We start from the raw sequence: 108,785 nt of genomic DNA on the forward strand, positions 1-108,785 counted from the left end.
CTAATGTCCCACGCTCGCGAAGTTCAGATTTACTAAGCCGATGGCCGCGCTTGCGGTTCCCCGAAAAGGAGGAAAACAACGGCAGCTAACCTCACAACTGACGCTAAAAGCGGCCTGTCCACTTCCCACCCAAATCCGCCACCCTTCCCGTCCATCATCCGGCCTGTCCTACACGCCGCTTGTCTGATCCACTGCCCGGATGGATCATCATCCCCCCGCCTTTCCACCCCTGTCATGGCCCTCTGCGCGCGGGCCATCGACGCGTGGTGATCGCGCCATAGGGGCGTTCCTGGTGCGCGGCAGAAGCGCGACTGTCGCGTCACAGGGGCGATGCGGGCGCATATTCGACACCCGCGCCCCATGGGCGGTGACGCGCCACCGGCGCAAAGCCGGCGCGTCGCAGGCGCGTTCCCGGCGCATTTCACCCAGAAAGCCCGATAACGGTGTGAACTTCGGGACACGCGTGCCCCCGCCTTTGGGCCGTCCCTCAGCCCAGCGGCCGCCGCGCGCGCAGCGCCTGGGCCAGCGTACCTTCGTCCAGATAGTCGAGTTCGCCGCCCACCGGCACGCCATGGGCCAGCTGGGTCAGGCGGATCGGGAAGCGCTCCAGCCGCTCGGCCAGATAATGGGCGGTGGTCTGCCCCTCCAGCGTGGCGTTCATCGCCAGCACCACCTCGTCGATGCCACCCGCTTCGACCCGCGCGACCAGCGCATCGATGCTCAGATCCTCCGGCCGCACCCCCTCCAGCGCAGAGAGGCGCCCGCCCAGCACATGGAAGCGGCCGGGGAAGAGGCGCGACTTGTCCAGCGCCCACAGGTCCGCGACATCCTCCACCACGCACAACGCCCGCACGTCGCGGCGCGGATCGGCGCAGATGCCGCAGGGATCGACCGTGTCGACATTGCCGCAGGTCTGGCAGGTGACCAGCCGTTCATTGACCGCCGCCAGCGCGCGCAGCAGCGGCTCCAGCGCGCCCTCGCGCTTCTTGAGCAGATGCAGCACCGCGCGGCGCGCCGAACGGGGGCCAAGGCCGGGCAGTCGCGACAGCGCCTGGGTCAGCGTCTCGATTTCAGGTGAAGCCATATCGTGAGATAAGGGGTTGCATGTCTTTCCGACAAGAGCTTTGAGGACGGACTTGGAAATACGCCGATGGCGCATTTCAAATGCGGTGCCAGCCCGCTCCCCCACCCGGCCACCCAACGGCAGTATCTTGAAGGGTGGCCGGGTGGGGGAGCGGGCTGGTGCGGGAAGCGGAAAAAACTATGCGTATCATCTATATGGGCACCCCCGATTTCGCCGTTCCAGCGCTCGATGCACTGGTGAAGGCCGGGCATGACATCGTCGCCGTCTATAGCCAGCCGCCCCGTCCGGCCGGCCGTGGCAAGGCGCTGCGCCCCTCCCCGGTCCAGGCCCGTGCCGAACAACTGGGGATCGAAGTGCGCACGCCCGTTTCGCTGAAGGACGAGACGGTGCAGGCCGAATTTGCCGCGCTCGACGCCGATGTTGCGGTCGTCGCCGCCTATGGCCTGATCCTGCCGCGCGCGATCCTGGCGATGCCGCGCCATGGCTGCCTCAACATCCACGGTTCGCTGCTGCCGCGCTGGCGCGGCGCCGCGCCGGTGCAGCGCGCCATCCTGTCCGGCGACAATGTCACCGGCGTCACCATCATGGACATGGAGGCCGGGCTCGACACCGGGCCGATGCGCGCCAAGCATGTTACCCCGGTCGAGGACAAGACGGCCGGCGAACTGACCGAGGAACTGGCGCAGGCCGGCGCCGATCTGATGGTCGATGTGCTGGACGATCTTGCCGGCCATCCGCCGGTGGTCCAGCCCGAAGAGGGCGTCACCTATGCCGCCAAGATCGACAAGGCGGAGGCACGGATCGATTTCAGCCGCGACGCGCATCAGGTCGAACGTCAGGTCCGCGCCTTCAACCCCTTCCCCGGCGCCTTCTTCGAATATGGCGGCGAACGCTTCCGCATCCTCGCCGCCACGGTCGAGGATCATGCCGGGCCGGCGGGCGAACTGCTCGACCACAGCCTGCTGATCGGCTGCGGCCATGGCGCCATCCGGCCGACCCTGATTCAGCGCGCGGGCAAGGCGGCGATGTCGGCGGGCGAATTGCTGCGCGGTTTCGACATGCCCACCGGCAGCCGGGTCGACGCCTGACCCGATGGCCCGTTTCGCCTTCACCGTCGAATTTGATGGCCGTCCGTTCATGGGCTGGCAGCGTCAGGCCCATGGCCCCAGCGTCCAGCAGGCGATCGAGGATGCGATCCATGCCGTCACCGGCGAGCGCGCGATCCTGCACGCTGCCGGTCGCACCGATGCCGGCGTCCATGGCCTGGCCATGCGCGCCCATGCCGATGTCGAAAAGCCGCTGACGCCCTTTCGCCTGATGGAGGCGATCAATGCGAAGCTGCGGCTTCATCCGGTCGCGATCCTCGCCTGTGAGGAAGTCGCGCCGGACTGGCATGCCCGTTTCAGCTGCACCGGCCGCGCTTATGTCTACCGCATCGCCAATCGCCGCGCGCCGCTGACCCTGGAATCGGGGCTTGCCTGGCGGGTGATCCAGCCGCTCGACGCCGACGCCATGCATGACGCCGCGCAGATCCTGGTGGGTCATCATGACTTCACCACCTTCCGCTCGGTCCATTGCCAGGCGGCCAGTCCGCTGAAGTCGCTGGCGATGCTGGATGTGGAGCGACAGGGCGATCGCATTACCATCCGGGCGGAGGCGCGGTCCTTTCTCCATCATCAGGTTCGCTCGATGGTCGGCTGCCTCGCCATGGTCGGCATGGGCCGCTGGAGTGCGGAGGACCTGCGCGATGCGCTGGAGGCACGCGACCGCGCCCGGCTGGCGCTCAACGCGCCGCCCGACGGCCTCTATTTCGTGCGTGCCGATTATAGCAGCGCGGTGGTCACCAGCTGATTCTTACCGGCGCGCTTGGCCGCCAGCATCGCCTCGTCCGCGCGCGCCACGATGCTGTCCAGTTCGGTGTCATCGTCGGGGATCAGGGTGACAAGGCCAAAGCTGCCGCTGACGCCGCCATGCGCGCCGCCCAGCGTCATCAGTCCGACGCGCAGCGCCTCGCCCAGGTCCGTGCCTTCCTCGTCGACCAGCAGCACGAACTCGTCGCCGCCCATCCGCGCCACGACATGGCGAGTGGCGACCATATCCTCGATCAGCCGCGCCACCTCGACCAGGCAGCGATCCCCGGCGCTATGTCCGAGACTGTCATTGAGCTGTTTGAACCCGTCGAGGTCGAGATAGATCAGGCTGACGGCCCAATGCGCCTCGGCCGCCTGCCGCAGCAAGGCCCGCGCCCGCACCACGAAGCCACGGCGGTTGAGCAGGCCGGTCAGCGGATCATGGATCGCATCGAAATGGGCCTGCCGCATTTCCGACAGATCCTCGACCACGGCGACATAGAATTCCGGCGCGTCCCGCTCGTCGCGAACCAGCGCCACGGTGAGGTTGATCCAGATCAGCGACGCATCCGCACGAATATAGCGCTTCTCCAGCGTATAGCGCTGCAACTCGCCTCGGTGCAGCCGGCCAAGCAGCGCGACATCGGCATCCAGATCATCGGGATGGGTGATCTGCTGGAAACCCAGCCGCATCAGCATCGCGGCCGAATAGCCGGTAATCTCCTCGAAGCGGGGATTGACCGTCAGGAAACTGCCGTCGAGCGCGACATGGGCAATGCCGACCGGCGCGTGCTGGAAGGTCGCCTGGAACCGGCGCTCCGCATTGGCCAGATTGGCCTGGATCGTCTGCGCCTCCTGGCTCAGTGCCCGCGCGACATGGGTCAGGCGGTCGATCCGGCAGATCGCATCCGGGGTCATCACGGGATCGCGATCAGGGACAATGGACTGGGCGGAGGCGATGGGCACGATGGGCGACTATTCTTTCCTGACTTTGTCGCCTCCTCCTGCGCCCAACAAGGTAAAGACTCTCTTTAGATTACATAATTTACTGGCTACAGAGTGGGTTTGAGAAAGCCGGTTCCGGCCCGCTCCCCCGCCCAACCACCCGACAGGATGACACTCGATCGGGTGGTTGGGCGGGGAGCGGGCTGGAACCGTACCGAAAAATCGCCCTTTCGCGATTTTTCAAACAGGCTTTCGGATCATCAGAGCCGGGTACGGAACGGGGTGAAGTCGGTGCCCGCATCATAGACGTCGAGCCCCTCGCGCCGCTTGAGACCATTCACGACCACATAGGTGACCGGCGTCAGCACCGCTTCCCAGCCGACCTTCATCGCCCAGTTGGTGACCATCACGGTCAGTACCTGCGTCGTGGTCCAGTCGCCATAGAAAGCGAGCGGGTAGAAGAGCAGGCTGTCCACCCCCTGCCCCACCACGGTCGAGCCGATGGTGCGCATCCACAGATGCCGTCCCTGGGTGATGATCTTCATCTTGGCCAGCACGAAGCTGTTGGCCAGTTCCCCCGCCCAGAAGGCGCAAAGCGAGGCGAAGACGATCCGCCAGGTGCTGCCGAACACCGCCTCATAGGCTTTCTGGTCGGGCCAGCCCTCAGCCGGCGGCAAGGCCACCACCACCCAACTCATCAGCGCCATGAACAGCATCGCGGCAAATCCTGCCCAGACGCAGCGTCGCGCCCGCGCATAGCCATAGACCTCTGTCAGCACGTCGCCGATCACATAGCCGAGCGGAAAGAAAAGGATGCCCGCGCCAAAGGTCACGCCGCCCAGCGACGACAGCTTGGCCGCGCCGATCAGGTTGGACAGCAGCAATATGGCGACGAAGGCCGCCATGAAGAAATCATAATAGCGCAGCGGCCGTGCGCCCAGCACGGTCGCGTCGATTTTCCGGATGCCCGCGTCGCTCATCCTTCGGTGCATATCCCGCCGACACACGATTGCAACGGCTGCGAAAGATTGCGCCGCGGCCCAAGCCCCGCTATCGCTCCCGCGCACGGCCCCGTAGCTCAGTTGGATAGAGCATCCGCCTTCTAAGCGGATGGTCGCAGGTTCGAATCCTGCCGGGGTCGCCAAGATTGTTTTCGGTTGTCAGCAAGTCTGCTCCTTTACTTCATTTTCGTGATCCTCTGAGCGGCGAGAATGGCCAATTTCGGCCGTTTCGGTTTTAGAGGGTGTAGCGAAGTAGGCGGTTTTCGCCGTCAGCGAGGAGTTAGGAACGTCCCATTCAGGACGGCAAATCGACCCGATCGAGTATTCTCTTGAGCAACGTCCAAGGCCCATCCCGGCGAGGATGTGACGATATTTGCACCCGGGTATCTATCCCCTGCACCCCTAGTCGGCGGTTTTCGCACTGGACGATCCGAGCAGTATAATCGCTGACGTCGGCCAGCCTGCTCTCGTTCTCGATCTTCATCTGCGCGATATCGAAAGACGCTGCCTCATCGCCACCCGGCCAGATTGTGATCGTGACGACCATCATGGCCTGCGCGCCTCTCTACGGCGCGAACCTGGATTCGAGTTGCAGGTCCAGTCCCTCGGCCAACGCACTTTGGGGGTTGCTGGCCACCATCGCCAAGATCGCCCCCATCGCGTCCGACACCATAGAGACCGCCAGCGGGTTGCTCGCGTCGTACCCTCTGCGGACCTCAGCTTGGTCCGCCAACTGTCTTCCATAACGAAGTCTGAGCAATCCTCTCGCCTCGGCGAGATCGCAGGCCATCATCGCATGGTAGACATGGTGGATCTGATCCACCCGCACATCGACGATCGTCGCGGTATACAGCGTCCGACCATGGCCGGCACTCTCCCGGTCCCTGCCGGTATTCCAGAGCCCTCCGGTCGTCGCCTCCCCCGACATGTAACCGTCGCTACGGAGGATTTGGTCGACCAGATCACTGGGCGTTCCAAGCTCCAAGTCTAGGGCATGAAACATGATGCATCTCATCAACCCTGGCGCGGTCAGACACGCTTCCAGCGGTCGCGCCCCGCCGAACGGAGGCTGCGAGCTATAGAGCCAAGCCAATGGATCGGACTGCAAGCTGTCACGCTCGAACCGAGCGCCAGTTTCGACAGCCGCGATCACGAGGCGATCGACCATCTTGTAGGTCAAGTCGAATGAGACATCGTCAGGGCTATCACTGGCCAGCGGATCAGGGCGTCCCAACAGAGCTGAAGTGGTGAAGTAATCCAGCGCTGAGCGCTGGGTCCGTGCAGCTATTCTCTGTTCGTACATCTCGTGCGTCAGCATTGCGAAACCCTTTCTGTCACCATCCTTTTCAAGAGAAGCCTGCGCGAGTCGCACGCTCCATTTATCGACTTGTACATTCATTTCAATGATTCTGGAATTATAGAATTGAATGGCGTTCGATTTCCTGTTTCAACGGACGTCTCAACGGTCATCAGCCGGCACATTCTTGATTTGGCTGACGGATCTGTCCGTCACTAACCGTTTGACCGGTTGGGATGGATCGCTGATAGTCTGGCCCATGGACTCATCAGCAATGGTCGAGGCCCTGGCTGCGCTAGGGCAACCGACTCGCCATGATATCTACCGCCTACTCGCCCGGGCGCCTGAAGGCCTGCCGGCGGGAGAAATTGCGCGCCACCTCAATGTCGCTGCAAACACTCTATCTTCCCATCTGGGAATTCTATCGCGCGCCCACCTTGTTTCCTCGCGCCGTGCTGGGAAACAGGTGATCTATCGGGCTGATACAGCCGCAGCGTCGTCCATCGGCACATACCTCAATGGCTTAGCCTCAGTGACGCCCTGAATTTTCTGAATACGCTCTGCTTCGCTCCTCGAAACTCAGGAGTGAAGAAAAATGGAAGATCGCATTGCCCACTACATGGTGACCTTCACGCCTCAGCAATGGCCGGAAGCTTACCGGCGTGCTCTGGAAGTTGAAGAGCTCCCCAGGAAGGGCAGTCGGCGAATGGCAGCAGCTGTTACCGCTGCCGCCACTCGGCTGGGGTATAAGGAGCGCAACTTCTTCAAGATCATTCGGGCGTACAAGGACTCGCTCCAGCTGAACGATCAGGTTCTGTCCAACTACCCCCGTCAGCTTCCCGCTGAAACGAGAGCAGCTCTCGAAGAAGCCATCGCGCACGCCGGCCCGGGCGCTCGGCCAGGGGCGATCCAGTCTGCCGCCGAAGCCTTGTGCGAGAAGCGTAAAATAAGTCCACCAAGCAAACGGGCAGTCCGCACGAGACTCAATCTGCCCATGGAAGTGACCGATATCGCGTCCTACACCGGCATGAATACCGACTACGCCATCGATATGTCGCCACTCGATGTGGCGGTCGATGGCCCCGATAACATCCCCTATCACGCTGTCCTCACCGCGTTCATCGACGTCAGCCGTGGTATCGCTCTTGCCCATGTGGTGACTGCAGATAGGCCAACTGCCGACGACATCCTCCAGTTGGTCACCGAGGCCGCTGAACAGATGAATTCCGCATCACCCGCACGCGCGTCTTTGGCGATGTACCGGAACGCTCCTGTCGATGACCCGCGCACGAAAGCCCAGTTACGCTCAATCGGCATCGCCCAGTCAGACGTTCAGGTAGACTCTCGTCGGCCAGGATTGGCCCTCACTGCTATGTTCGGCACCAAGCTCGGCCGCGTGCCTCTCAATCCGCGCCGCAATCCTTCCATCCCATTCGCAATTCGCGAAACTCTGCCTCTGCCTGTCGTGCGTCCGGCCGTCGCTCTGCTTCTGGAGCGCTATCACGCTGGCCTGCAGATCAATCGAGAGGCCGAGCCTGCCGTATCAGCCGCGGCAGCGGTCCATGCGATTACCAAGGGGCCAACGAAAGCAACGCTAACTGAGGTCGCCTATGCCCGACCTCTGTCCCCGAGCAGGTAGCACTTTAGCAGCAGGCGGGATTGTCGCAGCGCGCTGGCTGAATGGGATACCAACCGTCATTCCCCCTTCCGCCTGATTGATTTTCGAACATCCACCTTGCGTTAACTTTTGCGCGTCACATGCAAGCACATGTTCTTGCAGTATAAATTTCCGATCGAGCCAAGTCGGGCGCAACATGCGCGCCTGGCGTCGATCCTGCAGCTGCAGCGAAATTTGTACAATGACGCCCTCCAAAACCGGCGTGCAGCCTTTCAACGCGGCGTTCATCTCACATACGAAGACGATACCAAGTCTCTCCCTGCGTATAGAATGGCCAACCGCCAGCATACTGCCCTGCCCTGGGGCATTAACAACTGGACCTTGCGCTGCGTCGATACCGCAATGACGAGGTATCGCGATCGCCTGACGGCCAACCCCAACGCCGGGTTCCCGCGCTTCCGCTCCGAAGAGCGTTGGCGCAGTTTTGGCGTCCACGGCGTACGAGGCTGTGTCGTCGCGGACGGCTACCTGTCGGTCGATGGCATCGTGGGCAAATTGCGGGTGCGCATGCATCGCCCGTGGCCAGCTGACGCTCGCCTCGCCGGACTCACCTTCACCCGCAGAGCGCGTCGATGGCATGTCACAATCCTGGTTGATTACAAAGCCGGCGGCCAAGAGCACCAAAATCCTGGTAGCGCGTGTGGCGTCGATCTCGGCATAGATCACCTGGCATCGCTATCGGACGGCTCGCTCTTCAACGATACAGCCCGATGGACGACTCAAAATGCTGCGTTGCGGCGCGCCCACCGGGCACTGGCGAGATGCCAGAAAGACTCCCGCCGAAGCAAAAAGCTGCGCGAACGCCGAGACCGCGCCAGTCAAAGCGTGATAAACTGCCGTTCCACGCGGCTGCATCAGATCTCGGCGGCGATCACCAATCGGTTTGAAACGATCGTGGTCGAAGATCTCGACCTCAGGCAATTGTCCTGTCCATCACGCACACGACACCCGTCAGATGGCGCCGGTGCGATCGCGACGCGGGAAAACGGTCAAGTATTGGCGGAGGTGAGACCAAAGCGCCTTCTCGAAATGATCCGCTACAAAGCTGAAAAGGCTGGCGGCGCGGTCATCATTGTGGATCCGAGACGCATGGCGCCAACGTGCAATGCATGCGGATCACCATCCTCTGAAAGCAATGACGGTGAGCGGCACATCTGTGCCTGCGGCGTCGATGTCCCACGAGGCACCAACAATGCAATCAACATCCTTGCGCGCGGGCTCTCTGCGCATGCGGCCGCTTTGGGTCGCAGGGTGGGCAAGGCTTTGCCCAACGCCAGCGTCTAGCTGCGCGTCCACCCGGAAATGCAGCGCAGTTGCATAGCAACTGCCTGTCCAAAGCTTGAGGGGATTTTTCCAAACCCGCTTTAGCCACACCTATTCGCACTGGAACCCTGATGATCGCCTTACGCCCGGCCCGTGACTTCGGCATATTCCGCCTGGAGCATTTCCAAAGCCTCCAGCATTTCGGGCCTGAAAGCTGTGGCGGACACCCGATGCAGTGGGGCGATATGATCATGTGGAATCAGGAGGCGATCTCTCCCCGTGCCGGACTGCCGCAAACTCCGCATTCCGACACCGAGATACTGACCTACGTCACGAGCGGAATGCTCTATCACGAAGATAGCCTGGGCAATGTCGGGGCGCTTCAAGCAGGCGATTGCCAAGTCATATCCGCTGGTACGGGCGTCGCTATCCGGCGCGGCAATCCAGACGAGGCCGACCCGGTCGAATTCGTCCAGATCTGGCTGATACCCAACCATCAGGGCGGCGAGCCCTTCTCTGTTGTAAGGGGGTTCGCTGACGATCGTGAGCAGGGCCAGTTCGCTACATTAGCCAGCGGGTTCGACAATGAAGGTAATTCACTGCCGATGCGAGCCAACGCCCGTCTATCGCGAGTTGTGCTGGCTGATGGCGGCGCTGCGGATTACCGCTTTGAGGCAGGCAATTTCGGCTATGTCGTGCCACTCTCCGGAAGGGTGCAAGTCGGCGATGTGATTGCCGACCGCAATGACGGTATCCTCATCAATGATGTTGAAACCGTTACAGTGACCGCCATGGGACACACGATCGCGCTTCTTATCGAAATGGCAGAGTAATATTGAGAGGCCAAAACTGGCATTCCAGCAATCCGGCGCAATACATAAGGTAGCAAAAACATATGAGTCAGTCAGATTTCGACATCTTAATTGACAGCTTTGCCTACGCTCTCGCCATGAACCGCAAGATGCAGGCGCGTTATGCCTCAGACGCGCCCGTTATTCAGGCCATTCCGTCAACGAGCGCAGGTCAAGAATGGCGAGCGCTTATCGACCGCCTGAATGCCATCGATCCCGATGGCGGGTGGGGCCGACTTAAAATAGGCAGCGTAGAATTTGTCGCCGTCAAAGGGACTAGCGAGATCCCAGGCTCACAATGGCTTTGACATTTAGGTAGGATCCTGCGGCGGCTACGCAGCACCTAACAATCTGTCTACCAGCCTCAAAGCTCGCATATGTACGGCCATCACGGTCGAGAAACTCGAGTGGGGCATGAAGTTGAACAGCATTTCAGTCTGATCCACTCCATGCCGCACTACCGATTAATAGCTTCGATCAAAATTCTGGCCGCATCACCACATCGCGGAATAGCGCCGTGATCGCGCTCGCGCGCTCTTCACGCATGCGCTGCAACTTTTCGACCGTCGGCTCCACCTGCTGCCACTGGCTTTCGTTCCAGCGCATCGCCTCCACGAGCAACGCCCGCTCTATGATCTCCTGCTCAATCCCCTCGCTGATCGAGTTGCTGAGAGGAGCCCCCTCCTCTGTAAACCGCGGTTTGAACTGATACGGCCCCAGCGTATCGCCCAGGTAGCGGACCAGCTGTGTGCCGTGACGCCACTTTCCGCCTGCATGAATGTCAAACGACACTCGGCGGTTGAAGACCCGAAAGCGCTTCTGCAACTGCTTGCTCTGCCGCGCCCCGCCTGGAGGCGCGATAAAGTCGATCGACTCCACGCGATCGAAATGCACCTGCGTGTGCTGCACGAGATGGCGCATGAGGTCGTCATCCATATTGCGGGTAGCGCGCATGAGCCCGTCTTCCGGAATCAGCGGATCGCCCACCCCCAATCCAAGGATCATCCTAGAGCTGGTATCGACAATGAACGTAGCCGTAGCCAATTCCACCCGGCCGCTGATCTGAACCATCACATCGACTGCGGTCTGGTCCACCAGGATCTGAAGACCAGCAGCCCCAGCCGCCGGCTCTGCGACACCTTCCCGGCGGAGTACCTTTATGCGTCGCTGGATCGAGGATGCAGACGGAGGCGCCTCGCCCGCGTCCGCGCAGGATTCAAATATCCAGCGTATGATCGACGCGGGCGAAGCCGCGGGCTCATGCTGCAGTTTCCAGCGCAGCGCACGCTCGGCAACGGGTGCGAAGCCTTTCTGTGCTGGTGCCGCGACAGCTTTCACCCGGAAGCTCGGTGACAGACCTCGAGTTGGGCCCAGATCCTTCAGCTTCTTCAGCAGTCGGTAAAAATTGCGCTGCTCCATATCGAGCGCGCTGCACGCGTCGCCCACGGGCATGGGGTCATCGTCGCGAAGATAGAGGTCCATCGTCCTCAGTCTGGCAATCACCGCCTCCCGCTTAGAATCATCCAGAGACAGGAACAGGGCGTACTCTGATTCGCCAGAAAAGCCTGAAGCGGCATGCCGTTTGACCAACTCCTCGTCAGTTTCGAGGGCCGACCGATCCGAACCAACGTCGCGCGTGCCGTTTTTCTTACTGTTCATCCATGACTTATTAGAACAGTAAGGCACGCATCGTCAAGTGAGTTGGTCACGATACTGTGCAGTTAAAACCACATTCCTGTTGCCATCACGGTCATTTTAGCGTTCCTAAATGCACAGTATCGTGACCAACATGGAGACAGTGCGATGACGACTAAACCGCGAAGTGCAGATCGAAACAACCTCGTTTCAATCGTTTATACAGAGTATCTGATCGAGATCATCCGACATTTTGAACGACAGCAGCGCGTTAAGACGTGGAGTCGTTCTCGCTCCAAATGGCCCAACAGCAACCGTCGCGGTTGGACGTTCTGGCATGACTGACGCGTATGAAGAACTGGCTGAGATCGACGTTCGCGCCGCTATCAACCTCATGCTGCGCAACCCGTCATACGAGCCTTCCGCTGGCCGGTTGCGCGCCGAAACCTTGCTGAGGAAGCACAACAGCCTGGTCAACACCATGGCTCGCATTGTGGTCGCCAACGACAATGGATCGCTCCGAACAGTCTCTGGCGGAACGCACCATGCGAGCGGCTGGTACCCTTCCGTGAAGGTCGGCCGCACACAGCATTATGAGAGCCTGCATCAGCTTGCACTGATCGAGCGATGCGAGACGGACCCCAATGTTGTCCACTACCAATCAGAAGCTCGCCGCTTCGAATTCATCCTGAGGAAAAAGGAGCGGTACACAAGCGACGTCGACATACTGGACGCCGATGGACGCCTGGCGGTCGTCGAAGTCAAAGGCGACGATGCGGACCTGCGAGATCCAGAATATCGGCTGAAGCTTGCCGGCGTCGCAGAAATTTGCCGCCGGGTAGGCCACGAATTCCGTATCACCTTCGGTTCCGAAATTTTCGAGAATAGCCGCCACCGCTTCAACGTACGCCTCGCCAGCTCGATGCGCCGCACGGCCATCTCATCGTCGCAGAAGCGGCTCGTCGAAAGCCTCCGCAGCAAAGGGGATGACATGCAGTTGGGCGAATTCGCTGAGCTGATGGCGCCCGGAAATTTTGTCCAAGGGCGGGCAATCACTTTCGCCATGCTGGTGAGGCGCATCGTGTCGCTCGATCTCACGCAGCCTCTCATCGATGAGATGCCTGTCAGCTTCATCTGATCATAGATCAAATACCCCAGGAAGGATTCAACCATGACCTAGAGTGAAATCATAACTGCCTGACGAACCCGCAGGCACCCATCACAACAGAAGCAATGCCATTCGCAGCGTAGAAATATCTACTGCTGATGGATTTTGCGCGCCCTCAGAATACCCAAATCTCGGGAGAGATACGTGAATTACTTCCCCTATAAGCTCAAACGCAATCAGCTATACAGTATCGAAGGTCAACCCTGTGTTTTTACATCACATGGATATGGCACACGCCTGAACTTCGAACATGCTGCCACAGGCAAGCCCGTCGAATATCTCGATGACGCCGGCGTCGTCCGTCCAATGGACCAGGAGCGCTTTCGGACGCTGCTTCAGAACGGTCAATTCTTCCAGATGGCAGACCGTGGGCAGTCGCCGGCCAAGAACAAGATCGCTGAATCACATCTCACGCCCGCCGAATGTGAGGAACTCGATCCCGAAAGCGCACTTCGGCTGGCAACATTACGGCTGCTCGATCGGAACGGCGTAATGACCGGCGTGAAGGCAATCTCTGCAGGATTTGCCGAGCACTGGACCCCCGAGTTGCACGCCAAATATGGCGAGGCACCCAATCCGCACACCGTGAAACGCTGGATGCGGGAGCGCGGTAAAGTCGGCGACCGCGATGCTCGTGAGGCCACGAGCGCCCAGGGGCGCCATTGCTATGATGAAGATGGCATCCGCATGGAAATCCGCCAGCGCCTGGCTTTGACTTACTATGCGTCGAAGAAGAGCGTCACCGATATCAATGTGCTGACCAACGCTGAGATTAGCCGCGTCAACGATGGCACTTCGCTCGAATACGAGATGCCTACGGAGCCGCTCCTCCCGGTGAGCCTGAGCACCACATATCGCGACATCAAAATGCTTGAGTGTGAGCAAACGGTCGGTGCCCGCCACGGCAAGCAGGCAGCCTACTCTCGGTGGCGTGGCGCAGGGAAAGGGCATGAGGCGGAGCGTCCTCTGGAATTCGGGCTTATGGATCACACCCCCATACCCGCTCTCCTCGTCATCGACGTGGAACGCGCCATCATTCTGGGCCGCCCGACTTTCTCCGCACTTGTTGATGGGTTCAGCAGGGTCGTGCTCTCGCACATGCTGTCTTTCAATGCCCCATCATACGCCACCGTGTCGGAGTTGCTTCGCCGGTCTGTTCTACCGAAGATCGTGCCGCCGATCATCAAGAACAAGCACCCTGAAGCCCAGGACGTCTGCGGCCTGTGCAGCACATATCACGTGGATGGCGGCATGGAATTCCGCAGCCACGATATGGAGAGCATGAGCAAGGCGACCGGTGCAACGGTCCGCATCAGTGGTCGGAAGAAGCCGCGCGAACGAGCCCTTGTTGAGCGCATCTTCCTCACCATCCACAATTACGTGTCATCGAAGGTGGCCGGCGCCCATCTGCCGATCGCCCTCTCCCGCGAGTATGATTACGACCCCGCCGTGGATGCCGTGCTGACGCTCGACGAACTCGAGGCACTCATCATGTTCGCCATCGCGGTCTATCACACGACCCCGCATGGCGGCCTGAACGAGAAACAGCCTCTGCTCTGTTGGAAACAGGGCACCGCCCAGTACGGGATCGTTCTACCGCGTGATCCTCGCATCTTCGAGAAGGCCCTTCTCCCCAAGATCAATTCGCACCGGCTGACCCACGCTGGCATCGAGTGGAATGGCCTGCGCTTCGGCGATTACAAAGCCGTGCCTGACCTGCTCGCTGATCTTGTCCCCTTGGAAGGCAAGCGTCAGCGCCTGAAGAATGCCACTGCAACGGTGTCGTTCCGCTATGACCCGTACGATCTGCGCAAGATCTGGGTGATCAACCGCAAAACCAATCAGGACGTCGAGCTGTACTGCCAGACGGCCGGCTATACCGACGAGCCGATCAGCCTGTGGATGCACGAGCAGATCCGTGAGAAGGCCAAGGCGGAAGCCGCCGACTTCAACTCACGGGAATGGCGTGACGCCTGCCGCGCCGAGCTTCTCGACGCCATCGACCAGCTGACGCCCGAAGCCAAGGAGCGTGAGCGCAAGCTTCTGGCCAAGCTGCTCGAAAACAAGCGCATCCGCAGCATCACCGGTGAGCTCGCTACCCTGCAGCGGGAGCGCCCTGAACCAGTCGACATCCCGATCATCTATGCAGACGTGATCGAGCACGAGATGCACGATGCCGACACCCTGTCTCGTCGCCCCGCTCCACAGAAAGCGGCCCCTACCGCATCTAAACGGCGGAGCAACCGGCAGAAGGCGAAAGCTGCCAATGCCCGGGAGGCGACGCCAGAGGACATGCCAGAGCGCGACCGGCGTACTCCTGCGCCGCCACCCACCCCGGACGCGTCGACCACCGACCCCGAACCACGCCGCGAACGCAAAAAGCGCTCGAACGACAGCAGCTATTTCTAACCCCTACCCGAAAGGCAACACATGACTACCACTACATCAAACCCGCCGGTTGTACGGCCGAATGAAGCCGCTGCCCGCTCTCAGCGCGTGGCAGATGCCCGCAGCGCGTTCCGCCAGATCAAGATTGTTCATCCTCGCCAAGAGGCCATCATAGCTGGGCTGGATGAGGTCCGGCGCTCTGGCATCGCCACCCGTGGCGAGCGGCAATATGGCATCACCCTCCTGGCTGAAAGCGGTTCGGGCAAAACGACAGCAGCCGAACATTTCCGGGACGGCATCGAACGCCTGGGCGAACTTCCCGAAGGCAGCCGGCCCGTCCTGATCGTCAAGCTCATGAGCACTGGCACCGCCAGGTCGCTATTCTCTTCCATCCTGCAGGCCCTGGACGACCCCTTTTATGACCGCGGCACCGAACCCAACCTGCACAAGCGTGCCGTGCAAGCCATCAAACGGGATAACGTGCAGTTGCTCGTCATCGATGAAATCCAGCATCTGTCGCGCCGGTCATCGGCCGCAACCCATGTCACGGATAGCCTGAAGACGTTCCTTGATTCTGGCCTTGTTCCTATCGCCTTTTTCGGCACCCACGACGCGGACAAGCTGTTCCAGTCCAGCCACGAGTTGAACGGCCGGCTCTTCCCTCCCCTCACGCTTCCTCCCCTTGATTGGTGGGCGGATGACGATCGAGACCTATTCCTGGACTTCGTCGAAGACCTCGATACCGCCATGGTCGACAAGCAGATCATGAAGGTCGCCAGCGGCCTGGTCGAAGAGGACATTGCTCGCCCCCTTTGCCTCGCAAGCAGCGGAATCATCGGCCGCACCTGCCGCATCGTGGAAACGGCGGCGATAAATGTCGTGCGTGAAGGTCGGCATGCGATTACCCGCAACGATCTCGCCATGGCAGTGAACAGCTGGGCCATTGCCCATAGCTTCATCGACTATAATCCGTTCGTGGAGATCGAAGCTTGAGCCAAGTGAAATACCCGCTCGCGCCGATCGCTGGCGAAAGTCTCATGGGCCTTGTCGCCCGTGTGACTGCCGAGAACGGATATCCACGGACGGGAACGCTTTTGTCCGAGGCTGGCTGGGTTTACGACAACAAGCCGACGGCGGCCACAACCAACGCCGAACAGCTACCGGCGCTGGCTGACATTCTGGTAGTGCCGTACCTCCAATTACTGCACCATGCCCACGGTCCAGAAGAAGGCAGCGCGATCATACATTGGTTTGGTGGACGCGCGTGGCAGAGCGAACTGCGAACCACCATCCGCCGATATGCACCGGCCAGCCTTGCCCTATCGGCTCATCATCGTGCGATTTGGCAGTTGGCCTCCGTCCCATTCTGCCCGGAAACCTTTCAGATCCTGCGCAGCGAATGTCACGAATGCGGCGTCACCCAACGGTGGCGGTATGCCAACGGCATTGCCACCTGCGACCAAGATGTCTGCAGCGCGGACCTGCGTGAGGGACCGGCCGAGTTCATCCCTCTCGAGATGCGCGACAATCTGGGCATCTATGCTGGCCTCTTCAGCCATGATTCCGATGTACGTGCCGCTTCGCGATCACAGTTTCCTGACCCGATTGCGAGTTTGGAGCCGCACGACATTGCCGACTTGGCTTTGAAGCTCTCCCCCTGGCTAAACGACCAACTGCGCGGAAAATGGCTGACCAATCCTAACCTTACCATGACGGTCATCAGCGCGCTTCATGATGCTGTGACACTGCTGCGCCAATGGCCCATCGTTCCAGCCGACCTATTTCCAGCTCCACGCGAAGGGGACAACTGGTCGAACAAATTGGGGCACGCCGTCAAGCAAGCCCGGATCGGCCGCTCCTCGCCCCGCGTCAAAGCCCTGTTCGCGATGTTTCTACATGGCCTGCAGCAAGAGCAGCCCGATCTCAGTCAAAGCCCTGATCTGACCGACCTCCCGTCGGCCGACGAGGGGAATGACATAGTTGGACTGATCTCCGCCAAATCAGCCGTGCGTGTGCTGCGCGAGACGGATACCATCATTGCAAAGCTTCGCGCCGCCGGCGTCTTCAAGCTCACCGACGTGCGAGTGCATGGCGTAGTTCGACCGTTCCATGATCCTGGGGAAATCGAGGAACTGGCACGCACCAAGCCTGACCGTCTGCCTTTGACCGCTGTGTCTCAGTCAACTCAGTTGCCCCGCTATGCCGTAGCGCAGTTGATGCAATCTGGATTGCTCGCCCCGCTGACCCACCCTTATTGGGAGGCGCGATATGGCGTCCGCAATACCACCACGCAGGCCTGGGCGGCATTCGAGGCAAAGATCCAAGCCAAAGCCGATCCCGCCATGATTGACGGCGTTCCGCTGCAAATCGCAGCACGAGCTATTGGCGGTCGTGCCAAGCCCTGGGCTGGCATCTTCGCCTGGCTTCTGGGGCCGGATGGTCGATTTAGTCTGGCCCCCGAGGCGTCGGACCTGTCCCACCAGATACTAATCCCGGCCGAACTCATCGACACTTTGCGGATGTTGGAAAACCCGTTGTCCGGTGCCCATGTCGAGGATGAGCTATCAGGCGCCGATGCCAGCGAGATACTCAACCTGGCCACCAATCAGTTTCTCAAATTCGTCGCCACCGGCCGCATACGTCGCCACGGTAAAGCATATCTCGCGGTGGATGTTCTTCAGACCGCCGCAGAGATCATAGGATCGGTCGAGATCGGCTACAGGATGGGATTGCCTCCCCAGTCAGCACAAAAATGGGCGCGGAAGGTCGGTTTGCCGACGATACATGATGCGGGCTACTGCCGCATGAGCTTCGCCAATATCATGAAACAAGGCGCTTGGTCAGCCTAGACGACGCCCGCGTCGCGTGAGCGCTCCTCGATCCGGGCCAACATAGCACGCTTGCGCGCTGTTCGGCGCGATCCGCTATTGCGCATGGCATCGGTACGCTCTGGAGTATCGATGATACCCAAGGCAGCCTTGCGCTCTCGGATTCCCGTTAAGAGGTCAGAGAGGGTGATGATCATGCCGCCCCATCCCTTCCGTGGATCCCGCTCCATTTCAGAAGCGTGCAGCCCGCCTGCGACATCCCCGCTTCGGTGCCTATAATATCCCATGCAAGATGAATACGCGAGCAGGCGTCGGAGCAGCTCCGAACGCCGCTCGATCGCCTTCACGACATCACTGTTCATGCCCCGTTAGACCGGGCTTTTTATTATGCGCGATTCTAGCGAATAAGAAGAAATCATGAGACCGACGATCTTACTGACCGCCTTGGCCCTCTCCCTGTCCGCCTGTGGGCCGGTCCACCCCAGATGGAAGAATGAAAGCTCCCACGACATCCGTGTGACCTATTTCAAAGGTACATCGCACTATGGGGTGCTCATCAAACAGGGTCGGGAAAACGTCCCTGTTGCGCCATTCGATTTCCAATCGGTCGAACGGATCGAAATCGAAGATAGCGGCCAGACACAGCGGCTGACCAAAGCCGCCGTGTCACAGATGCACGCTGAGTGCGGCCATGGCTATTCCTGCCGCATTCGATACGGAGACGATCATCAGCTGAAGGTCGCGCCTGGCTAACAGCTTCCGCTTGCCACCCATCGCATTGACGACATCAGCCGAGAGGTTGGTCAGTCGTCGGTGCGATCATTCGTCAGGCCCTTTGCGCGCAGCTTGAACAGGCGCTGTGGCAAGTCCGCCGCAACCTTACGCGCCTCGCCCGGGCGCAGATTACGCCAACGGCGCACTTCCTCACGAGAACGGCCGCAACCACGGCACCAGCCGGACGAGGCGTCAAAACCACAAAGTTCAATGCAAGGCGAGCGCACAGATCGTTCCATCGAATTTATTTGAATACCCTACCCCCCTACCCTATAAGGCATCATCCGACCAGCAGCAATTTGCTGCGTGACACTGAGGCTGCCGAGGGAAAATGGCTCACATCAATGAGAACCGAGACGCGCTACTCGGGCGAATCAAGCGCATCGCGGGTCAGGTTGGCGCAGTAGAACGCGCGCTTGGCGGCAATGCGAATTGCACCGAAGTCCTCCATCTGGTCGCAGCCGTTCGCGGCGCCGTGAATGGGCTTCTCGATGAGATCATCGTCGAGCATCTAGAGTCGCACGTCGCTCGCGACGGCTTGTCGGCAGAAGAACGCCAGCAGGGCGCAGAGGATCTCGTCACGATCATCCGGAGGTACAGCAAGTGAGCACCAAGACCGCCGTGCTGGCCGATACCGGCCATCTGACGCACGAACATATGTTCCTGGCCGCCGGCCATGACGACAATGCCCGCCGGACGCTCTGGGTCGTGGTGCTCACCGCACTCATGATGGTGGCAGAGATCGTCGCTGGTTACACTACAGGATCGATGGCCCTACTGGCTGACGGCTTCCATATGGCCACCCATGCCGGAGCACTTGGTGTTGCGGCCGCTGCCTACGCCTATGCAAAGCGACATGCCCATAACGGCGACTTCAGCTTCGGCACTGGGAAAGTCGGCGATCTCGCCGGTTTCGCCTCGGCCCTCGTCCTCGGCATCATCGCCCTCGCTATTGGCGTTGAGTCCGTCATGCGACTGTTCGAACCCATCAACGTCGCCTTCGCAGAAGCCACATGGATCGCAATCCTCGGGCTGCTCGTGAACATAGCGTCGGCCTTCCTCCTATCTGGTGGTCATGGGCACGACCATGGTCACCACCACGATCATGGGCATTCGCATGACCACAGCCATGGTGGCGACAACAACCTGCGTTCCGCCTATATGCATGTTCTCGCTGATGCCCTGACATCGGTGCTGGCAATCGCAGCTCTGTTGGCCGGCCGCTATCTGGGCTGGGTGTGGATGGATCCAATCATGGGCATCGTCGGCGCCATCGTGATTGCGCGCTGGTCATGGTCGCTGATGCGCGACACGGCCGCCATTCTCCTGGACCGCACAGATCGCCACGTAGCCGATGAAGTCCGCGAGTTGGTCGAAACGACAGGCGATGCCCGGATCACGGATCTGCACGTCTGGAAGGTCGGCCCCGAAGCCCACTCAGCGATCGTCGGCGTCGCTGCCCATCCGGGCGTAGATGCGACGGAAATCCGGCGGCGCCTGGTGCCCGTTCATGAGCTCCAGCACCTTACCGTCGAAGTCGCGACCGTGGCATAACCGACAGGAATGCAGTGATTTATCCCACATTTTCTTGAATCGCGAAAATGTGGGATAAATTTTGGAACGCGTGATCCAAGCGATGAGATTTATCGCACGAAAGCCGCCTGCATCTCGCTACCTTCTCATCGAACACAGAGAAAAGCCCGGTTCGCGGGACACATTGATCTCGTCATTCTAAGTTAACCTGAGAAGAGGCGATCGCCCTTGCGACTGAGAATGCGCCGGCCCTTACGGCCTTAACAGCCCACCTGGGCGCCGCTGTAGCCGAACGCATACGGCTTGCCGATCCTAATGACCAGCTGGCCTTGAAACAGCAACGACGATGCAGCACCAGTTCGTTGCATAAACTGTTGCTTTTTTATTCAAAACTGCAATAAGTGCGCCATGCCTCGCCCAGCCCGCAAATCAGACGCCGACCTTGCCGCCCAGGTCGATGCACACCTCAAAAATCAGGGCATTTCGGCGACAAAACTGGCGAAAAGCTTGAATATTAGCGTTAGCACTTTGACCCGCTCGATGAAGCTCAAAGAATTTTCAAAAGGCCTAAGTGAAAAACTCTCTAAGGAGCTCGATGGAAATTATGAGAACCCTGTCGAATCGTTGCATAAAGCATTGCATATTCTGGCAGAGGTGGATAGAATTCGAAGCGAAGTAGAAATGACTGTCCGTAGAGCATTGAACCGCCTAGAGGCCGCGCGGTAGGAGTCTGAAGATGGCGAGCAGCAAGCAACTCATCGGAATGATCCGCAGTCACGCCGCAGGGGACGATTCTCGTTTCTTGGCCATCGCGGAACACATCGCACTTGACGCTGAGAAAGCTGGCCGAACACGAATGGCCGGCGAACTTCTCGGTCTGATCAAGAACTTGCGCGCCGAAACCGAGACGCGTCGACCAGCGACCCGACCCACACCCATTTCGGCACCGCGCGGTGAACTCGCCGGACTGATGCGGGCCGCCTATCCCGAGGCGCGCCTTTCGGATCTAATCTTGCCCGAGTCGCTTGATGCACGCATCCGCAGTATCGTTCGGGAACACAACGCCCGTGAGACCTTGGCAGAGCACGGCCTCACTCCGCGCCGAAAAATCCTACTTTCCGGCCCCCCGGGGACGGGCAAGACCACGACTGCTGCTGTACTGGCTGGCGAACTCGGGCTTCCGTTGTTCACCATTATGCTAGACGGCGTGATCACCAAGTACATGGGTGAAACCGCAGCCAAGCTGCGCCTTATCTTCGACGCCGTCCAATCGGTGCGGGGCGTATACCTTTTCGATGAGGTCGACGCTTTGGCGACCAGCCGAGGCGCTGACAACGACATCGGCGAAGCTCGGCGGATGCTGAACTCCTTGCTGCAGTTTCTCGACGAGGACTCCTCCGGAAGCATTCTGATTGCAGCGACCAACCATCCCGGCCTGCTCGATTCAGCAATATTCCGCCGTTTTGATGCCGCCCTAGTCTACCAGCATCCGACGTCCGATGAGATCGAACGCGTCCTATGTTCTAATCTCCTGCAGTTCGACTTAGGCAACATCAACTGGCATGAGTTAACGTCCGTTGCGCTGGGCCTCAGCCAAGCGGACCTTGCAGCTGCCGCGAAAGATGCAGCCCGCCATGCTGTACTCGACAATGACGGTGTCATCGAAACGGCAAATCTCTCGAGGTCGATAAGCGATCGAGCACAACTTCATTCGAACTCAAGCACTTGAAGCATTGAGCGCGTTGACCTTCGATCCAATGTGAGTAATCACATCGGAAAGGGGGCCAAATGGCACGTTACGATCATATTCGTCTTCGCAACCTGGGCGTTGCATCTGCAGAGTTCGCATCTCCCGACGTCGGACGTAAATCACGCCCGACGTTTGTCGAGCGCCGGCGTGAGCACGGTCAACGGTTGGCACGGGATCTCGACCAGCTCCGCGCCATGTTCGCCAGTTCAATGGAGCGCCAAGCACTTTATGGCATTCCGGAGAAAAAGCGCGGCAGTGCGATATCGATAACGTCCAGACCAGGGCAGCCCCTTGATGTCGGCACCCTTAAACTCGAAACCCGTGATTACTCTGTCCTCGGCGTCAAACTAATCAAAACAAGGCGTAATCACGATAGCAACGAGAATGAAACTACGCGCCAGCAGGCCCGTGTTTTCTACACCCAAAAAGGGTTCGAGCAGTTGCTGAACCGTCTGGACGAATACATCGACTGGAAGCCGGGCAAGCCTCGTCGACCTTTAAACTTCTGGCTGTTCGAAGGCGCTGAGTCATTCGACGAGATGGGTATCGAAGGATATTGGAACGACGATCGCGGCAGAATGCCCAGGACCGCGAAGCGCGCGGAATGGGAAGTCTGGACCCGAGCTTCGTTAAGCGAAGAACTCGACGACGCCATGCGTGAGCTTGAAATCAGCAGTCGTGGGAATGTGACAGAATTCCAAGATATCGCCGTTCACAACATGCTTGCCACACGTGCCCAAATCCAAGAGCTCATCATTGGCACTGGCGCAATCGTAGAATTACGGGGCGCTTCGAATTTCGTGGCACGGGATCACGACATACCCCCGAGTCTGCGCCAAGAACGAGTCCACGAACTGGCAGCACGAGTGCAATCTGCGCAGGTGACAGATCCAATCGTCACTCTGCTAGACACGGGCGTTGCCCGGACGCATCCTCTCCTCAAGCAGTCACTACCTGCCAACCGATGCTATACAGTCAATCCGCGCTGGGACCCATTCGATTCCAATGGTCACGGAACCTGCATGGCCGGTGTGGCCTTGTTTGGAGACCTTTCATCAGCACTCAACTCCACAGGGCCGATAACTCTCACTGCAAACCTCGAAAGCGTGACCGTCTCCGAACCTGGAAGCAACGCACGGCTACCAGCGAGGGATGCATTGGCGCGGGCGGTAAATCTGGTGGAACGAAATCCCGGTAATCGTGTCTATTGTCTGGCTGCCACTTCCGTAGGTGAAGCAGAATCCGGGATTCCTACCAGCACGTCGGCAACACTCGACAAATTAGCATTCGGTGATGGGGAAGACACTCGTCTCTTTTGTACAGCGGTCGGAAACGTCGATACCGCTGCAACCAACCCCTACCAGATCAGCCAATATGATCGCCTGAACGAATTTCATGGAATTCAATCGCCAGCTCAATCGTTCAATGCGCTGTCTGTCGGGGCTGCTACCCAATTGTGCTCTATCGCCAATCTCGTAGCGCCGGTCGGTGATTTGTCGCCTACGTCACGCACGGCCTTGAGTTGGGACGACGAGCGCGCGCACAAGCCTGACATCGTCATGGAAGGCGGGAATCATATAATCCGCAGCTGCGGTAAGACATCACAGCCGCACCCGAACGATATGGTCATGACTACTGGCCGCGACTTCCAGAAGATGCCAATCACCATAACAGGCGAAACCAGTGCGGCCACGGCAGCCGCTGCCCGGCTCGCAGCGAAGGTGATGCATCGCTATCCGGGAATCCGCCCAGAAACAGTACGTGGCCTCATCGTGAATTCGGCGCGCTGGACCGAAGCCATGGAAGCGCGGATGAAATTGCTCGTTCGCCGTGGGATGTCGGAATCGCGTGCCGCCTATCATATCCTTTCCTGCTATGGCTGGGGCATCCCAGACGAAGACCGCCTGTTTAACAGCGCCGACAACGCCCTCACGCTACTGGTTGAAGACACCATGCAACCTTACGAGCGGACAAAGACCAGCTCGAAGCTCCACGAAATGAAGTTCTTCAAACTTCCATGGCCCGACGATGCCCTCAGGAAGCTGGGCGGTACGCAGATACAAGTCCGGTGCACTCTCAGTTACTTTGCGGAGCCAAATCCTGGTAACACTTCCCGCGGCGAGCACCGTTTGTACGCAGGCCACCGCCTGAAGTTCGGCTTCAAGCGTTACCGCGAGCACGACGATGACCTGCAGCTCCGTTTTAATTCAGCAGCCGGATCAAGCCGGAACAGCTTTGATGAAGACACCTCGATAGCTACCGACGATGACAGATGGCTCCTAGGCCGCTTCAAAAACCGTGGAACGCTGCATCAGGACATATGGACTGGGCCCGCTTACGAACTTGTCGATCGGGATGCGATTTGCGTCGCGCCTAACAACGGCTGGTGGTCTGGCGAGGCGGAAGCGGACGAGCGCATCGTCAATTTCAGCCTGATCGTTACCGTCAGCAGCCCAGAAGTAAAGGCTCGCCTATTCACTGAAACCTTAGCGAAGGTTCCAGCTAATAAGCTCGTCGCTACGAGCCTCAATCGAACCTGAACGGACGATTTTTATTCGACGCGTGCCATGACATCGCCATAGACGAGAAACGCAAAGGCAGCCGATGACACAGACGCCCCCGCAAGGCGCGCTGAAGAAAATGCCTCGCCAATTGTTTCGCCGCGACTGTAGAAGCCCTCGAGGCCGGCGATAACCAGATCGCAGGCCGCCTTATCCTGGACCCGCCACAGGGGAGCCACAACAGCTCCAAAACCTCGATCTGCGAACATCGGCGCCCAACCATCCGCCCAAGACAGCGCCTCTTTGACCGTCGCCGCCTCACAGGCATTCAGGATTACCATTGTCCGGTCGCGATCACCCAGCTTGGTATCGCGGTGGTTGACGTCTCGAATTTGCACCGGGACGTCCTCCATCTCAAGGCTCGCATTGTTGCTTTCGCTGGCAGCCGCACCGTGACCTGCAAAATGGATAAGCGATGTCTTCGGCATATTGTCGCCGCTCAGGAGCTTCACAAACTCAGCCTTCTCGGCCGTAGCCTTCCTTGCTCCTAGATTCGCAACCAACCACTTTTGCTCCTCGCGCGCGGCTGGCAGCGTGCCGTTTGCGTCATATTCCGGCACGAAGCTGTACTTCTCTCCACTCGGAATGCGGTGCGGCACGTCTCCTCGCCTGAGTGACCAACGTCCGACCGGATGGCTCAGGAAGAGATGATTACCCGTTGCAGGGCGCATCAGCTCCCATGGGATATGGAATTGATCCAGAACGAATTGGATCGGAAATCCTTCGCCCAATTTACTCCGCAGATGCTCATACGCATCACGGAATTCACGAGGCGTAGCCTCCCATATCTCATCGCCAATGCTTCCCATTCGGCTCTTGAGATCAGTGGGCAAGGTTTGCGGACAGTCGCGGATCAGTTCAGCTGCATATTGTGCTGGCGATGTCCCCAATTCATGGCTGGCGAAGGTGGTCCCGGCCGGCCCGGAGACACCTGGTGCGAAATGCCACAGCCATGTGAGATTGCGATCTTGGCCGATAATCCTAACGGTCAAAGTTGGTGCTTCAGCTATTTCTGCCGGAAGCACCGTGATTGGCGAAAGCATTCGACCAGACTGCGCTGGCCCGGTGAGTTTTCCGACGCTGAAAGAGTGCGAACCGCAGAATCGACCTTGATGAGAGAAGCCAACTTCCACGACCACCTCGGTCTCGATCGGAAGGTCAGACCGAAGCCGAATAGTGATTAATGCAGCCTTGGAGGTGCCATCTTCAAAAATGGTGATCCTGCCTTCACCGCCCACGGCCTCGAAGGCAGAGGATGAAACCTGTGCCATCACCTCGATCTTGTTCCAACCTTGCTCAAATATACCCAGGTTGAGCGGGGAAGTTGCAACATCAGGGCAGTGAACCTTCAGGTCGATCGTAATCGTCACCTCGTGCCCTGCTATCAGCTTATCCGAGGTAGAAACTTCCGGGTATCGAATTACCGGGCTCGCATTAGGCGGCACGTTCCCGGAGGAGCCTTTTTTCCCATCATCACCCGAATTATCCCAGGGGTCGACGAGATACCAATCGTTGGTTGCAGGCTCCAGGGTTCCTGCAACTTCAATCTCAGCCTTGATCTCATGCTTTGTAAGAAAGGCCGCCACCATGCGGATCGCTACCGTTCGCGCATGCTCAGAATGAACCTGGCCTTCGATGCGAGCGAACTTGCCGCTCAAGGTGATCTTCAAAGAGTCGACCTGGCCGGGGATCTCGCGTGCAAGACGCGCAAGCACTTTTGCGGTCAATTCCTCGACCGTCTCCCAACTGAAAACGCCGTAGTCGATATGGTCATCGGTCATATATGCCCCCACCGCGCGCGCCTAGGCGGCCAAGACGACATCTTCAATCCCGGGGACAATATTCCCGGAAACTCGCAGTCGCCATGCGCCTTCTGGTATTGTCAATTCACCGACATAGCTCTCGCCATCTTTGTGAAGTACGGTCGATGGCCCCGGCGATCCATCTTCGGTCTCGGCGTGAGCGACCAATTGCTGCTCGTTCACGCCACCTTGCACAGTGGCGATCAATGGAAATGCGATCCCAGCTTCGTATGCGTCGTCCAACCAGAGACTCACGCCACGCCGTGGGGGTGCTGATCGGAACTTGTCCATATCCAGCCCCATGAATTTTACCGCCGCCAGCATATGCTCACGAACGCTCTCTTCCTTGCAGAGGCTGGAATGGGCACCCCAAACATGGGTCGCCACGCCAGCATCCAGATCGACGGGAAGCGCCGATGGTGCTGGCACCGTTCCATCACCACCGATATCGCGCAGTTCGATGCCTTCCATATCGGTCAGCAGTTCGACGCCGTTGCTGGTGAGACTTGCCGACTGGAATGTCGGCTGACGAACTCCGATCACAGGGGAAAGATAATCCGCCCTATAGCCGTCAAGCTGCCGGTTCTGTGCGATCGCGTCCTGGATCTCGCTATGGAAGGACGCAGCCTTCTCCACCATAGCCCGATTTAGGTTCGGTACTTCAGTCTCGCTAACGCGATGATGCTGCCCTCCCTGCATGATACACGGATATGTCGGCAGCAACTGGTGAACCGACGCAAAAGATCGAAGCGGAAGGGTGGCATCGGCATGGAGCGGTCCAATCCCTTTCGATAAACCATTAGCTAGGAAACCCAGCGCGTTCAGAGATCCTCTATGAGGCGTTCCTAGGGTGAACAGCCGGCGGACGTTTTGCCAGCCGCCAAGACATTCGATGTAGTACCGCGATACCAGCCCACCCATCGAGTGGCCGATAAGAATGACCTTCGCAGCGTCATTCCCCGAGGCTTTGCGCCAATTGGCCAGCTTCTCATCGACGAAGGTAGCCAGCCGCTTGGCGCTGACACGGTTGTCGCGACGCCAGTCGTAAGCGAACGGGAAGAAATTCTCTCCCTGCCTCAGCCCTACTGACTGCCGCAGCATCTGCCCGAAACCACCGTACAGATCGGACTTCATGAGCCCTGGGATCATGGAAATGCCACCAATCACCTCTCCCGGTCGAATCCCATCTCCAAGATCAATGTCGTGTGATTCGCTTGAGATGATTAGATCTTCAAGCTGATGCTCTCGCAGCGTCTTTAGAATGAAACCCGACGTTAAATTCCAAAGGACTTTGCCTCCCCGGACCAATGTGGATCCGGCTATCCCAGGCAGAAATATGACAACGTCAGGAAATGTGCTGCTCATACGTCCCAAAATAAAGTTTCATATGCGGATTTTCCATCTCAAGACTTTCTTGTGCATACCCTGCTCGTTGTCCAGCACCGAAATGGTCAGCAGTTTGTTGTGTTGGCCCCAGCATCCTTGCGCTTGGCTGCACCTCGCATGTGCCGCTCATCTGAGTAGCTTGATGCTCGAAGGGCTCTTCGCTTCGATCGGGCTATCGCCTCGCGCTAATCAGACGCCCGCCTTCCTCTGAACCTTTGCTTGCCCGACTCTGCCCCACATCTTCGAGATGCGAAGATGTAGGGCAGCATCACGAATTCATCAGAGCCAGCGAACCCGGCCGGTCGACAGTTCGTACACGGCGCCCACGACCTTCAACTCTCCACGCTCCTGCGGCTCGATCAGCATAGGCTCCGAGAATTTCTGCAGGCGTTCGACCATCCGCCGGACATTTTCCTCGACAGCGGTATCGACCAACTTGTCTTCACCGACATTGCGCTGAGCAGCCAGAACGGCCGGTACGATCGGCTCGATCATACGGGCGATGCTACCCGGAAAGCGTGTGTCCTTCGTCACGACGTCGGCTGCAGCCGCAACAGCGCCGCACTTCTCATGCCCCAACACGACGATGAGCGGCACCTTCAGCACGGCCACCGAATATTCGATGGAGCCCATGCCGGCGGTGTCCACGTTGTTACCGGCAGTCCGGACAATGAACAGTTCGCCGAGGCCGGCACCGAACAGCTGTTCTGGACCAACGCGAGAGTCCGAACAGCCCACCAGCGTCGCGAACGGCTGCTGACCTTCTGCGAGCGCCAGTCGCCGCTCGCGTGACAAGTCGGCCGGCACCGGCGCATCAGCCACGAATGCCTCATTGCCGTCGACCAAGCGCTGCAGGGCCTCGTCCGGTGTCGGTTGCGTGCTAATTACGCTTGCAGTTGCCACTTCTTACTCCTTCACATGAATGGGCGCGCGAGGCAGATAAGAACCGTCTGTCGCCGGCGCCCAACTCGATCGTAACGATTGATTTCCGTCCCTTTACGGCCTGTTGGAGGGTGTAACGGCTGCGTCTGTCCTTTGATCCCCTACCCTACCACTGCGTTCCCGCCACAGGAGGAAGCGGCCCCGGGCTCTTCCTCCCCAGAGACTCCAAAAGGTCGATTTCGATCGTCCTACACATCGTTGATAGCGGCACGTCATGGACGGTGTTGGCAAACGGGTCCGTCAGATCCTGCCCGATCCGCAACGCAGCCAGGAAGATCATCCCGATCAAGGTCGATCCTATCGGTGTGTAGAGATCCAGCGTCTCTACCAACGAGATCGGTAACAGCACGCAGAACAGCCGCGTGAAGAAGTTCGGCATGAACTCGAAGCCGCTGGGCAGCGGCGTGTTCTTGATCCGCTCCATGCCACCCTGGGCATTGGCGATGTCGATCATCACTCGTTCGAACAGGGACTGCTGGATGGTGTCGATCTTCCCATCAGCCCGCGCTCCAGACACGATGCGAGACATGTCCTCGAGCAACGCATTGGGGCGGTTCGTACGCTCGGCAGCCACTTCGGCGGCCTCCTTGCCCGCCAGCCGCTCAATATCCTCTGTCGGATCCTGCCCCCGCAGCCGGCACCGCATCGCGTGCGCGAAAGAGATCTGCCGCAGCACAATAGCTTCCGCTTCCGGGCCAGCCGGCAATACATTGCGACACAACCGGGCGATGCTGCGCGATGCGTTGATCAAAGCGCCCCATAAGGTGCGCGCCTCCCACCAGCGGGCGTAAGCGGCGTTCGTCCGGAACCCGAGAAACAAGGCGATGGCCGTGCCGAACAGCGCGACCGGCAGCGCGGGCTCCTTGATCGGCATGAACCGATGGAAAATGGTGACCGCCACATCCCAAGCGAACAGGATGGTCAGCGGCTTCCAGATTTCGAGTATGATCTGCTGCAGGCGGGGACGCGCTCCGACGATCATCGCGGTGCTCCATTGTCTATGATGTGAGAAGTGTAGCGCCCAATTCTTAAAATCAGGGGGCCACCAAGGATTCAGGCTGACGAGCGCCTGTTCGGTTCAGGATGTCGAAATTGCCCTCGGCAAAAAAGCCGATATGCACCGGCTCGGGCGATAGGTTGTTCCAAGACCATTCGTACAAGCTGCCATGCTGGGGGCGTAATTCCCCGCGCTGAGCGCCCGATGCAATTGTGTCGGCAAGAATTGAACCTTGGTGCCCATCTTCCAGGCGAAGGCGGTAGCGGACCTTTGCGCCGCGACTTTCGCTTACGAACCGTACGGTTCCCTCCCCGGCCACATAGGCTGCTACCCGCTGCGTTTCCCCCGGCTGGATCGTGAAGTGCATACGCTTCGTGGCGGGTGGATCATTAAGTGGTGCGTGCAGTCCGCCGGACATCGCCCACACTCCCACCACAGCGAGAGCGACGCATATCAATATGCCTGTCCCGACAAAGATGGCGTCGAATTTTCCGATCCTCACGTCGCGTCTCGATGGCGACCCGCATCCTGTTCAAGCACGGACCGGATCCCGATATGCCAGAAGCCGCAGCGCGTTGATGACCACCAGCAAGGTGGATCCCTCGTGAAGGGCGACAGCCGGTCCGATGCCAAGACCCAGGATGGTCGCCGGTACGAGGAAGGCGACGACACCCAGGCTGACGAACACATTCTGCCTGATAACCCAGCGCGTGCTCCGGCTGAGGCCCACCGCAAACGGCAGGTGCGACAGATTGTCGGCCATGAGCGCCACATCGGCTGTCTCCAAAGCAACATCTGAGCCGGCCGCGCCCATGGCGATACCCACGGTTGCGGTCGCCATCGCTGGCGCGTCGTTCACGCCGTCACCGACCATGGCGACCTTGGTTTCGGCACGCAGCTTCTTGATGGCCTCGACCTTGTCTTCAGGCATGAGATCGCCCCAGGCTTCATCGATCCCGACCTGCTTGCCTATGGCATCAGCCACACGCTGGTGATCGCCCGAGATCATGATCATCCGCTTGATGCCGATCTCGCGCAGGCGTTCCAGCGCCGCGCGGGCTGCTTCGCGCGGCGTATCCAGAAGACCGATAGCCCCCATATCCCGCGAGCCGCTGCGCACGACCATGCTGGTCTGTCCTGCCTCCCGCAGCGTCTTGATCGCAGCATCCATCTCGGTGGACAGCGGGGCGATGCCGTCGCTGCGGAACATCTCGGCCTTGCCAATGAGAACTTCGTCCTCACCGACAAGAGCCGAGATGCCGCGACCCGTGAGGCTTTTCAGATTTTCAGCCTCCGGAACTGGATGATCGCCAATATGCTCGCGCCCATCTCGCGCAATTGCCTGGGCCAAGGGATGGTCGCTGAGGCTTTCTACAGCCACCGCCAGCGCCATCAGTTCTTCCCTGGTGACGCCAGGCGCCGGGATGATCTGCTGGATGCGCGGCTCGCCCATCGTCAGCGTGCCGGTCTTGTCGAATGCGATAGCGTCGAGCGAACCCAGCAGTTCGAGTGGGGCACCGCCCTTCACCAGGACGCCGCCACGCGCCGCACGGGCAACACCCGACAGCACGGCGCTCGGCGTCGCAATGGCCAACGCGCAAGGGCTGGCGGCCACAAGGACGGCCATCGCCCTATAGAAACTGTCGCGGAAAGGCTCGTCGACGACCACCCATGCGAATAGCAGCAGGAAGGCGAGTGCAAGGACTGCGGGCACGAAGAAGCGCTCAAAGCGATCCGTGAACCGCTGCGTGGGCGACTTCTGCGTCTCCGCCTCGCTGACCATCTTCACAACCTTGGCCAGCGTGCTTTCGCTCGACAGCCGCGTGACCTCGATCTCGATCAGGCCGCTGCCGTTGATCGTCCCGGCGAAGACCCGGCTTGCTGCAACGACGCGATCAGGATTGGCCCGAGCAGCGTCCGCGCTTTCGACCGGCTCCTTATCGACCGGGATGCTTTCGCCAGTGACAGGCGCCTGATTGACCGCAGAATTGCCCTTGATGACGAAGCCATCGGCCGCGATGCGTTCGTCCGGCTTGATGATGACCACGTCGCCAAGGACCAGTTCCTCGACCGGTACGACGCTGGAGCCACCGTCCATCCGCCGAACGGTAGCCGTCCGCGGCGCCAGTTCGGCCAGCGCTTCGATTGCACGCTTTGCGCGACCCATGGCGTAGTGCTCTAGCGCATGCCCCAGACTGAAGAGGAACAGCAGCAAAGCACCTTCGGCCCATGCCCCAAGAGCGGCCGCACCTGCTGCTGCCACAAGCATCAACGTGTCGATCTCGAAGCGCTTCTGACGCAGATTTTCGATAGCCTCACGCACGGTGTAGAAGCCGCCGAAGACATAAGCTGTGATGAAGAGAGCGAACGGAACCCAGGCGGGTGCCGTCAGGAACGTCTCGATGAGGTAACCCACGCCCAGTGCGCCGCCGCAGGCCAAAGCGAAAATCAGCTCGGTGTTGGGTCCAAGCAGTCCGCCATGCCCATGATCGTGATCGTGCTTCTCGCCTGCCGGGTGATCGTGATCCTTGTCATGGTCATGTGCAGACGGCTTCTTGTCCGGAGCGGTGAGAGCCCTCGGGCTTACACCTGCATCGCGAAGCGCCGTAAGAATTCCATCTTCCGAAGTGAGCATACGATCGAACTCGACCCGCACTGTCCCAGGAAGAATGGCTTCGGCTTCGAGCACGCCTGACAGCGCGCGAAGCGTTTCGCCAATGGACCTGGCCCGCCTCTGGTGGCCGATGCCCTCGACCTCCCACACCACATGGCCGATGCGCTCTGCGATCTGCGTCCCCGCCGCCTTCGCCAGCTCCCGGATACGCGGAAGTGAGATCGCGTCCGGATCATAGTGGATACACAGCTGCGGCAGTGTGTCCGCTGACTCATTGGTTACATGCACTTCAGCGACGCCGGGACGGCTTTCGATCAAGGATATCAGGCGCGAAACGCAGCCATCAGCCGTGTCGATGACTTCGGGGAGCAGCAGGGGGACATCGAGGCGGAGTTTTTCAATCATGACCATCATCCTGGTTGGGGCACGCTATCTTCGGTAAAAGCAGTTACCATCAGGGTGGATGCAGGCGTCCCTGCTTGCTGATCGTCCGAGTTCTCCTGCAGATCAGCGGTTTTTGATCGGCGCGTACCAGCTTCAACGTGTCTACGCCGGTTAGGCTGACGTTAAGCTTGTTGCCGACATAGGTCAGGCCCGTGTCGGGTGCGGTGAGCCGGATAGGCTTCTGATCCGGTAGGATGGCGAGATCTAGCGTCAGTCCGTCGACCAGGAAATCCCCATCGAGCTGGGTGCCATCCTCGCAGACATAGAGATGCTCGCCCACTAACGCTGGCGTTGAATTACGATCATGGCGACTTTCATCACCGCCGCTATTCTGCTGGCATCCCATCAGGCTGAGCATCAGGGCTCCTCCAGTCAGGGAGAGACGGCTCAAACGATATTGTTTCAGGCGCATATTGTTTCCCGGATCCGGAGGATAAACTGTCGCCATGAGCGGCAAGAGAAGCCGCCCATGGCGCGGGCCGTTCTCACACACAGGGGTAGGTGCGGCGGCCAAGCTGGTCATCAGTCGAACAGTTCGCGCAGGAAGCCCTTGCGACGACCATGATGGCCGCCTCGAGATCCGTGGCTCTCGCCACGATCGCTTCCGTGCTTTGAGCCGAACACACCAAGAGTGCCTTCACGCCGTTCGGCCGGCTGAGTTTCGCTGATGCTGCGTTCGATGATCTTGTCGAGTTCGCCACGGTCGAGCCAAACGCCACGACACTGGGGGCAATAGTCGATCTCGATGCCCTGCCGCTCGCTCATGAGCAGGTCGACGTTGCAGACCGGACAGGGAAGTCCATTCGAAGAAGTACGGTTCGTCATGTCAGGCTTCCTTGGTTTCTGGGCGACCTTTGGCCTCCCGAATTTCGCTACGAGCGTCCTGAAGGATTTCGACCCCGCCCTTGATGGCGATCAGCGCAGTCGCGACGCCGACAAGGAGATCCGGCCAGTTTGTGCCGAGCCACCAGACCAGCACGCCTGCGATCAGGATCCCGCCATTCGAGATGAAGTCGTTGAAGCTGAAGGTGGTCGCAGCACGCATGTTGACGTCGGGCTGCTCAAGCCGTTGCAGAAGCCTCAGGCAAATGAAGTTTACGACGGCTGCCACTGCCGACATCGCCATCATCGCTGTGCCGATCGGCTCGCTGCCATAAACATAGCGACGGCCGACATCGACGAGGATGCCGACTGCGAAGACCAACAGCATAGAGCCGGAGAACATTGCCGCCCGGCTCTTCCACATGACGCCTCGGCTCAGGGCTACGAGGCTCAGAGCATAGACGAGAGCATCCGACAGATTGTCGACGCCATTGGCGATGAGCGCGCTGGAGTCTCCAGTGAAGCCCACGACAAAGAAGGCAACAGATATGAGGACATTCAGGATCAGCACAATCCAGAGCGTTTTGCGCTCCATCCTCTGATCGCCGGCACGTTTGGTCTCAACCATCGCTCTTCCCCCTGCCCTTGATCACGCTGAGCGAGCGCCGCTTGTGGCGATTGACTGGAGAGACTGCGCGGACCGTGCGCTTCACCGCCGCCATGAAACTCGCGTCCTGCGTTCTCATTTGACGGCGAAGGCCTGTGGCTAGCGGGCGTGCCAACAATCCAAGGATACCCTTGCATTCGAAGCTGTGCCGGACATGCAGACCGGTTTCATCCTCATAAATTTCATACCCCTCTTCGATGCTGAAAAGCGGCAATGTGGCTGCTCTCCAGCGGATGATATCGGGCTTATCATTGGCTACAATTCTGGCTTCCAGCGATGCCTGCTTGCCCATCAGCGTCCAGGTCATGTCGATCTTGTTCCCAAGTTCGACGACCCCCGCGCCAAAGCGATAGTGGGGATGCCATGCCTCATAGCGATTGAGGTCGGCCAACAGCGTCCACGCCCGCAAACGCGAGATCTGAGGACTGAATATGGTTTCCTCTCTCATCGGTCTGATCCTTTCCTTCGATCAGGAAGAGGCGGGAGGGCAGTTGCTACCCTCCCGTCGCATCAGTGCTGCGGTTGAGCAGACGGGGAGACCTCGACCTCTGGATCGTCCTCCTCGACCATGCTGGTGCGGCCGTATCGCGCGTAGAGCGTCGGCAGGACGAACAGGGTCAGGAGCGTCGCGGAAATCAGGCCACCGATTACGACAGTCGCCAGCGGCTTCTGGACTTCGGCGCCAGCGCCGCTGCCCAAAGCCATCGGCACGAAGCCAAGGCTTGCAACCAGCGCGGTCATGACCACCGGCCTCAGACGCTGAAGCGCGCCCACCCGAGCGGCTTCGGCGCGATCCATGCCAGTTCGCATGAGATCCTGAATGGAGGACACCATGACGAGGCCGTTCAGGACCGCGATGCCGGACAGCGCGATAAACCCGACCGCCGCGGAGATGGAGAAGTCCATGCCCCGCAGGAAGAGGGCCAGAACGCCACCTACCAGAGCCAGCGGAACGCCGGTGAACACGATGGCGGCATCACGGACCGACCCCAGCGCACCATAGAGAAGCAGCAGGATCAGGACGAAGCAGGCCGGGATCACCAGTTGCAGGCGTTCCTGAGCCGATGCCAGATTCTCGAACTGGCCACCCCATTCGAGATAGCTGCCAGGCGGAAGACGCACTTCCTTACCAATGGCAGCCTGCGCGTCCGCCACCACACCGCCGACGTCACGGCCACGCACGTTCGCCTGAACGACAACGCGACGCTTGCCGTTCTCACGACTAATCTGGTTGGGACCGTCAACGACGCGGATATCCGCCACGCTGGCCAGCGGGACAAACTGCCCACCCGGCGTCGGCACCTGAACCTGGCTCAGCAGCGATATGTCGGCGCGCTGCGCTTCAGAGAGACGGATCACCACCGGGAAACGACGGTCGCCTTCGAAGATCATCCCCGACTGCTGGCCGCCCAGCGTTGCGTTCACGATGTCCTGCACGTCCTGAGCGGTGACGCCGAGGCGGGCCATGGCATCGCGATTGACGCGAATGTCGAGCATCGGAAGGCCCGTGGTCTGCTCGACCTTGACGTCGGCAGCTCCCTGCGTCCGGCGCAGGACGCTGGCGATCCTCTCCGCCGTCGCGTTCATCGAGTTGAAGTCGTCCCCGAAGACCTTGACCGCGATATCACCACGCACGCCGGCGATGAGCTCGTTGAAGCGCATCTGGATCGGCTGGGTGATCTCGTAGGCGTTGCCCGGGAATTTGGCGAGTTCCCCCTCGATCCGAGAGATGAGTTCCTCCTTCTTCAGGCTGGGGTCCGGCCATTCCTTCCGGTCCTTGAGGATGACGAACATATCAGTGGCGTTGGGCGGCATCGGGTCGGATGCCAGTTCGGCCGTACCGGTCTTGGAGAAGACGAACTTCACCTCCGGCTGCTTCGACATCATCTGCTCGATCGGCACCTGCATCGCCTGGCTCTGCTGCACCGACGTCGCCGGAATACGCAGGGCTTGGATCAACAGGTCGCCCTCATCGAGCTGCGGCAGGAAAACCTGTCCCAGCGACATGAAGGCCAAGATCGCGAGAACGAAACCACCGACACCCGCGCCAACGGTGACTACAGGCCGCTTCATCGCCCGGTCGAGACCGGGTTCGTAGCGGGCCTTGAGCCAGCCCATGATCCGCCCTTCCTTCTCCTCGATCCGCTTGGACAGCCACAGGGCAATCGCAGCAGGCACGAAGGTCAGGGAAAGGATGAAGGCACAGACCAGCGCGATGATAACGGTCAGCGCCATCGGCACGAAGGTCTTGCCCTCGACACCGGTCAAGGTGAGCAGCGGCACATAGACGAGGATAATGATCGCTTGGCCGTAGACTGACGGCTTAATCATTTCCCGAGCAGCAGAAGCGACCGTATCCAGCCGTTCCTTCACGGTGAGCAGACGCCCTTCGTGATGCTGATGCTCAGCCATGCGTCGCAGGGCATTTTCGACGATGATGACGGCGCCATCGACAATGAGGCCGAAGTCGAGAGCGCCAAGGCTCATGAGGTTGGCCGACACCCCGGCACGCAACATGCCAAAGCCCGTCAGCATCATAGTCACCGGGATGATGACGGCGGCGATCAGCGCGGCGCGGAAGTTGCCAAGCAGCAGGAACAGCACCACGATGACGAGGACAGCGCCTTCGCTCAGATTCTTGGCGACCGTCTTGATGGTCGAATTCACCAGCGCCGTGCGGTTCAGCACCGGCTGCACGATCACGTCCGGCGGCAGCGAGGCGTTGATCTCCTCCAGCCGGTTGGCGACCGCAGTCGCGACGGTGCGGCTATTCTCGCCGATCCGCATGATGGCGGTGCCGACGACGACTTCGGTGCCGTTTTCGGATGCCGACCCCATACGAATGGCCTGCCCGGTACGAACAGACGCAACTTGCCCAAGGGTGATGGGCACGCCCTCTCTGGTGGCCACCACGATCTTGGAAAGTTCGTCGGCATTACGGACGAGAGCGTCTGCACGGACTGCCAGACCTTCACCGTTGCGGTTGACAAAGCCGCCGCCGACGCTGGTGTTGTTGCGCTCGAGGGCAGTGCTCAACTGCGTCAGGGTGATCCCCATCGAAGCCAGGCGCTGGACGTCGGGCACGACGAGGAACTGCTTGGCATAGCCGCCGATCGAATCGACGCCGGCCAAACCCTGCGTGTTTTTCAGCAGCGGCGAAACGATCCAGTCCTGCGCGGTACGCAGGTAGGTCGCCTTGTCTGTGTCGTTGGTCAGACGTTCGCCTTCCGGCGTGATGTAGCTGCCATCGGGCTGCATGCCGGGTTCACCCGGCTGATGCTTGTCGTCCTTGCGATGCTCCAGACGGACGGTCCACATATAGACCTCGCCCAGACCGGTGGCGATCGGCCCCATTTCGGGCGTTACGCCATCGGGCAAGTTCTCGGACACGCCTGTCAGGCGCTCGCCGACCTGCTGGCGGGCGAAGAAGATATCCGTTTGATCGGAGAAGACCGCCGTCACCTGCGCGAAGCCATTGCGGCTGAGCGAGCGGCTATATTCGAGGCCCGGAATACCGGCGAGTGCGGTTTCGATCGGGAACGCGACCTGCTTTTCGACAAGTTCGGGCGAAAGCGCGGGCGCACGGACGTTGATCTGCACCTGATTGTTTGTGATGTCCGGCACTGCGTCGATCGGCAGGCGAGACAGAGCGGCAGCGCCGATCACGGCGGCTATGGCGGTCAGCAGCAGGACGAGCCAGCGCTTGTGAACCGCCCAGGTTACGATTGGGGCGATCATCGGCTCAGTCCTCCGCGGCTTCGCTCTTGCCGAGTTCGGCCTTGAGCGTGAAGCTATTGACGGTGGCGATCTCCTCGGTGCCCTTCACGCCCGACTTGATAATCACGCTGTCGCCGGCACTGTCGCCCAGCTGGACGGCCGTTGCCTGGAACCCGGTCTTGGTCCGCACAAAGACGACCGACCTGCCCTCCTCTGTCTGCACCGCAGTCAGCGGCACACGGATCGCGCCATCGCCGCCGCTGCCGGTGAGCGCGACCGATGCCGTAACCGGCTCGCCGACGCGCCAGAGGCCATTACGATTGTCGAGAGTCGCGATGACGGGAACCAGCCGCGTATTGGCATCGAGCGCCGGCGACACGAACGTCACCTTCGCGGTCGCCTGTCGACCAGCTGCCTTGATATTCACCGTTGCGCCCGGACGCACCCGGCCCGCATCCTGCGGCTGCAGGTTGAGCGAAAGCGACACGCTCGAAAGGTTGGCAACGCGGAACAGTTCAGCATCCGCCGCGACCGTCTGCCCCAGCACCACGCTGCGGCCGATAACCTGACCCGACATAGGCGCTACGATGCCGATGCGATTGAGGCCGCCCCCACCCGTGCCCGCAGCAGAAACCTGCTGCTGCGCCAGACGAAGGGCGATGCGGGCTTCGGTCGCTGCGGTGCGGGCAGCGATGAGATCCTGCTCAGGCGAGACGCGCTGCGAAAACAGACGCTGTTCGCGGGCGAGATTGCTGTTTGCCAGAGATAGCCGGGCGCGTGCCGCTTCGGTCTCAGCGTTGAGAGAAGCTGCCTCGCGGCTTTCGATCACGGCCAGCGTCTGGCCGCGACCGATCGACTGTCCAAGGTTGCGGGTGAGCGAGACGACGCGGCCACCGATCGCTGCGGAAACGACCTGCGTGCCCTGCGGATCACCGTCGATGGTCGCGGGCAACTCGATTGTACCCGAGCCGCCCATCATAGGGCGCGCCGTTTGAATGCCAGCCGATGCGATCTGATCGGCCGAGAGCGTGATCTTGCCCTCTTCGGCTTTATCCCCTGCCTTTGCTTCAGCAGCGGGTGCCGCGTCGTTGGACGGATTCTCCTCGGCACCGCTTCCGCAAGCGGCGAGCGCCAGCATCAGGGACAGGGGCAAGGCGGCGTAGATGATCTTCTTGGATGTCATGGATCAGTTCCCCTGTTCCGGCGCGGGCGCTGTCAGGCGCTCCAGTTGCGCGCGGGCATTCTGATAAGAGGCAAGTGCGTCGATGGCGGCGAGGCGCGTCTGGGCCAGCGTGCGTTCGGCATCGAGCAGATCGAGCTGGCCGAACTTGCCCTCGCGATAGCCGATACGAGCAATACGGGCCGCCTCCTGGGCTGCCTCAAGGGCGGGTCCGGTTGCAGTCTGCGCGGTCACCGCCGCGTTCGATGCCGCCGTCTGCGCGTCCGTGATGGCCTGCTCGACATCAAGCGCCGTCATCCGCTTCTGGGCTTCCACCTGATTGCGCTGCGCGCGAGCCTGCGCGACAGCCGCCTTGCCCGAATTGAAGATCGGGATAGGCATCGTGACCGTGAAGATCAGGGCCGTATCGTTGGTGGCTGACAGCCTGCGTAAACCGGGGCCAGCTTCGAGATTGGGGACTCGTTGAGAATTGGCGAGTCGAACATTGGCATCAGCTACGGCAAGGTCCGCATCTGCGGCCGCCAGGGCCAGCGTACCTGCCGCGCTCGGTGGGACTTCGGGACCATAGCCATGTGGCAAGCGCTCCAACCATGCCGTATCGAGCGGTCCGCCCATCGGCTGCCCAATCCGACGCTCGAGATTGGCGCGGCTGGCCTGTGCCAGCCGGATAGTCCGAACCAGTTCGGCATCGGCGTTGATCTTCGCAACGTTAGCGCGCTGCTCCTCTATCGGAGAGGCCCGCCCGGCCTTCACCCGTACGCTCGCAGCGTTCGCGGCGTCGCCGGCTATGCGCGCCTGATCGCGCGCCGTCTGGACACGCCGTTCGGCAGCAGCCGCTTCGATATATAGCTGCGTGACCTGCAGCCTGATGTCTGCCTGCGTGATCGCCGAGACTAACAGTGCCTTGTCGGTCTGGGCATTAGCGACCGCGATGCGTGCGGACCGCTTGCCACCCAGTTCGATGGGAACAGCCATGCTGACCGTCGACTCGGCGCTACCAACGCCGCGATACGGTCCGCTTCCTGCGATATTCTCCACCTGCGTCTGCACGGTGGGATTGGGACGAAGACCAGCGACGGTACGTGCGGCGCGGGCTGCTTCGACATTGGCTTGCGCGGCTTCGGCCGCCGGGGCGCTGCCACCAGCGGCGGCGACTGCCTGATCAAGCGTATAGGGTGACGCCCCCGCTACCGCAGCGGGCATTTCCTGTGCCTGCGCCACAGCGACGCAGGACACGGCAGCCAATAAGGCTGCAATGGATCGGAACATGAATAGGAATCCTGAACACGAGTCATGGACGACCGGCGGCCTGAATTCAGGCGCAACGGTCCACTATGGCTCTGTCAGGCTATGGGTGGGCGCAGGTCGGGGCCGATGGACCAACGCTTGGACGGGATCGGCGCAGGAATGAACGCAGGCGCGTTCACCGCGGAGGGGAGCATATCATCGCTGGCCGAAGCTGGCACGAACGCCGGAGCGCCCTGGCAACCACCATGATGATGCGGCATGCCCTTGTCAGCATCACCCTGCGTCTGGTCCGCATCGCCATCACTATGCACGTAACCGGAGCATTCAATGGTGGGTGCCTGAGCGTTAGGAACTTCCTGGGCATGCACCATCGTCGTCGTCAGCATGGACAACGAAATCAGGCAGAGCAGGAAACGTCCTAAGCGGCGCATGACAGGCTACATAGTAGGCTTTCCGCAGAATGTCATCTGCAAAAGTAATATCGCGGCATATTGGACTGTTTCTGAATGTTACATCAGATCATTGTGCCATGATAGCGCACTGATACACCATATCATCACGGATTAACTTTGCCTAAACTATGATGAGATCCAATATACATCATGGCATCAGCAAGAATCATTCGAATAAATCTGCATGACGCGCCAGACACAAGGCACAATTTGCCGAATTAGCTTACCCTCATTTTATGGGGATTACAGATCCTTTGGAATCAGGCTGCACTTTAGACAGAAGTTTTCTGATGCCGCTTATCCGCGGACCATCCGGGGAACCAAAGCTTCTTCTCTATCCGTGAGTGCCGCCCGATAATTGCTCATGCATTCCTCTACGATGCGATCTTGATTTCCGACGAAGATCGCGGCTGGAAATCCATGCAGCATCCCTTCAGAGGCATTGCCAACCATTGACCGGCAAAAGCCTCCAGACTGCGACTGCCGTTATAATCACTCCGAGCAACAGAACGCCGCCAACGACAAGAAGAGCGGCACGGTGCCACTTGATGCGGGCGTGGAGGTCATCGAACACGTCAGAGAATTGATCGGCGATCAGGGCAAAGTCGTCGCTGAGGCGGGTGCTTTGCCGCTTCACCTCTGTCGCGATAACATTGAGCGTCTTCCACTGGTTCAGCCCGGCAATCCCCAACATCACCGCGAAGACGATTGCTCCTATAAGCACGCCAAGGTTCGTCCAGAACTCGAGGCCGCACGACGCCGGCACCTTCTTGAGTTGGGAAACCACGACGATCGTTGCAACAGGAATGCCAAGGAGCTGGCCTTGGATATCGACGATGGTCTTGTGGATCTTGCCTACGAAATCCAGTCGCGCCGTTTCAACCTCATTGCGGATCTTCGAGTACGAGAAACTCGAGGTGAAGAGTCGGTATCCCTTCTCAACCTCATTCGCGAGGCGATCTAGATTCCGAATTAGGAAACCGAACCGATCCTTGTCGCGTAGCGAACGCACCATTTCGATGAGGGTGGTCTGAAGAATCGTCCGCTTCTCATCCAAGTGCAATTCGTCCGCGAACAGCTTCGTCAGCCGCGCAGCCTGACCCACCACGTCGCCGCGAAGGTCCATTGAACCAAACTGGATCGGCACGACGACCTTCTCTTTGCCGATGAAAATGAGCTGACGCATCGTTTCATCAACCAGCGACGCGCTATCGCGAAGTACCTTGAGCACGTCCAAGACTGCACGATACGCAAGCAGTTTTGGCGGGACAGGGTTATCACCCGACGCGTAATGCTCTTTCTTGATGTAGTACCGCTGAGGCTCCGCGAGCACGGCGCCAGGCGCCTTGAACAGATCATCCAAAGTGGAAACCAACAGGCCCATCTTTGCCACATTGGGCCGACCAATCGTTACCGGCACTTCTGCCCCAACGGTCAGGTCATAGCCGTCCTCGACCGAAATCTGGGCGTCGTTGTAATGCGTGTCGCTCTCCATGATGGCGGTTAAAACTTCCACCATATGGTCGCTCTTGATCGTCAGAACGTCGCCGTTCTCATCATCGAACCGCGTGGCGCGGTATATCTCGACAAGATCGGCAAACGTAACATCAATCACTGATCATCCCTTCGGCGCGCATCTGATTGATCAGCTCGTCTGGCACATCCATCAACGTAAGGGATTTCTTGTCCTTGTCGAACACGACTTTGCTCTGGTCGATTGCTTCACGCGTGAATTCGACCGACCACATCTTCGTTTTCGCGGTCACTTTCACGAGGGCTTTCAATGCGCTGGCGTTCGGAACGTAGCCCTCATTCAGCTGGCGATCGGTGTTGGCCAGAAATTTCGATAGCCTGCCGGGTTCCTTCGGCATCAGGCGATTTGCCATAGCTTCGAAATCCACCGGCTCCTTCGCCTTATTCGCCTTGCCAAGATAATCCAAGGCATCGGACAGGAACGCCGTCGCCTCGGTGTCGACCATCTTTTCAGTGAGCGTAAATTCCTTCAGTGCATCCACGAGGCTCTGAGTGTCCTTGCGCTCCAGAACAGCCGAATCGCAGCCAAGGAAATCACGAAAATAATCGGATATCGAACCCTTGCCTTTCAAGAAGCTCAGGTAGCGGTCCTGCTTGTCCGCCCAAGCGGTAAGATTAATGCGGCCGGCGAAGCGGAAACCATCGAGATCGAGGTGCTCGACGTCCTCCATTCCATGATTTTTGGTCAGGGCCGCGCTCAGCTTGTCGGTGACCACCGTGACGAGCATGAAATCTGAACCATCCCGTCGGAAGTGGGCAAAAAACACATGCCCGCCGACCGAAGCAGATTTCTTTCCCGCTTCCCGTGCCAGATTATCCATCATCTTGCCGGTAAGACCGAGGAAGTCCTTCTCCTTGGCCTCAACATAGGCACGGATTTGCCCCTCGGTGGGAGAACCTTCTGCCGTTGTGAACCGACCGTGAGACTTGGAAGTCCGGCTGTTGTAAAGTTCATAGACCGTGGAGATGACGCGAAGCGTCGTGTCGGTCACGTCAAGCAACTTCTTGGAGAGTGCGACAGAATAGCCAGCATCGCTACGATTCAGGTCATGAATCGCAAGCGCAATTATCTCGGTCACCAATAATCCCCCCAACGTCCAAAACCGTGACGGACATGACCAATCCTTGGGACGTCCGACTGTTACGCAAAACTTTGAAGCACGAGCGAGCGATAAGCAAGGTGTCGCAGATTTAGCGCAGATATCATGCTCTGGGCTTCGGCTAGGAATCTTCTCGACGCGATGAAAGGTTCATCTGAATCGCCGATAAATAGGGATCGGAGCAGAAGTTGACATTACTCCCCCTCCAGAGGAGCAGAAGTTGAAAATCAGCCGTGATCCTCTGATGACAAAAGCACCGGAAACTCTAGGGGGTCAGGAGCAGACTTCCTGACAACCGACAATTGTGCGATGATGCGCGACTGCGCCGCCGCGCTTGCGATGTCGCCACGCCGCTCCTTGGATTTCGCGATGCTGCTAACTGCCAAGGCGGCGCGGCGACACGCGCCCTTGTCATTCTGCCTGACTGGTTGCCTTGTTCACATAATATTGGCGCTGATGTTCCGGCATCACGCTCCATTCAGGGTGATAACCCAGATCGATATGGGTTTCCCCCGCGGCGATCTGATCGAGCAGTTTCTGTCAATCCGCCGCTGCCATCTCCCGTGCCAGTTTTTCTATCTTATCCATCGCAAACCCCTGTTATATGGCGACAACCGATGACCAACCTTGTTATTCTATGGCCCTATCGCGCAAGTAATAACTCATTGATTTAAATCAAGTTCCCGATGGGCGAGCGTGCCCCGTGCACGACCAGTCGCGATCCGATCTTCGGACAGCGACGGATTGTCGGGAAATCGGTGTTTCAGCGACACATTCAGGGTCCTGATTACCGGAGCGAATCGCCGATCAGGCGCGGCGTGCCACGCTGGCGAGACGCAGTGGCGGACTTGCGGCGCCCTGTTCCATGCCAGCGTCAAACGACATGCGATCGCGCCCCTTGCGCTTGGCGTCATAGAGCGCGCGGTCCGCCCGATCGAAAAGATGCGGCAACTCCTCCGTGCCCGTGATGCTGGTCGCCGCGCCGATGCTGGTCGAGACCGGCAACGTCAACCCGCCGCTCTGCGCAAAACGATGGCAGATGCGGCGACCGAGCGCCGGCAGATTTTCGGGTGGAAGGCCAAAGAGCAGAACAGCAAACTCATCGCCGCCCAGCCGCGCCACCAGGGCATCGGCGGGTACGCAATCCGTCAATATCCCGGCCAGCGCCGACAGCAGCCGGTCGCCGGTGGCGTGGCCGAAGCCGTCATTGACCGCCTTGAAATGATCGACATCGCACAGCAGCAGCGCCACCGGCTGGCCGGCCCGCCGCGCCGCTGCCATCCCGGCGGCCGCCTTCGCCTCGAACGCGCGGCGATTATAGGCGCCGGTCAGCGAATCCCGCTCCGCCAGCGCGGTGATCTGCCGTTCGCGCCGATGCCGCACCGCCGCCAGCATCAGCAGCGCCAGCGACACCTCGACCAATATGCCCTCATAGAGCGAAGCCTTGATCAGCAGCCCCTTGAAGCCGATCAGGCTGACGAACAGGCCCGGCATGAAGATCAGCCCCGACTTGGCGAGGTAGAATATGCCATGGCCAAGGAAGATGTGCCCCAGCCGCACCGCATCGCGCACTTCGCTGGTCCGGCGGAGCGAAAGCAGGAGGGACGCGGCCTTGAGCGACAGGATCGCGACCAGCGCCGAATTGACGAGACCGAACAGGGCGGTGCGATCACTTGCCGGATCGGTGCCCAGCAGCGCCACCCAGACCAGCAGCACGCCCAGCCAGATGCCAGGGAGGCGTCGCCCGGCAAAGGCCGCCGCGCCCTTGGCGAACAACAGATGCGCCACCACCAGCAGGCCATTGGCCAGCCAGACATAGAGAAGGAAGCTGTCCGCCGTGCGCAGCACCGACATGCCGCTGCCCACCACGATGGTCGCGAAACCCGCGCTCCACCAGGCGAGCGAGCGCACCTTTGCCAGACGCCATTCGGCAGCCAGCACCAGCGCCGCAACAAGGGCGATGGCCTGGGTCATGAGCAGCATGGTGACGGCGTCGATCGGCATGGACAGGTTCATCGGGGAAAGGAGCGTGTTATCTAGCCGAATATGCTGAACAAAAGGTTCCCACCCGGATCAGCTCGTCGCACGCATCAGCAGGTCGTCGGTGACCGTCATGGTGAAGATCGGGTCGGCGTCCGCCGGCACTTCGGCGATCGCGTCGACAAAGGCGGCGCGGGTTGCCGGATCATCATAGACCATCTTCGCGTCGAACGCCGCGCGCCAGGTCGCCTCGTCCGGCCATTCGGCATAGCCCACGAACCGCCCGTCCGCATCGCGGTGCAGGCGCGATCCATAGCTGCCATATTTTTCACGGATGAGATCGGTGCCGCGGCGCCAGGCTGCGCGGAACTGCTCCTCCTTGCCGGGGTGGACGCGCCACCAATAGACCGCAACGAACATGGCCACCTCCTTGCGCGGAGACAATGGCCGGGCGGCGGCAGGAGTTCCGGCGGGCAGGCCGATCGCCCGCCCGCCGGCAATGTCGCTTAGAGAATCGACTGGCCGGTCTTGGCCCAGTCCGACATGAAGCCGGCAATGCCCTTGTCGGTCAGCACATGGTTGAACAGGGCCTTGATGACGGCCGGCGGCGCGGTCATCACATCGGCGCCGATCTTGGCGCTGTCGAGCACGTGGATCGGGTGACGGACCGACGCGACCAGGATTTCGGTGTCGAACGCGTAATTGTCGTAGATCAGGCGGATGTCTTCGATCAGCTGCATGCCGTCGAAGCCATTATCATCATGACGGCCAACGAAGGGCGAGATGAAGCTGGCGCCGGCCTTGGCCGCGAGCAGCGCCTGGTTGGCCGAGAAGCAGAGGGTGACGTTCACCATCACGCCATCGTCGGTCAGCGCCTTGCACGTCTTGAGGCCGTCGATGGTCAGCGGCACCTTGATGCAGACATTGGGCGCGATCTTCCGCAGGACCGCGGCTTCCTTCATCATCGTCTCATGGTCGAGCGCGACGACTTCGGCCGATACCGGGCCGTCGACGACGCCACAGATTTCCTCGATCACTTCCAGGAACTTGCGGCCCGACTTGTGGATCAGCGACGGGTTGGTGGTGACGCCGTCCAGCAGGCCGGTGGCGGCCAGGTCACGGATTTCGGCAATGTCGGCGGTGTCGACGAAGAATTTCATGGGATGCTCCGGGGCAGGATTCGCGAATCGGCTCCCTTTAGCGGCTGGCCGATGGATTGGCCATCGGGGCGAACGGTGATTGCCTTGCCCCCCGCCGCCTTCTACCTCTTCCGCGACAGGGGAGCGGCCATGATGTTTGCGATGCGCGCATATATTTGCCTGACCGCCCTCGCCATGCTCGTCCTGCCCTTTTCTGCCCGCGCTGCGGATCAGGAGGCGCAGACCTGGATCAGCGCTGGCGGCGTCGCGCAGATTGACGACAATGATCGCATCGGCATCGAAACAAGCTATCGCCTGCGGCCGGCCGATGACCAACTGCTGCAACGGATCACCCTGGACCATCGGATTGCCGACGGCGTGCAACTGGGCGGCGGCTTCGCCTTCGTTACCAGCCGAAGGCAGAAGGAAATGCGCTTCCACCAGCAACTGATCATCGACTTGGGCGTGCTGCAGAGCCGCACCCGGCTGGAACAGCGCTACATCGACAGCGCCGCGCGCCCGGCCTGGCGCCTGCGCGAACGTATCCAGATCGACATCCCGCTGGAAAAGCAGCGCAAATGGTTCCTCCTGACCTCCGCCGAATTTTTCTTCGAACTGCACAAGCCAAGCGCGGTCCAGGACAGCGAACTTGTCACCACGCGGCAGCTGATCGGCCTGCGCCATGTGCTGACGCCGCGGCTCGGCATCCAACTCAGCTATATGCGCCAGCATAGTTTCCCCGATAACCGACCCGACGAGGTCGTCCATGTCCCCTGGCTGGCGATCGCCTGGCGGCTCTGACGATTTGCCAGAACGGCAAGAGCGGTTAAGGACGCTCCATGGCCCGCGCCCGTGTCCTCCTGCTCAATGCCGCCCTCGGCCCGCTCGACTATCGCATCCCCCATGGCATGACGGCCAGGCCGGGCAGCATCGTGGTCGCCCCGCTGGGCCCGCGCCAGCTGGTCGGCGTGGTCTGGGACGAGGAATCCTTCCCGGATGTCGAGACGGTCGGCGACAACCGGCTGCGCAACCTGCTGGAAGTGCTGGACGCGCCGCCGCTGCCCGAAACGCTGCGCCGGCTGATCGAATGGACCGCCGACTATTATCTCGCCCCGCCGGCCGCCGTGCTGCGCATGGCGCTGGCGTCGATGTCCGCGCTCGAGGGCACACGCACCGTCATCGAATATCGTGCCACCGGCCAGTTGCCCGATCGCATGACCGAACAGCGAACCCAGGCGATGGAGCGGATCGGCGACCGGCAAGGGCTGGTGCGCGAACTGGCGATGACCGGCGGGGTCAACGATACGGTGATCCGCGGTCTGGTGAAGGCCGGCGCGTTCGAGCCGGTCGAGGTCAGCGTCGACACCCCCTTCCCCGAGCCCGACCCGGCCCACGCGCCGCCGGCCCTGTCCGATCAGCAGATGGCGGCCGCGACTTACATGGCGGACGCGGTGCGCGCCCATGAATTTGCCCCCTTCCTGCTCGACGGCGTCACCGGATCGGGCAAGACCGAGGTCTATTTCGAGGCGATCGCCGCTGCCATCCGCGCCGGCAAGCAGACCTTGGTGCTGCTGCCCGAAATCGCCCTGACCGAACCCTTTCTGGAGCGGTTCGAAAAACGCTTCGGCACGGTCCCCGTCAACTGGCATAGCGGCCTGCGCCAGAGCGAACGCCGCCGCGCCTGGCGCGCGATCGCGGCGGGCGAGGCCCGTGTCGTCGTCGGTGCCCGGTCCGCCCTGTTCCTGCCCTACCCCAATCTGGGCCTGATCGTCGTCGACGAAGCGCATGAGGCGAGCTTCAAGCAGGAGGAAGGCGTCCATTATCATGCCCGCGACGTCGCGGTGATGCGGGGCCTCATCGAACATTTCCCGGTCGTTCTGGCCTCCGCCACCCCGGCGATCGAGACACGGCATCAGGTCGATCTCGGCCGCTATCGCGAGATCAAGCTGCCGGCCCGTTTCGGCGGCGCACAGATGCCCGATATCGAGGGCATCAACCTGCTGACCGATCCGCCCGAGCGCGGTCGCTGGATCGCCCCGCCGCTGGTGGTGGCGATGGAGGAAGTGCTGGCCAAGGGCGAGCAGAGCCTGCTCTTCCTCAACCGGCGCGGATATGCGCCGCTGACGCTGTGCCGCCATTGCGGCTATCGCTTCCAATGCCCCAATTGCACCAGCTGGATGGTCGAGCATCGGCTGACCAAGCGGCTCGCCTGCCATCATTGCGGCCATGTCATCCCGGCGCCGCGCTTCTGCCCCGAATGCAAGGAAGAGGACAGCCTGGTCGCCTGCGGCCCCGGCGTCGAGCGCATCGCCGATGAGGTGAAGGCGCTGTGGCCACAGGCGCGGGTGGCCATCGCCACGTCCGACACCCTGCATTCGCCCGCCCGCGCTGCCGATTTCGTCAAGTCGGTGGAGGCCGGCGACATCGACATCATCGTCGGCACCCAGCTCATCACCAAGGGCTATCATTTCCCCAACCTGACGCTGGTCGGCGTGATCGACGCGGATCTCGGGCTGGAGGGCGGCGATCTGCGCGCGTCCGAACGCACCTTCCAGCAGATCATGCAGGTCGCCGGGCGCGCCGGGCGCGGCGAGAAGCCGGGCCATGTCTTCATCCAGACCCGCATGCCCGATGCGGAGGTGATCCAGGCGCTGATCGCTGGCGACAGCGAGCGTTTCTATCTGATCGAGACCGAAAATCGCCGCCGCGCCAACGCCCCGCCCTTCGGCCGCTTCGCCGCAATCATCATCTCCAGTGAGGATAGCGACGAAGCTGCACAGACCGCCCGGCTGATCGGCAAGTCGGCGCCGCAGGTGGAGGGCATGCGGGTCTATGGCCCCGCCCCTGCGCCCCTCTCCGTCCTTCGCGGCCGCCATCGCCATCGCTTGCTGATCCACGCCACGCGCCAGGTCGACATCCAGTCGGTGATCCGCGAATGGCTGGGCAATCTGGTATGGAAATCGACCACCCGCGTCGCGGTGGACGTCGATCCCTACAGCTTCATGTGATGGCTGCGCCGATCGAGAGCCCCTGCCGCAATCTCTGTTCGCTCGATGCGGAAAGGAGAGGCTGCACCGGCTGCGGCCGCACCCTCGACGAAATCGTCCACTGGCGCAGCATGACCGATGCCCAGCGCGCCGTCGTCATGGCGCGGGTGCAGGATTTCGAGCCTTTGCGTCGCCCTGCGCCTTAGCCCTGGCGTCGAAGGCGGCCTTCATCTTGATCGCCGCCTCCCGCATGTCCGACCCATGTGGCGAAAAGGCGATCGGGTCCATGATGGTGGAGGCGGCGGCATATTCGCCTCGGGCCGCCAAGGCGCGCGCGAACTGGAAGCGATAATTGGGGTTTTGCGGCAAAAGGGAGAAGGCCTTGTACAGGCCGTCATAGCCGATGTCGGGCATCTTGCCGCCACGCATGGCATGATAGCGATAGAATAGCGCCAGCGGCACGGGGTCCTCCGTATCGGCGCGATTGGCGCGCACGATCGCCGTCAGCGCCGCCTTCCAATCCTCCTCCTTGTCGCTGTCCTGCGCCCGCGCCAGCAGGACTTGCGCGCGGACGGCCTGTGCGCGCGACGATTTTGGATCAATGCCGATCGTGCGATCCGCGTCGCCCAGCGCGGCGGCGCCCTCTTCGGCCGCCCATTCGGATTCGGCCAGCAGCGTCAGGGCATAGGCGCTGTCGGGATATTTGGCGGCGGTAGCGCGGATCGATGCCACCAATGCGGGAATATCCTCCGTCCTGGGCCGATTGACGAGGTGGAGTTCATCCTCGATCAGGGCGCCCTGTGCCGGGTCGACCGGCACCACCGTGATCGCGCCGATCGTCATGTCCTGCGGCGTCAGCACGGACATCGACAGGCGCTTGCGCATATAGGCCTTGAGTTCCTTCTCCAGCCCGGACACCCCGCCTTCGAAATAGCTGTCGGGCTCAACGTCCGGCTTCCCCTGCGCCAGATCGCCCAGATAGCGGGTCATCGCCGCCGTATAGCCATTCTTGTTCTGGAAATAATAATGGGTGAGCAGCCAGGCGGTCCCATAATAGCGGTCGCCGTCCTGCCGGTTCAGGCCATCGGTCGTGCGCGACAGGAGCTGGACGAGCGGATAAGGCTGACCCAGCACCAGCCCCGGCACCCGTGCCATCGGCACCTGGGCGAACCGGATCGATCCATCCTTGGGGAAATCCACGACCGAGAAGAATTCCGCGAACCCCTCGACATACCAGGCCGGATAAGCGGCCGGGAAATGATGCAGCATGAAATGATGGGTATATTCGTGGAACAGGATTTCCTCGGCACCGGCATCATATTTGCCGGTCTTCGCGCCGCGCGCCAGGAAGGCATAAGCCGTGCGATCGGACGTGGTGTAATAGCCCGCGACATTAGGGTTGCGCGCCAGTTCCCTGACCTTGGCTTCACTGGATAGCAGATAGACCTTCACCGGGCTGCCCTGTTCCGGGCTGGTCACACCGGTCAGGCGGCGCAGCAAATAATCGAATTTCTCGAGCCGCTCGGCAAAGCCGCGCAGGGTTTCGTCCTTCCCCTCGCTATAGACGGTGAAATGCCGAGTCTGCGCCTGCCACCAGGCCGCCTGTGCCGGCGCGGCGCCGGCAAGGGCCAGCCCGGCCCCGGCCAGTGCCTTCATCCAGAATCGCATCATCCCGCATTTCCCCAAAGACCTGGGTTCCAAGGTGAAGGACGACAGGTTCGATGGAAAGCTCAATCTCTCCCGTTACTTGCCTTTTCCTTGCCGAGCAGCACCTGCTTCCTTTCAAGGCCCCAGGCATAACCGCCCAGGCTGCCGTCGCTGCGTACGACGCGATGGCAGGGTATCAGGATGGCAAGCCTGTTGTCGCCGCAGGCCGTCCCTGCCGCGCGCACCGCGCCCGGCCGGCCGATCGCCGCGGCGATTTCTCCATAGCTGCGCGTCTCGCCCGCCGGAATCGCCCGCAAGGCGGCCCAGACCGCCTGCTGAAAGGCGGTGCCGCCGACATCGGTCGGCAGATCCGCTCCCGCCCCCGGATCATCCACCAGTGCAGCCACGGCACGCGCCCAGCGATCCAGCGCGGCGTCCGCGGGCAACAGAGTCGCGTTGGGGTATCGGCGGCGCAGGTCCGCCTCCCCTTCCTCGAAGGCGATGCGGCACAGGCCGCGCTCGGTCGCCGCAACCAGCAGCGCACCCAGGCTCGTCCCGATCACGACATGACGGATATCGACGCCACGCCCGCCCTCGCGCCAGGCCCTGGGCGTCATGCCCAGATGCCGTTCGGCATCGGCATAGGCGCGGCTCGGCGCGTTATAGCCCGCCTCATAGATCGCATCGGTAACGCTGCCCGGCGTCGCCAGTGCCGCCTTCAGCCGCTCGGTGCGCAGATCGCGGGCATAGGCGGCCGGGGTCAGGCCGGTGATCCGCTTGAACAAGCGATGGAAATGATGCGGCGCATAGCCGACATGGTCGGCCATCTCCTCCAGCCGGGGCGGCGTTTCGGCGGTGCGGATCAGGCGGATCGCTGCCTCCACCGCCTGCTGGTCGCGCCCCACCTCATCCGGCTGGCAGCGCAGGCAGGCGCGAAAGCCCGCCGCACGGGCCGCCGCCCCGTCGGGCAGGAAGATCATATTCTCCCGCTTCGGGTGCCGGGCAGGACAGCTGGGCTTGCAATAGATGCCGGTGGTCAGCACCGCCCCGACGAAGCAGCCATCCTGCCGCCGATCGCGCGCCAGAAAGGCGGTCCAGCAGTCTGCGGCATCGGGCATGGCGGCAGGGACGGGTTCGGGGCGTGTCATCTGGTTCATGGATATGGGGTAATCCAGACGGCTTGACGAGGCTTCCCGTCGCTTGCGGTCAAAAGCACACGGCCCGTCGCATCCGCTTTTTCTCGATTGCCTAAAGCGGGCCTTCGCATATGTATGCGCCTCCTATGGTCGCCCTTTTCCGTCGCCTTCGCCCGATCGCCGCGCTTGTCGCGTCCCTCGTCCTGCTCAGCCCCGCACGGGCCGAACAGCAGGATATCACCGCCGCCGCGCGCAGCGTGGTGCGCGTCGCTCTGGTCGCGACCAATGGCGCTGACGCCTATTTCGTGGGCCATGGCAGCGGCATCGCGATCGCCCCGGACAAGGTGCTGACCAACGCCCATGTCGTCGAACTGGCGCGCGAGGAGAAGGATCTCGTCATCGGCGTGATCCCATCGGAGGGCAAGAAAAGCTATGGCGGGCGGATCATCGCCTATTCGCCGGGCAATGACCTGGCCCTGATCCAGCTGGAGGAAGGCAGCCTGCCGGTCGCCACCTTCTATGCCGGGGCGGTCGATGACGGCCAGCATGTCACCGCCATCGGCTATCCCGGCACCGTCGATCGCGCTCAGGGCCTCAGCCTCAAGCAGCTGGTCGAACCGCTCGGCACGGTGAAGACCAGCGGCAGCATCTCGTCTGGCCGCTCCAGCCAGAGCTTCGACACCATTCTGCACACCGCCCCCCTTGCCGCCGGCAACAGCGGCGGCCCGCTGGTCGACGATTGCGGCCGGGTGCTGGGCGTCAACAGCTTCGGCTCGATCTCGGACGGCAATGATGCCGAATTCGGCTTTGCCGTATCCTGGCGCGAAGTCGCCTCCTTCCTGCGCCAGGCCGGCGTGTCCTCGCTCCACACCATCGTCGCCTGCCGCACCATGGCCGAAGCCGACGCGGCCGAAGCCTCGATCACCCAGCGCGAATCGCAGCTGACCGAACAGAATGACCGCGCCGCCGCCGACAAGCGCGAGCAGGCGCTGCAGCAGGCCCGCGACACCGCCGAGCGCGACGTCATTTCCGGCCGCGAAAATGCGATGGCGGGCGCCGCCGTGCTGCTGGCCCTCGCCGTGCTGGGCCTGGGTGCCGGCGGCCTCTTCTACAGCCAGGGCCGCGAAAAGCGTGCCACCTGGTTCATCGCCGGTGGCGGCATCCTGCTGATGGGCGCGCTTGGCCTGTTCGTCTTCAAGCCCAGCTTTGCTAGCATCGACGAGCGGGTGAAGCTGCCCGAGGACCAGAGCGTGGTCAGCAACAAGGCCTTTGCCTGGGCCGGCGACAATATCTGCCGGATCGACCTCAACCGCAGCCGACTGACCGTGTCGCAGCCCAATGATGTCGGCCTGAACTGGGCCGAGGGCGGCTGCGTCAACGGCGACACCCAATATCAGGCGACCGGCACGACCTGGCAGCGCGCCCATGTGCCCGACGAGGGCAATTATGTCAGCCGCAGCGAATTCGACCCGGCCACCGGCCTGTTGCGGGTGCAGCGCTGGCTGCCCGATGGCGACACGATGGACAAGGCCCGCGCCCTGCTGAAGGATGGCCCGATCAAGGGATGCAGCAGCGATTCCACGATGTTGACCCGGATCGCGACGCTCCAGTCGGACCTCGCCGCGCTGCTGCCGCCCCAGCCGAACGAGCGGCTGGTCTATCATTGCCAAAAAGGACGGCTTGCCCCCGCAGACCCCGCTCCCTAGCCTGTCCGTTTTCCCGAAAAACTCAGTCAAATTGGCTTGATTTCGTCGATGCGATGGAATCGTGTCACATGACTTGCATAGTCATATTGGCACTGCTAACCGGCCCGACAACAGGGGACGGTTATTACTGCTCCCCCTCTTTTTGCATGACCGGCAAATCAAGTTGGAGGACGGTAAGCGCGTGGAGACTACCGGCGGTATTCAGGCCAGCCTCAGCGGCCGCTATGCGGTGGCGCTGTTCGATCTGGCCCGCGACGGCAAGACGCTCGACACCGTCGCAGCGAGCCTCGCGGCAATCAAGGCGGCGATCGCAGAATCGTCTGATTTCAAGGGCCTGATCAACAGTCCCGTTCTCAGCCGCGACGCAGCGGGTAAGACGATCGCGGCGGTTGCATCCGCCATGTCGATCGACCCGCTGACGACGAATTTCCTGGGCGTTCTCGCCCAGAACCGTCGCCTCTCGCAGCTTCCCGCGGTCATCCGCGCCTATGAGACACTGCTGTCGAATCACAAGGGCGAGGCCCGCGCCGAAGTGACGAGCGCGCATCCGCTCACCAAGACTCAACTGACCGCGCTGGCCAAGGGCCTCAAGGCGCGTGTCGGCCGCGACGTTGCCGTCGAGGCCAAGGTCGATCCCGCGATCCTGGGTGGGCTGGTCGTCAAGATCGGCAGCCAGATGATCGATTCCTCCATCCGCACCCGTTTGAATAGTCTCGCCCTGGCGATGAAAGGCTGAACATGGATATCAACGCCGCAGAAATTTCGAAGGTCATCAAGGACCAGATCGCCAATTTCGGCACCGAAGCGCAGGTCAGCGAAGTCGGTTCCGTTCTGACCGTGGGTGACGGCATTGCCCGCGTCCATGGCCTCGACAACGTCCAGGCGGGCGAAATGGTCGAGTTCGCCAATGGCGTGCAGGGCATGGCACTCAACCTCGAAGCCGACAATGTCGGCATCGTGATCTTCGGCTCGGACGCCGAGATCAAGGAAGGCGACACCGTCAAGCGCACCGGCACCATCGTCGACGTTCCCGTCGGCAAGGGTCTGCTGGGCCGCGTCGTCGACGGCCTCGGCAATCCGATCGATGGCAAGGGCCCGATCGAATATACCGAGCGCAAGCGCGTCGAAGTCAAGGCGCCGGGCATCATCCCCCGCAAGTCGGTGCACGAACCCGTGCAGACCGGCCTGAAGGCGATCGACGCCCTCGTCCCTGTCGGCCGTGGCCAGCGCGAACTGATCATCGGTGACCGCCAGACCGGCAAGACCGCCGTCGCGATCGACACCTTCATCAACCAGAAGGGCATCAACGCGGGCGACGACGAGAGCAAGAAGCTCTACTGCATCTACGTCGCCGTCGGCCAGAAGCGTTCGACCGTCGCGCAGATCGTCAAGCAGCTCGAAGAAAATGGCGCGATGGAATATTCGATCGTCGTCGCCGCGACCGCTTCGGAACCTGCTCCGCTCCAGTATCTGGCGCCCTATACCGGCGTCACCATGGGCGAATTCTTCCGCGACAACGGCATGCACGCCGTGATCGTGTATGACGATCTGTCCAAGCAGGCCGTCGCCTATCGTCAGATGTCGCTGCTGCTGCGCCGCCCGCCGGGCCGCGAAGCCTATCCGGGCGACGTCTTCTATCTCCACAGCCGCCTGCTGGAACGCGCTGCGAAGATGAACGACGCCAATGGCAATGGCTCGCTGACCGCGCTGCCGATCATCGAGACCCAGGCAGGCGACGTGTCGGCCTATATTCCGACCAACGTGATCTCGATCACCGACGGCCAGATCTTCCTCGAAACCAACCTCTTCTACCAGGGCATCCGTCCGGCCATCAACGTCGGCCTGTCGGTGTCGCGCGTCGGCTCGGCCGCGCAGACCAAGGCGATGAAGAAGGTTTCGGGCTCGATCAAGCTGGAGCTGGCCCAGTATCGCGAAATGGCGGCCTTCGCCCAGTTCGGTTCGGACCTCGACGCCTCGACCCAGAAGCTGCTGAACCGCGGCGCGCGCCTGACCGAACTGCTGAAGCAGGGCCAGTTCTCGCCGCTGCCGTTCGAAGAGCAGACCGCGTCGATCTTCGCCGGCACCAACGGCTATCTCGACGGCATCCCGGTCAAGGACGTGACCCGTTATGAAGAGCTGATGCTCGCCTATCTGCGTCACGACCACCCCGAAGTGCTGACCGCGATCCGCGACAGCAAGGATCTGGGCGACGACGCCAAGGGCAAGCTGAAGGCTGCGCTGGACTCGTTCGGCAAGACCTTCGCTTAAGACGCTGTGCTGACCGCCCATTCCCTTCTTGCCTGGACCGTGATGTCGATCGGTCTGGTGCTGCTGCCGGGGCCGGACACCATGTTGGTGGCCGGCCACGCGGCGCGCCGCGGGTTCAAGGCGGGAATGGCGGCGATCGGCGGCATCCAGCTTGGCGGCCTGTTCTACATGCTGTTGTGCGGCTTCGGCTTCCTCAGCGTGCTGAATGCGGTGCCGGGGCTGTTCTTGGGCGTTAAGATCGCCGGTGCCCTCTATCTGGCCTGGATGGGCTTTGGCCTGCTGCGCGGCGCGATCAAGCCGGCGCCGGCAAGCGAAACGCCCAAGGTCCGGATCGGCGGATCGCCCTTCGCCCAGGGCCTGGTCAGCACCGTGCTGAACCCCAAGGTCGCGATCTTCTTCCTCGCCGCGCTGCCGCAGTTCGTGGGCACCGGCCCGGATGCGCCGTGGCAGGGCATGCTGCTGATCGCGATCGTCTATGGGCTGGGCTTCCTGTGGTGCGCCCTGCTCGCGCTGCTCGCCACCAAGGCGGGCCGCAAAGTGGGGCAGAGCAGCGCGATGCGCTGGTTCGAAGGCGCCATGGGCGTCGGTTTCTTTGGTCTCGCGGGCCGTCTGGCCCTTGCTCGGAATATTTGAACTATGGCTAGCCTCAAGGAACTGAAGCTGCGCATCGGGTCGGTGAAGTCGACCCAGAAGATCACCAAGGCGAAGCAGATGGTCGCCGCGGCCAAGCTGCGCAAGGCGCAGGCCGCTGCCGAAGCTGCCCGCCCCTATAGCGAGCGACTGGAAGCGGTCGTCGCGAGCCTGGCGACCAAGATCGCCGGCGGCTCGGGCGAAGGCGCTTCGCCGCTGCTCGCCGGCACCGGCAAGGACGAAGTCCATCTGCTGGTCGTCGCCAATAGCGATCGGGGCCTTGCCGGCGCGTTCAACGCCAATATCGTGAAGGCCGCGCTGGCCAAGGCCCGCGCGCTGGAGCTGGATGGCAAGAAGGTGCTGTTCTACCTGATCGGCCGCAAGGGTCGTCCGGTCATCAACCGCACCTATCCGGGCAAGATCGTCGCCAATTACGACACGACCGGCGCCAAGGAGCCGGGCTTTGCCCAGGCCCAGGCGGTGGCGCAGGAACTCAGCCAGATGTTCCTCGACGGCAAGTTCGACGTCGCCCATCTCTTCTATTCGCGCTTCAAGTCGGCGCTCGCGCAGATCCCGACCGAACAGCAGATCATCCCGGTGAAGATCCCCGCCGACGCCGACCGCAATGCGATCGCCGCGACGGTGGAATATGAGCCGAGCGAGGAAGCGATCCTCGACGACCTGCTCCCGCGCAACGTCACGGTGCAGCTCTTCAAGGCGCTGCTGGAAAACAACGCGTCCGAACAGGGTGCGTCGATGACCGCGATGGACAATGCGACCCGCAATGCCGGCGACCTCATCAACAAGCTGACGATCCAGTATAACCGCAGCCGCCAGGCCGCGATCACCACCGAACTCGTCGAAATCATCTCGGGCGCCGAAGCCCTCTAAGGACAAGCAGGCAAGGACATAGTCATGGCAACCACCAACAATGTAGGCCGCATCTCGCAGGTCATCGGCGCCGTCGTCGACGTGACCTTCCCCGATGCGCTTCCGGCGATCCTTTCGGCGCTGGAAACCAGCAACAACGGCCAGCGCCTGGTGCTGGAAGTCGCCCAGCATCTGGGTGAGAACACCGTCCGCACCATCGCGATGGACTCGACCGACGGTCTGACCCGCGGCCAGGAAGTCACCGACACCGGCGCGCAGATCTCGGTTCCGGTCGGCCCGGCGACCCTCGGCCGCATCCTAAACGTCGTCGGCGAGCCGATCGACGAGCGCGGCCCGGTCGCCACCGAACTGCGTTCGCCGATCCATGCCAAGGCACCCGAGTTCGTCGACCAGTCGACCGACGCCTCGATCCTGGTCACCGGCATCAAGGTCATCGACCTTCTGGCCCCCTATGCCAAGGGCGGCAAGATCGGCCTGTTCGGCGGCGCTGGCGTCGGCAAGACCGTTCTCATCCAGGAACTGATCAACAACATCGCCAAGGGCCATGGCGGCACCTCGGTCTTCGCGGGCGTGGGTGAACGCACCCGTGAAGGTAACGATCTGTACCATGAATTCCTCGACGCCAACGTCATCGCCAAGGATGCCGACGGCAACGCGATCAGCGAAGGTTCGAAGGTGGCCCTGGTTTATGGCCAGATGAACGAACCGCCGGGCGCCCGTGCCCGCGTCGCCCTGTCGGGCCTGACGATTGCCGAATATTTCCGCGACGTCGAGAACCAGGACGTGCTGTTCTTCGTCGACAACATTTTCCGCTTCACCCAGGCGGGCGCGGAAGTGTCGGCTCTGCTCGGCCGTATTCCTTCGGCCGTGGGCTACCAGCCGACCCTGGCGACCGACATGGGTCAGTTGCAGGAACGCATCACCTCGACCAACAAGGGCTCGATCACCTCGGTCCAGGCCGTCTACGTCCCCGCGGACGACTTGACCGACCCGGCGCCGGCGACCTCGTTCGCGCATCTTGACGCCACCACCGTTCTCAACCGCGCCATTTCGGAACTGGGCATCTATCCGGCGGTCGATCCGCTGGACTCGACCAGCCGCGTTCTGGAACCCCGCGTCGTCGGCCAGGAACATTACGACACCGCCCGTGCCGTCCAGTCGATCCTGCAGAAGTACAAGTCGCTGCAGGACATCATCGCGATCCTGGGCATGGACGAGCTGTCGGAAGAGGACAAGATCACCGTCGCCCGCGCGCGCAAGATCCAGAAGTTCCTGTCGCAGCCGTTCCACGTCGCCGAAGTCTTCACCGGCATCTCGGGCAAGTTCGTCCAGATCGAAGACACGGTGAAGTCGTTCAAGGCCGTGGTCGATGGTGAATATGACCATCTGCCCGAAAACGCCTTCTACATGGTCGGCGGCATCGACGAAGCCATCGAAAAGGCGAAGAAGCTGGCTGCCGAAGCAGCCTAAGCAACAAACCCTCCCCTCCCTTCCAAGGGAGGGGATTGAGCGGTGGGTAGCGCGCGAAGCGCGCTTCCTGCCTCTCGGCTAGGGCGCAGGCCATCGCATCGCGATGGCACCCACCCCCGGCCCCTCCCTGGAAGGGAGGGGGGAGATTTTAGAATGGCACTGCATTTCGAACTCGTGACCCCTGAAAAGCTCGTCCGCTCGGAAGAGGTCTATCAGGTCGTCGTTCCCGGCACCGATGGCGACTTCGGCGTGCTGGAGGGCCATGCGCCCTTCATGTCGACCGTGCGCGATGGCGCGATCCAGATCTTCGCATCGGCTGGCGCCGCACCGGAAATCATCCCGGTCCAGGGCGGCTTTGCCGAGGTCAATGAGAAGGGCCTGACGGTTCTCGCTGAAAAGGCGGGCTGAGGCTTCCTGACGCGCAGGCCGATGGGGGAGCCAGGCTCTTTCCAACCTGCGGCATTCATGTCAGACGAACGGACCAAGGGGCGCGCTTCGCGCCCCTTTTTCTTGTGAGTGCCGCCCGCCGATGACCGCCCTCGCCGCCAAGACCGCTGTTTCTGCGCCACCGGCCGGCTCTGGCGGCCTGCTCGAGCACACCGTTCCGGCCGGCTGGCTGATCGCCGCGCTGTTTGCCTGGCTCGGCCTCGACCAGTTGCTGCTCTGGCGCTTCCTGGATGTCGCCCCGTTCTGGGCCTATCCCCTCGCCCTGCTGCTGATCGGCGGGCTGTGCAGCGTCATGCTGCGCACCATGCCCGACCGATCGGGACCGAGCATCGGCACGCTGCTGCTATGCACGGGGGTCTCTCTGCTGCTGCTCATGCTCGGCGGCGAAGGCCGGTTCTTCTATGCCAATGTCGACTGGCAGGTGCGGCTCGCCGCGCTTCGCGACATGGCCGTCAATCCCTGGCCCTTCGTCTATACCGAACGGGCTGTCCCCGACCTGTTGCGGGCGCCGATCGGCATGTTCCTCGCCCCTGCCCTGCTCTACAAGGCGCTGGGCGTGCGCGCGGGCGATATCGCATTGCTGGTGCAAAATGCCCTGCTGCTGGGCCTGAGTCTCGCGCTTGCCGCGCAACTGTTCGACGGCCGGCGCGGTCGACTGGTCGCGCTGCTCGTCTTCCTCGGCTTCAGCGGCATAGACGCGATCGGCGACCTAGTCCTCAATGGCCGGCTGGGCGATCATCTGGAGGACTGGATCGGCCTCCAATATTCCTCGACCATCACCCTGGCCTTCTGGGTTCCGCAACATGCCATGTCCGGCTGGATCGGGGCGATGGGCTATCTGCTCTGGCGCCGCGAACGATTGCCATTGGCATCCTATCTCGCGTTGCTGCCGTTGACGGCCCTATGGTCGCCGCTCGGTCTGATGGGTGCGATGCCCTTCGCCGCGCTGGCCGGCATCCGCACCCTGGCGGCGCGCCGCCTGCGTATCGCCGACATGCTGCTCCCGGCGCTGGCCAGCCTGTTGGCCGTCCCGTCCCTTCTCTATCTCGGCGCGGCATCTGGCGCGGACGTCGGACTGCGGTTCCAGCCGATTCCGCCGCTGCAATGGTTGATGTTCCAGGGGATCGAAACCCTGCCCTATCTGGTGCCGATGCTGTTGGTCGCCCGACCGTCGCGATTTGGCCGAGACACGCTCTGGCTGGCCTTCGCCTGGCTGATGCTGATCCCGTTCGTGCAGATTGGATGGTCGATCGATTTCATGGCGCGGGCATCCATCACCGCGCTGGCCATCCTGGCAGCGATGCTGGCCGATGAGCTGGGCAATGGGACCGAACGGCGCACCTGGCTGATCGCCATGCTGCTGATCGGCAGCCTGACGGGGCTGGCCGAGATCCGCCGCGCGCTTGTCCATCCGCCTGCGCCCGAAGTCCGCTGTTCGGTATCGAAGGCGTGGGATCAGACCTTTGCCACCTTCCCCAAGGGATCCTATTTCGCGCCCCTGCCCGCCATGCCCGCCCTGGTGCGACCGGCAAGGCCCACACCTGTTCCTGCCAGCGAACCGGCCCGGTGCTGGGACGGGCTATGGTTCAGTCCGCATAATTTCCGGCAACCAGGATCAGGCGGAGAGAATCGCGTAAAGTGACAGGCCGATCGGGAAATTGATGCGGCCCAGCATGTGGCGTTCGGCCGCGAACACCTGTTGCAGCGAGCGATTGAGCCAGGGTGCCGGGCGGGCATCGAGCGGTGCTTCCCGCCGAAGCAACTGATGCGCCATCCGTTGGGCAACGGCGAGCGGGAACAACAGGCTGTTGAAATAGCCCGATGCCTCGACCCGCAAGCCAGCCGCCGAGGCGACGCCGGCAAGGCCATCATGGGTATAGCGGCGCTTGTGATGGTGCAGCACGTCATGATCGGACCATAGCCAGGGAACCGCCGGCACGGTGACAAGCAGTCGCCCGCCTGCCGCAAGCCGGCCGCGCAGTGCGGCGAGCGACGCTTCATCCTGGTCGACATGCTCCAGCACGTCGAGCAGGGCGATCAGGTCATAGCGCCGATCGCCGAAGCCGACCTTCTCCGGCAAGGCGCCTGCCTCCACGGTGGCGACGCCCCGCGCGGCCGCGATGGCCCGTGCTTCGTCATCATATTCAAGCGCATCGACGCTACCATGCTGCGCCAGAAGCGCCAGATTGCCGCCGGTACCGCAGCCGGCTTCCAAGATGCGGGCGTCATCGGGCAAGGCGACATGATCGCGGATCAGGCCATCGATGATGGCGCGGCGGGCGACGAACCACCAATGTTCGCCCTCCTGAGCATTCATGCTCGTATAGGCTGAGCGATCCATTCTTCGTCCCTTTCCAGTTGATCGAGCGCCGGGGCCGCGTCGCCCCCGGCGTTGCGCGCCCCGGCATCGGCGGCGACGATATATAGTGGCCGCTGCCGCACCTCGCGGGCGATCCGCCCGACATATTCGCCCATGATGCCCAGGCTGAGCAGGTTGAGCCCGCCAAGGCCCAGCACGGCAACCATCATCGAGGCATAGCCGGGCACGTCGACGCCGGTCGCCAGCGTATGCACGACCAGAAAACCGGCATAGGCAAAGGCAATGAGCGCGATCGCGCCACCGACATAGGACCAGATGCGCAATGGCATGGTGGTCGACGCGGTGATGCCGTCGACGGCCAGGGACCAGAGCTTGCCCAGTCCCCATTTGCTGCGTCCGGTTTCCCGCCGCGCCCGGACATAATCGACCGTCGCGACCCGGAAGCCGATCCAGGAAAACAGGCCCTTGTTGAACCGGGCCTGTTCCCCCAATTGCTTGACGACATCGACGGCCTGCCGGTCAAGCAGGCGGAAATCACCGACATTTTCGGGAATGGGATAATCGGACAGGCGATTGAGCAGCGCATAGAAGCCCCGCGCGCTCCAGCGCTTGAACCAGCTGTCGCTCGATCGATCGGCCCGCCGCGCGTTGACCACCTGGGCGCCAGCGAGCCAGAGGCGAACCATGTCGACGATCACTTCGGGCGGGTCCTGCAGATCGACATCGATCGGGATGACCGCGTCTCCGACAGCATGGTCGATGCCGGCGGCCAAGGCAGCCTCCTTGCCGAAGTTGCGCGACAGCCGGACATAGCGCAGGTCCGGGTTGAACCGCGACAATATCTCCAGCACGTCACCGGTGCGGTCCGCGCTACCATCATCGACGAACAGATATTCGGCGCGCGCGTCGGCGCCGATCAGGGACAGCGCCTCATCCACTGCAGGCCGCGCCGCATCAAGGAAAAGGGAGATGCCATCCTGTTCGTTGAAAACGGGAATGACGATGGACAAGGTTCGCATGGCACCGAAATCCTGAAAGCCTGCAATCCCTATCGGCGAGATTGGTTAATGTCGGGTAACCGTGCCCCGCCCTTCACCCCGATCCGGCACGGCGCCATCCTTGCCGGCGATCCGCGATCCTCAGAATGGGCGCCGGCGCATTAGCCATTTGTCAAAGTTTCCAGCTTATTCACCTTCTCCAGCCATGGTGAATCGGCCCATTTTGGGGTGGCTGGCCCGATCGCAGAATACCGGCGGAGAGTTATGAGCGCATTTGGACGGAAAAATGGACCTGCCGGCATCAAGCCGGGTTTCGGCGTCGCCCGACCGATGCACAGCGGCGGCGCAGCGCGCGAGGAGGCCCCGCGCGGCGGCGAGCAGTTCCCGCCGCTCGACCTGGCGGCCCTGCCGGGCGAAATTCCGCTCGATCCGCTGTCGGCGCCGACCAGCCAGATGCAGCGCAATGCGGACGCCATGTCGCGCCTGTCCGAACGCGCCAATGCCGAACATGTCGCCGATGCCGGCCCGCAAGGGTTCGAGGCGTCGGTTCACAAGATCAAGGAACAGGTGCTTCCCCGCCTGCTCGAACGCGTCGATCCCGAAGCGGCCGCGACCCTCACCAAGGATGAACTGGCGGAGGAATTCCGGCCGATCATCATGGAAGTGCTGGCCGAGCTGAAGCTGACGCTCAACCGGCGCGAGCAGTTCGCGCTGGAAAAGGTGCTGGTCGACGAGCTTCTGGGCCTCGGCCCGCTCGAGGAATTGCTGGCCGACCCGGACATCAGCGATATCATGGTCAACGGCCCCGAACAGACCTATGTCGAAAAGAAGGGCAAGCTCCAGATCGCGCCGATCAAGTTCCGCGATGAAGAGCATCTGTTCCAGATCGCCCAGCGCATCGTGAACAAGGTCGGCCGCCGCGTCGACCAGACCACGCCGCTGGCCGACGCCCGCCTGCCCGACGGTTCGCGTGTCAACGTGATCGTGCCGCCGCTCAGCCTCAAGGGCACGGCCATCTCGATCCGTAAATTCTCGGCCAAGCCGATCACCATCGACATGCTCGCCCAATGGGGCGCGATGAACCAGAAGATGGCGACCGCACTCAAGATCGCCGGCGCCTGCCGTTTCAACATCGTCATTTCGGGCGGTACCGGTTCGGGCAAGACGACGATGCTCAACGCGCTGTCGAAGATGATCGATCCGGGCGAGCGCGTGCTGACCATCGAGGACGCGGCCGAACTGCGCCTGCAGCAGCCGCACTGGTTGCCGCTCGAAACCCGCCCGCCCAACCTGGAAGGCCAGGGCGCGATCACCATCGGCGATCTCGTCAAGAACGCCCTGCGTATGCGTCCTGATCGCATCATCCTGGGCGAAATTCGTGGTGCGGAATGTTTCGACCTGCTCGCCGCGATGAACACCGGCCATGACGGTTCCATGTGTACGCTCCACAGCAACAGCCCGCGCGAATGCCTGGGCCGTATGGAAAACATGATCCTGATGGGCGACATCAAGATCCCGAAGGAAGCCATTTCCAAGCAGATCGCCGACTCGGTCGACCTGATCGTCCAGGTGAAGCGCCTGCGCGACGGTTCGCGCCGCGTCACCAACGTGACCGAAGTGATCGGCATGGAAGGCGACGTCATCGTCACCCAGGAACTGTTCAAGTTCGAATATCATGACGAGGATGACAGCGGTAAGATCATCGGCGAATATCGCTCGATGGGCCTGCGCCCCTATACGCTCGACAAGGCCCGCATGTTCGGCTTCGACCAGCCCTTCCTCGAAGCCTGTCTCTGACCCTCAGGGAATAAAGGCTTCCGCTCCCGCGTAGACGGGGATGTGAATCGTCACATCCTTATCGCGGGAGCAGCCTTTCTTGTCCGTTCGATCCCTTTCGCGCCATGGCCTTGCCGCCATGGCGAGCGCCTTTCTGGGCGATGCCGCGCTGGCGTCCGACGCCTATCCCGACGTGCCCGAACCGATGATCTTCGACATGATGCGGCCGCTGGGCGCCAAGCGCGGCGAACTGGAGGTCAATACGCTGGCAACCGTTCCGCTATCGGGCGATGACGACGCCGTCCATTGGGCGCCAGAAATCGAATATGCCTTTGCCGACGGCTTCGCGATCGAGGGCGAACTGCCCTTCGTCAACGGCCGGCTTGCTGAACTGAAGCTGGGCCTGCAGGCGAGTTTCGGTACCACCGGCGGCGGACGCACCGGTCATGGCGTCCAGTATCTCGGCATCTATGACCGCCGCGCCAAACAATATCGCAGCAGTTTCGCCTATATGGCGGCCCATCGCTACAACAGCCGCTGGAGCAGCGTGACGATGGCGGGGCTCGCTGACGTCAAGCTGTCGGGCGGCCATGGCCGCAATGGCGTGATCCTCAACCACTCTGCCTTCTATGACAGCCGCGAAGGACAGGTATTGGGGCTGGAGATCAATTATCAGGGCGGCAGCGAGGGCGGCCTGCTGCTGATGCCGCAATTGCACCAGCAACTGGGCGGCAATTTCGCCATGCAGGCGGGCCTTGGCGCGGAACGGCCGCGCGGCGATGTCTTCCGTCCCACCGCCGGCCTGCGCATCATTCGTCAATTTTAATTGGCCATCGATGGAATAGGCGCGATCCGACAAGCGTATGCGGGGCATGACGCTGCATTCCCCGCTCTCTTCCCTTCGCGCCCATATTCATGCCGCCCTGCCGTTCGCCGCGGCGCCGGCATCATCCCGGCCGCTGAAGATCGCGCTGTTTTCGGGCAATTATGATTGCGTGCGCGATGGCGCGAACCGAGCGCTCAACCGTCTGGTCCGGCATATGCTGGACCAGCATGGGGCAGAGGTGCGCATCTATTCGCCGACCGCACCGACGCCGGCCTTCGCCTCGGCCGGCGATGTCCGATCGGTGCGCTCGCTCTGCATCCCCGGTCGCCCGGAATATCGGCTCGCGATCGGCCTGACCCGTGCCGCCCGCGCCGATCTGGAGGCGTTCCAGCCTGACATCGTGCATCTGTCCGCGCCCGACCTGCTCGGTCGGCAAGCGCTGAACTGGGCGCGGCGCAACGCCGTTCCGGCCGTCGCCAGCCTGCACACCCGGTTCGAGACCTATCTTGCTTATTATCGCCTCGGCTTCCTGCAGCGGCAGGTCGAAACTTATCTCGATCGCTTCTATGGCGATTGCGACCGCATCCTCGCCCCGACCCCGCCGATCGCTGCGGACCTCGCCGCAATCCATGGCGCAGAGCGCATTGCCCTCTGGAGCCGGGGCGTCGATCGATCCGTCTTTCATCCGGCGATGCGAGATGAAAGCCTGCGCGCCCAGCTTGGCTATGCGCCCGACGATGTCGTGCCGCTCTTCTTCGGCCGGCTGGTCAGGGAAAAGGGGCTCGATATCTTCGCCGACGCCATCATGGCGGCGCGCGCCAACGGTCTGTCGCTGCGCCCCCTGATCCTGGGCGATGGCCCGGCGCGCGATGCCCTCGCCCGCCATTTGCCCAATGCCAGCTTTGCCGGCCATGTCGAAGGGGCGCGTCTCGGCGCGCTGGTCGCCAGCGCCGACATATTGGTCAATCCCAGCGTCACGGAGGCGTTCGGCAACGTCAATCTGGAGGCAATGGCCAGCGGCCTTGCCGTCCTGTCGGCCGACGTCCCCAGCGCATCCGCCCTGATCGATAATGGCGTCAACGGACTGCTGGTGCCGCCGGGCGACGTTGGCGCCTATGCCGGCGGCCTGGCTTCCCTCGTCCGCGACACCGGCCTAAGGCGGCGGCTCGGCCACGCGGCGGAGGCGACGGCGGGCGACTATCGCTGGGACCATGTCCTGGATTCGGTGGCGCGCGTCTATCGCGAACTGGCGGGCGCCCCAATGGAATGATGTGGATGACGGGCAAGCGGACGGACATGGAAATGGAGGCGGACCTGCGCGCCATGCGCCGCTATGCCCGCGCCCTGTCGCGCGACCATGTCGTCGCTGACGATGTGGTGCAGGACGCCGTGATGCGCGCGATCGAACGGCGCGACCAGTTCCAGCCCGATCGCAGCCGCCGCCGCTGGCTGCTGGCCATCGTCCACAATGTGTTCATCTCGGCCAAGCGGCGCGAGGCGGCGGAAACGCGTCGCAATATGGCCTTTGCCCAGATCCAGGTCGATCATGCCGATCCCGACCAGGAGGTGCGCGCCGACCTGATGCAGGTCGCCCGCGCCTTTGCCGACCTGCCCGACCATCAGCGCGCCGTCATGCACCTGACCGTGGTCGAAGGGCTGAGCTATCAGGAAAGCGCCGACCTTCTGGGCATAGCGGTCGGCACGGTGATGTCGCGCCTGGCCCGTGCGCGGGCGACATTGCGACAGGACAGGGACAGGCAGCCGCGCGATCGGCTGCGCATCGTGGGAGGACAGGATGAGTGAGGATCCTTTGGAGATCGAACTGATGGCCTATGTCGACGGCCAGCTCGATCCCGGCCGGCGCTTTGCGGTGGAGAACCGCCTGTCGCGCCGGCCCGACCTCGCCGCGCAGGTCATGGGCGACCTCAGCGCCCGCACCGGGCTGCGCCTGTTGGCGCAGGACCGCGCGCCCCTGCCCGAAGCCATGGCGGCACAGGCGAGCGCGCTCCACCCGCCGGCCGCGCGCCATCGTCGCTTTGCGATCGGCGCCGGCGGCGGCCTTGCCCTGCTGGCGGCAAGCTTCGTTGCCCTGCTCATGGTGCGCGACGGGCCGCCCGCCTATGTGGTCGATGCCGCAACCTCCCACCGCGTCGCCATGATCCGCGCCCGGATGCAGGGGCAGATCGAATCACCCAGCTTCGACCCGCGCGAGATATTGGCCAGCACCCATATCGACATTCCCGGCCTGCCCGCCGACTGGCGCGTGACCGATGTCCAGCTCTTCCCCGGTGAACGCACGCCCGCGCTGCTGATCGCGCTGCGCACGCCCGAAGGGCGCGACCTGTCCATCTATGCCATGCACCGGCGCACCGACGCCCCAGAGCGACCGGATTCGGTGCGCGAGGGCGCCCAGTCAGTGGCCTATTGGCGGCGCGGCGACATGTCCTATGCCCTGACCGGCGAGGATGAACCGGCCGCGATCGACGCCACGGCGGAGTCGATCGCGGGCAGCTGGTCCTGACCGGCCCGTCCCTAACCACCGGATTTCCTTGCCAGTGGGATGCGGGCACGGCACACCCTGCGCTCCAGATCCGTTGAGAGGTTGCCCATGTCCGCTTTTCCCCGCCGATCGATCGCGCTTGCCGCTGCCCTTACCCTCCTGCCGCTGGGCGCGGCCGTCGCCCAGCATGCCGGCCATGGCGCCGATCCGGTGGCAGCCGCCATCGGCGCGTCCAGCCGCACCCCGGCCAATGTCGCCCGCGACAAATATCGCCATCCGCAGGAAACGCTCGCCTTCTTTGGCGTGACGCCGACCCAGACGGTGGTGGAATGGGCGCCGAGCGGCGGCTGGTACACGGAAATCCTGGCGCCGCTGCTGCGCGACAAGGGCAGCTTCTATGCGCTCCAGCCCACCGGCCGCTATCTTGACGGCTACAAGAAGTTCCTGGCCGAAAAGCCGCAGGCCTATGACAAGGTGAAGCTGGTCGCCTATCCCGAGGAAGCCGCCAGCATCCCGGCCAACAGCGTCGACACCGTGCTGACCTTCCGCAATGTCCACAACATGGTCATGGGCGGCAGCGAGGATGCGACCTTCAAGGCCTTTTTCGCCATGCTCAAGCCCGGCGGCACGCTGGGCATCGTCGACCATCGCCTGCCCGAGGATCGCGACACGGCGCTGGAAAAGAGCAGCGGCTATCTCAAGGTCTCGACCATCCGCCGCATCGCGGAAGGCGCGGGCTTCGAATATGTCGGCGCATCGGAAGTGAACGCCAATCCCAAGGACACGGCCGACTGGGAAAAGGGCGTCTGGACCCTGCCGCCCACGCTGCGTAACGGCGAAGTTGACAGGGCGAAGTATGTTGCGATCGGCGAAAGCGACCGCATGACGCTGAAATTCCGCAAGCCGCTCAAGTAAGAAACCCGACCCAGCCCGGTTGCGCCATCGCGTAACCGGGTTAAGGAAGCGGCGTGTCCAGCGCCGCCGCCCCGTCCCGCCCGCATCGCCCGCTCTTCGCCATCGGCCTGCGCCTGGTCGCGGTCATCTGTCTGGCGGTGATGTTCGTGACCGGCCGGGTTGCCGACGCCCATGGCGTCCATCTGGTCGAAACCCTCTTCTACCGTCAGGCGCTTGCCCTGCCCGTGGTCTTCGCCTGGCTGGCGATGAGCAGCGGCATCGGCGCCATCCGCACCCGGCGGATCGGTGTCCATGCGACCCGCATGGTCATCGGCCTCACCGGCATGGCGCTCAACTTCTTGTCCTACATCCTGTTGCCGCCGGCCGAGGCGACGACGATCGGCTTCACCATGCCGATCTTCGGCACGATCCTGTCGGCGCTGATCCTGCGCGAGCCGACCGGCCTCCATCGCTGGGCTGCGGTCCTGATCGGCTTTCTGGGCGTCCTCATCATGGTCCGGCCCGAAGGCGGCCATTTCCCGCCGATGGGCGTTGCCGTCGCCATCACCGCCGCGCTGGTGACGGCCAGCGTCAGCCTGGTGCTGCGGGAACTGGGCCGCACCGAGAGCGCGGGGGTCGTCGTCTTCTGGTTCACGGCCCTGTCGGTGCCGCCGCTCGGCATCGGCATGCTCTTCTATGGCCAGCCGCATGACGCGCAGACCTGGGGCCTGTTGCTGATGATCGGCCTGTTCGGCGGCATCGCGCAGCTTTGCCTCACCGCCGCGCTGCGCTGGGCGCCGGTGTCGGTGGTACTGCCGATGGATTATAGTTCGATCCTGTGGACCACGCTGCTGGGCTGGGCGATCTGGGGCGACTGGCCGATGTGGACGACCTGGGTCGGCGCCGCGCTGATCATCGCCAGCGGCCTCTATATCGCCTGGCGTGAACATCGCCACGCCAGGCGTATCGCGACGGCCTAGGCCAGCAGTTCCGCGTCCAGGCTGATATCGGCCTTCAGCAGTTTCGATACCGGGCACCCGGCCTTCGCCTTCGCCGCCAGTTCCTGGAAGGTCGCGTCGTCGGCGCCGGGGACCTTGGCCTTCAGGGTCAGCTTGCTTGCGGTGATGGCAAATCCGCCCTCCTGCTGCTCCAGCGTGACGACCGCGCTCGTCTCCATCTTCTCCGCCGTCAGTCCGGCTTCGCCCAGGATCAGCGACAATGCCATGGTGAAGCAGGAGGCATGGGCCGCCGCGATCAGTTCTTCCGGATTGCTGCCCGGCATGCCCTCGAACCGGGTGGCGAAGCCATAGGGATAGGCGTCGAGCGCGCCGCTCTGGGTCGAGATCGTGCCCTTGCCGTCCTTCAGGCCGCCGCTCCAGGCCGCCGAACCGCTGCGATTGATCTTCATGCCGATGCTCCTTGCTGTGAAGCGGAGGAACCCCAGCGGTTCCCCATGGTTGCATCAGAATAGAATGTTTTTGCAGGAGAGTGACAATGGCCGAGATGATGAGCGCGCATCGCCATGACCTGATCGCGTCCGACCGGGTCGAGGGCACCGCCGTCTACAACCGCCAGGGCGACAGGCTTGGCAAGATTTCCCATTTCATGGTCGACAAGCGCAGCGGCCATGTGCGCTATGCGCTGCTGTCCTTCGGCGGTTTCCTGGGCATGGGCAATGAACATTATCCCCTGCCCTGGTCGATGCTGGCCTATGATATGGACAAGGGCGGCTATGTGATCGAACTGGCCAAGGAGGTGCTGGAACAGGCGCCCCACTATCTGGACGAGGACCGGCCGGCCTTCGACGATGCCTATGGTCGCAACGTCTACCAATATTATGGGCTGATTTACCCCTGGTAGCTTTTTCCTGCCCGTTCAGGGGCTTGATGCGGGCGCGCGGCCATGGGGTCGACGCGCCCGTTTATCTGCCATTCAGGTTGCCCAGATTCTGACACATTTCGGCGCTCACCCATTGTCTACCAGATGAATAGTATTATTTTGGGAGGCTCAGAATATAGGACGAGGATAAGGATAATGGAGCGATTCGGACATTCGGGTGACGCGCGCCAGCCGGTCGTGCTGACCATCCCCGGCCTCAACAACAGCGGCCCGGATCATTGGCAGACATTGTGGGACAGCGGACGCGGCGATTGCCAGCGCGTCGATCTGGGCAGCTGGGCCAGCCCCAATCGCAATGCCTGGGTCACGCGGCTCGACGCCGCCATTCGCCAAGCTGACGGCCCGGTCATCCTGGCGGCGCACAGCCTGGGCTGCCTGGCCGTCGCCTGGTGGGGCGCCCTGCAAAGCCAGGCCTATGGCTGGCCGGTGACCGGCGCGCTGCTGGTGGCGCCGCCCGATTGCGACCGGATGGAAACACCCGAGACGATCGGCGGATTCGGCCCGACGCCGCGCACGCCCCTGCCCTTCCCGTCGATTCTCGTCGCCAGTCGCAACGACCCCTATATCTTCTTCGAACGCGCCCACAGCATCGGCAAGAATTGGGGCAGCCAGTTCGTCGATGCCGGCCATAGCGGCCATATCAACGCGGATTCGGGGCTGGGCGCCTGGGGCTTTGGCCAGGCGCTGCTGGAACGGCTGATCGACAATGCGCAGGAACAGGCGTCCGCCGTGCGCCAGATGCGGCCGGCCATGCCGATGGCGCGGCTTGATCGCCCGTCCGACGGGCTGCGCATGACCAGCTGATATCGGCCCCAGACATCGCCGGGGCGCGACAAGAGAATCTTGCGCGCCCCTTATATTTGCTTTTTTGTCTACTAATGCAGTTGAGTTAAAACGCGGCCAGAGGGATGAACATGACCGAACATAGAACCATCGAACTTCGCCACAGCCGCGCCGAAGGCCAGCGCCCCGACATCATCGCCAGCATCGACAAGGTGCGCGACGTGCTGGAAGGGCTGCGCTTCGGCTCCATCACATTGACCGTCCACGACGCCCGCGTCGTGCAGATCGACGTCACCGAAAAGACGCGCCTGACCGCCTGACCGATCAAGGGAGGGCAAGCGCATAGATCAGGGCATGTCGGGGATGACATGCCGATGCGGCACTGGGGACGCCGCATCACCAGAAACGACCCCAGCACGGCTTTGACCGGACCACCGGAAACGCCGCGATCAAAACTCACCGGACCTCCGGAACCAAGGGGAAGAACATGATTGCGCGTTTTCTGTTGCTCGCCAGCGTGGCGAGCGCTTCATTTGTCACGCCTGCCGCCTTTGCGGCCGAAGCCGCCCAACCCGCTGCCGCCGATGACCAGCAGGCCAGCAGCCCACGCGGCGACGTGATTGTTGTCACCGCCCGCCGCCGTCAGGAAACCGCGCAGGAAGTGCCCCTGGCCATTTCCGTGGTAAAGGGCGACAGCATCGAGGCGACCGGCAATTTCAACATCGTGAAGCTGCAGCAGCTCGCACCGACGCTGCAGGTCTACACCACCAATCCACGCAACACCTCGGTCAACATCCGTGGCCTTGGCGTGCCGTTCGGCCTTACCAGCGACGGCTTTGAACAGGGCGTCGGCATCTATGTCGACGATGTCTATAACAGCCGCGTCGCTGCCGCGACCTTCGACTTCCTCGACGTCAACCAGGTGGAAGTGCTGCGCGGTCCGCAGGGCACGCTCTATGGCAAGAACACCACGGCGGGCGCGATCAACATCACGACCAACCAGCCGACCTTCGACTTCGAGGGGCGCGCCGAACTGACGGTCGGCAATCTCAACTACAAGCAGGCGAAGGCCGCCATTTCCGGCCCGCTGACCGACACGATCGCCGCCCGCATCGCCGTCGCCGCGACCAGCCGCCGCGGCACGCTCTACAATGTGACCAGCCAGCGCTGGATCAACGAGCAGGACAATCTGGGCATTCGCGGCCAGTTGCTGTTCCAGCCGACCGAGGATTTCAGCCTCACCTTGTCGGGCGACTATAGCAAGCAGGATCCCGAATGCTGCGGCACGACCTTCGTGCGCGTCGGCAAGACCCAGCGTCCGCTCAATCGCCAATATGATGCACTGGCCGCTGCGCAGGGCTATGTCGTGCCCAGCCGCAACCCCTATGACCGGCTGACGGACCTCGATTCCAACCTCAATGCCGGCAACAAGATCGGCGGCGTGTCGGCCAAGATCAAATGGGATGTCGGCCCCGGCACGCTGACGTCGGTCACCGCCTGGCGCTTCTGGGACTGGAAGCCGGAAAATGACCGCGACTTCACCGGCCTGTCGATCGTCTCCAAGTCACAGAACCCCTCGCAGCAGGACCAGTATAGCCAGGAATTCCGCTATAATTACGAAAGCAAGGACATCGACTTCGTCGTCGGCCTGTTCGGCTTCAAGCAGCGGATCGACACCCAGGGCACCGAACAGCAGGGCGAAGATGCCGCCCAGTGGAGCCTTGCCCCCTCGACCGATCCGAACAACCCCGCCAATATTCCGGCCACTCTGGCCGGCCTGACCGCCAGCAACACGCAATGGCTCAAGGCCGACAGCGCCGCCCTTTTCGGCCAGCTCAGCTGGAAGGTCACGGACGCCCTGACCATCCAGCCCGGCGTGCGCCTGAACTATGACAAGAAGTCCGGTTTCTACCAGCGTGTCGTCACCAACGCGCAGGACCAGTCCATCAGTTGCACCACGGTTGCGGAGCCCGGCACCATCAAGGGGACGACGCAGCAGTGCGGCGTTTACCAGCCCCAGGTCAGTTCCCCGTCCGACAGCGCCTGGAACTTCACCTACGACTTCAACGTCAACTACAAGATCGCGCCGGACGTGCTGGCCTATGCGACCTATGCGAAGAGCTTCAAGACGCTGGGCATCAACCAGAATGGCCTGCCGCTCAACGCCGACAACACCGTCAATTACGACGCCAGCACGGTGAAGCCGGAATCGGTCAATCATTATGAGATCGGCCTCAAGACCCAGTTCCTGGATCGCCGGGCGACCTTCAACCTCACCGCCTTCCGCACCGACATCAAGAATTTCCAGGCAACCGTGAATGGCGGCCAGTTCGGCACGGTGCGCGGCTATCTCGCCAATGCCGGTAAGGTGCGCTCGCAGGGGATCGAGGCGGATTTCAAGATCGTCGCCAGCGACCGCTTCACCGCCTATGCCAATGGCGCCTTCACCGACGCCAAGTACAAGAAGTTCGTCGACGCCCCCTGCCCGCCCGAATTGTCCGGCGGCACCTATCAGCCGTCGGGCGCCACCCCGGATTATTCGCAGCCCGGCGTCCCCGGCGCACTCAGCCCGCGCCAGTGCGACATTTCGGGGCAGAACCTGCCCGGCGTGTCGAAATGGGCCTTCTCCTACGGCGCGGAATATAACATCCCGGTCACGTTGCTGGCGAAGGACGGGCAGCTTTATCTGGGCGTCGACGGCAATTACCGTTCGCGCTGGAACAGCAATGCTTCGCCATCCATCTACACCGAAGTGAAGGGCTATGCCCTGACCAACGTCCGCGCCGGCTTCCGCGGCGAAGGCTTCGATGTGTTCGGCTGGGTGCGCAACGCCTTCGACGTCAACTATATCGAAAATCTTCAGGTCGCGCCGGGCAATACCGGCCTGATCGCCGGCCAGGTCGGCGATCCGCAGACCTGGGGCGGCACGATCAAATTCTCCTTCTGATCCGATCGGACACGGACGGGACGGCCGGCCGGCGCGCGCATCATGCCGCGCCGGCCGGTCCGGCATTTGCACGCCGCCCCGCGCTGGGCTAGACCGCGCCCCATGTCCACGACCTTCACGCTCGACACCGCGACCAGCCGCGCCAATCCCACGCCCGCGCCGATGAAGCGGCTGACCGTGCCCCAGATCCAGCGCCGCAAGTTCGAGGGCAAGACCGACGAGCCGCTGGTGATGCTGACCGCCTATACCGCGCGTCAGGCGCAACTGCTCGATCCGCATTGCGACATGCTGCTGGTCGGCGATTCGCTGGCGCAGGTCATCTATGGCCTGCCCTCCACCCTGCCGGTCACGCTCGACATGATGATCGCCCATGGCGCCGCCGTGGTGCGCGGCAGCTATCACAGCGTCGTTCTCGTCGACATGCCCTTCGGCTCCTATGAGGCATCGCCGCAGCAGGCCTTTGCCAGCGCCAGCCGGGTCATGGCCGAAACCGGCTGCGCCGGCGTCAAGCTGGAAGGCGGCGAGGCGATGGCGGAGACGATCCGCTTCCTCACCCAGCGCGGCATCCCGGTGATGGCCCATATCGGCCTGACGCCGCAGGCGGTGAATGCGCTGGGCGGTTATGGCGCGCGCGGCAAGAGCCAGGAGGAACATGCCAAGATCCTGGGCGACGCCAAGGCCGTGGCCGCTGCCGGCGCCTTCGGCATGGTGGTCGAAGGGGTGATGGAGGAACTGGCCGACATCATCACGACCAGCGTCGACATACCCGTGATCGGCATCGGCGCATCGGCCCGTTGCGATGGCCAGGTGCTGGTGGCGGAGGACATGCTGGGCATGTTCGAACGCACCGCCCGCTTCGTGAAACGCTACGCCAACCTTGCCGAAACGATCAGCCAGGCGGCGGAAAGCTATGCCGCGGAGGTGCGCAATCGCAGCTTTCCGGGCGATGATCAGGTCTATCGGCCGAAAAAGTGATTTGCGAGTCTCTGCCACGCCGCTAATGATCCCGCCTTCCGGCTGCCCCTAATGACCATTTTTCGGAGATTCCCGTGGCCCTGACGCCGCAAAACAGCGAAGCCTTCATGCGGGAGGTCGATGACGCCGTCCGCCAGGACCAGCTCCTGACCTTCTGGCAGCGTTATGGCCGCGCCCTAGCCGTCCTGCTGATCGTCGGCCTCGCCGCCTTCGGCGGCTGGCTCTACTGGCAGCATTACAGCAAGACCCAGTCGGAAGCCGTGTCCGAACAGATGGACAAGATGCTGGCAACCGCCGTCGGCGGCGGCACGCCCGATGCCAAGGATATCGACGCGCTGGCCAAGGCCAGCCAGCCCGGCTATCGCGCCTCCGCCCTGCTGGTGAAGGCCGGCCTCGCCGCGCGCAAGGGCGACAACAAGGCCGCGATCGAAGCCTATAAGGCGATGGCGGCGGACAGCTCGCTCGACCAGCCCTATCGCGACCTGGCCCTGATCCGTCAGACCACGATCGAATTCGACGCGCTCAAGCCGCAGCAGGTGGTCGACCGCCTCAAGCCCCTCGCCGTCGAGGGCGCACCCTGGTTCGGCAGCGCCGGCGAACTGGTTGCCATCGCCTATATGAAGATGCGCAAACCCGAACTGGCCGGCCCGATGTTCGCGGCCATGGCCAAGGACGAGAATGTGCCCCAGTCGATCCGTTCACGTGCGCGACAGATGGCGGGGCTATTGGGAATTGATGCGGTCGAAACGCCCGCCGAACCGGTACAGGGATAAGCAAGCGCATGGCTAAGCACAGCATCACGAAATTCGGCCCGATGGGCCGTACCCTGACCACCGTCGCCCTGGTTGCGATGCTGGCGGGCTGCGGCGTGGTCGGCGGCAAGAAGGGCGGCCCCAAAACCCCGGTGGTCGGCAACCGCACCTCGATCCTGTCAAACGAACAGGGGATCGAAGTCGATCCGACCCTGGCCGACGTGCCCGTCACCCTGCCCGAATCCTACGCCAATGACCAATGGTCGCAGCCGGGCGGCGATCCGTCCAAGGCGATGGGCCATCTGGCGCTGGGCGCATCGCCGCAGCAGGCCTGGACCGCATCGATCGAAGGCAGCACGCCGCAAGCGCGCCTTGCCTCCGCACCCGTCGTGTCCGGCGGCAAGCTGTTTGTGATCGACGCCGGCGCCCATGTCATCGCGATGGATGCCAACACCGGCCAGAAGCTGTGGCAGACCAGCCTTCCGGCCGAAGGCAATGGTCGTGCCCTGTTCGGCGGCGGCGTCAGCGTCCTGGGCGATAAGCTGTTCGCCAGCACCGGCGTCGGCGACGTCGTGTCGATGAACGTGGCCGATGGCTCGATCGGGTGGAAGGTCCATCCCGGCGGCCCGCTGCGCGGCGCCCCGACGCTGGAAAATGGCCATGTCTATGTGATGGGCCAGGACAACCAGATCTTCGCCCTCAACCAGACCGACGGCGCCACCCAGTGGACCGACAGCGGCACGCTGCAGGTGACCGGCATTTTCGGCGTGGCCGCTCCGGCCGCTGCGCAGGGCACGGTGATCGCGGGCTACAGCTCGGGCGAGATCAACGCCTATCGCTATGAAAATGGCCGTACCCTTTGGGGCGATGCGCTCTCGCGCACCAGCATCTCCACCGCCGTTGCCTCGCTGACCGACATCGACGCCGATCCGGTGATCGACCGCGGCCGCGTCTTCGCGATCGGCCAGGGCGGCCGCATGGCCTCCTACGAACTCACCAGCGGCCAGCGCCTGTGGGAAATCAACATCGCCGGCATCTCCACCCCCTGGATCGCAGGTGAGTGGGTGTTTGCCGTCACCAGCGATGCCAAGCTGCTCTGCGTCGCCCGCGCGACCGGCAAGATCCGCTGGATCAGCCAACTGCGCCGCTGGCAGAAGGAAAAGAAGAAGGACAAGGCGATCCGCTGGACCGGCCCGGTCCTTGCCGGTGGCCGCCTGATTCTGGTATCGACCCATGGTGATCTGAACTATGTCGATCCGGCGACCGGCACCATCCAGCAGGCAGTGGACATGAACAAGTCCATGTCGCTCTCGCCGGTGGTCGCCAACAACATGCTCTACATCCTTGCCGATGACGGCAAGCTGACGGCGCTGCGTTAAGGGCAGCGATAGAAAGGAAACGGGCCCACATCATGCTGCCCACAGTTGCCATTGTCGGGCGGCCCAATGTGGGCAAGTCCACCCTTTTCAACCGCCTGGTCGGCAAGAAGCTGGCGCTGGTCGATGACCAGCCCGGCGTCACCCGCGACCGGCGCGAGGGCGAGGCTCATCTTCTGGGCCTCGACTTCACCATCATCGACACCGCCGGCTATGAGGATGAAGATCCCCATAGCCTGCCCGGCCGCATGCGCATGCAGACCCAGGCGGCGGTCGAGAATTGCGACGTCGCCCTGTTCATGGTCGATGCCCGCGCCGGCATCACCCCGCTGGACGAGGAAATCGCCCGCTGGCTGCGCGAGGGCGATGCCCCGGTGATCCTGGTCGCCAACAAGGCCGAGGGCAAGGCGACCGAAGCCGGCGTCATGGAAGCCTTCATACTGGGCCTGGGCGAACCTATCCCCTTCTCCGCCGAACATGGCCAGGGCCTGGCCGACCTGTTCCAGGCGCTGCTCCCCTATCTCGAACGCGAGGATGGCGAGGAGCATGAGAAGGAATTTTACGAGGACGAGGAGAGCGCCCCGCTCAAGCTCGCCATCGTTGGCCGTCCCAATGCCGGCAAGTCGACCCTCATCAACCGGCTGCTCGGCGAAAATCGCCTGCTGACCGGGCCGGAAGCCGGCATCACCCGCGACAGCATCGCCGTCGACTGGATGTGGACCAGCTATGAGGGCGAGGAACGCCCCGTCCGCCTGATCGACACCGCCGGCATGCGCAAGCGCGCCAAGGTGCAGGACAAGCTGGAAAAGCTGGCCGTTTCCGATGGCCTCAACGCCGTGAACTTCGCCGAAGTCGTGGTGCTGCTGCTCGACGCCACCCGCGGGCTTGAAGCGCAGGATCTGCGCATCGCCGACAAGGTGCTGGAGGAAGGCCGCGCCCTCATCGTCGCCCTCAACAAATGGGATACGGTGGAACATGGCTCGGCCCTCTATCAGGGCATCAAGCAGGCGCTGTTCGACGGCCTGGCGCAGGTCCGCGGCGTGCCGATCATGACCGTGTCGGCCGCCACCGGAAAGGGGCTCGATGACCTGATCAAGGTCGCGTTCGAAACCCGTACCGCCTGGTCGCAGCGCATTTCGACCGGCGTGCTCAACCGCTGGTTCGAAGCCGCGCTGGAGGCCAATCCGCCGCCGGCACCGGGCGGCAAGCGGATCAAGCTGCGCTACATCACGCAGAACAAGACGCGCCCGCCGACGTTCGTTCTGTTCGGCACGCGGCTTGACGAACTGCCCGAAAGCTATCGCCGCTATCTGGTGAACGGGATCCGCAAGGAACTGGGCTTCGGCGCCGTGCCGGTGCGCCTGACGCTGCGCAGCGCCAAGAACCCCTATGCCAAATGAGGCGGGCGGCCCCGATGCCGCCCCCTTTTATGTCGACGCCAGGGGCATGAAATGTCCCTGGCCCGTCCTGCGCGCCGCCCGAGCGATGCGTGACGCAGATCATGTGACGATCGATGCCGATGACGCTATCGCCCCGCGCGAGTTGGCGGCCCTGGCGCAGCAGCATGGATGGCAATTTTCCGCCCTTTCCCCGCAGCGTTTCGCGCTCAGCAAGGTGCCGGCTTAACCGGCTGTTTACGCCCGCCGGCTAATCTCGCGAGCGTCAGGAAAGGAGTGCGCAGGTGCCCGAACACGCTACCGAACTGGTGGACTGGAACGATTTTGCCCGGACCCGCACGGAGCTGGGTACGGCCTTCATGCGCATTCTGGGCTATTTCCGCGAAGATGGTGAAAAGGCGATCGGCAGCATCGAGCAGGCCTTTCGCGATCGCGATGCCGTCTCCCTCGTCCGTCCGGCCCATACGTTGAAGGGCGAATCGGCTCAGTTCGGCGCCCATCGGCTCAGTGCCATGGCCGAAGAGATCGAAATGGTCGCACGCCGCTGCGTCGAGTTTCGCGAGAGCCCGGACGAACTGATCGAGACCGTGGTGGCGCTGCGCCCCTGCTTTACCGAGACCATGGCCCTGCTCGATCGCGACGCCAATCCGCTGGTCGCGCGCCGTCCCACCTTCGGCCGCCGCGTCGAACCACAGGGCTTTGGTCGCGCCGGCTGATATTCGGTATTGAAATAAAACTGACCATGCCCCCATATGGCGGCCATGACCCGCTTCTCCGTCCTTGATCTCGTTCCTGTCCGCGAAGGCAGCGACGTGTCCGCCGCCCTTGCCGACGCTGCCGATCTGGCGCCCCATGTCGAAGCATTGGGCTATCACCGCCTCTGGGTGGCCGAACATCATGGCATGCCCGGCATCGCGTCGGCCGCCACGGCCGTCGTGCTCGCCCATATCGGTCAGGCGACTTCATCCATCCGCATCGGCGCGGGCGGCATCATGCTGCCCAACCACGCGCCGCTGCTGATTGCCGAACAGTTCGGCACGCTGGACGCGTTGTTCCCCGGCCGCATCGACCTGGGCCTGGGCCGCGCGCCCGGTTCCGACCAGAAGGTGTCGCAGGCCATCCGCCGCAGCCTCAGCGGCGGGGCCGACCAGTTCCCCCGCGACGTGCTCGAACTCCAGGCCTATTTCGCCGGCGACGATCGGCTGGGCATTCAGGCCACGCCGGGCGAAGGCGCCAATGTCCCGCTCTGGATTCTCGGATCCAGCCTCTACGGCGCACAACTGGCGGCCGCGCTCGGCCTGCCCTACGCCTTTGCCTCCCATTTCGCCCCGGCCGCGCTGGACGAGGCGCTGGCCATCTATCGCCGCGACTTCCGCCCTTCGGCCCAGCTTGACCGCCCCTATGCCATGGCCGGCTATAATATCTTCGCCGCCGACAGTGCGGCGGAGGCGGAACTGGTCGCCAGTTCGATGCAGCAGGCCTTCGTGCGGCTGCGCACCGGCCAGCCCGGCAAGCTGCAACCGCCGCTGGCAGGCTATTATGACAGCCTGCCGATGCAGGCGCGGGCGATGCTGTCCGATGTCCTGAGCGCCTCCAGCATCGGCACCCAGGCGGATGTCGAGCGCGACCTGGCCGCCTTCATCGACCGCACCGGCGTGGACGAGGTGATCATCGCCGCCCAGATCTTCGATCCGGCGGCGCGCAAGCGCAGCTATGAAATCGCCATGGCAGCGGCGCAGGCGATCGCCGCCCGCGAACTGGCCTGATGCCTCAGGTGGCGGCCAGCCGGCCGCCACTCATCAGCCCGGCCATGGTCGGCGACAGGCGCTGCATCAGGTTGCCGATCAGGATCACCACCGCCAGCACCAGGAAGGGCTGGGCGATCAGATAGAGCGGATAGAGCGGCGATCCGAGCGGACCGAACAATTGCCCCAGTAGCGGCCCGCCCAGCCAGATCAGGATCAGATGGGCGCAGAAGAGGAAGAAGGCATAGGGCTCGACCCGCATCAGCAGGCCGCGCGCCGGGCTTTCCGCCAGTGCCCAGGCCAACCGCCAGAAGCAGAGCGATGCCGCCATGCGCACCGCCATGTCGAGGCTCGCCAAGGCCAGCGGCGCCAGCCCCGCCCCGCCCTTGAGCGAGACATAGAGTTGCGCGCCCATCAGCAGGCCGAAGGGCAATGAAGCTGCCAGCATCGGCACCGCCGCGGCCCGGTCCGCCCAGCCCTCGCGCCGGGCCAATATGCCGATGGTGAAGAAGAAGAGGATCGACGGGCGCATCAGCACCGGCGGCCCGAGCCCCGCAATCTGGCATGACAGCGCCGCCAGCGCGACCGCCATCAGCATCCAGTTGGGCAACCGCACCAGCAAGGGCGCGGCGACCATGCACAGGAACAGGTCGCGCAGGAACGGCATCTGGACATTGATGTCCGGATTGCGGTTGATGATGAACAATTCCTCGGCGATCCAGCCGCCCGACTGCGGCACCGGCGCCGACAGGCCCAGCAGCCAGGCCGCGCCCGACACCAGCAGGATCGCCACCGCATTCCACAACAGCATCGGCAGCAGGATCGTCCGCGCCTTGCGCCCGACATGATCGAGCCAGTTGCGCGTGCGCGCCGACCCGCCGACCAGCCAGCCGGAGATCAGGCCCAGCAGCGGCACCGCGCTACGGCCGAAAATCTCCATCAGCACCCAGCGCAGCCCTTCCTGCGGGGAGCCACGCAGCAATTCCAGATCCTGACCGTTCCGTCCGGTCCAGGCATGGACATAGACGACGCCCAGAATGCAGATCACACGCGCAATCGCGATCGCGTCGGAACGGCGCGTCGCATTGGCCAAGACGATATCGGGCAAGCAAAAATCCTGATTGTGGCAGGTTTCCAATGCCCGAAACCCGCTCCTGTTCCCCCTCCTGCGCGACGGAGCGAGCCGGAAGCGGGATCATGGGACGCATCAGCGCGGATTTCCGCGCTCCATGGGCCATTCCGCAAAGGGCATTTCGGCCCGTGGGTAATCCAATATTTACCTCCCCCCGATAGCAATCTGGTCGATTGCCGGACGCGTGCCGGCTGCGGGGGACAATAGAGGCTCATGACCCAGATGCCGGGCGCACATCAATTTTCGCACGACACGGGCGCTGCCGCATCGTCTGCCGGCCTGCACCAGGCGCTGGGCATGGTGTTCCAGATCGCCGGGTCGAGTTCGAAGATCCTGGTCGATCCCAACAGCCTCGCGGCGCTGGCCCATGATCCCGACACCTGCCTCGCCATGGCCGGCCAGGTCGGCAGCCAGGTGAAGATGCGGGTCGGCGATCGCTGGCTGATCGCCAATATCCGGTCACTGATGCTCGACCGGCGCGATGGCGGAGCGATCATCGCCGATATCGATTTTCTGGGCGAAGGCGATGAGGAAAAGCTGACCGGCCGCATCTACGGCTTCCGGCGCGGCGTCACCCGCTATCCCACGCCCGGCACCGACATCTATCCCGTGTCCAGCTACGACATGCAGCAAATCTATGCCGCCGACGACCGGCCGCATGTCCAGATAGGCACGGTCTATCCGACGATGGACACGCGCGCCGCGCTCTATGTCGATTCGATGCTGGGCAAGCATTTTGCGCTGCTCGGCTCCACCGGCACCGGCAAGTCGACCAGCGCGGCGCTGATCCTGCACCGCATCTGCGACCTGTCGCCCCAGGGCCATATCGTCATGATCGACCCGCATGGCGAATATGGCGCGGCCTTCCAGCAGAATGGCGCGGTGTTCGACGTGAACAATCTCGCCCTGCCCTATTGGCTGATGAATTTCGAGGAACATTGCGAGGTGTTCGTCACCTCCGAAGGCGCCGAACGCACCCAGGATTGCGACATCCTCGCGAAATGCCTGCTCGCCGCGCGGATGAAGAACCGTCTGGCCGAAAGCATCGGCCGCCTGACTGTGGATTCGCCCGTCCCCTATCTGCTGTCCGATCTCACCGCGATCCTGCAGAACGAGATGGGCAAGCTCGACAAGGGCACCGGGTCGCTCCCCTATTTGCGCCTCAAGTCCAAGGTCGACGAGATCAAGGGCGACCCGCGCTATTCCTTCATGTTCTCCGGCATGCTGGTGGCCGATTCGATGCAGGCCTTCCTCGCGAAGGTCTTCCGCCTGCCTTCTGGCGGCAAGCCGATCTCGATCATCGACGTGTCCTCCATGCCCTCGGACATCACCTCGGTGGTGGTCTCGGTGCTGTCCCGGCTGGTGTTCGACTATGCGCTATGGGCACGCGACGAACCCCAACGGCCGATCCTGCTCGTATGCGAGGAAGCCCATCGCTACATTCCCGCCAGCACCGCCGGCGGCGGTCAGGCGGTGCGCCGCATCCTGGAGCGGATCGCCAAGGAAGGCCGTAAATATGGCGTCTCGCTGGGCCTCATCACCCAGCGTCCGTCGGACCTTGCCGAAGGCGTGCTGTCGCAGTGCGGCACCATCATCTCGATGCGCCTCAACAATGATCGCGACCAGGCCTTCGTGAAGGCGGCGATGCCCGAAGGCGCGCGCGGTTTCCTCGATTCGATCCCTGCCCTGCGCAACCGCGAGGCCATCATCTGCGGCGAAGGTGTCGCCGTGCCGATCCGCGTCGCGCTCGACAATCTGGAAGAAGCGCGGCGCCCGGCTTCCGGCGATCCCAGCTTCACCCAGCTCTGGCGCCAGGCCGGCGGCGAGGACGACATCCTCACCCGCACCATCACCCGCTGGCGCAACCAGGGCCGCTGATCGGCGTATGGGCCTCAGCCGGTCGGCGCGATCCGACCGGCCGGTTCGGTTTCGCTATGCACCGCCTCACGGCATTCCTCTTCGTGCATCGGCACCATCAGCTTGGCCTTGCGCCAGCCGCCCTGCCAATAGACCAGAGCCGCGAGCGTCAGTGACACCGCCGACCCCACCGGGAAGCTCAGCCACAGCGCATCCGCGCCGATCCGGGGATAGGCGAGATAATAGAAGCCCAGCCGCACCGCGAAGAGGGTGAAGACCAAGATCAGCAGCGGTGCCACCACCACGCCATTGGCGCGCATCACCCCGAACAGGATCATGGTGCAGCCGAACAGCATGAAGCTCCAGCTCGCGAGCAACTGCATGTTCCAGGCCGCATCGATCACCGCCTGGTTATGGCTCAGGAACAGCGCCAGCAGCGCTTCATGGAAGATCAGGATGACGACCACCATCGCGCCGGTGATCGCCAGCAGATAGGATATGCCATAGCCGGTGATCCGGCTGATCCGGTCCCACCGACCCGCGCCGATATTCTGCGCCGCCATGGCGCTGACCGCCGCGCCCATCGCCATTGCCGGCATCTGCAGATAGGTCCATATCTGCTGCGCCGCGCCATAGGCCGCCGTCACAAGAAACCCTTCGCGATTGACCAAGCCGATCATCACCAGGCCGGACGTCGACATGACGATCATCTGCAGGCCCATCGGCAGGCCCTTGGTCGACAGCACCCGCATCTCGTCCATCGCGGGCTTGAGATAGCCAAGCTCCGCGCCGCGAAGCCGCAACGGCAGATCCTTGGCATAGGTATAGATGACGAGCGCGATCAGGCTGACGAAGCCGGCCGCCGCCGTTGCCGCCGCCGAACCGCCAATTCCCATGGCCGGGATCGGCCCCAGCCCCAGGATCAGCACCGGATTGAGCACCAGGTCGATCGCCACCGACAGGATCATGAAGATCAACGGCGTGCGCGCGTCGCCGGTGCCGCGCAACCCCATCATCATCATGACGCTCAGCAGCGAGGCCGGCATCGCGACGAAGATGACGCGCAAATAGGTCAGCGCCATGTCGAACGCCTCGGGCGGCGTCGCCAGCAGATGGAGCAGCGCCGGCCCGCCGAACCAGCCCGCCACCGCGACGCCCATGGCCAGCAGGAAGCAGAAGCCGACCGCCGAGCCGAAGGCCCGCCGCGCCGCATCCATGTCGCGCGCGCCGACCGCCTGCGCGATCATCACCGTCGACGCCATGCCGAAGCCGAACACGACGGAGAACATCAGGAACATGATGATATTGGCGTTCGCCGTCGCGGCGAGCGCCTGTGGCCCCAGGAAGCGACCGACCCAGATCGCGTTGATCGATCCGTTCAGCGACTGGAGGATGTTGGACGCTAGCGTCGGGATGGCGAACAGCAGCAGAGTGGAGGCGATCGGCCCCTGTGTCAGGTCCCGCGCCCCTTGTGCCCCTGCTGCCATTCGCCCTTACCCCTTATCCCCGATTGCGGCGCAGGCTAGGCGGCTCAGCCCAGCCGGTCCAGTGCCGCCTTCAGCCTTTCCGCCTCGGCGGTCTTTTCGGCATGGTCCTCGCGCGCCTTGGCCACGGCCTCGGGCTTGGCCTTCTCGACAAAGGCCGGGTTCGACAGGCGACCGCCCAGCGAGTCCCGTTCCTTGGCCGCCGCTGCCAGCGCCTTTTCGAGGCGGGTCTTTTCCGCCGCAATGTCGATCACGCCTTCCAGCGGCAGGATGAAGGTCGCCTCGTCGACGACGATCTGCGCCGCACCGCCGGCGACATCCTCGCCAAAGGCCAGGCTCTCGATCCGGCCCAGACGCGCCAGCGCCGCGCCCTGGCGATCCAGGCGGCCACGGGTTGCGTCCGCCGCATCGCGCACGACCATGCGCAGCTTGGCGCCCGGCGGCACGTTGAGTTCGGTCCGCGCGGTGCGGATCGCGCTCACAAGCCGGATCAGCCAGTCGATCTCGCCCTGTGCGTCGGTGTCGACCTCATAGAGGGCGACCGGCCACTCGGCCACGATCAGTTCCTGCGCGCGCTGCCCGGTCAACTGCCACAGCTCTTCGGTGATGAAGGGCATGAAGGGATGCAGCATGACCAGGATCTGGTCGAACGCCCAGCCGGCAACGGCCTTTGTCTCGTCGTCCATCGAACCCTTGGTGAGTTCGATATACCAGTCGCAATACTGATCCCAGACGAAGTGATAGATGGCGTTGGCGCCCGCGTCGAAGCGCAGCTCGGCCATGGCGGTGTCGATCGCCTGCACCGTCGCCACCGTTTCGGCAATGATCCAGCGATTGACCGGCAGCGTGGCGTGCGGCGCTTCGCGGCTGGCCGATGCGGTGACGCCATTGGCCTGCAGGAAGCGCGCCGCGTTCCACAGCTTGGTCGCGAAGTTGCGATAGCCCTCGACCCGCTTCTCATCCATCTTCACGTCGCGGCCCTGGCTTTCCATCGCCGCCATGAAGAAGCGTAGCGCGTCCGCGCCGAACTTGTCGATCAGGCCCAGCGGATCGACCACATTGCCCTTGGACTTCGACATTTTCTGCCCGTCGGCGGCGCGCACCAGGCCATGGAGATAGAGCTTCTTCCACGGCACATCGCCCATGAACTCCATGCCCTGCATCGCCATGCGCGCATCCCAGAAGAACAGGATGTCGAAGCCGGAGATCAGCAGGTCATTGGGATAATGGCGGCTGAGCGTCTCACTCTGTTCCGGCCAGCCCAGCGTGCCGAACGGCCACAAGGCGGACGAGAACCAGGTGTCGAGCACGTCGGGATCGCGCACCAGCTTCTTGTTGCCGGCCTGCAATTGTGCCTCTTCCTCGGTTTCGGCGACATAGGCATTGCCCTCGTCATCGAACCAGGCCGGGATCTGATGGCCCCACCAGAGCTGGCGCGACACGCACCAGGGCTGGATATTCTCCATCCAGTTGAAGAAGGTCTTTTCCCAGCTCTTGGGCACGATCTCGATCCGGCCGTCGCGCACCGCCTGCATCGGCGCCACCGCCAGCTTGCCGGCGTCGACATACCATTGGTCGGTCAGCCAGGGCTCGATCACCACGCCGGAACGGTCGCCATAGGGGGTCTGGATCGTGCGCGGCTCGAAATCGGCGGCGACGTCCTCGCCTTCCTTGTTCTTGGTGACGTGCGGAACCAGCAGGCCCAGCGCCTTCATCTCGGCGACGACGATTTCGCGCGCGCCGTCCACGCCGTCCTTCTTGAAGCGGTGCAGACCCAGGAAGCGATCGGGAATCAGCCCATCGGCGGTCTGCACGACATTGGCGTCGGCATCGAACATGTTGAGCATGTCCGCGGCCTTCATGCCAGCGCGCTTGCCGACCTCGAAATCGTTGAAGTCATGGCCCGGCGTGATCTTGACCGCGCCCGACCCCAGTTCCGGATCGGCATGTTCGTCGGCGACCACCTTGAAGCGGCGGCCGGTGATCGGCTGGAGAATCTCCTTGCCGATGACCGCCTGATAGCGGGCATCGTCGGGATGCACGGCGATCGCCATGTCGGCCAGCATGGTTTCCGGGCGGGTGGTGGCGACGACGATATGGTCGCTGCCATCGGCCAGGGTCACGCCGTCGGCCAGCGGATAGCGGAAGCGCCAGAAGCCGCCCTGCGTTTCCTTGGTCTCGACCTCCAGGTCGGAAATGGCCGAGCGGAAATGCGGGTCCCAGTTGACCAGACGCTTGTCGCGATAGAGCAGGCCGCGCTGGTGCAGTTCCACGAACACCTTGATGACGGCCTTGAAAAAGCCCTCGTCCATGGTGAAGCGCTCATTAGCCCAGTCCATCGAACAGCCCAGACGCCGCAGCTGGCTGGTGATCGCGCCGCCGCTTTCCGCCTTCCAGTCCCACACCTTGGCGACGAAATCGTCGCGGCTGAAATCGGTGCGCTTCTGCCCGGCCGCGTTCAGCTGCCGCTCGACCACCATCTGGGTCGCGATGCCGGCATGGTCGGTGCCGACCACCCACAGCGCATCCTTGCCGCGCAGCCGCTCATAGCGCACGACGATGTCCTGCAGCGTGTTGTCGAGCGCATGGCCGACATGCAGGCTGCCGGTCACGTTCGGCGGCGGATTGACGATGGTGAAGGGTTCGGCGCCCGGACGATCCGGGCGGAACAGGCCATTGGCCTCCCAATGCTGGTACCAGCGGGTCTCGATGGCGGCGGGGTCAAAGGTTTTGGGCAGTTCGGTCATGATCGCGCTTTAACGCCTGCCGCACGACACGCAAGGCATGGCGCACGTCAGATCAGGCTATCCATGACTTCCGATGGCAGACCGGCCCGAATGGTGATGCCGCCATCGCCCTTTCGGGCGACCAATTGCGGTTCACTCAGGCTGTTGTCGAACACCCAGGCTCGATCCGCCTGGTCGAAGAACCAGCGCAGTTGCGCAAAGGATCTTATGCGCCGCGCCGCCACCTTGTCGGCCGGCACATCATGCCCGCCCTTGGCCACGCGATAGGCGATCCGCTCCAGCTGCCGCTCCACCGAATCCAGATAGACATAGATCAGCCGTATCTCGAAGCCGCGCGCCCGCGCCTTCTCCACCAACCGCCGATATTTGGGACTGGACAGCACGGTCTCGACGCCGATGGTCTGATGCACGTCGATCGACGCATCCAGCCAGGCCTCGATCCTCTGCACGGCCGCCAGATTGGCGGCGTCCTGCACCAATCCTTCGCTTTCCCGCAACCGGGCGGTCAGCAGGTCAGGATTGATGATCCAGACTGAACCATCAAATTCGGCCACGTCGCTGCGACCATAGGCCGAGCTTTTGCCACAGCCATTGGGGCCCGCGACGATCCACAGACGCGGCCGCGCATAGCCCTTGCCGATCAAATCTTGTCCCTGATCGCCTTATTCTCTTCCCGCGCCTTGCGAACGCTGGCGCGGAAGGAGGCGAGGAACTCGGCTTCGAACTGCGGGCTGTCGGCATCGACCACCCGCAGCTTCACGACCTTGCCGTCCTTGTGGACGGTCCGGTATCTGGGCTTGCCCGGCTTGCCGAGGTCGATGGGACCATCGACGATATCGACCTTCATCTTTGCCATGGGGTCAATATAGCAGGCCGGGCCAGCCCCTCAAAGGCTCATTTGCCCTTGGCCGCGCCGGTCCACTGGTCCAGCCAGCCCAGCGCCTCATCATACCATTGCAGCGAGTTCTTGGGCTTCAGCACCCAGTGATTCTCGTCCGGGAAGACCACCAGGCGCGACGGGATCTCGCGCCGCTGCAACGCGGTGAAGGCAGCCAGCCCCTGGGTATAGGGAATGCGGAAATCCTTCTCGCCGGTCACGACCAGCATCGGCGTCTTCCACTGGGCGACATGATTGACCGGGTTCCATTTCTCGAACTTCTCCGGCTTCTCATAATAGGGGCCGCCATGCTCCCATTCGTCGAACCACAGTTCCTCGGTTTCATAAGCCATGGCGCGGGCGTCGAACACGCCGTCATGCTGGACGATGCACTTGAAGCCGTCGGCCCACTGTCCCTCGATCCAGTTCATCATATAGCCGCCATAGCTGGCGCCGAGCGCGCAGGCATTGCCCGCGTCGACATTGGCATCCTTCGCCGCGGCCGCAGCAAGGCCCAGCTTCAGATCTTCCAGCGGCTTGCCACCCCAATCCTGGTTGATCGCATCGGTGAAGGCCTGGCCATAGCCGGTCGAGCCATGGAAATCGACGATCACCGCAGCATAGCCATGGGCGGCGAACGCCTTGGGATTCCAGCGATAGGACCAGCTGTCGTTGAAACTGCCCTGCGGCCCGCCATGCACCAGGAAGGCGACCGGCAGCTTGCCCTTGGCAGCCATGGGCTTGACGATCTGTCCCCAGACCGTGTCGCCATTGGCGCCCTTGAAGCTGAAGCGCTGGACCGAGACATCGTCCACCCCGGCCAGCTTCTGCGCGTTGACATTCGTCAGGCGCACCGGCTTTCCTTTCGCCGGCATCTTCCAGAAATCGGCCGGCGACTGGATGCTGTCGAGCGCATAGACGAAACCGCCATCGGGCAGCGGCACGACGCTACCGGCATGGCCCTTTTCGGTGAGGCGCGTCACCTTGCCCGATGCGGCATCGACCCGGAACACCGGATTGTCGAGCACGTCATTGGCGGTGACCAGCAGCCCCTTGCCATGCGCTTCCCAGGCGATCGATCCGATCGAACGATCCCAGCCCTCGGTCAGCGCGCGCGTCTCGCCAGTGGCGATGTTGCGCAGCATCAGGACCAGCCGATCAGCCTCATAACCGGGCCGCTTCATCGCGGCATAGGCCAGCCATTTGCCGTCGGGCGACACCACCGGCATCGTGTCGGTCGCGTCATTGGCGTCGGTCAGGTTGACCGGCTTGGCGCTGCCGTCGGCCGGCACGCTGAAGATGTCGAGGTTGGTCGACAGCGGTTCGATCCGCCCGGCCTCGCGCAGGGTGAAGAACAGCGTCTTGCCATCCGCGCTCCATGCCAGTTCCTCCGCCCCGCCGAACGGCTTGGACGGGCTGTCTCCGACCAGGCCGCCCATCACCGACACCGCCTTGCCGCCCGCGACCGCCATGACGAAGATCTGCGAACGCTGGCCATCGCTCCACGTATCCCAGTGGCGCACGAACAGCTGGTCATAGACCCGGCCGCTGCCCGCGCTCGGCGGGGTCGGCGCCTTCACATCGTCGATCGTGCGCGCACCGACCGGACGGTCGGCCCATAGCGCCACCTTGTCACCCTGGGGGTTCAGCAGGAAACCGGAAATGCCGCCGGGCGCCTTGCTGATCTGCACCGGCTGACCACCCGCGATCGGCGCGCGCCACAACTGGTCGTCGCCGCTGGCATTGGAGACATAATAAAGCGCGCTGCCGTCGGCCGAAAAGACCGGCGACGCCTCATTCTTGTCGGGCACCGACGCGATCAGCCGGGGCGCCTGCCCGGCCTTGTCGATCGCCAGCAGATAGAGGTCGGTGCGGCCGCGATTATTGGCGAGATCCGTGCTGCGCAGCTGATAGGCCATCCACTTGCCGTCCGGCGACACGGTCGGCGACGACACCCGGTCCAGCGACACCATATCATTGGGCGTGAAGGGACGGGCAGCCGCCGGCGCCACCAGCGCAGACGACAGCATCGGCGACAGGGCCAGTGCGCCAAGGCCGGCAAGCAGGATATGTTTCATGGAAAAATCACCCTCGGATCGAAAACACGGCGTGCCGGCGCATGCGATGCACGGCCGGGCGCGTCGATGAGATGATCCGTGGTCTAGGCGCGCCTTACGCCCCCGGCAAGAGGCCGGCGCGCGATCGCCAGCCTGTCGGCCTCAGCGGCCGGTGATGCGGGAGATTTCCTTGGCGACCATGTCCTCGACCAGCGCGGGCAGGCGCGCGTCGAGCCATTCCTTGAGCATCGGCCGCAGCATCGAGCGGACCAGAGCTTCAAGCGTATTGTCCTCGCCCTCGCGCGGGCTGACCAGCATGGTGGACAGGGCCGAAAGCGAATGACGCGCGGCCACTTCGCTTTCCACCGACAGGATCGAGTCGCCGTCCGATTCGGACGGGGCCACGGCCTTCACGGCGCGGGTCGACTTGGGCGCGGGCATCACTTCCTCCACCGGAATCTCGTCGGTCAGTTCCAGCACTTCCTCGACCTCAGCCGACATCACCGCATGGGACGCGGCGCTCAGGTCGATCGGGGCCTTCTGGCGGCGCTGCGGCGCGGCCTGAACGGCGTCCTCGCCCTCTTCGGCGATGATCCGCTTGATGGACGAGAGTATCTCTTCCATCGAGGGTTCCTTGGTCATGTCACCCATGGATAATTCCCGTCCAAATTTCATTCCGCACCTATTCCGCCAAGATTACCTGTTCAGGTTAACAAGCGGTTAAGGCTGCACGGCATCGACTTTGGCGTTTTGAGCCGGCGTGTCAACGGTACGCGTCGAAACCGCCTGGGGCTTGCCGTCATAGTCCCAGTCGAACCACTTGCCCTCGACCCGGTCGTAATTGACCATCGGGTCATAGAGGGTGCCGCTTTCCAGGCCCAGATCGTCGGCCTCGGCATGGCCCATCGCGGCCAGCAGGGTGAAGCCGGCGACATAGGCATTGCGGCGCGCGGTCACCAGTTCGACCTTGGCGTTGAGCGATTCCTGCTCGGCATTGAGGATGTCGAGGATGGTGCGGCTGCCGACCGAATTTTCCGCCCGCACACCTTCCAGCGACAGTTCGGCGGCATCGACCGCCTTCTGGCTCGACTGGATCGTGCGCAGCGACGCCTGCAACGCGGCATAGGCGGCGCGCGCCTGCGAGATCACGCCGCGCTCGACCTCGATCTGCCGCTCGATCGCCTGCGACTCGAGCGCCTGGTTCTGGCGCACCTGTGCGGCCGGGCGACCGCCCTGGTAGAAGGGAATGGTCAGGGTCGCACCGACGGCCGCCTGCTTGTTGGCCGCAATGTCCTTGTCCATATAGTCGGTATAGCTGCCCTGGCTGAAACCGCTCAGGGTCGGCAGCGTGGCGCCCTTGGCCGCCTTCACGTCATAACGCGCCGCCTCACGCGACTTCTGTGCAGCCAGGATATCGGGATTATCCGCCAGCGCGACGCGCACGGCGCTGTCGGGATCGGCCGGCAGGCCCGGCAGAGCGGGCGGCGATTCCAGATCGACCGGCGCCTCGCCGACCATCGCGATATAATTTTCGCGGCTGGTGATCAGGTTGGATTCGGCGCGCTGCAGGTCGGACCGGGCCAGTTCCAGACGCGATTCGGACTGGGCGACGTCGGTGCGGGTGACATCGCCGACCTCGAACCGGTCGTTGGTCGCCTGGAGATTGACCTCCAGCACCTTCACATTCGCCGCATTGAGCGACACCAGCGCGATATCGCGGATCACGTCCATATAGGCTGCGACCGTCTGCGAGAACACGCTCGCCTCGGTCCCGCGCAGATTGGCCTGCCCCGATTCGACGCGCGTTTCCGCCGCCTTCACGCTGTTGCGTACGGTGCCGCCGGAATAGATGGGCACATCGATGCTGGCACTGGCGCTGGCGGACCGATGCGGCGCCAGGAAGCTGTTCGACGGGCGGATCACCAGTTCCTGGAACTGGAGCTGCGAATTGGCCGTGGGCCGCCCCGCCGCCTTCTGGATCGGGACATTCTCGTCCGTCGCCCGCTGACCGGCGCGCGCGCCGGTCAGGGTCGGGTTGGTGCGATAGGCCTTGGCCAGCGCGCCCTGCAGGGTTTCGGCATGCGCCACCCCTGCCATGGAGGAGGATAGCAACAGCAAGGCTGTAGCGGCTTGGCGCCGAAGGGTCATACGCTTTGCTGTCATCTATCCTGTCTCAAAAAACGAATTGCTCCGGCGCGGCGAAACCGGGAAGCACGACCATTTCCATGTCGGTAAGGCTGGCGAGACCCAGCACGCCCGCCACCGCGCGGCCGCTGCACAGGCGAGCGACACCGCGTTCGACGACGCCCGTCACCACCCGTCCCCCATCGACTAGCTGCTGGACGAGCGCAGCGGGGACTTCCTCCACCGCGCCGTCAATGAAAAGAACATCATAGGGCGCACCGGCCGATGCGCCGGCGGCCAGCGGGCCACGCACCACGGTCACGCCGGGCACCGCGATCTCCGCGCCACCCTCGACCTCGACTGCCGTCACCTGCGCACCCAGCTCGGCGAGCAGCGCCGCGCTGTAGCCGGTCGCGGCGCCGATCAGCAGCACCTTCTCGCCGGCCTGGACATCGGCTTCCTTGAGCAGACGGCCAGTGACCAGCGGCGGGTTCAGCGCACGGTCGCCGTCCAGCGGGATCGGGCGATCGACATAGGTCATGGCCCGGCGCTCGGCGGGGACATAGTCCTCGCGCGGCACCTTCGCCATCACGGCGATCACGCGCTGATCGTCCACGGCGCTGGTGCGCAGCTGGCTCTCGACCATGGCGGTCCGCATCGAAGAAAAGTTCTGCTCGGTCACGATAGTTCCTCGCTTGGCACAACTGTATTGGCAATGCAATACACTTAGGGGATTACCGGACCTCTAAATCAGCATTTCCCCCGCGCCAAGCGGCTTTCCACGATGGAGAGCGAGATTCTTGGGATTGTTCGCCTTCCCGCGCTTGACTTTGCGATCAAAGGCGGACATTTGCCGCCTCCACCGCACGGAAGGCCCGATGGCGGAGTGGTGACGCAGAGGACTGCAAATCCTTGCACGCCGGTTCGATTCCGGCTCGGGCCTCCATTTTCCAGATAGATCCGATCCCTGCCGACTCAAGGCAGCAGCCTTGTTCAGGTTGCGCTGCGACCCATCGCCTGCCGCCAGCGCCAATAGCCCAGCACCGCCAGTCCGATCATCGCGGCATAGAGACCGGCCGTCAGCCACAATCCCTTGAACGCGAACATGCCGACATAGAAAATGTCGACCACGATCCACAGCAGCCAGCTCGCCGCATGGCGCCGCGCCGTCCAATATTGGGCGACCAGGCTGAAACTGCTCAGCGCCGAATCCATCCAGGGCAGCGCCGCATCGGTATAATGATGGGTGAACCAGCCGATCGCGCCGGCACAGAGTGCGCCCAGCGCCAGCCCCTTGGCGGCCCGCATCGGCGGCAGCGCCACCACCCTTACCTCGCCCTCGTCGCGCTTGCCCCGCGCCCAGCCGATCCAGCCGATCCAGCCATAGACGATGGCGATGCCGAACAGCCCCTGCAGCACCATGTCGGCATAGAGGCGCACGTCCAGGAACAGCTTGGCATACAGGGCGCAGGCCATCAGGTTGACCGGCCAGCACAGCAGATGCCGCCGCGCCGTCAGCCAGATGCCGAGGAAGCTGATGATGACGGCAATGATCTCCAGCACAGACATCAGCCCGCCACTCCCTCGCGAAGTTGCGCCAGAAAGCCCTGCCCCGCCCCCGACAGGAACCAGTCGGCATGGCCGACCAGATAAGCCTGCCAGGCCAGCATCGCGCCTTCGCGATCGGCCAATATGCCGAAGAAATAGTCGATCTCGGTCAGGGCGAACTCGACATGGACCAGCGGTAGCAGGCGCAGCAGCGTATCGATCTCGGCAGGCGCCAGCGGCAGGACACTGCGATAGCCCGCCAGCAAGGCCAGCGCCCCATCCACATCCGCCGGCTCGGCCAGCCGGCCCTGATCCAGCGTCAGCCAGGGAATCGCCGTCCGCTCGATCGCGGTGGCCAGATCATGCAGTGCGCAGCTGCGGGTCGACAGGCCGAAATCGAAGATGCTGCTGACCGCGCCTTCCGCCGACCAGAGCAGGTTGGAGGGATGCCAGTCATTATGGGTCCAGAGCGCAGGCTGCTCCGCCAGCCGCGGCGCCAGCCCCTCCCCCAATGCCGCGAACAGCCGCGCCAGTTCCGACCGCCAGGGCATATCCGCCAGGAAGGCCGCCACCGCCGGTCGCGCCGCGACATAGGCGTCCGCTGCGACCAGCGGATCGACGGCAGGCAATATGGTGAAGCTCGACACCAACGGATGCGACCCGCGTGCCGGCGCGGCGAAACCGGCCGCCGCCCGATGCAGTTGCGCCAGTGCAACACCAGCCGCGAAGGCGTGACCGGGCGACAGGAAGGGCGTCCAGGACTGGCGATCGCGATAAAGATCGATACCCGGCGCCTGGCGATGCAACTCATAGCTCCATTCGCCCAGCGCCATCGCGCTGGCACCATCGGTCGCGCGCAGCACGTCGGGCACCGCCAGTCCGGCACCGCGCAGATGCGCCATATAGCCATGCTCCTCGGCCAGCGCCGCCGGCGTCCGCAAGCGCTGGTGATGCCGCTTCAGGAACAGCGGGCCGCGATCCGTCTCGACCAGCGCTGCCGCCGAAAAGGGGCGCGGCGAATGCCAGGCCAGCGCCGCCAGCCGGCCAGCGTCGGGAAAATGGGCCAGCACCGCCGCGGCCTCCTCCGCCGTGATCGCCGGCCAGGCCGGCGCCTCCAGCGCCAGCCCCATGCCATGGACCAGATGCGGAGCGGCGGCGCTCATCGTCAGAAGGCGCGCGACAGCGTCGCCACCACGGCGCGCCCACTGCCGACATAATAGGTCGGCGCCGAACCGGCGATCAGCGTGCCGTTGCGCCCGACCGTGTCCTGCGCGTTGGTGCTGATCGAATAGACGCCCGACAGGACGCGCGGATTGGTGACGTTGATCGCGTTGATGCGCAGGTCCATAACCTGCGCGTCGATCAGCCCGGCCAGATGCACGCCGACCGACAGGTCCAGCGTGGCATAGCCCTTGATGCTCTCGTCATTCATGAAGGTCGCATATTGGCGGCCGACATATTTGAGCGCGCTGCTGCCGAACAGCCGGCCGTCATCATAGGTGCTGCCCAGCGCGAACTGGAAGCTGGGGGCCGACACCGCCCGCTTGCCCCTGGTCGGCAGATAATCGCCGTTGATCGCCAGATCGTCGTTCAGACGCGTGTGCAGATATTCGGCCGAAGCATAGATGCTCATCCCCTTGGCCGGGCGATAGTCGATCTCGCCATCCAGGCCATAGCTGCTCTGGCTACCGGCGTTGATGGTCGAATTGACCAGCGCGCCGCCGCTGTCGATCACCGTCGCCACCTGGCGATTGCGGAAATGATAATGGAAACCGGTCAGCGAGAAGGACAGGCTGGGGCCGATATAGCGATAGCCCAGCTCCTGCGAGATCGAATATTCATTCTTCAGGGCATTGGTGCCCTGGCTAACCAGTTCGCCGCCATAATAGCTGTTGTAGAGCGCGAACTCGTTGGGCGTGCGGAAACTGGTGGTGATGTTGGCGAACAGCTGCTGCCGGTCGTCCAGCTGATAATGGATCGCCGCCCGCGGCAGCGCGGCGAAGCTGTCGATCCGTACCGTCGATTGCGGGCCGGGCAGATAATTGCGCCCGTTGCGCAGCAGGTTGACGCCCTTGAAACCAATGTCGATGCCCAGCTTGGGCGTCACCGCAATGCTGTCGGCCAGGAAGAAGCCCTTGGTGACCGTCTCCGTGCGCTGATTTTCATAGGCGAGCAGGCGCCCGTCGGCGGTGCGGATCGCCTTGTCCTGATAGCCCCACTGGTCGACCGGCCGGCCATCGGCATCGATCGACGTATAGGATTGCGTCACCCGGTCGGTGCCATAGTCGAACCACAGGCCAGCGACGATCCGATGCGCGCCGGCCTGCAGCGTCAGCTTGCTGACGTCGCCGACGCGGAACTGCTTGCCGGTCCAGTTGCCCAGCACCGTTGCGACGCCATCGACCGCACCGGGCAGGTCGATCGGCTGGGTCTGTTCCTCGGTGCCCAGATAATTGCCGGTGGTGGCGAGCTGCGTGCCATAGGGCGAATTGCCATGCCCCATCTGCAGATAGGCGCTGCTGTCGAAGCTCAGCGTGTCACTCAGCTTCAGGTGGACGGGCGCCGCGACATAGAAATTGCGGAACGGCGCGCGATAGAGGCGCCAGTAGTTGGTGTTCCCCTCGCTATAGGTCTCGTCGAAATTATAGCCGCGGCCAGAGGCTTCCCAGTCCGTCTTGCTGGGGCTGGGATAGGTCGATGTCTTGGCGTCGTTGAAGGAAAAGGCGATGCTCGCCCGGTTGCCCTCGCCCCATTCGTTCAGCAGCTTGGCATCGATATGCTGGCGCTGGTCATGGCCTGCCCCGCGCCAGTTGTCGGCGCGGTTGTTGGAATAGGAAATGAAGCCCTTCAGCCCGGTCGATCCGATCCGCCCCGTGTCGATCCGCGCAAAGACGCGCCGCTCGTCATAGGAACCGACCGACAGGTTGACGAGGCCGCCCGCCTCCGCCCTGGGATCATCCAGCGTCAGCGACAACAGGCCGCCGGCCGCCGCGATCACCGGCGAGTCAATATCTGCCGCGCCCTGCGCCAGCATCACCTGCCGCACATTCTCCGCATCGGCGAATTGCGAGGGATAGGCATAATAATAGCCGATATCGTTCTGCGGCGCGCCTTCCATCAGCACGCCGATCTGGTCCTGGCCCAGGCCGCGCAACGTCAGGCTGGACGATGCCGACAGGCCATAGGGGTCGCTGGACGAGACATTGGCGCCGGGCAGCAGGTTGACCAGCTGGAAGGCGTTGAGCGTCGGCGCCTGCTTGATGATGAAGTCGGTGGAGATCGCGCTCACCGCCTTGGGCGCGCTCTGATCGGGCAACAAGCCTTCGGGGTCGGGATGGCCGACGACCTGGATATTGGTCGACTGGTCCAGCTCATCCTCCGCCATTACGGGCGATGCAATCATCAACAGGGCCAGCGTCAGGCAGGCGCTTCCAACATGGGGCAATCGGGCAGTCTTCATCTCACGTCCACTCCACAGGAGGGACGACGGACCTGCCGCCTTGCCCTCCCTACGCCGGTATCAGCCGGATCAGGTTCAGCGGGTCGTGGTCTGCTGACCACCTCTCAGCCGCGCATGAGCGGCCCCCCGGGGATGCCCGCCCCTTAGGCGTTTCGACGCGAAGTGGAAAGCCCTCTCTATCGGCTCTCGACTTATCGAAGCCCGCCCGGCTAAGACATGGCCATGATGAAGCTGTTCATTGGCAACAAGGCCTATTCGAGCTGGTCGCTGCGCGGCTGGCTGGCGTGCAAGCTCTCCGGCCTTCCGTTCGAGGAAGTGGTGGTCCCTCTCTATGACGAGGAATGGGAAAAGCGTCGCGAGGGCGATGAGTTCGCCCCCTCCTCCGGCAAGGTGCCGATCCTGTGGGATGGCGACGACATCGTCGTGTGGGACAGCCTGGCCATCGTCGAATATCTCAATGAAAAGACCGGGGGCGACCAGTTCTGGCCGACCGATCCGGGTGCCCGCGCCATGGCCCGCTCGATGGCGGCCGAAATGCACAGCAGCTTCGCCGCGCTCCGCCGCGAGCACAGCATGAACATCCGCCAGATCTATGATCCGGTCCCGCCGTCGGAGGCCGTTGCTCACGACATCAGCCGTATCATGCAGCTCTGGGCCCAGGCCCGCGCCCGCTATGGTGGCGAGGGCGACTTCCTGTTCGGCGAGTTCGGCGCCGTCGACTTGATGTTCGCGCCCGTCGTGACCCGCTTCATCACCTATCAGCTGCCCGTCGCCCGCTTTGCCGAAGCCTATATGCGCGCGATCATCGCCCATCCCTGGATGCAGGAATGGATCGGCGAGGCGCAGGCGGAGGAATGGGTGATCGACAAGTTCGAAGTCCCGCCCCAGACGGCCTGACCCGATGAGCGACAGCCCCGAAGCCAAGCAGGAGACCCGCAAGGAGGAAGCCGCCCGCATCCGCCGGCGCTGGATCACGCTGGGCGAATTGCTGGCGGTGGCGGCGGTGCTGATCTCCGCCCTCACCCTCTATCTCAACTGGGCCGACAAGAAGGACGAGCGCGCCAGCAAGGCCGCCGAAAGCAGCAAGGCCTCCGCCCGCGCCGCCCGGCTGGTGCTCAACGCCGCGGCCGATGGCGACAGCCGGCTGACGCTCAAGCCCGCAGACCCCGATCAGCTGGTGCAGAGCCAGACCATCCATTTCCCCAGGGCGCTCGGCATCGCCCCGGTCGACACCACCGGCGAACCGCGGATCGAGGCCGGCTGGTTCGAGGATGCGCTGAAAAAGGCGCGCAACGCCGCCAAGCTGCCCGACGACAGCATCGGCGACGAGAAACTGCCGGTGACCATCGTCACCCAGTTCGTCGTCAATGGCGACGCCCACAGCGATTCCGCCGTCTACGACATCGGCTATGGCATCGCCGGCAAATGGCTGTCCGGCCATAAACTGACCCTGCGCGGCCTGTCCCTGGTCAGCCACGCCCAGGGCGCCGGCGCCCAGTCCCAGATCGACGCCCGCTGGGCGCGCCAGACAAAAGGCTAGGGCCGCCCGGCCACGTTCAGGCAGGCCGCAAGCGACCAGTTTTTGCCGTCCAAATCTCGGGAGTTGCTCCCGATTGCGGACGTTCGGTGTGAATGGCATTGATGAGCTATGAGCAAAAATGATCGTCTCTGGGATCGATACTGGGGTATCCGCGACAATCACAAAACTGGCTATGCTATGCCTATAATCTGGCACCTTTCCTTTCAACGCGATCCATTAGCGATGACGGAACTTGGCAGCACATTCGACAAGCCCGGTAGCCTTGCCAATCCATTTAGCCAAGCAGGCCTTGCCTATCGAGCATTTCGTCGTGGTCACCTGACCGCCGCGCAGCATCTTGCTATGAACGCATTCAATGGACGTGATCTCCGCGGATATCGGCATTGGCTGGCGCGTGCTGCTAAGCTTGGAGACGTTGATGCCGCTCGCGAGTTGAAGCGATTTGAACTTCGGTTGCCGCATACAAATGCGGCCCTCATAGGGCGCAAGCGTCCTTATCGCCCATCTGATTTCGCGTAAGCCGACCCCACCCAAATCCGTCATCCCAACCACAAAAAACCCGGCCGCTCCTTGCGGGAGCGCCGGGCCTTTTGCTCGTCCGGGGACGGATGTCGGATTTAGCCGACGATTTCTTCGGGCTTGAAGAAATAGGCGATCTCGATCGCGGCATTTTCTTCGCTGTCCGAACCATGGACCGAATTGGCTTCGATCGATTCGGCCAGTTCCTTGCGGATGGTGCCGGCGTCGGCATTGGCCGGGTTGGTGGCGCCCATGATGTCGCGGTTGCGGGTCACGGCGTTTTCGCCTTCCAGAACCTGGACGACGACCGGGCCCGAGATCATGAAGGCGACCAGGTCAGCGAAGAAGGGGCGTTCCTTGTGAACGGCGTAGAAGCCTTCGGCCTGCTCGCGGCTCATGCGGATGCGCTTGGAAGCGACGACGCGCAGGCCGGCTTCTTCCAGCATCTTGGTGACGGCGCCGGTCAGGTTGCGACGGGTTGCGTCGGGCTTGATGATCGAAAAAGTGCGCGTGACGGCCATGGCCCTCATAACTCCGGATTGTTGGAATAAAGTTGCGCGCCCTTTAGACCGGGCCGGATCACTTCGCAAGAGGGGCGCGAGTGGGCTTGGTAGAAGTCCCTATTTCCGGGCGTTCACGGCCCCTGCACCCATTTGCGGCCTTCCTGCCGCCAGAAGCGCGGGGTCACCCCTTCGCGCTTGCTGAGCGCCCGCCAGCTGGCCCGCGCCCCGTCGATCGTGTCCGCATCGAAGAAATAGAAGGCGCGATCAAAGCCCAGCGCCTCCTCGCGCCATATTCCGTCCGCCAGCGCGATATGCCTGGCGCCATTGGCAGCGTCGCAGCTCTGCGCCAGCAGCACCGGCTGGGCGGCGTCCACCCCGTCGCCTGCCAGCCCATTGGCCAGGAAGCTTTCAGGTGGCCCCGCCCATAGGCCCGCCGATATGCGGGCCAGCCGTTCCGGCTCGTCGGCCACCACCAGCAGCCGCGCGCCCATGTCCAGGATGCGTGCCGCGATCGCGGGCAGCACCCCTTCCACGGGATCGCGGCTCAGCTGGTAGAAGTCGACCTGCACCGGCTTCAGCGCTCGAACTTGTCGGCCACCAGCTGGTCGATCAGGCGCACGCCATAGCCGGTCGCGCCCTTGTCGGCGGTGGCGCCGGGCTTGTCCGACCAGACCATGCCGGCAATGTCGAGATGCGCCCACTTCACGCCTTCGTTGACGAAGCGCTTGATGAACTGGGCAGCGGTGATCGAGCCAGCGAAGCGCGGGCCGATATTCTTCATGTCGGCGATCGGGCTGTCGATCAGCTTGTCATAGGCCTCCGACAGCGGGAAGCGCCACAGCTTCTCGCCGCTGGTCTTGCCCGCCGCCAGCAGGTCGTCGGCCAGCGCATCGTCGTTGGCGAACAGGCCGCCATGCTCGCTGCCGAGCGCGATCATCATCGCGCCCGTCAGGGTAGCGAGGTCGATCACCACTTCGGGTTCATAGGTCTTCTGCGCCCAGGTCACCGCGTCGCACAGCACCAGACGGCCTTCCGCGTCGGTGTTCAGCACCTCGATCGTCTGGCCCGACATCGACGTCACGATGTCGCCGGGGCGCTGGGCATTGGCGTCGGGCATATTCTCAACCAGGCCACAGATGCCGACCACGCGGGCCTTGGCCTTGCGACCGGCCAGCGCCTTCATAGCGCCCGCCACGGCGCCGGCGCCGCCCATGTCCCACTTCATATCTTCCATGCCGGGGCCAGGCTTGAGCGAAATGCCGCCGGTGTCGAAGGTCACGCCCTTGCCGATGAACACCACCGGCTTTTGCGCGGCGCCATCGGTGCCGTCCCATTCCATCGCCAGCAGCCGCGCTTCACGCGCAGACCCCTGCGCCACGCCCAGCAGCGCGCCCATGCCGAGGTCCGTCATCGCCGCACGGTCCAGCACGGTGATCTTGATGCCCAGCTCGGCCAGATGCTGGCAGCGCGCGACGAAGCTTTCGGGATAGAGGATGTTGGCCGGTTCCGACACCAGTTCGCGGGTGAAGGCAACGCCGGCGGCGACCGCCGACAGCTTAGCCCATTCGGCCTCGGCGCCGTTTGCGACGATCGTCACGTTCGCTAGCGTCGGCTTGGCCTTTTCGGGCTGACGCGTGCGATAGGTGTCGATCCGCCAGCTGCGCAGCAGCGCGCCCAGGCCCAGCCGCGCAGCATCCTCGCCACTGACGCCGGCCGGGAATTCGACCGCTGCGTGGGTCGCGCCGCTGGCCGACAGCTTGGCGGTCAGCGCGCCACCGGCCCGCTCCAGGTCGGCCGCACTGCCATTGCCGATGCCCAGCAGCAGGACGCGCAGCACCGCGCCACCTTCCTCGACGAAGCTCTCGACGCTGCCACCCGCCTCACCGGCGAAGCGCGCGGCGGCGGCGCCGGCGACCAGCGTGGCCGATGCGGCCAGCGGCAAGCTGTCGACAGTCCCCTTCGCCACGGCAAGGACCAACGTGTCGACCTGGGGGCGCGTGGGGCTGAATTGGATGTCCATCTGGGGGCCTTTTCTCTGGAATGCCGTGTCGTTCTTGTTTCAGCCAGATAGTGCGGCTTTGCCGCTCTGCAAAGCCATTCGGCGGATTTCCGCCGTCCCGAATGCGAGCAGCGATTGCGGCGCGGGCCAAGCAGTGCGATAGGCAGGGACCAGAAGTGCCCACAAAGAGGCCCCTACGCTTGCAGATTTCCGTGTTTCCCCTGTCGTTCAAACAGGCGCTGCTTGCCGGCGCTGCCTCGTCCTGCCTGCTCGCGGCGCCGCTGGCCCATGCGCAACAGGCGCCCGAGCCCAAGCTGAACGAGCCCCAGACGCCGATCAGCGCGCCCGACGCGCCAGTGCCCGACAATGACCAGGAAATCGGCTTCGCCGCCGATACGCTGGAATATGACACCAACAGTCAGGTCGTGACCGCCACCGGCAACGTCCAGTTGCTGCGCGACGGCAACCGGCTGCGCGCTGACAAGATCGTGTGGGACCGCAACACCGGCAAGGTCGAGGCACAGGGCGCCGTCTCGGTGATCGATCCCGACGGCAATGTCGCCTATGGCGACCGCTTCGATGTCACTGATACGCTCAAGGATGGCGCGGTCGACAATATATTGCTGGTCCTCCAGAAGGGCGGCCGCATGGCCGCGACCAAGGGCGAGCGGATCAATGGCGTCTATACGCTGCACCACGCCGCCTATACCGGCTGTCCGGTGGAGGGCAGCGACGGCTGCCCCAAGGAACCGACCTGGCAGATCAACGCGGTCAAGGTCGTCTATGACCCGACCAAGCAGCGCGTCTCCTATACCCGCGCCAATGTCGAGCTGTTCGGCCTGCCTTTGATCCCGGTGCCGGGCCTGTCGCATCCGGTCGGCGACGATGGCGGCAGCGGCCTTCTGGTCCCCAATATCCGTTATGACCGGGTCAACGGCTTCGAGGTCGCGGTCCCCTATTATCTCAAGCTCGCGCCCAATCGCGACCTGACCGTCACGCCGCACGTCTACAGCGATTCGCTGCCGATGATCGAAGGCAATTTCCGCCATCTCTACGATCGCGGCGCCTATCAGATCACCGGCTATGCCACCTATGGCAGCCGGTCGAGCGGCATCACGCCGACCGATTCGCAAAAGGATATTCGCGGCGCGATCGACGCCAGCGGCGGCATGCAGCTGTCGCCTGAATGGAGCGTCAACGGATCGATCCGGGTCGCCACCGACCGCACCTTCCTGCGCCGCTACGACATCAGCCGCGACGACCGGCTGCGTTCGACCCTGGGCGTCCAGCGGATCGGCGAGAACAGCTATTTCTCGCTCGCTGGCTGGGCGGTGCAGACGCTGCGCGTCGACGATCCCCAGGGCCAGATGCCGATCGCCCTGCCGGTCATGGATTATCGGCTGCGGATGAAGGATCCGCTGCTCGGCGGCCAGATGCAGTTCCAGGCCAATACGCTGGCGATCACCCGGACCGAGGGGCAGGACACCCAGCGCGCCTTTGCCGCATTCGAATGGAATCTGCGCAAGCTGACCGGCCTTGGCCAGGAAGTGAATTTCACCACCTATCTGCGCGGCGACGTCTATCACAGCAGCAACAATCTGCTTACCGACACGATCAGCTATGCCGGCGATCCGGGCTGGAAGGCGCGCGGCATCGCCGCCGCCGCGGTCGACATGCGCTGGCCCTTCATGGGTGAGGCGTTCGGCGGCGTGCAGCGTATCGCCCCACGCGTCCAGATCGTCGCCTCCCCCCATCTCGCCAACCTGTCGGTGCCGAATGAGGATGCCCGGTCGGTCGATCTGGAGGACAGCAACCTCTTCGCGCTCAACCGCTTCGCGGGCTATGACCGGTTCGAGGATTCGAGCCGCATCACCTATGGCCTGGAATATAATCTGGCGCTGCCCGACTTCACGCTCGATGCCAATGTCGGCCAGAGCTACCGGCTCGACAACCGCGCCAGCATCCTGCCCGACGGCACCGGCCTGTCCGACCGCATGTCCGACATCGTCGGCCGCTGGACCATCCGCTACAAGGATTTCGTCAGCTTCACCCAGCGCTTCCGGGTCGACAAGGACAATCTGGCGGTCCGCCGGAACGAGGTCGACGCGACCGTGGGCAGCAAGAAGACCTATGCCCAGATCAGCTATCTGCGCCTCAACCGCAACGCCAACATCACGCTGGAGGATCTGCAGGACCGCGAGGAACTGCGCCTGGGCGGCCGCATCCAGTTCGCCCGCTTCTGGTCGGTGTTCGGCTCGACCGTCATCGACCTTACCGGCGCGCAGGAAGATCCGGGCACCACGGCCGACGGCTATGAGCCGGTGCGCCAGCGCCTCGGCGTTGCCTATGAGGATGATTGTTTGACGCTGGGCTTTACATGGCGGCGCGACTATCAGACCAACGGTGACGCGCGCGCCGGCAACAGCTTCCAGCTGCGGCTGGCTTTTCGCAATATTGGCATATAAGGAACTGCCTTCCCGCCGTCCGCTCAGGACCGGTTAAGGCGGAACGGGGCATTGGCTCCCGACCGTATTGGAGATTTTTGCCGACGATGCTTTCTGTCGTTTTCTCGCCCAAATCCGTTCGCTCGGGCCTGCGCACCCTGTTCCTGTCCACCGCCCTTCTGGGCATGGCGGCACAGACCGTGTCGGCCCAGGCCGTCGACGATGACGCCGATCAGGGCCTGAACCTGCCCAAGGATGTCACCATCTTCGGCAAGAATGATCCCAATGTCCGCAAGGCGACGGCGATCGTGAACGGCCGCATCATCACCGGCACCGATGTCGATCAGCGCCTGGCCCTCATCATCACCGCCAATGGCGGCAAGGTGTCGGCCGAGGAAAAGGAACGGCTGCGCGTCCAGGTTCTGCGCAACCTGATCGACGAAACGCTGCAGATTCAGGAAGCGGCGGCGAACGACATCAAGATCGATCCGGCCGAAGTGAACCAGAGCTACGAGCGCGTCGCGGCCAATTTCCGCAAGTCGCCCGACCAGTTCAACCAGTATCTGCGCGAACAGGGCAGCTCGGCCAGCAGCATCAAGCGTCAGATCGAGGGCGAACTGGCCTGGAGCCGCCTGCTCCGCCGCAACATCCAGCCCTTCGTCAACGTCTCCGAGGACGAAGTGAAGTCGGTGGTCGATCGCCTCAACGCCGCCAAGGGCAGCGACGAAGTGCGGATCAGCGAAATCTACCTGTCCTCGACGCCGGAAAACCGTGACCAGATCACGGCCAACGCGCGCAACATCATCGAACAGATCAAGCAGGGCGGCAGCTTCGCCGCCTATGCCCGTCAGTTCTCCGAAGCCTCCACCGCCGTCGTCGGCGGCGATCTCGGCTGGGTCCGCCCCAGCCAGCTGCCGACCGAACTGGCGCAGGCCGCCACCGAATTGCAGGTCGGCCAGCTCGCCGGCCCGATCGAGACGGTGGGCGGCATGTCGATCATCTATGTGATGGACAAGCGCAAGGTGCTGACCGCCGATCCGCGCGATTCGCTGCTCAGCCTCAAGCAGCTGTCGGTCCTTTTCCCGGCCGGCACCAGCAAGGAAGCCGCCAGCCAGAAGGCCGCGACCTTCGCCGCCGCGGTCAAGGAGATCAAGGGCTGCGGTCAGGCGAACGAGATCGGCGCCCGCATCGGCGCCGACGTGGTCGACAATGACAATGTGAAGCTGCGCGACCTGCCGCCCCAGCTGCAGGACATTCTGGTCAATCTGCAGGTCGGCGAATCCACCCCGCCCTTCGGCTCGATCAACGATGGCGTCCGCGTTCTGATCGTCTGCGGCCGCGACGAGCCGCAATCGGCCAACGCCCCCAATCCCGAACAGATCCAGGCCCAGTTGGAAGAGGAACGCGTCAACAAGCGCGCCCGCATCTATCTGCGCGATCTTCGCCGCGATGCCGTTATCGAATATAACTGATCCGGTCAGCCTGCCGCCCTTCGCCGTCTCGCTCGGCGACCCGGCAGGCATCGGACCGGAAATCGTCGCCAAGGCGTGGGTCATGCGCGAAGCGCGTGGCCTGCCCACCTTCTTCGCCGTCGGCGATGCCGCATCGCTGCGCGCGGTGTGGCTCGGCCCGGTCGAGATCGTCGGATCGCCCGAGGAAGCCGCGCAGGTGTTCGAGCGCGCCCTGCCCTGCATGCAGGTGGCCGAAGCGGGCGAGATCGTGCCCGGCACGCCCAGCATCGATGGCGCCCGCACCGCTTTCCAGGCACTGGAGGTCGCGGTCGGCCTTGCCCGCACCGGATCGGCTGCCGGCATCGTCACCGCGCCGGTCGGCAAGGAACAACTGTACGGCGTCGGCTTCACCCATCCGGGCCAGACCGAATTCGTCGCCGAACGCTGCGGCGTCTCGGCCCAGAACGCGGTCATGATGCTCGCCGGCCCGTCGCTCAAGGTGGTGCCGATCACCATCCATATCGCGCTGGCCGATGTGCCTTCGGCGCTGACCATCGATCTGATCCGCGCCCGCGCCCTCACCACGGTGAAGGGGTTGCAGCGCAATTTCGGCATCGCCCGTCCCCGTCTCGCCGTCGCCGGCCTCAACCCGCACGCCGGGGAGAATGGCGCACTCGGCCGCGAGGAGATTGAGGTGATCCGCCCGGCGATCGAAGCGCTGCGCGCGGAGGGCATCGACATTGTCGGCCCGCTGGCGGCCGATGGCATGTTCCATGCCCGCGCCCGCGAAGCCTATGACGCGGCGCTCTGCATGTATCATGACCAGGCGCTGATCCCGATCAAGACGCTGAACTTCGACGATGGCGTCAACATCACCCTGGGCCTGCCGATCGTGCGCACCTCGCCCGATCATGGCACCGCCTTCGGCATCGCCGGCACCGACAGCGCCAATCCCGGCGCGATGATCGCCGCCCTCAAGATGGCGGCCGAAGCCGCCCGCGCACGGATTGCCTATGCCGGCTGACGCCCGCCCCACTCTGCCGCCGCTGCGCGACGTGATCGCCGCCCATGGGCTTCAGGCCAGCAAGGCGCTCGGCCAGAATTTCCTGCTCGACGAACAGTTGCTCGACCGGATCGCCGCCATTCCCGGCAGCATCCAGGATCAGCCCGCGTTCGAGGTCGGCCCCGGCCCCGGCGGCCTGACCCGCGCGATCCTGCGCGCCGGCGGACGGCTGGTCGCGGTCGAGCGCGACCGGCGCTGCCTGCCGGCGCTCGCCGAACTGGAGCTGGCCTTCCCCGGTCAGTTGCGCGTCATTTCCGGCGACGCGATGGAGGTGGATGCCCGTGCCGAGGCCGGCGATGGCGCCCATATCATCGCCAACCTGCCCTATAATGTCGGCACCGCCCTGCTGGTCGGCTGGCTGTCTGCGCTATGGGCGCCGCTGCCCTGGTGGTCCAGCCTGACGCTCATGTTCCAGATGGAAGTGGCCGAACGCATCGTCGCGAAGCCGGGCACCGACCATTATGGCCGCCTCGCCGTCCTCGCCCAGTGGCGCAGCGACGCGCGCATCGCCATGAAGGTGCATCGCAGCGCCTTCACCCCGCCGCCCAAGGTGATGTCGGCCGTGGTCCACATCATCCCCAAGCCGGCGCCCGAAGGCGTGCAGCTCAAGATCCTGGAACGCCTGACCGCCGCCGCCTTCGGCCAGCGCCGCAAGATGCTGCGCCAGAGCCTCAAGTCCGTCCCCGGCGCGCTAGATGCACTGGAAGCGATCGGCATCGACCCGCAACGCCGCGCCGAAACCGTCAGCGTCGAAGAATTCGTCACCCTCGCCCGCCAGCTCGGCCAGGCAACGACCAGCGCCTGATTCCGCTACGCCCCCCCCCCAGCAAGGCCCAGAGACGGAGCCGCGATCGAACGTTTCTAGGGTCAGGACTCGTTGATCAAAGCCAAAAGATGACGGTGGCAGCGGGGGCGATGGCGGAGAAGAAGGCTGTCGGGCATCGATCGTAGCGGGTAGCAACCCGGCGCCAATCCTTGAGG

At 63.0% G+C, this 108,785-nt stretch carries 101 protein-coding genes, 2 tRNA genes, 1 pseudogene and 1 riboswitch; of the genes and pseudogenes, 56 read left to right on the plus strand and 48 right to left on the minus strand.

Translation table 11 applies throughout. From position 1 onward, the window contains the following. Positions 1 to 487: 487 nt before the first annotated feature. Positions 488 to 1,084, minus strand: a complete 597-nt coding sequence (recR, locus tag ACUCV3_RS21985; protein ID WP_279729011.1) for a recombination mediator RecR — start codon at positions 1,082 to 1,084, stop codon at positions 488 to 490. A 179-nt stretch (positions 1,085 to 1,263) separates the two neighbouring features. Here recR and fmt point away from each other — a divergent pair, with 179 nt between their 5' ends. Both fmt and truA read left to right on the plus strand, forming a co-directional pair. Continuing rightward, positions 1,264 to 2,172 carry a methionyl-tRNA formyltransferase gene (gene fmt / locus ACUCV3_RS21990; RefSeq protein WP_279729010.1) on the plus strand — a complete coding sequence of 303 codons (909 nt, stop codon included), beginning with the start codon at positions 1,264 to 1,266 and terminating at the stop codon, positions 2,170 to 2,172. A gap of 4 nt (positions 2,173 to 2,176) precedes the next feature. Continuing rightward, positions 2,177 to 2,935: a tRNA pseudouridine(38-40) synthase TruA gene (gene truA, locus ACUCV3_RS21995; protein ID WP_482241147.1), complete on the plus strand. Its 759-nt coding sequence runs from the start codon at positions 2,177 to 2,179 to the stop codon at positions 2,933 to 2,935. On the opposite strand, the gene ACUCV3_RS22000 is transcribed toward truA, so the two are convergent. Both ACUCV3_RS22000 and ACUCV3_RS22005 read right to left on the minus strand, forming a co-directional pair. Then, positions 2,908 to 3,900 carry a GGDEF domain-containing protein gene (locus ACUCV3_RS22000; protein WP_279776175.1) on the minus strand — a complete coding sequence of 331 codons (993 nt, stop codon included), beginning with the start codon at positions 3,898 to 3,900 and terminating at the stop codon, positions 2,908 to 2,910. The two genes, truA and ACUCV3_RS22000, sit on opposite strands and share 28 nt — an antisense overlap. 239 nt (positions 3,901 to 4,139) lie before the next feature. After that, positions 4,140 to 4,859 carry a queuosine precursor transporter gene (locus tag ACUCV3_RS22005; protein ID WP_037510686.1) on the minus strand — a complete coding sequence of 240 codons (720 nt, stop codon included), beginning with the start codon at positions 4,857 to 4,859 and terminating at the stop codon, positions 4,140 to 4,142. Positions 4,860 to 4,946: 87 nt separating this feature from the next. Between ACUCV3_RS22005 and ACUCV3_RS22010 the strand changes: the two genes are divergently transcribed. After that, positions 4,947 to 5,023 (plus strand) — tRNA-Arg (locus ACUCV3_RS22010). A 152-nt stretch (positions 5,024 to 5,175) separates the two neighbouring features. Here the strand turns inward: ACUCV3_RS22010 and ACUCV3_RS22015 are convergent. Together ACUCV3_RS22015 and ACUCV3_RS22020 are read right to left on the minus strand one after the other, a co-directional pair. Further along, complete coding sequence (locus ACUCV3_RS22015; RefSeq protein ID WP_009821126.1) at positions 5,176 to 5,430, minus strand: hypothetical protein; 255 nt, start codon at positions 5,428 to 5,430, stop codon at positions 5,176 to 5,178. Positions 5,431 to 5,445: 15 nt separating this feature from the next. Beyond that, positions 5,446 to 6,279, minus strand: a complete 834-nt coding sequence (locus tag ACUCV3_RS22020) for a hypothetical protein (protein ID WP_228167293.1) — start codon at positions 6,277 to 6,279, stop codon at positions 5,446 to 5,448. A gap of 172 nt (positions 6,280 to 6,451) precedes the next feature. On the opposite strand from ACUCV3_RS22020, the gene ACUCV3_RS22025 reads away from it, so the two are divergent. The 5 genes from ACUCV3_RS22025 (at position 6,452) to ACUCV3_RS22045 (ending at position 10,277) form a co-directional block, all read left to right on the plus strand. Then, positions 6,452 to 6,721, plus strand: a complete 270-nt coding sequence (locus ACUCV3_RS22025; RefSeq protein WP_211363938.1) for an ArsR/SmtB family transcription factor — start codon at positions 6,452 to 6,454, stop codon at positions 6,719 to 6,721. Between the two features lie 51 nt (positions 6,722 to 6,772). Further along, entirely contained in the window at positions 6,773 to 7,816 is a 1,044-nt protein-coding gene (locus ACUCV3_RS22030; protein ID WP_228167292.1) for a hypothetical protein, read from the plus strand. A 129-nt stretch (positions 7,817 to 7,945) separates the two neighbouring features. Further along, positions 7,946 to 9,139, plus strand: a complete 1,194-nt coding sequence (locus ACUCV3_RS22035; protein ID WP_228167291.1) for an RNA-guided endonuclease InsQ/TnpB family protein — start codon at positions 7,946 to 7,948, stop codon at positions 9,137 to 9,139. A gap of 110 nt (positions 9,140 to 9,249) precedes the next feature. Further along, the gene (locus ACUCV3_RS22040) at positions 9,250 to 9,951 is read left to right on the plus strand and encodes a pirin family protein (RefSeq protein WP_228167290.1); all 702 of its coding nucleotides are present in this window, start codon (positions 9,250 to 9,252) and stop codon (positions 9,949 to 9,951) included. Between the two features lie 62 nt (positions 9,952 to 10,013). Beyond that, positions 10,014 to 10,277, plus strand: a complete 264-nt coding sequence (locus tag ACUCV3_RS22045; RefSeq protein WP_120249365.1) for a hypothetical protein — start codon at positions 10,014 to 10,016, stop codon at positions 10,275 to 10,277. A gap of 169 nt (positions 10,278 to 10,446) precedes the next feature. Here the strand turns inward: ACUCV3_RS22045 and ACUCV3_RS22050 are convergent, their stop codons facing one another. Then, positions 10,447 to 11,628, minus strand: a complete 1,182-nt coding sequence (locus tag ACUCV3_RS22050) for a hypothetical protein (RefSeq protein WP_228167289.1) — start codon at positions 11,626 to 11,628, stop codon at positions 10,447 to 10,449. 313 nt (positions 11,629 to 11,941) lie between these two features. Between ACUCV3_RS22050 and ACUCV3_RS22055 the strand changes: the two genes are divergently transcribed. The 4 genes from ACUCV3_RS22055 to ACUCV3_RS22070 all read left to right on the plus strand — a co-directional run bounded on the left by ACUCV3_RS22055 (position 11,942) and on the right by ACUCV3_RS22070 (position 18,009). Then, positions 11,942 to 12,742 (plus strand): hypothetical protein, encoded by an 801-nt coding sequence (locus ACUCV3_RS22055; RefSeq protein ID WP_004210838.1) that lies wholly within the window; start codon positions 11,942 to 11,944, stop codon positions 12,740 to 12,742. Between the two features lie 174 nt (positions 12,743 to 12,916). Continuing rightward, positions 12,917 to 15,181: a transposase gene (locus tag ACUCV3_RS22060; RefSeq protein WP_482241148.1), complete on the plus strand. Its 2,265-nt coding sequence runs from the start codon at positions 12,917 to 12,919 to the stop codon at positions 15,179 to 15,181. A gap of 21 nt (positions 15,182 to 15,202) precedes the next feature. Continuing rightward, complete coding sequence (locus ACUCV3_RS22065; RefSeq protein WP_004210836.1) at positions 15,203 to 16,153, plus strand: ATP-binding protein; 951 nt, start codon at positions 15,203 to 15,205, stop codon at positions 16,151 to 16,153. A gap of 5 nt (positions 16,154 to 16,158) precedes the next feature. Further along, on the plus strand, positions 16,159 to 18,009 hold the full coding sequence (locus tag ACUCV3_RS22070) for a TniQ family protein (protein WP_228167485.1): 1,851 nt from the start codon (positions 16,159 to 16,161) through the stop codon (positions 18,007 to 18,009). On the opposite strand, the gene ACUCV3_RS22075 is transcribed toward ACUCV3_RS22070, so the two are convergent. After that, positions 18,006 to 18,185, minus strand: a complete 180-nt coding sequence (locus ACUCV3_RS22075) for a hypothetical protein (protein WP_037525480.1) — start codon at positions 18,183 to 18,185, stop codon at positions 18,006 to 18,008. The two genes, ACUCV3_RS22070 and ACUCV3_RS22075, sit on opposite strands and share 4 nt — an antisense overlap. 220 nt (positions 18,186 to 18,405) lie before the next feature. On the opposite strand from ACUCV3_RS22075, the gene ACUCV3_RS22080 reads away from it, so the two are divergent. Further along, the gene (locus tag ACUCV3_RS22080; protein WP_029547811.1) at positions 18,406 to 18,741 is read left to right on the plus strand and encodes a hypothetical protein; all 336 of its coding nucleotides are present in this window, start codon (positions 18,406 to 18,408) and stop codon (positions 18,739 to 18,741) included. 50 nt (positions 18,742 to 18,791) lie between these two features. Here ACUCV3_RS22080 and ACUCV3_RS22085 read toward each other — a convergent pair whose 3' ends face one another. Continuing rightward, the gene (locus ACUCV3_RS22085; protein ID WP_230588595.1) at positions 18,792 to 19,001 is read right to left on the minus strand and encodes a DUF1289 domain-containing protein; all 210 of its coding nucleotides are present in this window, start codon (positions 18,999 to 19,001) and stop codon (positions 18,792 to 18,794) included. A gap of 92 nt (positions 19,002 to 19,093) precedes the next feature. Between ACUCV3_RS22085 and ACUCV3_RS22090 the strand changes: the two genes are divergently transcribed. The 5 genes from ACUCV3_RS22090 to ACUCV3_RS22110 all read left to right on the plus strand — a co-directional run bounded on the left by ACUCV3_RS22090 (position 19,094) and on the right by ACUCV3_RS22110 (position 24,585). Further along, a complete protein-coding gene (locus ACUCV3_RS22090; RefSeq protein ID WP_080727059.1) occupies positions 19,094 to 19,369 on the plus strand; it encodes a metal/formaldehyde-sensitive transcriptional repressor in 276 nt (91 codons plus the stop codon). A gap of 50 nt (positions 19,370 to 19,419) precedes the next feature. Next, on the plus strand, positions 19,420 to 20,316 hold the full coding sequence (gene dmeF, locus ACUCV3_RS22095; RefSeq protein WP_482241159.1) for a CDF family Co(II)/Ni(II) efflux transporter DmeF: 897 nt from the start codon (positions 19,420 to 19,422) through the stop codon (positions 20,314 to 20,316). Between the two features lie 387 nt (positions 20,317 to 20,703). Continuing rightward, entirely contained in the window at positions 20,704 to 21,021 is a 318-nt protein-coding gene (locus ACUCV3_RS22100; protein WP_228223019.1) for a helix-turn-helix domain-containing protein, read from the plus strand. Positions 21,022 to 21,031: 10 nt separating this feature from the next. After that, positions 21,032 to 22,024, plus strand: a complete 993-nt coding sequence (locus tag ACUCV3_RS22105) for an AAA family ATPase (protein ID WP_228223020.1) — start codon at positions 21,032 to 21,034, stop codon at positions 22,022 to 22,024. Between the two features lie 59 nt (positions 22,025 to 22,083). Next, entirely contained in the window at positions 22,084 to 24,585 is a 2,502-nt protein-coding gene (locus ACUCV3_RS22110) for a S8 family peptidase (RefSeq protein ID WP_482241149.1), read from the plus strand. Positions 24,586 to 24,596: 11 nt separating this feature from the next. On the opposite strand, the gene ACUCV3_RS22115 is transcribed toward ACUCV3_RS22110, so the two are convergent. The 19 genes from ACUCV3_RS22115 to fsa all read right to left on the minus strand — a co-directional run bounded on the left by ACUCV3_RS22115 (position 24,597) and on the right by fsa (position 46,650). Continuing rightward, positions 24,597 to 26,387: a CHAT domain-containing protein gene (locus ACUCV3_RS22115; protein ID WP_228223022.1), complete on the minus strand. Its 1,791-nt coding sequence runs from the start codon at positions 26,385 to 26,387 to the stop codon at positions 24,597 to 24,599. Between the two features lie 21 nt (positions 26,388 to 26,408). Then, positions 26,409 to 27,542 carry an esterase/lipase family protein gene (locus ACUCV3_RS22120; protein ID WP_482241150.1) on the minus strand — a complete coding sequence of 378 codons (1,134 nt, stop codon included), beginning with the start codon at positions 27,540 to 27,542 and terminating at the stop codon, positions 26,409 to 26,411. 531 nt (positions 27,543 to 28,073) lie between these two features. Then, positions 28,074 to 28,697, minus strand: a complete 624-nt coding sequence (locus ACUCV3_RS22125) for a carbonic anhydrase (protein ID WP_004210803.1) — start codon at positions 28,695 to 28,697, stop codon at positions 28,074 to 28,076. 145 nt (positions 28,698 to 28,842) lie between these two features. Beyond that, on the minus strand, positions 28,843 to 29,718 hold the full coding sequence (locus ACUCV3_RS22130; RefSeq protein WP_037510716.1) for a bestrophin family protein: 876 nt from the start codon (positions 29,716 to 29,718) through the stop codon (positions 28,843 to 28,845). Between the two features lie 52 nt (positions 29,719 to 29,770). Further along, positions 29,771 to 30,151 carry a hypothetical protein gene (locus ACUCV3_RS22135; RefSeq protein WP_228223024.1) on the minus strand — a complete coding sequence of 127 codons (381 nt, stop codon included), beginning with the start codon at positions 30,149 to 30,151 and terminating at the stop codon, positions 29,771 to 29,773. 114 nt (positions 30,152 to 30,265) lie between these two features. After that, the gene (locus ACUCV3_RS22140; protein WP_228223025.1) at positions 30,266 to 32,752 is read right to left on the minus strand and encodes a heavy metal translocating P-type ATPase; all 2,487 of its coding nucleotides are present in this window, start codon (positions 32,750 to 32,752) and stop codon (positions 30,266 to 30,268) included. Positions 32,753 to 32,801: 49 nt separating this feature from the next. Continuing rightward, a complete protein-coding gene (locus ACUCV3_RS22145) occupies positions 32,802 to 33,149 on the minus strand; it encodes a hypothetical protein (RefSeq protein ID WP_037510780.1) in 348 nt (115 codons plus the stop codon). Positions 33,150 to 33,313: 164 nt separating this feature from the next. Further along, positions 33,314 to 33,556, minus strand: a complete 243-nt coding sequence (locus ACUCV3_RS22150) for a TFIIB-type zinc ribbon-containing protein (RefSeq protein WP_037510722.1) — start codon at positions 33,554 to 33,556, stop codon at positions 33,314 to 33,316. A gap of 61 nt (positions 33,557 to 33,617) precedes the next feature. Next, positions 33,618 to 34,241 (minus strand): cation efflux transmembrane domain-containing protein, encoded by a 624-nt coding sequence (locus ACUCV3_RS22155; RefSeq protein ID WP_037510724.1) that lies wholly within the window; start codon positions 34,239 to 34,241, stop codon positions 33,618 to 33,620. Then, the gene (locus ACUCV3_RS22160) at positions 34,234 to 34,728 is read right to left on the minus strand and encodes an SRPBCC family protein (RefSeq protein WP_037510726.1); all 495 of its coding nucleotides are present in this window, start codon (positions 34,726 to 34,728) and stop codon (positions 34,234 to 34,236) included. Before ACUCV3_RS22160 ends, ACUCV3_RS22155 begins: the two co-directional genes overlap by 8 nt. A 62-nt stretch (positions 34,729 to 34,790) precedes the next feature. Beyond that, entirely contained in the window at positions 34,791 to 38,018 is a 3,228-nt protein-coding gene (locus tag ACUCV3_RS22165; RefSeq protein ID WP_037510729.1) for an efflux RND transporter permease subunit, read from the minus strand. Positions 38,019 to 38,022: 4 nt separating this feature from the next. Continuing rightward, entirely contained in the window at positions 38,023 to 39,180 is a 1,158-nt protein-coding gene (locus tag ACUCV3_RS22170; RefSeq protein WP_228223028.1) for an efflux RND transporter periplasmic adaptor subunit, read from the minus strand. Between the two features lie 3 nt (positions 39,181 to 39,183). Then, positions 39,184 to 40,446, minus strand: coding sequence for a TolC family protein (locus ACUCV3_RS22175; protein WP_312313264.1), 1,263 nt, complete (start codon positions 40,444 to 40,446; stop codon positions 39,184 to 39,186). 74 nt (positions 40,447 to 40,520) lie between these two features. Then, positions 40,521 to 40,856 carry a hypothetical protein gene (locus tag ACUCV3_RS22180; protein WP_482241151.1) on the minus strand — a complete coding sequence of 112 codons (336 nt, stop codon included), beginning with the start codon at positions 40,854 to 40,856 and terminating at the stop codon, positions 40,521 to 40,523. A 454-nt stretch (positions 40,857 to 41,310) separates the two neighbouring features. Next, positions 41,311 to 42,492 carry a hypothetical protein gene (locus ACUCV3_RS22185; protein WP_228221998.1) on the minus strand — a complete coding sequence of 394 codons (1,182 nt, stop codon included), beginning with the start codon at positions 42,490 to 42,492 and terminating at the stop codon, positions 41,311 to 41,313. After that, complete coding sequence (locus ACUCV3_RS22190; RefSeq protein WP_228221999.1) at positions 42,485 to 43,489, minus strand: nucleoid-associated protein; 1,005 nt, start codon at positions 43,487 to 43,489, stop codon at positions 42,485 to 42,487. Before ACUCV3_RS22190 ends, ACUCV3_RS22185 begins: the two co-directional genes overlap by 8 nt. Before the next feature lie 828 nt (positions 43,490 to 44,317). Then, entirely contained in the window at positions 44,318 to 45,514 is a 1,197-nt protein-coding gene (locus tag ACUCV3_RS22195) for a GGDEF domain-containing protein (protein WP_279776199.1), read from the minus strand. A 69-nt stretch (positions 45,515 to 45,583) separates the two neighbouring features. Continuing rightward, a complete protein-coding gene (locus tag ACUCV3_RS22200) occupies positions 45,584 to 45,910 on the minus strand; it encodes an antibiotic biosynthesis monooxygenase family protein (RefSeq protein WP_010338587.1) in 327 nt (108 codons plus the stop codon). 86 nt (positions 45,911 to 45,996) lie between these two features. Next, positions 45,997 to 46,650: a fructose-6-phosphate aldolase gene (gene fsa, locus ACUCV3_RS22205; RefSeq protein WP_004210778.1), complete on the minus strand. Its 654-nt coding sequence runs from the start codon at positions 46,648 to 46,650 to the stop codon at positions 45,997 to 45,999. Between the two features lie 141 nt (positions 46,651 to 46,791). Between fsa and ACUCV3_RS22210 the strand changes: the two genes are divergently transcribed. From ACUCV3_RS22210 to ACUCV3_RS22220, 3 genes are read left to right on the plus strand one after another with little or no spacing between them, the layout of a single operon-like run. Beyond that, entirely contained in the window at positions 46,792 to 47,430 is a 639-nt protein-coding gene (locus ACUCV3_RS22210; RefSeq protein ID WP_240626789.1) for a DUF2490 domain-containing protein, read from the plus strand. A 38-nt stretch (positions 47,431 to 47,468) separates the two neighbouring features. After that, positions 47,469 to 49,637 carry a primosomal protein N' gene (locus ACUCV3_RS22215; RefSeq protein WP_279729075.1) on the plus strand — a complete coding sequence of 723 codons (2,169 nt, stop codon included), beginning with the start codon at positions 47,469 to 47,471 and terminating at the stop codon, positions 49,635 to 49,637. Continuing rightward, the gene (locus ACUCV3_RS22220) at positions 49,637 to 49,822 is read left to right on the plus strand and encodes a DUF1289 domain-containing protein (RefSeq protein ID WP_279729074.1); all 186 of its coding nucleotides are present in this window, start codon (positions 49,637 to 49,639) and stop codon (positions 49,820 to 49,822) included. The genes ACUCV3_RS22215 and ACUCV3_RS22220 overlap by 1 nt, the downstream gene beginning before the upstream one ends. Here the strand turns inward: ACUCV3_RS22220 and ACUCV3_RS22225 are convergent. Then, positions 49,773 to 51,287: a hypothetical protein gene (locus tag ACUCV3_RS22225; protein ID WP_279729073.1), complete on the minus strand. Its 1,515-nt coding sequence runs from the start codon at positions 51,285 to 51,287 to the stop codon at positions 49,773 to 49,775. The two genes, ACUCV3_RS22220 and ACUCV3_RS22225, sit on opposite strands and share 50 nt — an antisense overlap. A gap of 59 nt (positions 51,288 to 51,346) precedes the next feature. After that, positions 51,347 to 52,420 (minus strand): bifunctional DNA-binding transcriptional regulator/O6-methylguanine-DNA methyltransferase Ada, encoded by a 1,074-nt coding sequence (gene ada / locus ACUCV3_RS22230; protein WP_482241152.1) that lies wholly within the window; start codon positions 52,418 to 52,420, stop codon positions 51,347 to 51,349. 125 nt (positions 52,421 to 52,545) lie between these two features. Here ada and ACUCV3_RS22235 point away from each other — a divergent pair, with 125 nt between their 5' ends. From ACUCV3_RS22235 to ACUCV3_RS22270, 8 genes are all read left to right on the plus strand, one after another. Then, positions 52,546 to 54,105, plus strand: coding sequence for a S1C family serine protease (locus ACUCV3_RS22235; RefSeq protein WP_482241153.1), 1,560 nt, complete (start codon positions 52,546 to 52,548; stop codon positions 54,103 to 54,105). Between the two features lie 181 nt (positions 54,106 to 54,286). Next, positions 54,287 to 54,841 (plus strand): F0F1 ATP synthase subunit delta, encoded by a 555-nt coding sequence (locus tag ACUCV3_RS22240; RefSeq protein ID WP_004210769.1) that lies wholly within the window; start codon positions 54,287 to 54,289, stop codon positions 54,839 to 54,841. 2 nt (positions 54,842 to 54,843) lie between these two features. After that, positions 54,844 to 56,373 carry a F0F1 ATP synthase subunit alpha gene (gene atpA / locus ACUCV3_RS22245; protein WP_004210768.1) on the plus strand — a complete coding sequence of 510 codons (1,530 nt, stop codon included), beginning with the start codon at positions 54,844 to 54,846 and terminating at the stop codon, positions 56,371 to 56,373. Positions 56,374 to 56,415: 42 nt separating this feature from the next. Then, complete coding sequence (locus ACUCV3_RS22250; protein WP_037511450.1) at positions 56,416 to 57,006, plus strand: LysE family translocator; 591 nt, start codon at positions 56,416 to 56,418, stop codon at positions 57,004 to 57,006. Between the two features lie 3 nt (positions 57,007 to 57,009). Next, complete coding sequence (locus ACUCV3_RS22255; RefSeq protein ID WP_004210766.1) at positions 57,010 to 57,894, plus strand: F0F1 ATP synthase subunit gamma; 885 nt, start codon at positions 57,010 to 57,012, stop codon at positions 57,892 to 57,894. Between the two features lie 24 nt (positions 57,895 to 57,918). Continuing rightward, a complete protein-coding gene (gene atpD / locus ACUCV3_RS22260) occupies positions 57,919 to 59,364 on the plus strand; it encodes a F0F1 ATP synthase subunit beta (RefSeq protein ID WP_004210765.1) in 1,446 nt (481 codons plus the stop codon). A gap of 153 nt (positions 59,365 to 59,517) precedes the next feature. After that, positions 59,518 to 59,772 (plus strand): ATP synthase F1 subunit epsilon, encoded by a 255-nt coding sequence (locus ACUCV3_RS22265; RefSeq protein WP_048938594.1) that lies wholly within the window; start codon positions 59,518 to 59,520, stop codon positions 59,770 to 59,772. A 121-nt stretch (positions 59,773 to 59,893) separates the two neighbouring features. Next, positions 59,894 to 61,453, plus strand: a complete 1,560-nt coding sequence (locus ACUCV3_RS22270) for a hypothetical protein (protein WP_279729071.1) — start codon at positions 59,894 to 59,896, stop codon at positions 61,451 to 61,453. On the opposite strand, the gene ACUCV3_RS22275 is transcribed toward ACUCV3_RS22270, so the two are convergent. Both ACUCV3_RS22275 and ACUCV3_RS22280 read right to left on the minus strand, forming a co-directional pair. Continuing rightward, positions 61,427 to 62,152, minus strand: coding sequence for a class I SAM-dependent methyltransferase (locus ACUCV3_RS22275; RefSeq protein ID WP_482241154.1), 726 nt, complete (start codon positions 62,150 to 62,152; stop codon positions 61,427 to 61,429). The two genes, ACUCV3_RS22270 and ACUCV3_RS22275, sit on opposite strands and share 27 nt — an antisense overlap. After that, positions 62,125 to 63,150, minus strand: a complete 1,026-nt coding sequence (locus ACUCV3_RS22280; RefSeq protein WP_279729070.1) for a glycosyltransferase family 2 protein — start codon at positions 63,148 to 63,150, stop codon at positions 62,125 to 62,127. The genes ACUCV3_RS22275 and ACUCV3_RS22280 overlap by 28 nt, the downstream gene beginning before the upstream one ends. A 243-nt stretch (positions 63,151 to 63,393) precedes the next feature. On the opposite strand from ACUCV3_RS22280, the gene ACUCV3_RS22285 reads away from it, so the two are divergent. The 7 genes from ACUCV3_RS22285 (at position 63,394) to ACUCV3_RS22315 (ending at position 70,105) form a co-directional block, all read left to right on the plus strand. Next, the gene (locus ACUCV3_RS22285; RefSeq protein ID WP_004210759.1) at positions 63,394 to 64,926 is read left to right on the plus strand and encodes a TadA family conjugal transfer-associated ATPase; all 1,533 of its coding nucleotides are present in this window, start codon (positions 63,394 to 63,396) and stop codon (positions 64,924 to 64,926) included. Between the two features lie 79 nt (positions 64,927 to 65,005). Continuing rightward, positions 65,006 to 65,731 (plus strand): hypothetical protein, encoded by a 726-nt coding sequence (locus ACUCV3_RS22290; RefSeq protein ID WP_234893102.1) that lies wholly within the window; start codon positions 65,006 to 65,008, stop codon positions 65,729 to 65,731. Positions 65,732 to 65,777: 46 nt separating this feature from the next. Next, entirely contained in the window at positions 65,778 to 67,001 is a 1,224-nt protein-coding gene (locus tag ACUCV3_RS22295) for a glycosyltransferase family 4 protein (protein ID WP_279729068.1), read from the plus strand. A gap of 5 nt (positions 67,002 to 67,006) precedes the next feature. Further along, on the plus strand, positions 67,007 to 67,534 hold the full coding sequence (locus tag ACUCV3_RS22300) for a sigma-70 family RNA polymerase sigma factor (RefSeq protein WP_037516480.1): 528 nt from the start codon (positions 67,007 to 67,009) through the stop codon (positions 67,532 to 67,534). Beyond that, positions 67,527 to 68,252: an anti-sigma factor family protein gene (locus tag ACUCV3_RS22305; protein ID WP_279776198.1), complete on the plus strand. Its 726-nt coding sequence runs from the start codon at positions 67,527 to 67,529 to the stop codon at positions 68,250 to 68,252. Before ACUCV3_RS22300 ends, ACUCV3_RS22305 begins: the two co-directional genes overlap by 8 nt. Positions 68,253 to 68,339: 87 nt before the next feature. After that, on the plus strand, positions 68,340 to 69,146 hold the full coding sequence (locus tag ACUCV3_RS22310; RefSeq protein WP_069336645.1) for a class I SAM-dependent methyltransferase: 807 nt from the start codon (positions 68,340 to 68,342) through the stop codon (positions 69,144 to 69,146). A gap of 53 nt (positions 69,147 to 69,199) precedes the next feature. Further along, positions 69,200 to 70,105: a DMT family transporter gene (locus tag ACUCV3_RS22315; RefSeq protein WP_279729063.1), complete on the plus strand. Its 906-nt coding sequence runs from the start codon at positions 69,200 to 69,202 to the stop codon at positions 70,103 to 70,105. On the opposite strand, the gene ACUCV3_RS22320 is transcribed toward ACUCV3_RS22315, so the two are convergent. Further along, on the minus strand, positions 70,102 to 70,533 hold the full coding sequence (locus tag ACUCV3_RS22320) for an OsmC family protein (RefSeq protein WP_279729062.1): 432 nt from the start codon (positions 70,531 to 70,533) through the stop codon (positions 70,102 to 70,104). The two genes, ACUCV3_RS22315 and ACUCV3_RS22320, sit on opposite strands and share 4 nt — an antisense overlap. A gap of 86 nt (positions 70,534 to 70,619) precedes the next feature. On the opposite strand from ACUCV3_RS22320, the gene ACUCV3_RS22325 reads away from it, so the two are divergent. The 11 genes from ACUCV3_RS22325 (at position 70,620) to ACUCV3_RS22375 (ending at position 81,020) form a co-directional block, all read left to right on the plus strand. Next, on the plus strand, positions 70,620 to 70,985 hold the full coding sequence (locus ACUCV3_RS22325) for a PRC-barrel domain-containing protein (protein ID WP_004210742.1): 366 nt from the start codon (positions 70,620 to 70,622) through the stop codon (positions 70,983 to 70,985). A gap of 174 nt (positions 70,986 to 71,159) precedes the next feature. Beyond that, entirely contained in the window at positions 71,160 to 71,828 is a 669-nt protein-coding gene (locus ACUCV3_RS22330) for an RBBP9/YdeN family alpha/beta hydrolase (RefSeq protein WP_010338566.1), read from the plus strand. A 110-nt stretch (positions 71,829 to 71,938) separates the two neighbouring features. Next, positions 71,939 to 72,127 (plus strand): YezD family protein, encoded by a 189-nt coding sequence (locus ACUCV3_RS22335; RefSeq protein WP_004210739.1) that lies wholly within the window; start codon positions 71,939 to 71,941, stop codon positions 72,125 to 72,127. A gap of 167 nt (positions 72,128 to 72,294) precedes the next feature. Beyond that, positions 72,295 to 74,754 carry a TonB-dependent receptor gene (locus ACUCV3_RS22340; RefSeq protein ID WP_482241155.1) on the plus strand — a complete coding sequence of 820 codons (2,460 nt, stop codon included), beginning with the start codon at positions 72,295 to 72,297 and terminating at the stop codon, positions 74,752 to 74,754. Positions 74,755 to 74,856: 102 nt separating this feature from the next. Continuing rightward, complete coding sequence (gene panB, locus ACUCV3_RS22345; protein WP_004210735.1) at positions 74,857 to 75,729, plus strand: 3-methyl-2-oxobutanoate hydroxymethyltransferase; 873 nt, start codon at positions 74,857 to 74,859, stop codon at positions 75,727 to 75,729. 74 nt (positions 75,730 to 75,803) lie between these two features. Beyond that, positions 75,804 to 76,502 carry a tetratricopeptide repeat protein gene (locus ACUCV3_RS22350; RefSeq protein WP_169859967.1) on the plus strand — a complete coding sequence of 233 codons (699 nt, stop codon included), beginning with the start codon at positions 75,804 to 75,806 and terminating at the stop codon, positions 76,500 to 76,502. A gap of 8 nt (positions 76,503 to 76,510) precedes the next feature. After that, the gene (locus ACUCV3_RS22355; RefSeq protein WP_279729058.1) at positions 76,511 to 77,860 is read left to right on the plus strand and encodes a PQQ-like beta-propeller repeat protein; all 1,350 of its coding nucleotides are present in this window, start codon (positions 76,511 to 76,513) and stop codon (positions 77,858 to 77,860) included. Between the two features lie 32 nt (positions 77,861 to 77,892). Beyond that, on the plus strand, positions 77,893 to 79,257 hold the full coding sequence (gene der, locus ACUCV3_RS22360) for a ribosome biogenesis GTPase Der (protein WP_010338561.1): 1,365 nt from the start codon (positions 77,893 to 77,895) through the stop codon (positions 79,255 to 79,257). Beyond that, entirely contained in the window at positions 79,247 to 79,483 is a 237-nt protein-coding gene (locus tag ACUCV3_RS22365; protein ID WP_279729057.1) for a sulfurtransferase TusA family protein, read from the plus strand. Before der ends, ACUCV3_RS22365 begins: the two co-directional genes overlap by 11 nt. Positions 79,484 to 79,538: 55 nt before the next feature. Further along, entirely contained in the window at positions 79,539 to 79,970 is a 432-nt protein-coding gene (locus ACUCV3_RS22370; protein ID WP_010338559.1) for an Hpt domain-containing protein, read from the plus strand. A gap of 45 nt (positions 79,971 to 80,015) precedes the next feature. Then, entirely contained in the window at positions 80,016 to 81,020 is a 1,005-nt protein-coding gene (locus tag ACUCV3_RS22375; RefSeq protein WP_279729056.1) for an LLM class flavin-dependent oxidoreductase, read from the plus strand. A 4-nt stretch (positions 81,021 to 81,024) separates the two neighbouring features. Here ACUCV3_RS22375 and ACUCV3_RS22380 read toward each other — a convergent pair whose 3' ends face one another. Then, complete coding sequence (locus tag ACUCV3_RS22380) at positions 81,025 to 82,107, minus strand: acyltransferase family protein (protein ID WP_017500501.1); 1,083 nt, start codon at positions 82,105 to 82,107, stop codon at positions 81,025 to 81,027. Between the two features lie 237 nt (positions 82,108 to 82,344). Here ACUCV3_RS22380 and ACUCV3_RS22385 point away from each other — a divergent pair, with 237 nt between their 5' ends. Next, the gene (locus ACUCV3_RS22385) at positions 82,345 to 84,009 is read left to right on the plus strand and encodes an ATP-binding protein (RefSeq protein ID WP_037491025.1); all 1,665 of its coding nucleotides are present in this window, start codon (positions 82,345 to 82,347) and stop codon (positions 84,007 to 84,009) included. 14 nt (positions 84,010 to 84,023) lie between these two features. Here the strand turns inward: ACUCV3_RS22385 and ACUCV3_RS22390 are convergent, their stop codons facing one another. The 8 genes from ACUCV3_RS22390 to ACUCV3_RS22425 form a co-directional block, all read right to left on the minus strand. Next, positions 84,024 to 85,475, minus strand: coding sequence for an MATE family efflux transporter (locus tag ACUCV3_RS22390; protein ID WP_279729055.1), 1,452 nt, complete (start codon positions 85,473 to 85,475; stop codon positions 84,024 to 84,026). Positions 85,476 to 85,519: 44 nt separating this feature from the next. Then, positions 85,520 to 88,219, minus strand: a complete 2,700-nt coding sequence (locus ACUCV3_RS22395) for a valine--tRNA ligase (protein WP_279776197.1) — start codon at positions 88,217 to 88,219, stop codon at positions 85,520 to 85,522. A 47-nt stretch (positions 88,220 to 88,266) separates the two neighbouring features. After that, positions 88,267 to 88,863 (minus strand): ATPase, encoded by a 597-nt coding sequence (locus ACUCV3_RS22400; protein ID WP_159365404.1) that lies wholly within the window; start codon positions 88,861 to 88,863, stop codon positions 88,267 to 88,269. Then, entirely contained in the window at positions 88,860 to 89,075 is a 216-nt protein-coding gene (locus ACUCV3_RS22405; protein ID WP_048938579.1) for a hypothetical protein, read from the minus strand. Before ACUCV3_RS22405 ends, ACUCV3_RS22400 begins: the two co-directional genes overlap by 4 nt. Before the next feature lie 38 nt (positions 89,076 to 89,113). After that, positions 89,114 to 91,174, minus strand: coding sequence for a prolyl oligopeptidase family serine peptidase (locus tag ACUCV3_RS22410; RefSeq protein WP_279728815.1), 2,061 nt, complete (start codon positions 91,172 to 91,174; stop codon positions 89,114 to 89,116). 141 nt (positions 91,175 to 91,315) lie between these two features. Beyond that, positions 91,316 to 91,804: a DUF2497 domain-containing protein gene (locus ACUCV3_RS22415; protein WP_279728814.1), complete on the minus strand. Its 489-nt coding sequence runs from the start codon at positions 91,802 to 91,804 to the stop codon at positions 91,316 to 91,318. Between the two features lie 69 nt (positions 91,805 to 91,873). Beyond that, on the minus strand, positions 91,874 to 93,316 hold the full coding sequence (locus tag ACUCV3_RS22420; RefSeq protein WP_432215165.1) for a TolC family outer membrane protein: 1,443 nt from the start codon (positions 93,314 to 93,316) through the stop codon (positions 91,874 to 91,876). Positions 93,317 to 93,326: 10 nt separating this feature from the next. Next, positions 93,327 to 93,959, minus strand: a complete 633-nt coding sequence (locus ACUCV3_RS22425; RefSeq protein ID WP_004210712.1) for a protein-L-isoaspartate O-methyltransferase family protein — start codon at positions 93,957 to 93,959, stop codon at positions 93,327 to 93,329. Positions 93,960 to 94,149: 190 nt separating this feature from the next. Here ACUCV3_RS22425 and ACUCV3_RS22430 point away from each other — a divergent pair. Continuing rightward, positions 94,150 to 94,223 (plus strand) — tRNA-Cys (locus tag ACUCV3_RS22430). A gap of 47 nt (positions 94,224 to 94,270) precedes the next feature. On the opposite strand, the gene pnuC is transcribed toward ACUCV3_RS22430, so the two are convergent. From pnuC to ACUCV3_RS22445, 3 genes are read right to left on the minus strand one after another with little or no spacing between them, the layout of a single operon-like run. Continuing rightward, positions 94,271 to 94,846: a nicotinamide riboside transporter PnuC gene (gene pnuC, locus ACUCV3_RS22435; protein ID WP_482241156.1), complete on the minus strand. Its 576-nt coding sequence runs from the start codon at positions 94,844 to 94,846 to the stop codon at positions 94,271 to 94,273. After that, entirely contained in the window at positions 94,846 to 95,988 is a 1,143-nt protein-coding gene (locus ACUCV3_RS22440) for a phosphotransferase enzyme family protein (protein ID WP_279728790.1), read from the minus strand. Before ACUCV3_RS22440 ends, pnuC begins: the two co-directional genes overlap by 1 nt. Positions 95,989 to 95,990: 2 nt before the next feature. Next, on the minus strand, positions 95,991 to 98,285 hold the full coding sequence (locus tag ACUCV3_RS22445; RefSeq protein WP_482241157.1) for a TonB-dependent receptor: 2,295 nt from the start codon (positions 98,283 to 98,285) through the stop codon (positions 95,991 to 95,993). Between the two features lie 29 nt (positions 98,286 to 98,314). Further along, positions 98,315 to 98,424: riboswitch (TPP riboswitch) on the minus strand. 83 nt (positions 98,425 to 98,507) lie between these two features. Between ACUCV3_RS22445 and ACUCV3_RS22450 the strand changes: the two genes are divergently transcribed. The 3 genes from ACUCV3_RS22450 to ACUCV3_RS22460 all read left to right on the plus strand — a co-directional run bounded on the left by ACUCV3_RS22450 (position 98,508) and on the right by ACUCV3_RS22460 (position 100,344). Continuing rightward, positions 98,508 to 99,182, plus strand: a complete 675-nt coding sequence (locus ACUCV3_RS22450; RefSeq protein ID WP_026109031.1) for a glutathione S-transferase family protein — start codon at positions 98,508 to 98,510, stop codon at positions 99,180 to 99,182. A 4-nt stretch (positions 99,183 to 99,186) separates the two neighbouring features. Continuing rightward, positions 99,187 to 99,825: a hypothetical protein gene (locus ACUCV3_RS22455; RefSeq protein ID WP_279728788.1), complete on the plus strand. Its 639-nt coding sequence runs from the start codon at positions 99,187 to 99,189 to the stop codon at positions 99,823 to 99,825. Between the two features lie 108 nt (positions 99,826 to 99,933). Further along, positions 99,934 to 100,344, plus strand: coding sequence for a hypothetical protein (locus ACUCV3_RS22460; protein ID WP_139278703.1), 411 nt, complete (start codon positions 99,934 to 99,936; stop codon positions 100,342 to 100,344). A gap of 98 nt (positions 100,345 to 100,442) precedes the next feature. Here the strand turns inward: ACUCV3_RS22460 and ndk are convergent, their stop codons facing one another. The 3 genes from ndk to ACUCV3_RS22475 form a co-directional block, all read right to left on the minus strand. Next, positions 100,443 to 100,865, minus strand: a complete 423-nt coding sequence (gene ndk, locus ACUCV3_RS22465; protein WP_004210674.1) for a nucleoside-diphosphate kinase — start codon at positions 100,863 to 100,865, stop codon at positions 100,443 to 100,445. Between the two features lie 113 nt (positions 100,866 to 100,978). Beyond that, positions 100,979 to 101,416, minus strand: a complete 438-nt coding sequence (locus ACUCV3_RS22470) for a DNA polymerase III subunit chi (RefSeq protein WP_279728787.1) — start codon at positions 101,414 to 101,416, stop codon at positions 100,979 to 100,981. 5 nt (positions 101,417 to 101,421) lie between these two features. Beyond that, a complete protein-coding gene (locus ACUCV3_RS22475; protein WP_279728786.1) occupies positions 101,422 to 102,867 on the minus strand; it encodes a leucyl aminopeptidase in 1,446 nt (481 codons plus the stop codon). Between the two features lie 179 nt (positions 102,868 to 103,046). Between ACUCV3_RS22475 and ACUCV3_RS22480 the strand changes: the two genes are divergently transcribed. The 4 genes from ACUCV3_RS22480 to rsmA all read left to right on the plus strand — a co-directional run bounded on the left by ACUCV3_RS22480 (position 103,047) and on the right by rsmA (position 108,609). Then, the gene (locus tag ACUCV3_RS22480; protein WP_004210669.1) at positions 103,047 to 105,311 is read left to right on the plus strand and encodes an LPS-assembly protein LptD; all 2,265 of its coding nucleotides are present in this window, start codon (positions 103,047 to 103,049) and stop codon (positions 105,309 to 105,311) included. A gap of 86 nt (positions 105,312 to 105,397) precedes the next feature. Then, positions 105,398 to 106,762, plus strand: coding sequence for a peptidylprolyl isomerase (locus ACUCV3_RS22485; RefSeq protein ID WP_048938569.1), 1,365 nt, complete (start codon positions 105,398 to 105,400; stop codon positions 106,760 to 106,762). After that, positions 106,740 to 107,765: a 4-hydroxythreonine-4-phosphate dehydrogenase PdxA gene (gene pdxA, locus ACUCV3_RS22490; protein WP_099231855.1), complete on the plus strand. Its 1,026-nt coding sequence runs from the start codon at positions 106,740 to 106,742 to the stop codon at positions 107,763 to 107,765. Before ACUCV3_RS22485 ends, pdxA begins: the two co-directional genes overlap by 23 nt. After that, positions 107,755 to 108,609, plus strand: a complete 855-nt coding sequence (rsmA, locus tag ACUCV3_RS22495) for a 16S rRNA (adenine(1518)-N(6)/adenine(1519)-N(6))-dimethyltransferase RsmA (protein WP_482241158.1) — start codon at positions 107,755 to 107,757, stop codon at positions 108,607 to 108,609. Before pdxA ends, rsmA begins: the two co-directional genes overlap by 11 nt. Positions 108,610 to 108,685: 76 nt before the next feature. Here the strand turns inward: rsmA and ACUCV3_RS22500 are convergent. Next, positions 108,686 to 108,785: pseudogene (locus tag ACUCV3_RS22500) on the minus strand (IS5 family transposase); the annotation flags it as partial.

Source organism: Sphingobium sp. VMM (assembly GCF_056790315.1).

What these genes read in the sequence shown, in the direction of transcription:
- atpD (WP_004210765.1), top strand. Translation starts at nt 57,919, where the DNA reads ATGGCAACCACCAACAATGTAGGCCGCATCTCGCAGGTCATCGGCGCC.
- ACUCV3_RS22320 (WP_279729062.1), bottom strand. Translation starts at nt 70,533, where the DNA reads ATGAAGATCAATCGCAGCGGTTCGGCGGCCTGGAGCGGCGGCCTGAAG.
- ACUCV3_RS22020 (WP_228167293.1), bottom strand. Translation starts at nt 6,279, where the DNA reads ATGAATGTACAAGTCGATAAATGGAGCGTGCGACTCGCGCAGGCTTCT.
- ACUCV3_RS22265 (WP_048938594.1), top strand. Translation starts at nt 59,518, where the DNA reads ATGGCACTGCATTTCGAACTCGTGACCCCTGAAAAGCTCGTCCGCTCG.
- ACUCV3_RS22335 (WP_004210739.1), top strand. Translation starts at nt 71,939, where the DNA reads ATGACCGAACATAGAACCATCGAACTTCGCCACAGCCGCGCCGAAGGC.
- ACUCV3_RS22025 (WP_211363938.1), top strand. Translation starts at nt 6,452, where the DNA reads ATGGTCGAGGCCCTGGCTGCGCTAGGGCAACCGACTCGCCATGATATC.
- ACUCV3_RS22105 (WP_228223020.1), top strand. Translation starts at nt 21,032, where the DNA reads ATGGCGAGCAGCAAGCAACTCATCGGAATGATCCGCAGTCACGCCGCA.
- ACUCV3_RS22200 (WP_010338587.1), bottom strand. Translation starts at nt 45,910, where the DNA reads ATGTTCGTTGCGGTCTATTGGTGGCGCGTCCACCCCGGCAAGGAGGAG.
- ACUCV3_RS22270 (WP_279729071.1), top strand. Translation starts at nt 59,894, where the DNA reads ATGACCGCCCTCGCCGCCAAGACCGCTGTTTCTGCGCCACCGGCCGGC.
- ACUCV3_RS22255 (WP_004210766.1), top strand. Translation starts at nt 57,010, where the DNA reads ATGGCTAGCCTCAAGGAACTGAAGCTGCGCATCGGGTCGGTGAAGTCG.
- ACUCV3_RS22405 (WP_048938579.1), bottom strand. Translation starts at nt 89,075, where the DNA reads ATGGCAAAGATGAAGGTCGATATCGTCGATGGTCCCATCGACCTCGGC.
- ACUCV3_RS22355 (WP_279729058.1), top strand. Translation starts at nt 76,511, where the DNA reads ATGGCTAAGCACAGCATCACGAAATTCGGCCCGATGGGCCGTACCCTG.
- ACUCV3_RS22395 (WP_279776197.1), bottom strand. Translation starts at nt 88,219, where the DNA reads ATGACCGAACTGCCCAAAACCTTTGACCCCGCCGCCATCGAGACCCGC.
- ACUCV3_RS22115 (WP_228223022.1), bottom strand. Translation starts at nt 26,387, where the DNA reads ATGACCGATGACCATATCGACTACGGCGTTTTCAGTTGGGAGACGGTC.
- ACUCV3_RS22445 (WP_482241157.1), bottom strand. Translation starts at nt 98,285, where the DNA reads ATGAAGACTGCCCGATTGCCCCATGTTGGAAGCGCCTGCCTGACGCTG.
- ACUCV3_RS22075 (WP_037525480.1), bottom strand. Translation starts at nt 18,185, where the DNA reads ATGATCATCACCCTCTCTGACCTCTTAACGGGAATCCGAGAGCGCAAG.
- ACUCV3_RS22375 (WP_279729056.1), top strand. Translation starts at nt 80,016, where the DNA reads ATGACCCGCTTCTCCGTCCTTGATCTCGTTCCTGTCCGCGAAGGCAGC.
- ACUCV3_RS22045 (WP_120249365.1), top strand. Translation starts at nt 10,014, where the DNA reads ATGAGTCAGTCAGATTTCGACATCTTAATTGACAGCTTTGCCTACGCT.
- ACUCV3_RS22040 (WP_228167290.1), top strand. Translation starts at nt 9,250, where the DNA reads ATGATCGCCTTACGCCCGGCCCGTGACTTCGGCATATTCCGCCTGGAG.
- truA (WP_482241147.1), top strand. Translation starts at nt 2,177, where the DNA reads ATGGCCCGTTTCGCCTTCACCGTCGAATTTGATGGCCGTCCGTTCATG.
- panB (WP_004210735.1), top strand. Translation starts at nt 74,857, where the DNA reads ATGTCCACGACCTTCACGCTCGACACCGCGACCAGCCGCGCCAATCCC.
- ACUCV3_RS22225 (WP_279729073.1), bottom strand. Translation starts at nt 51,287, where the DNA reads ATGATGCGATTCTGGATGAAGGCACTGGCCGGGGCCGGGCTGGCCCTT.
- ACUCV3_RS22455 (WP_279728788.1), top strand. Translation starts at nt 99,187, where the DNA reads ATGAGCGACAGCCCCGAAGCCAAGCAGGAGACCCGCAAGGAGGAAGCC.
- ACUCV3_RS22030 (WP_228167292.1), top strand. Translation starts at nt 6,773, where the DNA reads ATGGAAGATCGCATTGCCCACTACATGGTGACCTTCACGCCTCAGCAA.
- ACUCV3_RS22305 (WP_279776198.1), top strand. Translation starts at nt 67,527, where the DNA reads ATGAGTGAGGATCCTTTGGAGATCGAACTGATGGCCTATGTCGACGGC.
- ACUCV3_RS22160 (WP_037510726.1), bottom strand. Translation starts at nt 34,728, where the DNA reads ATGAGAGAGGAAACCATATTCAGTCCTCAGATCTCGCGTTTGCGGGCG.
- ACUCV3_RS22340 (WP_482241155.1), top strand. Translation starts at nt 72,295, where the DNA reads ATGATTGCGCGTTTTCTGTTGCTCGCCAGCGTGGCGAGCGCTTCATTT.
- ACUCV3_RS22475 (WP_279728786.1), bottom strand. Translation starts at nt 102,867, where the DNA reads ATGGACATCCAATTCAGCCCCACGCGCCCCCAGGTCGACACGTTGGTC.
- recR (WP_279729011.1), bottom strand. Translation starts at nt 1,084, where the DNA reads ATGGCTTCACCTGAAATCGAGACGCTGACCCAGGCGCTGTCGCGACTG.
- ACUCV3_RS22130 (WP_037510716.1), bottom strand. Translation starts at nt 29,718, where the DNA reads ATGATCGTCGGAGCGCGTCCCCGCCTGCAGCAGATCATACTCGAAATC.
- ACUCV3_RS22140 (WP_228223025.1), bottom strand. Translation starts at nt 32,752, where the DNA reads ATGATTGAAAAACTCCGCCTCGATGTCCCCCTGCTGCTCCCCGAAGTC.
- ACUCV3_RS22235 (WP_482241153.1), top strand. Translation starts at nt 52,546, where the DNA reads ATGGTCGCCCTTTTCCGTCGCCTTCGCCCGATCGCCGCGCTTGTCGCG.
- ACUCV3_RS22310 (WP_069336645.1), top strand. Translation starts at nt 68,340, where the DNA reads ATGTCCGCTTTTCCCCGCCGATCGATCGCGCTTGCCGCTGCCCTTACC.
- ACUCV3_RS22385 (WP_037491025.1), top strand. Translation starts at nt 82,345, where the DNA reads ATGACCCAGATGCCGGGCGCACATCAATTTTCGCACGACACGGGCGCT.
- ACUCV3_RS22295 (WP_279729068.1), top strand. Translation starts at nt 65,778, where the DNA reads ATGACGCTGCATTCCCCGCTCTCTTCCCTTCGCGCCCATATTCATGCC.
- ACUCV3_RS22390 (WP_279729055.1), bottom strand. Translation starts at nt 85,475, where the DNA reads ATGGCAGCAGGGGCACAAGGGGCGCGGGACCTGACACAGGGGCCGATC.
- ACUCV3_RS22415 (WP_279728814.1), bottom strand. Translation starts at nt 91,804, where the DNA reads ATGGGTGACATGACCAAGGAACCCTCGATGGAAGAGATACTCTCGTCC.
- fsa (WP_004210778.1), bottom strand. Translation starts at nt 46,650, where the DNA reads ATGAAATTCTTCGTCGACACCGCCGACATTGCCGAAATCCGTGACCTG.
- ACUCV3_RS22085 (WP_230588595.1), bottom strand. Translation starts at nt 19,001, where the DNA reads ATGGAACGATCTGTGCGCTCGCCTTGCATTGAACTTTGTGGTTTTGAC.
- ACUCV3_RS22280 (WP_279729070.1), bottom strand. Translation starts at nt 63,150, where the DNA reads ATGCGAACCTTGTCCATCGTCATTCCCGTTTTCAACGAACAGGATGGC.
- ACUCV3_RS22090 (WP_080727059.1), top strand. Translation starts at nt 19,094, where the DNA reads ATGGCTCACATCAATGAGAACCGAGACGCGCTACTCGGGCGAATCAAG.
- atpA (WP_004210768.1), top strand. Translation starts at nt 54,844, where the DNA reads ATGGATATCAACGCCGCAGAAATTTCGAAGGTCATCAAGGACCAGATC.
- ACUCV3_RS22005 (WP_037510686.1), bottom strand. Translation starts at nt 4,859, where the DNA reads ATGAGCGACGCGGGCATCCGGAAAATCGACGCGACCGTGCTGGGCGCA.
- ACUCV3_RS22325 (WP_004210742.1), top strand. Translation starts at nt 70,620, where the DNA reads ATGGCCGAGATGATGAGCGCGCATCGCCATGACCTGATCGCGTCCGAC.
- ACUCV3_RS22065 (WP_004210836.1), top strand. Translation starts at nt 15,203, where the DNA reads ATGACTACCACTACATCAAACCCGCCGGTTGTACGGCCGAATGAAGCC.
- ACUCV3_RS22330 (WP_010338566.1), top strand. Translation starts at nt 71,160, where the DNA reads ATGGAGCGATTCGGACATTCGGGTGACGCGCGCCAGCCGGTCGTGCTG.
- ACUCV3_RS22285 (WP_004210759.1), top strand. Translation starts at nt 63,394, where the DNA reads ATGAGCGCATTTGGACGGAAAAATGGACCTGCCGGCATCAAGCCGGGT.
- ACUCV3_RS22015 (WP_009821126.1), bottom strand. Translation starts at nt 5,430, where the DNA reads ATGATGGTCGTCACGATCACAATCTGGCCGGGTGGCGATGAGGCAGCG.
- ACUCV3_RS22135 (WP_228223024.1), bottom strand. Translation starts at nt 30,151, where the DNA reads ATGTCCGGCGGACTGCACGCACCACTTAATGATCCACCCGCCACGAAG.
- ACUCV3_RS22180 (WP_482241151.1), bottom strand. Translation starts at nt 40,856, where the DNA reads ATGCGCCGCTTAGGACGTTTCCTGCTCTGCCTGATTTCGTTGTCCATG.
- ACUCV3_RS22420 (WP_432215165.1), bottom strand. Translation starts at nt 93,316, where the DNA reads ATGACAGCAAAGCGTATGACCCTTCGGCGCCAAGCCGCTACAGCCTTG.
- ACUCV3_RS22300 (WP_037516480.1), top strand. Translation starts at nt 67,007, where the DNA reads ATGACGGGCAAGCGGACGGACATGGAAATGGAGGCGGACCTGCGCGCC.
- rsmA (WP_482241158.1), top strand. Translation starts at nt 107,755, where the DNA reads ATGCCGGCTGACGCCCGCCCCACTCTGCCGCCGCTGCGCGACGTGATC.
- ACUCV3_RS22050 (WP_228167289.1), bottom strand. Translation starts at nt 11,628, where the DNA reads ATGAACAGTAAGAAAAACGGCACGCGCGACGTTGGTTCGGATCGGTCG.
- pdxA (WP_099231855.1), top strand. Translation starts at nt 106,740, where the DNA reads ATGCCGTTATCGAATATAACTGATCCGGTCAGCCTGCCGCCCTTCGCC.
- ACUCV3_RS22215 (WP_279729075.1), top strand. Translation starts at nt 47,469, where the DNA reads ATGGCCCGCGCCCGTGTCCTCCTGCTCAATGCCGCCCTCGGCCCGCTC.
- ACUCV3_RS22195 (WP_279776199.1), bottom strand. Translation starts at nt 45,514, where the DNA reads ATGCCGATCGACGCCGTCACCATGCTGCTCATGACCCAGGCCATCGCC.
- ACUCV3_RS22440 (WP_279728790.1), bottom strand. Translation starts at nt 95,988, where the DNA reads ATGAGCGCCGCCGCTCCGCATCTGGTCCATGGCATGGGGCTGGCGCTG.
- ACUCV3_RS22055 (WP_004210838.1), top strand. Translation starts at nt 11,942, where the DNA reads ATGACTGACGCGTATGAAGAACTGGCTGAGATCGACGTTCGCGCCGCT.
- ACUCV3_RS22365 (WP_279729057.1), top strand. Translation starts at nt 79,247, where the DNA reads ATGCCAAATGAGGCGGGCGGCCCCGATGCCGCCCCCTTTTATGTCGAC.
- dmeF (WP_482241159.1), top strand. Translation starts at nt 19,420, where the DNA reads ATGTTCCTGGCCGCCGGCCATGACGACAATGCCCGCCGGACGCTCTGG.
- ACUCV3_RS22485 (WP_048938569.1), top strand. Translation starts at nt 105,398, where the DNA reads ATGCTTTCTGTCGTTTTCTCGCCCAAATCCGTTCGCTCGGGCCTGCGC.
- fmt (WP_279729010.1), top strand. Translation starts at nt 1,264, where the DNA reads ATGCGTATCATCTATATGGGCACCCCCGATTTCGCCGTTCCAGCGCTC.
- ACUCV3_RS22150 (WP_037510722.1), bottom strand. Translation starts at nt 33,556, where the DNA reads ATGAGCGAGCGGCAGGGCATCGAGATCGACTATTGCCCCCAGTGTCGT.
- ACUCV3_RS22220 (WP_279729074.1), top strand. Translation starts at nt 49,637, where the DNA reads ATGGCTGCGCCGATCGAGAGCCCCTGCCGCAATCTCTGTTCGCTCGAT.
- ACUCV3_RS22210 (WP_240626789.1), top strand. Translation starts at nt 46,792, where the DNA reads ATGCGCGCATATATTTGCCTGACCGCCCTCGCCATGCTCGTCCTGCCC.
- ACUCV3_RS22170 (WP_228223028.1), bottom strand. Translation starts at nt 39,180, where the DNA reads ATGACATCCAAGAAGATCATCTACGCCGCCTTGCCCCTGTCCCTGATG.
- ACUCV3_RS22165 (WP_037510729.1), bottom strand. Translation starts at nt 38,018, where the DNA reads ATGATCGCCCCAATCGTAACCTGGGCGGTTCACAAGCGCTGGCTCGTC.
- ada (WP_482241152.1), bottom strand. Translation starts at nt 52,420, where the DNA reads ATGAACCAGATGACACGCCCCGAACCCGTCCCTGCCGCCATGCCCGAT.
- ACUCV3_RS22080 (WP_029547811.1), top strand. Translation starts at nt 18,406, where the DNA reads ATGAGACCGACGATCTTACTGACCGCCTTGGCCCTCTCCCTGTCCGCC.
- ACUCV3_RS22250 (WP_037511450.1), top strand. Translation starts at nt 56,416, where the DNA reads ATGTCGATCGGTCTGGTGCTGCTGCCGGGGCCGGACACCATGTTGGTG.
- ACUCV3_RS22100 (WP_228223019.1), top strand. Translation starts at nt 20,704, where the DNA reads ATGCCTCGCCCAGCCCGCAAATCAGACGCCGACCTTGCCGCCCAGGTC.
- ACUCV3_RS22155 (WP_037510724.1), bottom strand. Translation starts at nt 34,241, where the DNA reads ATGGTTGAGACCAAACGTGCCGGCGATCAGAGGATGGAGCGCAAAACG.
- ACUCV3_RS22410 (WP_279728815.1), bottom strand. Translation starts at nt 91,174, where the DNA reads ATGAAACATATCCTGCTTGCCGGCCTTGGCGCACTGGCCCTGTCGCCG.
- der (WP_010338561.1), top strand. Translation starts at nt 77,893, where the DNA reads ATGCTGCCCACAGTTGCCATTGTCGGGCGGCCCAATGTGGGCAAGTCC.
- pnuC (WP_482241156.1), bottom strand. Translation starts at nt 94,846, where the DNA reads ATGTCTGTGCTGGAGATCATTGCCGTCATCATCAGCTTCCTCGGCATC.
- ACUCV3_RS22275 (WP_482241154.1), bottom strand. Translation starts at nt 62,152, where the DNA reads ATGGATCGCTCAGCCTATACGAGCATGAATGCTCAGGAGGGCGAACAT.
- ACUCV3_RS22120 (WP_482241150.1), bottom strand. Translation starts at nt 27,542, where the DNA reads ATGAAGTCCGATCTGTACGGTGGTTTCGGGCAGATGCTGCGGCAGTCA.
- ACUCV3_RS22110 (WP_482241149.1), top strand. Translation starts at nt 22,084, where the DNA reads ATGGCACGTTACGATCATATTCGTCTTCGCAACCTGGGCGTTGCATCT.
- ndk (WP_004210674.1), bottom strand. Translation starts at nt 100,865, where the DNA reads ATGGCCGTCACGCGCACTTTTTCGATCATCAAGCCCGACGCAACCCGT.
- ACUCV3_RS22175 (WP_312313264.1), bottom strand. Translation starts at nt 40,446, where the DNA reads ATGTTCCGATCCATTGCAGCCTTATTGGCTGCCGTGTCCTGCGTCGCT.
- ACUCV3_RS22035 (WP_228167291.1), top strand. Translation starts at nt 7,946, where the DNA reads ATGTTCTTGCAGTATAAATTTCCGATCGAGCCAAGTCGGGCGCAACAT.
- ACUCV3_RS22450 (WP_026109031.1), top strand. Translation starts at nt 98,508, where the DNA reads ATGATGAAGCTGTTCATTGGCAACAAGGCCTATTCGAGCTGGTCGCTG.
- ACUCV3_RS22145 (WP_037510780.1), bottom strand. Translation starts at nt 33,149, where the DNA reads ATGCTCAGCCTGATGGGATGCCAGCAGAATAGCGGCGGTGATGAAAGT.
- ACUCV3_RS22460 (WP_139278703.1), top strand. Translation starts at nt 99,934, where the DNA reads ATGAGCAAAAATGATCGTCTCTGGGATCGATACTGGGGTATCCGCGAC.